The organism is Bacillus sp. ISL-45 (assembly GCF_018613195.1).
In the GTDB taxonomy this organism is placed as follows: Bacteria; Bacillota; Bacilli; order Bacillales; family Cytobacillaceae; genus Mesobacillus.
Map to the genome: position 1 here is coordinate 166,582 of NZ_JAGGQQ010000001.1, position 81,711 is coordinate 248,292.

The 81,711-nt window shown below is 45.2% G+C and carries 67 protein-coding genes, 1 riboswitch and 1 other annotated feature (1 of these 69 only partly in view); of the genes, 21 read left to right on the top strand and 46 right to left on the bottom strand.

Annotated features, from left to right (window positions below):
- The 7 genes from J7E35_RS00875 to J7E35_RS00905 all read left to right on the top strand — a co-directional run.
- Nucleotides 1-780: the 3' portion of a DUF871 domain-containing protein gene (locus tag J7E35_RS00875; RefSeq protein ID WP_214776322.1), read on the top strand. 306 nt of this gene lie to the left of the window's left edge; 780 of the gene's 1,086 nt are visible here — the last part of the coding sequence; its start codon lies beyond the left edge, outside the window; its stop codon occupies nt 778-780.
- The gene (murQ, locus tag J7E35_RS00880) at nt 761-1,675 is read left to right on the top strand and encodes an N-acetylmuramic acid 6-phosphate etherase (protein WP_214776323.1); all 915 of its coding nucleotides are present in this window, start codon (nt 761-763) and stop codon (nt 1,673-1,675) included. The genes J7E35_RS00875 and murQ overlap by 20 nt, the downstream gene beginning before the upstream one ends.
- A 133-nt stretch (nt 1,676-1,808) precedes the next feature.
- Nucleotides 1,809-2,981, top strand: coding sequence for an N-acetylglucosamine-6-phosphate deacetylase (gene nagA / locus J7E35_RS00885; protein ID WP_214776324.1), 1,173 nt, complete (start codon nt 1,809-1,811; stop codon nt 2,979-2,981).
- A gap of 24 nt (nt 2,982-3,005) precedes the next feature.
- The gene (nagB, locus tag J7E35_RS00890; RefSeq protein WP_214776325.1) at nt 3,006-3,731 is read left to right on the top strand and encodes a glucosamine-6-phosphate deaminase; all 726 of its coding nucleotides are present in this window, start codon (nt 3,006-3,008) and stop codon (nt 3,729-3,731) included.
- A 94-nt stretch (nt 3,732-3,825) separates the two neighbouring features.
- Complete coding sequence (locus tag J7E35_RS00895; RefSeq protein WP_214776326.1) at nt 3,826-4,551, top strand: GntR family transcriptional regulator; 726 nt, start codon at nt 3,826-3,828, stop codon at nt 4,549-4,551.
- Between the two features lie 195 nt (nt 4,552-4,746).
- Complete coding sequence (locus J7E35_RS00900) at nt 4,747-4,974, top strand: DUF2164 domain-containing protein (RefSeq protein ID WP_214776327.1); 228 nt, start codon at nt 4,747-4,749, stop codon at nt 4,972-4,974.
- Nucleotides 4,975-5,153: 179 nt separating this feature from the next.
- Nucleotides 5,154-5,879 (top strand): N-acetylmuramoyl-L-alanine amidase, encoded by a 726-nt coding sequence (locus J7E35_RS00905; RefSeq protein WP_353050322.1) that lies wholly within the window; start codon nt 5,154-5,156, stop codon nt 5,877-5,879.
- A gap of 33 nt (nt 5,880-5,912) precedes the next feature.
- Here J7E35_RS00905 and J7E35_RS00910 read toward each other — a convergent pair whose 3' ends face one another.
- The 19 genes from J7E35_RS00910 to J7E35_RS01000 all read right to left on the bottom strand — a co-directional run bounded on the left by J7E35_RS00910 (nt 5,913) and on the right by J7E35_RS01000 (nt 27,810).
- A complete protein-coding gene (locus J7E35_RS00910) occupies nt 5,913-6,269 on the bottom strand; it encodes a phage holin family protein (RefSeq protein WP_214776329.1) in 357 nt (118 codons plus the stop codon).
- Between the two features lie 4 nt (nt 6,270-6,273).
- Nucleotides 6,274-6,465, bottom strand: a complete 192-nt coding sequence (locus J7E35_RS00915; RefSeq protein ID WP_214776330.1) for a PspC domain-containing protein — start codon at nt 6,463-6,465, stop codon at nt 6,274-6,276.
- Between the two features lie 28 nt (nt 6,466-6,493).
- A complete protein-coding gene (locus J7E35_RS00920) occupies nt 6,494-7,606 on the bottom strand; it encodes a DUF4097 family beta strand repeat-containing protein (protein WP_353050320.1) in 1,113 nt (370 codons plus the stop codon).
- An 11-nt stretch (nt 7,607-7,617) separates the two neighbouring features.
- On the bottom strand, nt 7,618-7,932 hold the full coding sequence (locus J7E35_RS00925; RefSeq protein ID WP_214776331.1) for a magnetosome magnetite crystal formation protein family: 315 nt from the start codon (nt 7,930-7,932) through the stop codon (nt 7,618-7,620).
- Between the two features lie 408 nt (nt 7,933-8,340).
- On the bottom strand, nt 8,341-11,220 hold the full coding sequence (gene uvrA, locus J7E35_RS00930) for an excinuclease ABC subunit UvrA (RefSeq protein WP_214776332.1): 2,880 nt from the start codon (nt 11,218-11,220) through the stop codon (nt 8,341-8,343).
- Nucleotides 11,221-11,227: 7 nt separating this feature from the next.
- Nucleotides 11,228-13,207 carry an excinuclease ABC subunit UvrB gene (gene uvrB / locus J7E35_RS00935; protein ID WP_214776333.1) on the bottom strand — a complete coding sequence of 660 codons (1,980 nt, stop codon included), beginning with the start codon at nt 13,205-13,207 and terminating at the stop codon, nt 11,228-11,230.
- 258 nt (nt 13,208-13,465) lie between these two features.
- Complete coding sequence (locus tag J7E35_RS00940; RefSeq protein ID WP_214776393.1) at nt 13,466-13,699, bottom strand: CsbA family protein; 234 nt, start codon at nt 13,697-13,699, stop codon at nt 13,466-13,468.
- Nucleotides 13,700-13,792: 93 nt separating this feature from the next.
- Complete coding sequence (locus J7E35_RS00945) at nt 13,793-14,488, bottom strand: HAD family hydrolase (protein ID WP_251040687.1); 696 nt, start codon at nt 14,486-14,488, stop codon at nt 13,793-13,795.
- 114 nt (nt 14,489-14,602) lie between these two features.
- The gene (locus J7E35_RS00950; RefSeq protein ID WP_214776334.1) at nt 14,603-17,059 is read right to left on the bottom strand and encodes a S8 family serine peptidase; all 2,457 of its coding nucleotides are present in this window, start codon (nt 17,057-17,059) and stop codon (nt 14,603-14,605) included.
- A gap of 544 nt (nt 17,060-17,603) precedes the next feature.
- Complete coding sequence (locus tag J7E35_RS00955) at nt 17,604-19,031, bottom strand: S8 family serine peptidase (protein WP_251040688.1); 1,428 nt, start codon at nt 19,029-19,031, stop codon at nt 17,604-17,606.
- Between the two features lie 192 nt (nt 19,032-19,223).
- Nucleotides 19,224-19,880, bottom strand: coding sequence for a response regulator (locus tag J7E35_RS00960; RefSeq protein WP_214776335.1), 657 nt, complete (start codon nt 19,878-19,880; stop codon nt 19,224-19,226).
- Entirely contained in the window at nt 19,855-21,714 is a 1,860-nt protein-coding gene (locus J7E35_RS00965; protein ID WP_214776336.1) for a GAF domain-containing sensor histidine kinase, read from the bottom strand. Before J7E35_RS00965 ends, J7E35_RS00960 begins: the two co-directional genes overlap by 26 nt.
- 232 nt (nt 21,715-21,946) lie before the next feature.
- Nucleotides 21,947-22,876, bottom strand: coding sequence for a peptide ABC transporter permease (locus J7E35_RS00970; protein WP_214776337.1), 930 nt, complete (start codon nt 22,874-22,876; stop codon nt 21,947-21,949).
- Entirely contained in the window at nt 22,873-23,721 is an 849-nt protein-coding gene (locus tag J7E35_RS00975; RefSeq protein WP_214776338.1) for an ABC transporter permease subunit, read from the bottom strand. Before J7E35_RS00975 ends, J7E35_RS00970 begins: the two co-directional genes overlap by 4 nt.
- Before the next feature lie 79 nt (nt 23,722-23,800).
- Nucleotides 23,801-24,289, bottom strand: a complete 489-nt coding sequence (locus J7E35_RS00980) for a hypothetical protein (RefSeq protein WP_214776339.1) — start codon at nt 24,287-24,289, stop codon at nt 23,801-23,803.
- Complete coding sequence (locus J7E35_RS00985) at nt 24,276-24,758, bottom strand: hypothetical protein (RefSeq protein WP_214776340.1); 483 nt, start codon at nt 24,756-24,758, stop codon at nt 24,276-24,278. Before J7E35_RS00985 ends, J7E35_RS00980 begins: the two co-directional genes overlap by 14 nt.
- Before the next feature lie 112 nt (nt 24,759-24,870).
- A complete protein-coding gene (locus J7E35_RS00990) occupies nt 24,871-26,277 on the bottom strand; it encodes an MATE family efflux transporter (protein ID WP_214776396.1) in 1,407 nt (468 codons plus the stop codon).
- A 106-nt stretch (nt 26,278-26,383) separates the two neighbouring features.
- Nucleotides 26,384-27,268, bottom strand: a complete 885-nt coding sequence (locus J7E35_RS00995; RefSeq protein WP_214776341.1) for a hypothetical protein — start codon at nt 27,266-27,268, stop codon at nt 26,384-26,386.
- Between the two features lie 23 nt (nt 27,269-27,291).
- Nucleotides 27,292-27,810 (bottom strand): hypothetical protein, encoded by a 519-nt coding sequence (locus tag J7E35_RS01000; RefSeq protein WP_214776342.1) that lies wholly within the window; start codon nt 27,808-27,810, stop codon nt 27,292-27,294.
- A 210-nt stretch (nt 27,811-28,020) separates the two neighbouring features.
- Between J7E35_RS01000 and J7E35_RS01005 the strand changes: the two genes are divergently transcribed.
- Both J7E35_RS01005 and J7E35_RS01010 read left to right on the top strand, forming a co-directional pair.
- Nucleotides 28,021-29,547, top strand: coding sequence for a multicopper oxidase family protein (locus tag J7E35_RS01005; RefSeq protein ID WP_353050321.1), 1,527 nt, complete (start codon nt 28,021-28,023; stop codon nt 29,545-29,547).
- A gap of 176 nt (nt 29,548-29,723) precedes the next feature.
- Nucleotides 29,724-29,888, top strand: a complete 165-nt coding sequence (locus J7E35_RS01010) for a hypothetical protein (protein WP_214776343.1) — start codon at nt 29,724-29,726, stop codon at nt 29,886-29,888.
- Between the two features lie 60 nt (nt 29,889-29,948).
- Here the strand turns inward: J7E35_RS01010 and J7E35_RS01015 are convergent, their stop codons facing one another.
- Nucleotides 29,949-30,575, bottom strand: coding sequence for an NAD(P)/FAD-dependent oxidoreductase (locus tag J7E35_RS01015; protein WP_214776344.1), 627 nt, complete (start codon nt 30,573-30,575; stop codon nt 29,949-29,951).
- 100 nt (nt 30,576-30,675) lie between these two features.
- Nucleotides 30,676-31,731 (bottom strand): YncE family protein, encoded by a 1,056-nt coding sequence (locus tag J7E35_RS01020; RefSeq protein WP_214776345.1) that lies wholly within the window; start codon nt 31,729-31,731, stop codon nt 30,676-30,678.
- Between the two features lie 269 nt (nt 31,732-32,000).
- On the opposite strand from J7E35_RS01020, the gene J7E35_RS01025 reads away from it, so the two are divergent.
- Genes J7E35_RS01025 through chrA form a run of 4 tightly spaced genes read left to right on the top strand, consistent with a single transcriptional unit; the run spans nt 32,001 to nt 35,002 of the window.
- Nucleotides 32,001-32,309 carry a PadR family transcriptional regulator gene (locus J7E35_RS01025; protein WP_214776346.1) on the top strand — a complete coding sequence of 103 codons (309 nt, stop codon included), beginning with the start codon at nt 32,001-32,003 and terminating at the stop codon, nt 32,307-32,309.
- Between the two features lie 35 nt (nt 32,310-32,344).
- Nucleotides 32,345-32,980 (top strand): ABC transporter ATP-binding protein, encoded by a 636-nt coding sequence (locus J7E35_RS01030; RefSeq protein ID WP_214776347.1) that lies wholly within the window; start codon nt 32,345-32,347, stop codon nt 32,978-32,980.
- 37 nt (nt 32,981-33,017) lie between these two features.
- Nucleotides 33,018-33,812 (top strand): ABC transporter permease, encoded by a 795-nt coding sequence (locus tag J7E35_RS01035; protein ID WP_214776348.1) that lies wholly within the window; start codon nt 33,018-33,020, stop codon nt 33,810-33,812.
- Complete coding sequence (gene chrA, locus J7E35_RS01040) at nt 33,809-35,002, top strand: chromate efflux transporter (RefSeq protein ID WP_214776349.1); 1,194 nt, start codon at nt 33,809-33,811, stop codon at nt 35,000-35,002. The genes J7E35_RS01035 and chrA overlap by 4 nt, the downstream gene beginning before the upstream one ends.
- Nucleotides 35,003-35,291: 289 nt before the next feature.
- Here the strand turns inward: chrA and iadA are convergent, their stop codons facing one another.
- A complete protein-coding gene (iadA, locus tag J7E35_RS01045) occupies nt 35,292-36,461 on the bottom strand; it encodes a beta-aspartyl-peptidase (protein WP_214776350.1) in 1,170 nt (389 codons plus the stop codon).
- A 30-nt stretch (nt 36,462-36,491) separates the two neighbouring features.
- On the bottom strand, nt 36,492-37,988 hold the full coding sequence (gene yfcC, locus J7E35_RS01050) for a putative basic amino acid antiporter YfcC (protein ID WP_214776351.1): 1,497 nt from the start codon (nt 37,986-37,988) through the stop codon (nt 36,492-36,494).
- Between the two features lie 192 nt (nt 37,989-38,180).
- Here yfcC and J7E35_RS01055 point away from each other — a divergent pair, with 192 nt between their 5' ends.
- The 6 genes from J7E35_RS01055 (at nt 38,181) to J7E35_RS01080 (ending at nt 46,269) form a co-directional block, all read left to right on the top strand.
- Nucleotides 38,181-40,208 (top strand): sigma 54-interacting transcriptional regulator, encoded by a 2,028-nt coding sequence (locus J7E35_RS01055; RefSeq protein ID WP_214776352.1) that lies wholly within the window; start codon nt 38,181-38,183, stop codon nt 40,206-40,208.
- A gap of 41 nt (nt 40,209-40,249) precedes the next feature.
- Nucleotides 40,250-40,633 (top strand): hypothetical protein, encoded by a 384-nt coding sequence (locus J7E35_RS01060; RefSeq protein WP_214776353.1) that lies wholly within the window; start codon nt 40,250-40,252, stop codon nt 40,631-40,633.
- A 124-nt stretch (nt 40,634-40,757) separates the two neighbouring features.
- Nucleotides 40,758-40,970 (top strand) — a binding site (T-box leader).
- Nucleotides 40,971-41,056: 86 nt separating this feature from the next.
- On the top strand, nt 41,057-42,394 hold the full coding sequence (locus J7E35_RS01065) for a sodium-dependent transporter (protein WP_214776354.1): 1,338 nt from the start codon (nt 41,057-41,059) through the stop codon (nt 42,392-42,394).
- Nucleotides 42,395-42,512: 118 nt separating this feature from the next.
- Nucleotides 42,513-44,021: a spore germination protein gene (locus J7E35_RS01070; RefSeq protein ID WP_251040690.1), complete on the top strand. Its 1,509-nt coding sequence runs from the start codon at nt 42,513-42,515 to the stop codon at nt 44,019-44,021.
- 15 nt (nt 44,022-44,036) lie between these two features.
- The gene (locus J7E35_RS01075; protein WP_214776355.1) at nt 44,037-45,164 is read left to right on the top strand and encodes a GerAB/ArcD/ProY family transporter; all 1,128 of its coding nucleotides are present in this window, start codon (nt 44,037-44,039) and stop codon (nt 45,162-45,164) included.
- Nucleotides 45,145-46,269 (top strand): Ger(x)C family spore germination protein, encoded by a 1,125-nt coding sequence (locus J7E35_RS01080; RefSeq protein ID WP_214776356.1) that lies wholly within the window; start codon nt 45,145-45,147, stop codon nt 46,267-46,269. The genes J7E35_RS01075 and J7E35_RS01080 overlap by 20 nt, the downstream gene beginning before the upstream one ends.
- A 353-nt stretch (nt 46,270-46,622) precedes the next feature.
- On the opposite strand, the gene J7E35_RS01085 is transcribed toward J7E35_RS01080, so the two are convergent.
- The 8 genes from J7E35_RS01085 to J7E35_RS01120 all read right to left on the bottom strand — a co-directional run bounded on the left by J7E35_RS01085 (nt 46,623) and on the right by J7E35_RS01120 (nt 55,898).
- Nucleotides 46,623-47,651 carry a GGDEF domain-containing protein gene (locus J7E35_RS01085; protein WP_214776357.1) on the bottom strand — a complete coding sequence of 343 codons (1,029 nt, stop codon included), beginning with the start codon at nt 47,649-47,651 and terminating at the stop codon, nt 46,623-46,625.
- 304 nt (nt 47,652-47,955) lie between these two features.
- Nucleotides 47,956-49,149: a PDZ domain-containing protein gene (locus tag J7E35_RS01090; RefSeq protein WP_214776399.1), complete on the bottom strand. Its 1,194-nt coding sequence runs from the start codon at nt 49,147-49,149 to the stop codon at nt 47,956-47,958.
- A gap of 452 nt (nt 49,150-49,601) precedes the next feature.
- Complete coding sequence (locus J7E35_RS01095) at nt 49,602-51,056, bottom strand: S41 family peptidase (RefSeq protein WP_214776358.1); 1,455 nt, start codon at nt 51,054-51,056, stop codon at nt 49,602-49,604.
- Between the two features lie 201 nt (nt 51,057-51,257).
- A complete protein-coding gene (locus J7E35_RS01100) occupies nt 51,258-52,580 on the bottom strand; it encodes a murein hydrolase activator EnvC family protein (RefSeq protein ID WP_214776359.1) in 1,323 nt (440 codons plus the stop codon).
- A 72-nt stretch (nt 52,581-52,652) separates the two neighbouring features.
- Nucleotides 52,653-53,546, bottom strand: a complete 894-nt coding sequence (ftsX, locus tag J7E35_RS01105; RefSeq protein ID WP_214776360.1) for a permease-like cell division protein FtsX — start codon at nt 53,544-53,546, stop codon at nt 52,653-52,655.
- Nucleotides 53,536-54,222, bottom strand: a complete 687-nt coding sequence (ftsE, locus tag J7E35_RS01110; RefSeq protein WP_214776361.1) for a cell division ATP-binding protein FtsE — start codon at nt 54,220-54,222, stop codon at nt 53,536-53,538. The genes ftsX and ftsE overlap by 11 nt, the downstream gene beginning before the upstream one ends.
- A 441-nt stretch (nt 54,223-54,663) precedes the next feature.
- Nucleotides 54,664-54,984, bottom strand: coding sequence for a cytochrome c551 (cccB, locus tag J7E35_RS01115; RefSeq protein WP_214776362.1), 321 nt, complete (start codon nt 54,982-54,984; stop codon nt 54,664-54,666).
- 50 nt (nt 54,985-55,034) lie between these two features.
- Entirely contained in the window at nt 55,035-55,898 is an 864-nt protein-coding gene (locus tag J7E35_RS01120; RefSeq protein ID WP_214776363.1) for a YitT family protein, read from the bottom strand.
- 540 nt (nt 55,899-56,438) lie between these two features.
- Between J7E35_RS01120 and J7E35_RS01125 the strand changes: the two genes are divergently transcribed.
- Entirely contained in the window at nt 56,439-59,009 is a 2,571-nt protein-coding gene (locus J7E35_RS01125; protein ID WP_214776364.1) for a CoA-disulfide reductase, read from the top strand.
- An 855-nt stretch (nt 59,010-59,864) separates the two neighbouring features.
- Complete coding sequence (locus tag J7E35_RS01130; protein ID WP_214776365.1) at nt 59,865-60,821, top strand: nuclease-related domain-containing protein; 957 nt, start codon at nt 59,865-59,867, stop codon at nt 60,819-60,821.
- 259 nt (nt 60,822-61,080) lie between these two features.
- On the opposite strand, the gene prfB is transcribed toward J7E35_RS01130, so the two are convergent.
- The 15 genes from prfB to J7E35_RS01210 form a co-directional block, all read right to left on the bottom strand.
- Nucleotides 61,081-62,191 (bottom strand): peptide chain release factor 2 gene (prfB, locus tag J7E35_RS01135; RefSeq protein WP_192469968.1). Its coding sequence is split into 2 segments (ribosomal slippage): nt 61,081-62,118 and nt 62,120-62,191, totalling 1,110 coding nucleotides; the frame shifts between segments, so codons are not numbered across the junction.
- A gap of 154 nt (nt 62,192-62,345) precedes the next feature.
- Nucleotides 62,346-64,859 carry a preprotein translocase subunit SecA gene (secA, locus tag J7E35_RS01140; RefSeq protein WP_214776366.1) on the bottom strand — a complete coding sequence of 838 codons (2,514 nt, stop codon included), beginning with the start codon at nt 64,857-64,859 and terminating at the stop codon, nt 62,346-62,348.
- 219 nt (nt 64,860-65,078) lie between these two features.
- On the bottom strand, nt 65,079-65,921 hold the full coding sequence (locus J7E35_RS01145) for a DUF1028 domain-containing protein (protein ID WP_214776367.1): 843 nt from the start codon (nt 65,919-65,921) through the stop codon (nt 65,079-65,081).
- Nucleotides 65,922-66,038: 117 nt separating this feature from the next.
- Complete coding sequence (gene hpf / locus J7E35_RS01150) at nt 66,039-66,584, bottom strand: ribosome hibernation-promoting factor, HPF/YfiA family (protein WP_214776368.1); 546 nt, start codon at nt 66,582-66,584, stop codon at nt 66,039-66,041.
- Between the two features lie 173 nt (nt 66,585-66,757).
- Nucleotides 66,758-67,096 (bottom strand): flagellar protein FliT, encoded by a 339-nt coding sequence (gene fliT / locus J7E35_RS01155; RefSeq protein WP_214776369.1) that lies wholly within the window; start codon nt 67,094-67,096, stop codon nt 66,758-66,760.
- The gene (fliS, locus tag J7E35_RS01160; protein WP_214776400.1) at nt 67,096-67,497 is read right to left on the bottom strand and encodes a flagellar export chaperone FliS; all 402 of its coding nucleotides are present in this window, start codon (nt 67,495-67,497) and stop codon (nt 67,096-67,098) included. The genes fliT and fliS (J7E35_RS01160) overlap by 1 nt, the downstream gene beginning before the upstream one ends.
- Before the next feature lie 21 nt (nt 67,498-67,518).
- Entirely contained in the window at nt 67,519-69,069 is a 1,551-nt protein-coding gene (locus tag J7E35_RS01165; RefSeq protein WP_214776370.1) for a flagellar hook-associated protein 2, read from the bottom strand.
- A 17-nt stretch (nt 69,070-69,086) separates the two neighbouring features.
- A complete protein-coding gene (gene flaG, locus J7E35_RS01170; protein WP_214776371.1) occupies nt 69,087-69,452 on the bottom strand; it encodes a flagellar protein FlaG in 366 nt (121 codons plus the stop codon).
- Between the two features lie 108 nt (nt 69,453-69,560).
- The gene (locus J7E35_RS01175; protein ID WP_214776372.1) at nt 69,561-69,998 is read right to left on the bottom strand and encodes a YaaR family protein; all 438 of its coding nucleotides are present in this window, start codon (nt 69,996-69,998) and stop codon (nt 69,561-69,563) included.
- A 92-nt stretch (nt 69,999-70,090) separates the two neighbouring features.
- Entirely contained in the window at nt 70,091-71,968 is a 1,878-nt protein-coding gene (locus tag J7E35_RS23420; protein WP_285290753.1) for a flagellin N-terminal helical domain-containing protein, read from the bottom strand.
- A 24-nt stretch (nt 71,969-71,992) separates the two neighbouring features.
- Entirely contained in the window at nt 71,993-72,418 is a 426-nt protein-coding gene (gene fliS / locus J7E35_RS01190; protein WP_214776373.1) for a flagellar export chaperone FliS, read from the bottom strand.
- Between the two features lie 54 nt (nt 72,419-72,472).
- Nucleotides 72,473-72,769, bottom strand: coding sequence for an EscU/YscU/HrcU family type III secretion system export apparatus switch protein (locus J7E35_RS01195; RefSeq protein ID WP_214776374.1), 297 nt, complete (start codon nt 72,767-72,769; stop codon nt 72,473-72,475).
- Nucleotides 72,766-75,162, bottom strand: a complete 2,397-nt coding sequence (locus tag J7E35_RS01200; RefSeq protein ID WP_214776375.1) for a hypothetical protein — start codon at nt 75,160-75,162, stop codon at nt 72,766-72,768. The genes J7E35_RS01195 and J7E35_RS01200 overlap by 4 nt, the downstream gene beginning before the upstream one ends.
- A 173-nt stretch (nt 75,163-75,335) precedes the next feature.
- Nucleotides 75,336-80,441, bottom strand: a complete 5,106-nt coding sequence (locus J7E35_RS01205) for an OmpL47-type beta-barrel domain-containing protein (protein WP_214776376.1) — start codon at nt 80,439-80,441, stop codon at nt 75,336-75,338.
- 77 nt (nt 80,442-80,518) lie between these two features.
- Nucleotides 80,519-80,615, bottom strand: a riboswitch (cyclic di-GMP riboswitch).
- A 222-nt stretch (nt 80,616-80,837) separates the two neighbouring features.
- On the bottom strand, nt 80,838-81,711 hold an 874-nt coding region (locus tag J7E35_RS01210), incomplete at its 5' end, for a hypothetical protein (RefSeq protein ID WP_214776377.1).

Below are 81,711 nucleotides of genomic sequence, written 5' to 3' on the forward strand. Positions count from 1 at the left end.
CAGATTGTGGAGCTCTCGCATAAAATGAAGATAGGGATCAACGCCAGCACCGTAACAAAGGAAGAACTTCTGGCATGGATTGATGCTGGTTTAAATACCGGAAACGTCGAAGCGTGGCACAATTTTTATCCAAGGCCCGAAACAGGATTGGACAAGGAGTTCCTGATTGAAAGAAATAAAATGCTCCGTTCTGTTGGCATTTCGACAATGGCTTTCGTTCCAGGGGACAATGATTTTCGCGGGCCGCTGTTTTCTGGCCTCCCAACGCTGGAAAAGCACCGCGGCCAGATGCCGCTCATAGCTGCAGCAGAGCTGATGGTTTCTTGTTTTACAGATAAAATCTTGATTGGGGACCACTCTGTAACAGATGAACAGCTGGAGTTACTAGCTTTTCTTGGTGAAAAAGTCATTCCGCTTCGGATTGAGGCCGAAAGCTGGGAGCACTCCGAACTAATTAACAGGCCGCTGACCAACCGCATGGATCCTGCCCGCGATGTGATAAGAGCCGTTGAATCACGTTCCTTTGCCTCAATAGGAGAAAAACTGATTCCACCTTATAATCAACAGGAAAGGCAACGCGGGACTATCACTTTTGACAACGAGCTGTACGGGCGGTATGCAGGCGAGCTGCAAATTGCCGTCAATGACCTGCCCCGGGATGAAAAAGTGAATTGCATCGGAAAAGTAGTTCAAGAAGACTTGCCTTTGCTTTCAGAGATCAAAGCAGGGCAAAAATTTCAATTTATTGTGAGGGATGGACATGGAGATTGCGAAGCTTAACACAGAACAGCAAAACCCGAAAACAATGAATATCGACTTGATGTCGACAGAGGAAATCATCACCATCATTAACCAGGAGGACACCCTTGTTCCTAACGTGCTCGCAAGGCAGGTTCCGAACATTTCGGAGGTTGTCGATAGGATTGTAGCTGCCTTCAAAAAAGGTGGCCGTCTGATTTATATTGGTGCCGGGACTTCCGGACGACTCGGAATCATCGATGTTTCCGAATGCCCTCCGACGTTCGGAACCGACCCAGGGCTTGTCATCGGAATCATAGCCGGCGGCAAGGAAGCAATGACCGAAGCAATCGAAGGTGTCGAGGATGACAAACAGCAGGGTGAGGCCGACCTGCAAAACATCAATCTTACAGATGAAGATATTGTTGTCGGAATCGCTGCCAGCGGACGCACACCCTATACAATCGGCGCGCTGGAATATGCCAAGAAAATCGGTGCCCTTACCGTATCTGTCGTTTGCAGCAAGGATTCCGAAATGGAGAAAATCTCCGACCACACAATCGCCGCAGTCACAGGGCCGGAAGTCATCACCGGTTCAACAAGGATGAAAGCAGGTACTGCCCAGAAACTGATTCTGAACATGCTCTCTACCGCAGCGATGATCAAATTGGGCAAAGTGTATGGCAACCTGATGGTTGATGTCCAGATGACGAACGAAAAACTACATAACCGCGCCGTTAATATTGTCAAGATGGCAACCGGCGCTTCTGATGAAGAAGCAAGAGCAGCGATCAAGGAGCAAAACTATCATACAAAAGCTGCCATCCTCCAAATCACTACAGGACTTAGGGGAACTGAGGCAAAAGAATTATTGGAAAAGCATGACGGCTACCTGAGGGACGCCATCAGCGATTTTTACAAAGGCAGCACAAAATAGGCCTGTCTATACCTTGTCGGATTCAGAACATATCATTTACGCTGGTATAGACAACCCCGGCAGGTATTTGTATAATGAGAGTGACAGAAGATAAGAAAAGAAGACCAAGGACACAACTTTCAGGTGATATAGAATGAAGGATTTAATGCTCATCAATGCCAGCGTTTTAACACAAGAGGGCATTATTGAAAAAGGATTCATTTATATTAAGGATGGGAAAATTGCCGAAACAGGGCTTGCCTCCTCCCTCCCCCAACATCCGGCCGATGTCATCGAGCTTCCTGAGGACAGCACCATTGTACCAGGATTTATCGATGTGCATATCCACGGTGCTGGCGGGGCGGACACGATGGATGCGACCATTGACGCATTGACGACGATGGCATCAACCCTGTCTGCTGAAGGAACCACAAGTTTCCTGGCAACGACAATCACCCAGGATCAAAAAGCAATACTGAAAGCATTGGATAATGCTGCCGATTATATCAGCTATCATAATAAGCCTGGTAAAGCAGAGGTGCTCGGGATTCATTTGGAAGGGCCTTTCATCAACGAGTCACGCAAAGGAGCACAGCCTGCCGAACACATCATCACACCTGATATCGAGCTGTTCGCGAAGATGCAGGAGGCTTCCAGAAATAATATCAGGCTCGTGACACTCGCTCCGGAAAAAGAAAATGGCAATAAGCTGATTGCATACCTGGCCGAAAATGGTGTCATTGCCTCGGTTGGCCATTCAGATGCCACTTATGGACAGATGGCTGAAGCAGTGAAGGCTGGGGCTACGCATGTGACGCATTTATTCAATGGCATGCGCGGGATGCATCATCGAGACCCAGGCGTTGCGGGTGCCGCGCTGTTATTTGACGAATTAAAAATTGAGATGATTGCTGATGGAATCCATGTCGTTCCCGAAATGCTCGACTTATCGATCCGCGCCAAAGGAACGGATGGAGTCATTTTAATTACTGACTCAATGAGGGCGAAGTGCCTTAAAAATGGCACCTATGACCTTGGAGGACAAGAAGTTAGTGTCGCGGACGGAAAAGCTCTTCTAGCTGACGGCACACTGGCTGGCAGTATTTTAAAAATGAAAGACTCTTTAAAAAATATGATGGAATTCACTGGCATCAGCCTAACAGAAGCAGTGAAACTCGCCAGCGAGAATCCCGCCAGGCAGCTGAAGGTTTTTGACCGGAAAGGAAGTATTGCTTCAGGTAAGGACGCTGACCTTGTCGTACTGGACCGTAACCATGAGGTTGCCATGGCGTTTTGCCGGGGAGTTGCAAGCTATACCCGTTATTAGTAGCATTAAAAAGAGGTGACTTGTTTGAAATTGATTGTAACATCAAATTACGAAACGCTTAGCCAGCAAGCTGCAGAGGAAATCATTTCGCGAATCAGGAAAAACCCATCACTCAACCTTGGACTTGCTACCGGGAGTACGCCAACCGGACTCTATAAGGAGCTCATCAGAGACCATAAGCAGAATAAGACCTCCTACAAGAAAATTAATACCTTCAATCTGGATGAGTACATTGGCATCCCGAAAAAAGACCGTAACAGCTATCACCATTTTATGTGTGAAAATTTATTTGAACACATTGACATACCGCTTGACCAGACACATATTCCAGATGGAACAGCTAAGGATCTGGACGAGGAATGCGCACGCTATGAACAGTTCATTAACGAGCATGGCGGCATCGATCTGCAAATACTCGGAATTGGACAGAACGGCCATATTGGCTTTAACGAACCAGGAACACACTTTGATAGCAAAACGCACATCATCGACCTTGCTGAAAGTACGCGCAAGGCAAACTCAAGATTTTTTAAATCATTAGAAAATGTTCCAACCCAGGCAATCACGATGGGAATTGCCTCGATCATGGAAAGCAAGGAAATCTTCCTGCTAGTTTCCGGTGCTTCCAAGTCAAAAGCACTATCTCGTTTAATCAACGGCGAAGTCAGCGAGCAATTCCCTGCCTCAGTCCTCAAAAACCATGAAAAAGTAACGATTTTCGCCGATGAAGAAGCAACAGCATTGCTTTAAGCATCCTAGTAAGTAAAGCAAAAGCACCAGTTCGAAAAGCAACAATCAATTAGAAACAACCTCGGAAAAATGGCAAGCAGTCAGGAGAATGACTATGATTGATAAAAATTCACCAATACCTATTTACCACCAGCTCGAGGAGTATATCAAAGCCCAAATCGACAGCGGCGACCTCCAGCCAGATGAAGCAATTCCCTCTGAACGCGTATATGCAGATATGTTTCAGATCAGCCGAATGACCATCAGGCAGGCACTGACCAACCTTGTAAATGACGGATATTTGTACCGTCAAAAAGGCAAAGGCACGTTCGTCAACAAAAAGAAGGTCGAGCAGCGCCTTCAGGGATTGACAAGTTTCACAGAAGATATGAAAGAGCGCGGCTTCACGCCGGGAAGCAGACTGGTTTCGTTTGAAATCATCCCATCCGGACGGGAGATAGCCGAGCGCCTCAAGCTAAGTGAAAATACACCAGTATATGAAATCAAACGTGTCAGGCTTGCAGACAGCGTACCGATGGCCCTTGAAACTACTTATCTGCCGGCCAATCTGGTCAAGGGATTGACAGAAGAAATCATCAACAAGTCACTTTACCAATATATCGAAGATAAATTATCGCTGACCATCCACGAAGCCACCCAGCAAATCGAAGCGTCTATTGCTAAGGAACAGGAACTGCGACTCCTGGAAATTGAAAAAGGTTCCCCTGTCCTCCTGATTCTCAGAACTTCGCATTTAAAGGATGGCACTCCATTCGAATTCGTCAAATCAGCCTATCGCGCAGACCGATACAAATTCGTGCACACCATGCAGCGGAGCTGATTATCTGAAGAGATCCAATCCGGATCTCTTTTTTTGAATTCATGAATAGATAAGTATCTGCTAGGTTTCATGAAATGTCGAAAGCAAAATAAAACATTGCTTATTTCCACGGAAATAATCGAACCTGCCTGTCGAAATATTTGTCTTGCTCGCTTAAAATGAGGGTAATACAAAAAAACAAAAGGGGTAGATGTCATGCTGAAGAATTTCAAGATCGATGATCACACAAAGAACCAAATGACGGATGAAATAAAGAGATATTTCCTTGAAGAACGCGGAGAGGAGCTGGGAGACCTGGCTGCATTGCTGATCCTTGAGTTTGTTGCCGATAAGCTCGCTCCCCATTTCTATAACATCGGAATCCAGGATGCCCACGAGTTTATGACACAGCGGGTTGAGGATATTTTTGAACTGAATAAATAATGGGGTTTCGGAGGATAAGTCTCCACATTCTTTAAAAGATGTTGAAGGATGATTAATGGACGCGATATTCAATTTAAAAACTGGATTTATCTGATGTCACTATGTCCTTTTTCCTCCATTGGTCATATATATACTGATGAGGAAATCTTTTATCGGAAGGTGTGATAATCTTGAAGATCATGCTTGATGCTGGGCATGGCTACAACACCCCGGGTAAGCGAAGTCCTGATGGTATGAGAGAATATGAGTTTAACAGGGCTGTGGCGAATTACGCCAGACAGCTGCTGGCAAACTATAAAAATGTTACAGTGTATTTTTCTCATTCCGATCAGCGGGATGTATCATTGAAGGCTAGGACAGATAAGGCAAACAGCCTGAATGTAGATATATTTGTTTCGATTCATGCCAATGCTTTTGGCAGCGGCGGCTGGAGCAATGTCGGCGGTATTGAAACATTTGTCTACCCAACAAGGCCGCCTGTGGCTTATCAGTTAGCACAAAAGATTCAACGCACCCTTGTCATCTCAACAGGCCTAGAAAACCGTGGTGTAAAAACAGCCGATTTCCATGTCCTGAGGGAAACAGAAATGGACGCCGTGCTAGTGGAGTGCGGCTTCATGACCAACCGGAATGAAATTAAATTGCTCCGTTCTGAAACATATCGCCGAACGATTGCAGAAGGAATTGTGAAAGCAATAGCACAGCAGTTCAGGCTGCAGCGCAAGGCTAATGCTGCACCGACACCAACACCAGCGCCAACTCCATCCGCCAAACCTACTGCGCCAGCCAACAAAGAAGGGCTTTATAAGGTCCAGGCAGGTGCGTTCGAAAATGAGGAAAATGCCAAGGAGCTTGCCGAGCGATTAAGGAAAGCAGGCTTTGAGGTCTATATAGACAAAGAATAGATAAAGGCCGACACTAATGTGCCGGCCCTTTGTCTATTCTTTTGATTCGCGCAAGAACGTATTCTGGATGACCAGATTTGCGATTGACATGATGATTGCCGTAAGTATTGCCATTCCAAAACTGGAGATCTCGAAAGAACTTCCCATCAAACTATCTGTCAGCATCAGCGTGATGGCATTGATGACAAACAAGAATAGTCCAAGGCTGAGCACAGTTACAGGAAGTGTAAGCAAAATCAAGATTGGCTTAACGAGAACATTCAATATGGAGAGAATGAAACTTGCTCCCAAAGCGGCACCAAAGCCAGAAAGATAAATATCATTCTCAAAATAGCCGGCAAGAGCCATGAAAAGAACAGCATTAATGACAATCCCTAACAGCCACCTCATCTTTTTAATACCCTTCCCTGTTTGGCAGTACGAACACAAGCACAAGGTAGACCATAGCCATTGGCAAAAATGCAGTGCTGAACGTCAAGATCACAAACAATATGCGCAGCAGTGACGCACTCATCCCAAAGGATTCTGCCATGCCTCCGAGCACCCCTGCCAGCATTCGATTTTTCCGTGAGCGGGTTAATTTCATTTCATTCACCCTTCCTGTTTTCACAATACTATTGGATTAATTTCTTAACGGCGATTGAGCCAGTTTTTGTATCCGCGTGGAGCCTGACAGCTTTTTGCCCGCTGTCGGCAGGCTTGAAACGCAGGTTTTTCTGAACCATATCGCTTTTCTCCTCAACGACCTGGATGCCGTCGATTTCAATTGTAAAACCGCCAAGATTCGATTTCAGCTCACCGATGGCCGGTGTTTTCTCCGGTAGGAAGACATCGATGCTTCCGGTGGTCGCCTTTACTTCCACACTTTCGCAATCTTGATTTTTCACGGTACACGTCACGTTACCATTGAAAGACTGAAGATCAACATGATTGAAAAAGCCATCCGCCTTGATGGCGCCATTGATGGTTTCAGCCTCCAGTTCCTTGATCGCGCTTCTGGTAATAGTGATCTGGCCATTTGCTGTTTCTGTTTCAAGCTTTCCGCACTCAAGATTTCCAAGCAATACTTTCCCGTTCGCTGTTTTCGCACGGCAATCCTTCATTGTTAAGTTTTCACCTTCGATGGAGCCATTAAACAGGCGGATGCGAACATTTTCATATTCTTCCTTCGGGATATGGATGACCGCATCGACCTTCATCCACTTTTGCTGGACCGAAAAACGGAGCTTCTGGTTTTCAATTGTGAAAATGGCATCCTCTAAAAACTTCCTGCGCGCCTCATCCTGGTTTTCTACTCTGTATAGTTTTGCGCTGCACTCAATGCGTACATCCTTTTGCTCCCATGGAACAACCTTAACAGACCCATTTGCCATATCGATATCCACCTGATTTAGATATGCGTCGCCCTGCTGGAAAATATGCGTAATATCGACAGACTGGCCAAAATTAAGATCCAGATCAAAATCCTTTATTTTTTTAAATGCTGAATCAACAAAATCCAGCACCTTGTCTTTCATTGAGTTGAATTTATAAGAATTGAAGTCATCTTTTTTGAACTCTTCTTTTTTCCCTTCTTCAAAATTCACATCCGTTGACAATGCAGTTGATTTTTCCTGGTGCTGCATATTCCCTTGCTCCAGCTGCTCAATCATGAATAACGCTTCATCAACTGTCAATTTTCCTTCTTCAACAAGCTTAAGAATCCTTTTACGTTCTTCCTTCATCATTTCCATCCCCCTCAATTTATATTAAGCACTTTTATCCCTTTGACCAGATTCCAAATTAACACGATGAGACTCAATATGACCATTAATATAGCGCTGCTGAACATGAGTACAGGGAAATCCCCCGTTCCTCCGTTCATATCGATGAAAACGGCAATTAAGATAAACGGCAGCGGGATCAGTGGAATCAGATGCGACAATAGCGCCTTTTTCGCATGAACCTTTACATCCTCATCCTCTGATGCAAAATAAGCTACAAGAGGAAACAAAATCCCGGCAAACATAATACTGAAATAACACAAAGCAGACAGAATCCTTTTCGTATCCATCCTCTTCATCTCCTTAGAAATTAATACGCTCGGGAGTCCTGGAAGTTTCATTTCTTTATGAAATTAGTTCGACAAATTGTGATGTAACCCTTGTTAATCTTCAATTTCAGATGGTGAAAGTTATGTGAATGTTTTTAGTAGGGGATTTCCTTATTGATTTTTGTTATTTATCATGGTTTTTGTGTGATATTCGGTTGATTCAGTTAACTGGAAAAATTATTTTCTTACTCTTACACGATAATTGCCCGATTGTTCGCTGTAATCTCCTGATCAAAGTGGATATTCTCCCGAAACATTACCGGAATTGCCCGAACATCGGCAATAATCGTGCCGTCATCCTAATTTTGGAAAAAAACCATTCTCCAAAAAGAAAAAACCCTTCCATAAACGGAAGGGCACGAATTACTATTATGCATTGCTTGTGCTTTTTTCTTTTTCCTCAATCTGTTCTTTCATCCGCAGCCGGTCGCGCTCCAGTATTGGCTTTAGATACCTGCCTGTATAGGATTCCTCCACTTCGCCAATCTTTTCTGGTGTTCCGGTGGCAACGATCGTGCCGCCGCGGTCACCGCCTTCAGGTCCGAGGTCGACGATGTAGTCGGCTGCTTTGATAACATCGAGATTATGCTCAATCACCAGAACGGTATCACCGTTTTCGACGAGACGCTGCAGGACTGTCAGCAGGCGGGAAATGTCATCTACATGCAAGCCTGTTGTTGGTTCGTCCAAAATGTACAGCGATCGGCCGGTTGAGCGGCGGTGCAGCTCAGACGCCAGCTTCACGCGCTGGGCTTCCCCTCCGGAAAGAGTTGTTGCCGGCTGGCCGAGTGTGATGTAGCCAAGTCCGACATCATAAATCGTCTGCAGCTTGCGGGCGATCTTCGGGATGTTCGCAAAGAATTCTACCGCGGCTTCAACCGTCATATCTAGGATATCGGAAATGTTTTTGCCTTTGTACTTTACTTCCAGCGTCTCGCGGTTGTAGCGCTTGCCGTGGCAGACTTCACATGGCACGTACACATCAGGCAGGAAGTGCATTTCGATCTTGATGATTCCGTCGCCGCGGCATGCTTCACAGCGTCCGCCCTTGACATTGAAGCTGAAGCGGCCTTTCTTGTAGCCTCGTACCTTCGCTTCATTTGTCGATGCAAAGACATCACGGATATCATCGAACACACCCGTATAAGTAGCCGGGTTCGATCTTGGCGTGCGCCCGATTGGCGACTGGTCGATATCTATAACCTTATCGAGATGCTCGACACCCTTGATTTCCTTGAACTCGCCTGGCTTGCTTTTCGCGCGGTGCAGCTGCATCGCGAGCGATTTGTGAAGAATTTCATTGATCAGCGTGCTTTTACCGGAACCGGATACACCAGTCACAGCCATGAACGTTCCTAGCGGGAACTTCACATTGACATTTTTCAGATTGTTTTCCTTGGCGCCTTTAATTTCAATATAGCGGCCATCCGGTTTGCGGCGCTCAATCGGCAGCGGGATGAACTTTTTACCGGACAGGTACTGGCCTGTCAGTGAATTCGGATCATCCATCACCTCTGCAGGCGTACCCTGGGAGATGATTTCCCCGCCATGGACACCTGCTCCGGGACCGATATCGATCAGATGATCAGCCGCGAGCATCGTATCTTCGTCATGCTCGACGACAATCAAGGTATTGCCGATGTCACGCATATTTTTCAGCGTATCAATCAGCCTGTCATTGTCACGCTGATGTAAACCGATGGACGGCTCATCAAGGATATAGAGGACACCAGTCAGGCGCGAACCGATCTGGGTTGCCAGCCTGATCCGCTGGGCCTCACCTCCGGATAGCGTTCCTGCCGATCGGCTCATCGTCAGATAATCCAACCCGACATTGATCAGGAAGCCAAGACGTTCCGTAATCTCACGGAAAATCATATTAGCAATCTTCATTTCTTTTTCTGAAAGCTCAAGACTCTCGAAAAATTGGTGCGCTTCCTCGACCGATAACGCTGTTACTTCACCGATATGGCGGCCGTCTACAAGGACAGCCAGCGTTTCACGCTTAAGCCTGTATCCTTTACAGGTCGGGCAGGCATGCTCGCCCATATACTTTTCCATCTGTTCGCGGATATAGTCAGAGCCTGTTTCCTTATAGCGGCGCTCGATATTTTTCAGTACGCCCTCAAAAACAATATAGTTCTCACGGACCTGGCCCCAGTCATTTTCATAACGGAAATAAATCCGGTCTTTTTCAGAGCCATAAAGGATTTTGTCCATCTCATGATCAGGCAGGTCTTTAACCGGTACGTCCATATCGATTCCATAATGATTGCAGACTGATTCAAGCAGCTGCGGATAATACTGTGAGCTTGTTGGTTCCCATGGAGCAATCGCGTGCTGCTTCAATGAAAGCTCCTTGTTTGGGACGACCAAATCCACATCAACCTCAAGTTTCGCACCAAGTCCGTCACATTCAGGGCAAGCGCCAAACGGGCTGTTGAAAGAGAACATGCGAGGCTCAAGTTCGCCAATCGAGAAGCCGCAAATCGGGCAGGCGTGGTTCTCACTGAACATCAGCTCTTCTTCTCCGATTACGTCGATGAGGACATTTCCTTCGCCTAGCTTAAGCGCAGCTTCCATGGAGTCCGCAAGGCGGGCAGCAATGCCTTCCTTGACGACAATCCGGTCGATGACGACTTCAATCGAATGTTTCTTGTTTTTCTCAAGTTCAATTTCGTCGCCCAGGTCATGCATCTCGCCGTCAATACGGACACGTACATAGCCTTGTTTTTTCACATCCTCAAGAACCTTGACGTGCGTTCCCTTCCTTCCGGAAACAAGCGGAGCAAGGATTTGCAGCTTTGTCCTTTCGGGATATTCGAGCACTCGGTCAACCATCTGCTCGATTGTCTGTGAGGATATTTCTATATTATGAATCGGGCAGGTTGGACGTCCTACCCTGGCAAATAGCAAACGCAAATAATCATAAATCTCTGTCACCGTTCCAACTGTTGAACGGGGATTTCGGCTTGTCGTTTTCTGGTCGATGGAGATGGCCGGGGACAATCCTTCGATTGAATCGACATCCGGCTTGTCCATCTGTCCAAGGAACTGGCGCGCGTAGGCAGACAAGGATTCTACATATCGGCGCTGTCCTTCAGCATAGATGGTGTCGAACGCCAGCGAGGACTTTCCTGAACCGGAAAGCCCTGTCAGCACAACAAGCTTGTCTCTCGGAATGGTGACATCTATATTTTTTAAATTATGGGCCCTGGCGCCTTTGACAATCAGTTTATCCATAGCCATATTATCGTCATCCTTCCGCTTTCAACTCAAGAATGAGGTCACGCAGCTCGGCTGCCCGTTCGAAGTTGAGAGCCTTTGCCGCTTCCTTCATTTCTTTTTCCATATTTAAAATCACTTGTTCGCGATCTTTCTTCGTCAGCTTCTTCAAGCCTTCTGCCGGGCTGTAGTCTTCCTGCTCCTCGGCAGCAATCGTCGCCCGGATCACATCGCGGATACTCTTCTGGATCGTTTGCGGCGTGATGCCATGCTTTTCGTTATATTCTTCCTGGATCTCACGGCGGCGTTTCGTCTCGCTGATCGCTTTTTCCATCGAATCGGTCATTCTGTCTGCATACATGATGACATGTCCATTCGAGTTCCTCGCCGCACGCCCGATCGTCTGGATCAGCGATCTTTCCGAACGGAGGAAGCCTTCCTTATCCGCATCCAGAATAGTGACGAGCGATACCTCAGGAATATCCAAGCCTTCCCTCAACAGGTTGATCCCGATGAGGACATCGTATTTTCCAAGACGGAGCTCGCGGATGATCTCGATACGCTCGAGCGTCTTGATCTCTGAATGCAGGTATTGGACCTTGATGCCGATTTCCTTCAAGTAATCGGTCAGATCCTCGGACATCTTTTTCGTCAAAGTTGTCACCAGTACACGTTCATTCCGCTTCGTCCGCTCCTGGATTTCGCCGATCAGGTCATCGATCTGGCCTTCGATCGGCCTTACATCGATCGTCGGGTCAAGCAATCCTGTCGGGCGGATGATCTGCTGGACCATTTCCGGAGTATGCTCCAGCTCGTATGGGCCTGGTGTCGCTGACACGAAAACAGCCTGTTTGACATGGTCCTCGAATTCGGCAAATGTCAACGGCCTGTTGTCCATTGCAGACGGCAGGCGGAAGCCGTGGTCTACAAGCACCTGTTTACGAGCCTGGTCACCATTAAACATTCCCCTTATTTGCGGCAATGTAACATGCGACTCATCAACGACAATCAAAAAGTCTTCCGGGAAGTAATCGAGCAATGTATATGGAGTCGCTCCCGCCGGCCTTAACGTCAGGTGGCGCGAATAGTTTTCGATGCCGGAGCAAAAGCCCATCTCACGCATCATCTCAAGGTCGTACCTTGTCCTCTGCTCAAGCCTTTGGGCCTCAAGAAGCTTTTCCTCGGCGCGCATTACTTCCAGTCGCTCTTCCAGTTCTTTTTCTATATTCTCAATCGCAATCCTCATCTTTTCTTCGCGGGTTACGAAGTGGGATGCAGGGAAGATCGCGACATGGTCACGTTCGCCAATGATCTCGCCAGTCAGCGCATCAACCTCTCGGATCCGGTCAATCTCGTCACCGAAAAATTCAATCCTCATGCAGTGTTCATCACGTGATACCGGGAAAATCTCAACGACGTCACCGCGGACACGGAAAGTTCCCCGCTTGAAGTCGATGTCATTCCGCTCATATTGAACATCGACCAGCTTATGGAGCAGCTTGTTCCGCTCAATTTCCATACCAGTCCGGAGTGACACGACCATGTCACGGTATTCATCCGGATTACCGAGACCATAGATGCAGGAAACACTGGCGATAATGATGACATCTTTACGCTCGAATAATGAAGATGTAGCGGAGTGGCGCAGCTTGTCAATCTCATCATTGATGCTCGCATCCTTCTCAATGAATGTATCGGTCTGCGGCACATAAGCCTCTGGCTGATAATAATCGTAGTAACTGACGAAATACTCAACCGCGTTGTTCGGGAAAAATTCCTTGAACTCGCTGTAGAGCTGCCCGGCCAATGTCTTGTTGTGGGCGATGACAAGGGTGGGCTTGTTCACTTCCTTGATCACGTTGGAAATCGTGAACGTCTTCCCTGTTCCTGTCGCACCAAGAAGCGTCTGATGCTTCTTGTTATCGCGGATGCCTTGCACCAGCTCTTTGATGGCCGCAGGCTGGTCCCCCTGCGGAGAATACTTCGAGACTAATTCAAATTGGTCCTTCACAGAAAAGCCTCCTGTAATTTTAAATTTCATCTATATAAGCCTTACATAGTTGTCAAAAAGTCATATCCTCATTCTACCACAAAGAGGGTAAAACAAACCAACAAAAAGCGAACAAACATTCGAATTGGTATCTTGGCTTTTAATGAGGATGCAGTAATTAGTCGAAAGCTTGTTAATCAAACGTTTGATTGAAGTGGTGTTAACCCTTATAGAATAAGAAAAACCCGCCGAACAGAGTTCGACAGGCTTACTTGAAGTTTATGACTGCTTTTTATTGCGCTTCATCATCTGGTTTGCAAAATAGAAACCCGCGGTCAATGAAAAAGCATCGACGACAATCAGCAGGAAAGAATCTGTATACCCTTTATAAACAGAAGCCGCAATCAACGCGACCGTCAACACGAGCGCAAGGATGTGGTTATAGGCTACCCTGGTGAAAAACACGACCATGAAACCAGGCAGGAACAGTGCGGACAAATATTTCAGCACCAATTGATTAAACACCTCATTCAGAGAAATAACGGAATTTTTCGACCATCTACTTAAAAATATATCTGTTTTGGCGGAAGGTTACAAGGAACTTCATTATGTTCCTTTAATTCTGTCTTGTAAAAAGGCTCCTTTAGGTACGATCTTGAGCAGTTCCGATAAATCCTCTATAGTATAATCCGCTTCCGCACTGTACCAATAGTCATCCCGCTTCCAAATCCCCATCATTCCGACCCTTTTGGATGCGGCCACATCATTTTCAGGATGATCGCCTACAAATATACTCCGAGATGCTGATACTGCAAGAACATCCAGCCCCTTCTGGAAAATCCGGGAATCAGGCTTCCTTAATCCCTCCGCTTCCGAGATCAAAATCGTATCAAAGTAACCCTCAATTCCTAAAGCTTTTATATTGGCCATCTGGAAATGGGTTTTGCCATTCGAAATCATGCCCATCTTCAAACCCATTTGCTTCAATTCCCCGAGAACGTCATGCAGGTTTTGGAATCCTGTACAGTAATGCTTGAAATTCGTTATGTAATCTTCTAATAACTCTTGCCATGTCACCCCGGCTATGTTCATTTCTATTAAAAGCTTGCTGTATACTTTGTCCTTCCACACGTATCCGCGGGCATCCAATTCAATGAACCTTTTTATATAAAGCTGCTTGTCTACCTTATTCAATTCAGGCTTAAAACGTTCGTATTGTTCTTCAATGAACTTCACAAGAGATGCTTCTCGATCCAGCAAGGTTCCGTCAAAATCAAAAAAGACCGCTTCTATATCCCTCAAGCTAACTCCCCATCTTTTAAAACAGATTCTTCCTTATAAATGTGTCGGAATTGAAAAAGGTTTTTATATGCTGCAAAAAAAGAACAGACCAGTTTGGCCTGTTCTCATTCTACCTTATTTCAAAAATGCGTTATAGTAGCGTGTCATGGCAACGGCAAAGTCGCCGCGAGTATTTTTCACTGAAGGGTTGAAGCTTGCTGTTACCTTTGGTTTTAAATCATATGGCCCCTGTGTTACAGCGAATTTCGCATTGAGGATGTTCAGGTCGAGAGCCACCTGGACATATCCTTTCAAGTGTTCAGGTACTTCTGAGGCATCAGAAATCGCAATTCTTTCATTGTTATATAGTACTGTCAGATCACCGCTGAACTCTTCCGCCTCTTTTTGTAAACCTAAGGCCTGAACCAGTGAGTATGCTAACTCTGCACGAGTCACACCATCCTTTGGCGCGAATTTGCCGTTTGCTGCCGGCAAAATGACCCCTTTCTGGATATGCTGCTGATCGCGGAAGGAAGCTCCTTTTGCTGTTGCTGCTTCAACGAATGGAAGGTCTGCGCTTGAAACATCTGAGAAGCTCGGCGCTGAAGGCAATGCTTGCTTGATTTCAGCACCCATCACCAGATATTTTGCCAGCTCTGCTCTTGTTAAAAACGCATCAGGTTTGAAGGCTCCATTCGAGAAGCCATCAAATAATCGTTCACTTACACCCAATTTAATGGCATCTGCTGCCGGATGGCCGATAATGTCGTTCAGTCCTGAAAACCCGCTGACCTTCGTGAACGCCATTTCGCCTTTTACTGTTTCAGGCAAAGCCACGCCGAGTGGATTGGCTTCTGCACCGCGAAGTCCGCGGATTTCAGCCTTCCATGCTCCAGGTGCCGGAGAAGTCACCGATACGGTGCGGTCATAGTAGAGCGGGAACAGCAGGCTGACACCCGAGCTGTATTCGGTGCCATCCGGAGCGATCAACACAAGGTTAATCGGATTGCCCGTTTGCTCCATGAGACCCGCCCCATCTACTTTTGCCACTAAGCTGGACATCCCTTCGTAGACTGTGAATTCATATTGGTTGTCAGAGATAAATGTCAGCGGATTGTAATCAACCGAGAATTCCTTGCGTTCTGTTGATGATTCGACATTGCTATAGAATGTCTGGGTTGAGTTCAGTGTTGCTCCATATGATGTATCATTGAATGCCTGATCAATCGCTGCATAGGCATTCACATATCCTGCGCCAGCCTCCCAGGTTTCATAGCCTGGCATATTCGTAGCGGTCTGTTCAAGAATCGACTTGATTTCAGCCGGCGACAACAGCGGGTTCGCCTCCAGCATCAGCGCGACGATTCCTGCCACATGAGGCGTCGCCATCGAAGTTCCGCTCATGGTTGTGTAATAAGGAAGGTACGCCGTTTCGATTGTTTGGGCATCCTGGTCGATTGCAAGGCTTGACACTGGTGCAAGCACTCTTGTTGATACAATATCGACACCAGGAGCCGTGATTGTTGGTTCATCCTTCCATGTCCATTCCTTTCCATCCATTGTAAAAGTGCCGCCTACACCCTTCGTGCCTCTTGATGAGAAATCTACCAGTGTTCCATCTTTGACTCCCGCAGCGACTGAAATGACCCAAGGAGCCTTTGCATATGGGTTATGTGTGTTCTCTCCAGGCCCTTCATTCCCTGCCGCAAAAAGAACCGTGATACCGCGGTCATGCGCTTTTTTGCTGGCAATGTTGATTGGATGATTCGGGTCGAAGTCCCCAGACGAACCCCAGGAATTCGTGATGACGCGGATATTGTATTGAGACTGATGGGTAATCGCGTAGTCAAAACCGCCAATGCCATCAAGGACGAATAATGCAGCTCCTGAACCGTAACCAATCAAATCAGCACCAGGTGCAGCGCCTTCATACTTACCCCCAGACATCGCGCCAGTTCCGCCGACCGTGCCGGCAACATGTGTACCATGGCCGGAATTTGTATCCGTATTAGGGACGTTTTCCTGGTAAGTGATTGGCAGCAAGCCTGGTGCCAATGCATTAAGGTTGGTGGAGCCCATGACATTCTGGACAAGGTTTTTGCCAAATTCGTGGTCCTTATGTGTTCCATCAACACCACTGTCGTTCACGACGACTCCGACCCCTTTGCCTGAAACAGGCAGGCCGCCGTTTGCTTTGCGGAAGCTGTCGTCTGTCCTCGCTTTATCGACGCCGGTGATTGCAGTGGCATCTGCGTTGAAGTAACTTAGTTTTCTGTTCATGTAGATCGATTGTACTTCCGGATTTGCCGCAAGCTTTTCAATTTGCGCTTTTGTCGCGATGACCCCGGCAATCGGCAAAGATTTCATGCTTATGCCCGTTTCAATGCCGAGCGACTTTAACAATGATAATTGCGACCCAGTCGGTGCGCTGTCGCCTTTAAAGGTGACGATGACCTCCAGCGAGCTTGCAGTGTCAAGCGCCTTGCTGACAAGTGGATCGATAACAGCCAGGCTGCTCGCCTTCCCCTGTGGTGCAGCAAATACCGGAAAAATGAGTAACATGGCCAACAGCAGATACATAAAACGTTTCATCTAATTTCTCCTCTCATCCAGTTGAAATTTTTGAATATTCCTAACTTAATTATCATGAAATCACTGCTGGAAAACTATTCTTCAAAGGTTATAAAATCGATTTCCAGAATATCTATTCTGGCATCGTACAAAAGTTATAGATGGAGTAGTGCTATCTAGAGGGGAGTTTCTTCCAAAATTAGGATGACGGCACGATTATCAGGTTTTTTCGGGCAATTAATCTCATAGTTCGGGCAATTATCGTGGTCGATTGAGAGATTACCGTAAAGTTTCGGGCAATTAGCTCCACTGAGTAAGAGAATAATTTTTCCAGCATCGAAATGGGCCATATCAGAGTCCATTTCCCCTAAAAAAAGTCCTCTTACAATGTCAACTTCCTCTAAACAAAACAATTTTGCAGACTCGGATTCTCGATTCCAGTGAGAAAGAGAGTTTTTCGATCGATTTCACGCTTCATTCGCAATTTTTCACCTCAATCACTGTCACCAACCATCGCAGCGGAGTAAAAATCTCCCTTGCCCGGGCAAGGGAGATCAACTCATTATCATTTATTCTTTTTAAAAGCTGCATCCACTGCCCCATATGCATTCACATAGCCTGCGCCAGCTTCCCATACTTCATAATCCGGCATGGCTGTCGCCGTTTTTTCGAGGATCGACTTCACCTCGGATGGCGACAGTATTGGATTCGCCTCAAGCATCAACGCTATGATGCCTGCAACATGCGGAGCGGCCATCGATGTTCCGCTCATCGTCGTGTAATAAGGCAGATAGGCGGGCTCAATGTATTCAGCATCCGCAGTAGCACCAAGCGCCACGAGCGGGCTGATGACTCTCGTTGAAATAATGTCCACTCCAGGCGATGTCACGGTCGGCTGGTCTGCCCAATTCCATGTCTCGCCATCGACGGTTACCGTTCCGCCACGGCCTTCTTCACCGCGTGAAGAGAAATCTGCCAGCTTGCCAGACTTATCACCAGCGGCAACTGTAACGACCCAAGGAGCTTTTTTATAATTCCCGGAAATCGTATTAGCGTCGGGACCTGAATTTCCTGCGGAGAAGACCGTTACGATCCCGCGGTCATACAGTTTTTTCGTTGCGATATTAATAGGATGATAGGGATCGAAGTCGGTCCCGGCGTCTCCAGTGTCTCCCCATGAATTGGTGATCACGCGGATGTTGTATTCCTGCTGGTGGGTCAGCGCATAATCAAAGCCGCCAATTGTATCAAGCATCGCGACTGCCGCGCCTGACCCGTAGCCAATCAGGTTCGCGCCAGGTGCAACTCCCTCATATTTGCCTCCTGACATCTCGCCAGTTCCGCCGACGATACCGGCTACATGCGTACCATGGCCGGAACTTGAATCAGTGTTCGGGACATTTTCAACATAAGAAACAGGCAATAAGGCACTAAGCGCATTCAAATTAGTCGATCCCAGTACATTTTGGACGAGATGGCTGCCAAACTCCAAATCGCGATGTGTCCCGTCAACTCCGCTGTCATTGATGACGACGCCAATCCCTTTGCCAGTTACCGGCAAGCCGCCATTCAGCTTTCTCATGGTTTCATCTGTCCGAACCTGGTCCACTCCGGTGATGTCCGTCGCTTCCGCATTTTCATATTCCAGCTTCTTGTTCAAATAGATGGAAATGACCTGGTCACTTTGAGCCAGCTGGTCAATCTGTGATCTTGTCGCAAGAATTCCAGCGATCGGCAGGCTATTCAGCGTCAAACCCTTGGTGATGCCAAGCGACTCCAGAAGATTCACCTGCTCTGGCAGGACACCCTCTTCACTTTTAAAAGTTACGATTGCTTCGACAGGAGTGATGGCTGTCAAAAGCTTTTTCGTCAGTTCAGGATCAACAACCGCGTTGACAGGCTCAACCGCCTTTGTCGCCGTCCCGGGAACGAGCGATGCAAACACCGTCGCAGCCATCAGGATAAAAGATAAAAATGCAGCTTTAAACTTCATTAAATATTTCAACTCCTTAACATTTTTCTTAATATTCCCACAATATTTACATTGAAACTATTCTGCATTGGAATTAAAAAATAATAACCTCTGTACTAACCTCGGTTACTACTAAAGTAGTATCCAGGAAAACCGCTCTAAGTGAATATGCTTTTTCTCATTAAAAAAGAGCCCTCTTTAAGAGGACTCTTCCTATGCCCCGCCGGATGTCGGCGGGATTGGCACGAGCTGGTGCTGGACGGCGTGGATGACGACCTGGGAGCGGCTTTTGACGTTCAGCTTTTTGAAAATTTTGCTGACATGGATTTTGACGGTTTTGTCGCTGATGAACAGGCGGTCGGCGATTTCTTTATTGCTGAGCCCTTCGACCAGGCAGAGCAGCACTTCCTTTTCACGCTCGGTCAGGGTCGTGCCCTCCTGCTGTGCTTGTTTTTGCTGGTGGAAGGCGAGCAGCTTCCTCGTCATGGACGGATGGATCACCGATTCTCCGCGTGCGACGGTCCGGATAGCCTCGACGACCTGGTCGGAAGGCGCATCCTTCAGTAAATAACCGTCCGCCCCTTCACGGATTGCGGACATGAAATATTCCTCATGGCTGTGCATCGTCAGCACAAGAACTTTGATATGCGGGTATTTCTTTTTCAAAATGCCCGTGACTTCCACACCATTTTTCAGCGGCATGTTGATATCCATTAAAATCATATCCGGCTTGCATTTTTCCACCTGCAACAGGGCGTCGTCGCCAGAAACAGCTTCGCCGACGACTTCGATATCTTCTTCAACCGATATGATATTGCGGAGCCCGTCGCGGAGCACGGCATGGTCATCCACTAGCATGAGCCTGATCATGTATGTTTTCCCCCTCGATTCCCATTCTAGGAACGGTGATGCTGACTTCCGTTCCCGAGCCTTCCTTGCTGTCAATCTGCAGGGAAGCGCTGATTTTTTCGGCGGCATCGTTCATTTGCAGGATGCCGAAATGCGGTTGGTTCCTCGCCTTCAGCATCGCCTGGAACAGCGAGAACCCTTTACCTTCATCTTTGACTTTTAAAAGGATATGCTCCGTTTGATAGCTTAAAAGAACTTCCACCTTCAGTGCCTGCGAATGCTTGATGGCGTTGTGAAGGCTTTCCTGGAAAGTGTCGAACAGAACCTTTTCAACCATCGGGCTAAGCTCCTGCTCCTGCCCCCTGATCTCAAATTCGATATCCTGCCGGTATTCCTTCTGGACAGCTTCGATTTTTCGTAAAATCGCTTCTGCCAGCGTCGCTTTTTGAGTTGGATATGGGCGCAGCGCGTAAATTGATTCACGTACCTCCTTCAGGCTCTCCCTGAGTCCGCTGACACTTTCGTCCATAAGCTTCCTTGTTTCCTCGGGATTTTTAGCGAATTTCTTCCCCGCCGTTTCCAGCTTCATGACCGCACCGGCAAGTGTCTGGGCCACACCGTCATGGATGTCTCGGGCAATCCGATTCCGTTCCTCAAGGACAATCACCTTTTCTTTTTCGGTAAAAAGCATCCTTGTCTTGATGATGACGGCGAGCTGGTTGGCAAGCGTCGCAATGGATTGGACATCATGGTCCTCAAAGCTTTTCGTCCGGCTTCGGGCAACAATGAACATTCCAATAGTCTCGTTTTCAATGACAAGCGGTGAGTAGACGAACGCCTTCACGTCTTCTTCAAAGCAAGCAGACGCTACACCGCCATCTTTTTTGCGGTCATTATAGACAACTGGGCTGCGCATTCCATCAAATTCAGCAAACGCCTCAAATGACAGCTCGCATTTCGCCCGTGTCCTGCCATCTTTGAAGCTAAGCTCCCATTCACCATCCCTCTTGATCCATAGTAAACTGGCCTCTGCACCAATCAATTCGTTAAAGCTTCCTCTTAAAGCTGAAAGCCAGTCCTGCGAAGGGAGCATCTGGTTCAGCTGTGAAGTGATCGAAAAAAGCAGCTTCAAACGGTTTTTCTCTCTTTTCAGCCTGGCGATCGTTGCGCTTAACAGCGAGATCCCGACAAGCGGCGAGAAAAAGAAGAAGTAAGCGAAGACATCGATCTCCCCGCGATTTTCACTGCCGACGACATAAAGGGTGATTCCGTATATCAAAGAGATACCCGCACTATTCAGTTCTGTGAGCGTCTTTTGCTTCCAGGTTTTAAAAGAATAATGCTGCGGCCTAATCACCAGAACGAGGTCGACAAGTAAGTTGTTGACCAAGACATAGATTGCCAGCAGCAAAATATAACCCAGCATTCCCTGGATGATCGGTGTGAGTGCCAGCTTCTCCAGCAGAAGTTCTATAGATGGCTGCATTATAGCGGCAGCGTAAAAACTGAGCACCAGCTGGGCAGGGTTGAACAATACAGTCCGGAGCGGCCTTCTATGGATGAAGTTCACGATCAGGACGGCGCTTGCATAAGCAATCGCAGTAAACGGGAATCCGTACAGCAGAAATAATACGTAGACAACCGGGAATGTGATCGCCGTATGGCCTCGCCAAACCGGCATAGGATAATACTCGCTAATAAGGAGGAATAAAAACAAAAGAGCTAAAACAACCGGTTCTCCGGGTGGCTCCAATTTTATGGAGGAAAAAAGGATGAGCAGCCAGCCAATCAATGAAATTGAGTTCATGAACAACTTTGCGTATCTTTCCCGTTTTTGCGTAAGATCCTGTTTCAAGCAGTTCACCTCTCGCATATTAGAATTTTCAGTTAATTAATTTTATCTCGGTAAAGTCCAAAACACAAATAAAACCCACTCACTGGCCGAATGGGGGTACCACTAGCCAATGGATGGGCCAAACTCACGAAGAGTTTTGTTGAACACTATTATGGCAAAACTTTTGCGTGCCGACTATTCATCAAACGGGGTATTTTCATAGTACGAAAGTGTTATAGTGATGTACTTCCCCCTACATTCCCCTGTTCTTCCTCACCAAATCCTTATGATTGAAAAAGTCGCTCAGCGCCTTATTGATCATCGCCACACTCAGGGCAGTCAATGCGAAAAACAGGATCGGCACATAGACAATCCACTCATAAGCAAGCATGAAGCGTTTGTTGAGGCCGATTAGCCCTGACCATTCATGAGTCACTGATGAAGGAGGGCCTTCGCCCATGATGGTCCCTCCAAAGAGGACCAGCATGACACCAAGGTGGACGAGCAGCGTCAGCACCTGCAGGAACTGCTGGCTGAACATCAAAATCCATTCTTCATACAATTGAGGTAGCACGTGTTTAAAATAGATATGGCGCTTGCTTCCGCCAAGCGTAATCGCCGATTCTATGAATTCTTCCTTCCAGACCCTTCGCTTTTGCTCAATCAGCTGGACGGTCAATGCCGGGAGCGCAATCACGACCAGAATGATAAACTCATAGACTACCCTGACCCATAAAGGGTGATGGAAGCCGTGAATTGTATACATGACGACCGTGACCAGCAGGAAATAGGCAATCAGTGTCTGCGGGAAAAACGACAATGGTTCAGAGACCGCCTTTATCAGGTTAAAGATCCGGTCCGGAACCCGGAAGAGAAAATAGCTGAATACAATCGATAAGAGCATCCTCAGTAACGCGACAATCAACACGATGCCAATAGAATATTTCGCCCCTTCAATTACCGTGTGCAGCATATCATAGCCATACATATCCGATCCAAGAATAAAAACATCAAACGGCGGGTATGGCGGCGCTTTTTCAAGGGTCCCATCTTCAAGGTAGACGAACTGGACTTGCCTGATTTTCCCGTCGTTCACAACGGTGTTCAAAATGCTCAATGTCAACAGGATCGTCAGAAAAGATAATCCAAATATGAATTTTTTTGTTTTCAGCAATCTGATCATATGGATAACCTTTTAATATCTAGTAGTCTATAAATCAAGAAAAACGGCGTGAAAAACAGGATACAGCTGAACACAAACAGCTCGACAGAAACATGCTTGATATTGAACAGCATCAGGCCATCTAGATTAAAGATGTATTCGACCATCACAAGCGTCGAAAGCATCATCCAGACAATTGTCTTGAAGTGCCCTTTCAAATTCTGGCTGATATTGCGGACGACATGGAAATTCAGCATATAAAAGTAGGACAGGCCTTTTGCTTTCGCTAATAATATGTACTGTTTATCTAGCTCTTCAAAAATTTTGAGGACGATGACCTGCGTCAAAAACAGAATAATCGGCAGGCTTAGGCTGATGAGCGGAAGCAGGACGGCCTGGTTATCGCTTCCGAGCGAGGTCGTCTGGACGAACTTAACCCCAAAGGTTTTAAAAATCCAAATTACTCCTGCCTGGAGCAGGAACATCCATAGCACATCAGGAATTGACCTGATGATTTCTATGAAGCTTAGAATATAGTCTTTTTTCTTTTCAAAAAAGAGCACGATCAAATAGGATAGCAGGAACGCCAGCGCTGTGGCCGCAAACAAGGCCATGCCCAATGTCTTCATAGAATAGAAAAAACGGCCCAGCACCGCCGGCAGCATCTCGTGCTGGCCATTATAAGTCAAATTGCTCAATGTGAAAATTTTAATGGTCAATTCCTTTATACTGTTAAAATAGCCCGCTGTATCATATGTCAAATCCCTCAAAAGAACCGGCAGGCTCCCTATAACAATAAACAGAAGCACGCCTGCTATGTATTGAATAATGATTTTTAATAAGCTCAAAGAACCTGTCTTAACCATTTTTTTATCTCCTAAATTGAAATTCACCTCTCATTATATGAAATTTTTAGGTGATATTACAGTAATTCCTAAGTTGGGGTCAGGATTTCTTCTTTTTCACAAGATGATAAAAAACAAGCAGCATGCTCTGAACAAAGAGATAGATTGGGAATGACCACTTCATTTCGTAGCCTTTGTCATAATGCATCATGCCAAGCTTGAGACCGATCCATTCCATCAGTACTGATATGGCCGACCATAATACAATATACAGAACCGTCCTTTTTCCGGAAATCCTCAATTTTACATAGAAATAAATAAAAAAATAACTGTAGGGGCCATACGATATATAACTCAAAAAATCAATGAATTGATAGGAAGAATCATCATTCACATCGTAAAAATCCCATGGCTTCACACTGATGGTGTGGTCGAAGAACAGGACAGTATTAACTCCAAAGAAATAAAAGGCTATCGCCTCCAGCTTTCTGAAAATTTTCGGTGCAAGCCAGACAGCAGCGTGCAGTCCAATAAGGCTGCCAATAATAAACCACTCATTTTCATTAAAAGCGTGCTCATATACCTTCATGGTTGTTACTCTCCTGGACATTATTAGGCAAAATCATTTTCATGACCCCCAGGGCGACTAACAGATAAAATGCATCAACAATGCCACTGAACCCCAGGTTCCAGTGGGTATATTTGAGGATCCCGAAAGAGATATTCAGCCAGTCAAACCCGATTAAAATGAATGTAAATAATAAATAAAGAAATATTTTATTTTTTCCGGATTCCTGCCTTAAGTAAAAATTGATAAATATAATGACAACAGCAGGCAGAAAAAGGTTTCGATAAAGCAAAAATGAAAGATAATCCCAATGCCCTCCAGACTTCTCCATCAAATGAAATTTCATTCGTACCAATGTCAGGTAATTGGTTGCAATAAAAATCGTCACCATATATAAAATCGAATTCCGCAGAAAGTTAAGTGGTTTTCGTATGTAAAATAAACTATGAATGACCAGAATCGCAATTGTAAGATAAAGTGGAAGAGCCATAAAAACATCCTTAATTAGAATTAGTTTCTACCTGTTAGCTTTGTCCAAACGCAGTAATTCCTATCCATAAAAACAAAACTAAGCATACAGCTTGATGCTGTATGCCTAAGGTTTAATAGTTGTTTGCACAGGCAGACATGTTTTCTTTTGTGGTTTGCGGGTGGCAGTGTGATTCTGGATCTGGCGCTTTTTCGAGTGCCATCCATTTCCCCCGCTTGAATTGGATAGCAAGGACAATGGCACGGAAAGCAATGTCGGCGCCAATCGCGATCCAGACGCCCGGAAGGCCCCAGCCCAGCTTGATTCCCAGAAGATAGACTAGCACGGTCCGAACAGCCCACATCCCGAATCCTGTCAGGTACATCGGGAACTTGGTGTTGTTCGCACCCTGGAAGGCACCTGTCAGGACCATCAGTACGGCTAGGAATGGCTGGAAAACTCCTGAGATTTTCAGTGCTGTACCGATATTGTTGATAACCTGCTGATCTTCGGTAAAAAAGCTGCCGGCCCAGTCGCCGAGGAAAAATAGCAGAGCACCGAGTACAGTCATCGAGCCGACTGTGAGATAAGTCGATAATCTGGCATAATGCTTGGCCTCCTCAAGATTCCCCGCTCCGATTTGCTGCCCGACGAGGATAGTTGCCGCTGTCGCAAATCCATACCCGATCATATAAGAAAATACCTCTACATTCCCGGCAATCTGGTGGGCGGCAAATGCATTAGTCCCGAGGGCCACGACGAAACCGAAATAAACGATTTGCCCCGCGCGCATGACCAGCCTCTCACCTGCAGCTGGAGCTCCCAGGGTTGTCAGCTCCATCAAATGAGTCTTGTCAATGCTCCAGTAATCCTTGCGGAAAGTAAGCGTTTCTGTTCGATTCACATAGTAAAATAACGCAATGCTGCCAATCAGCCGTGAGAATACCGTGGCCAATGCGGCTCCGACAATCCCCATTTCAGGTATGAACAAGAACCCGAAGATGAGAACGTAATCCAAAACAGCATTGATAATATTGATGACAATACTGACCTTCATCGGAGATTTTGTGTCGCCTGCCCCGCGAAGGATGGCGCTTAAGACAAACATAAAACTCATCACAATGGACGGAATTCCGACAATCCTGAAATAAAGGGCTCCTGCCTCGAGCACTTCCGCTTCTATGCCCATAAGCTTCAGCAGCGGCTCTGCAAATATCATCGTTATGATTCCTGTTAAAATACCAAAAATCGCTGCAAGGACGATCGATTGCTGTGAAATATGCCGGGCTTTTTCCGGCAGGTTCGCACCCAGGAAGTTCGCAATCCTGACATTGGCCGCTACCCCGATTGCCATGAACAAGGCAAAATAAATAGCGAGGACTGCATTGGTTACCCCTACTGCAGAGACTTCGGCCAGCCCAATTTTAGAAACAAAGTACGTGTCAACAAATCCGAGGACCGTCTGGAAAAAATTCTCGATAACCGCCGGGATTGCCAGCACAGTAATGATTTTCAGCCGCCCTCTGTCTGTTTGCGGCATGCTGATATTCCCTTCAATGACTTTATCTTTCAACACATCCAACCTCCTTATCTTGGAACTAAAAGAAAAGCACACTATGACAGTGTGCATTTGTTTTTAGCATGGCCTACTTCTGGACCTCTATGACAAAAGGAGCGGTATAGAGTTTGCCTTTATACTTGAACTGTCCCAAGATTTTGTACAACCCTTTGCGAGGGAAACTTGTCATATACTCAACTTCTGGGCCTTTTGTGTTTTCATCGGCAGGATGGACATGCAGGAACTCATTCATATCCTCACTGACAATCACCACATGCCCCGCAGAGCCAAGATAAGGCTCGAGTTCAGTAATTGGGCTGCCATCCCCATCGCTGAGTGCAAAAATCAACTTTAGATGCTCATTAACCTTAGCTTCAGGGAGGATAAGCTCGATTTCAAGATCATCTACTCTCTTTTTCAGAACCTTATCAGCGTTAATCTCTTCATTGGATTCTGCTCCAGTCACGACAAGCTCATGCGATGCCAGCTGTTGATCCGCCCCTTCAGGCAGGAAGTCTGCATACAGCTTATATCTCCCTGCTTTGGGGAAGGTCGTCTTAACCTGGAACCTGCCCTTTCCGAGATATGCAGGATGAAGGTGCAAGAACACAGATAAATCCTTTTTGATTGCCAGAAGGTGCATTTCCTTTTCATGGACTACAGAGAACCCCTCAATAGCCTGGCCTGCTGTATCTTTGATTTCCAGGAGGATGTCCGTCTCCTTATTGGTTTCAGCTGTCACAGGGTTTGAGGTCCAATCGACCTGCACTCCGGCTGCTTTCTTCTCCCCTGCAAGCTGGCCGTGTCCCTCGTGGCCGCCATGACCAGAGTGGGAATCTTGCGTACCCTGTTCCGGATGATGGCCATGATTCTCATGCATGGCACCGCCGGCCTGGCTGCTGTCTCCATGTAAGCCGTCTTGCTGTGAATGGCTGTTTTGATTGCCACTGACATGTTCAGGTTTACGATTCATCTTCTCAACCTCCGTTTTGCAAGTTATTCTTCCATCATATGGCTGAAATGATTCACTACTTTCTTTTGTTCTTCCGGTGTGCCTAGCGGGGTTACGTCCGCTTTATTTTCCTTAAGGAACTCAGTGATCATGTTCAACAGCTGCACTTGCTGCAGAGCCATTTCGATATGTGTTTGCTTGACTCTTGGATCCTTCATCTTTAATGCAGACACGAAATTATCTTTTGCCATTGCCTCTGTTGAAGCCTTGATTTCCATGGCGATATGCCTGTCCATTTTCTGGGTTCCTCTCGTTGTTGTTTCTAATTGATCTTGCGGGATTTCATCGAAATCAGGCAGCTTCTCAAAGTCGCTTTCATCTGGATCAAGCATGTCCATCATGATACGCACATGGCTTCTCATGATTCCAACTTTTTTATTAAGCAACTCTATTAATTTTTCATCCTTTGCTTCTTTTCCCAAAAGCTTTACTTTCATGATCATGCCGTCATGGGCGGGTAAGTGGGATGTGATCAACCCTAAATCAGACGCTGGAAGTAACATATGAATTTCCTCCTTTTTAATCGTTGTCTCAAATTACAACTACCACCTTGAGGGAAGCCTAAACTCCATAGAAAATGCATATTTAGCTGAAAGGGCCCTAATTGTTTGCAATACTATTTTGGTGCTTATAAAATACTTTACGAGGTATATATAAGATTAAAGATTATGAAGCATCATAAGGACGAGCAGGACTTCTAAGGAGGAGCAAAAGTGAAAAAGGTACTCATAGCAGCAATCATCATTCTAGTATTAGTCATAGCCGGCGGCTGGTTTTTCATGAGAAACATGGGCGGTATGGGCGGAAATATGCCCGGCCAGGGCGGCGGCATGATGAACGGCGGAGGTATGGGAAATGGCGGCATGATGGGCGGAGGTTCAGGCGAGGTTGAGGATATGAAGAATGACTCTTTTGGAGAGGCAGAAAAACCTCTGCCGATTCCGCCAATCCTTGAAGATGAGAATCCAGACCCTGGCAAGGCAGAATTCACTCTTGTTTCCCAAAAAGGATCTGTGGAATTTTTAGCAGGTAAAGCAACAGACACGTTTGGCTACAATGGGGATTATTTAGGACCGGTCATCCGTGTGAAGAAGGGTGACGATGTCTCCGTCAAGGTGAAAAATGAGCTGGATGAAGCGACAACACTTCACTGGCATGGACTCGAAGTGGATGGCGAGGATGACGGCGGGCCGCATAGCGGAATTAAGCCGGATACCACGTGGAATCCGGAATTCACCATCGAACAAAACGCAGCCACATTATGGTACCACCCTCACCTGCTCCATAAAACAGGTGAACATGTGTACAAGGGACTTGCCGGGTTATTTTTAATCGATGATGAGGAAAGTGAGAAGCTTGATCTGCCTGACGAATATGGCGTGAATGATATTCCGCTCATAGTCCAGGATAAGCAGCTCGATGAAAATGGCCAGTTTGAGTATGATTTAAGTATGCACGATGTGATGATGGGCCTTCAGGGGGACACGATCATGGTCAATGGAGCCATCAACCCCTATGTAGAGGTACCAAAAGGCAAGGTGCGCTTCCGGCTGCTGAATGGATCGAATGCGCGGATCTACCAATTCGCACTGAGCAATGGGCAGGAATTTTACCAGATTGGTACAGATGGCGGACTTTTGGAAGAACCGGTAAAGATGAATAGCCTAGTGTTGAGTTCGGCGGAGCGGGCCGAATTAATCGTCGATTTTTCCGAGTATGAAGAGGGCGAAAGTGTTGAACTGACGGATCAAGGTATGTCCTTCATGAAATTTGTTGTGACCGGGGAGGAAAAAGGGCCAAAAGAAATCCCTTCCCAACTAGTTGACATTCCGGACGCCGATGAATCAATGGCCTCGAGGACGAGGGAGTTTGTCATGTCAGGAATGGGCCGAAATGTCACCATCAATGGCAAACAAATGGATATGGACCGGATTGACGAACAGCTGAAACTTCATGACACCGAGATCTGGGAAATTTCAAACGAGGGAATGGGAATGATGGGGAATAACATGGGAATGGCCCACCCCTTCCACGGACACGGCACCCAATTCCTGATTCTTGACCGGGACGGCAATCCCCCGCCTGCCAACGAACGCGGCTGGAAGGATACGATTTTGGTCGAGCCAGGCGAAAAAGTGAGGGCCATCGCCACCTTCGACCATAAAGGACTGTTCATGTACCACTGTCATATCCTCGAACATGAAGATGCCGGGATGATGGGACAGTTTAATGTAGAATAAATGTTGAGCTCCGGTTTTTACCGGGGCTTTTTTGCGAAAAAAAATAGCATAAGCCCGGGAGACTTATGCTGGTTTCTTGAGGCTTACAATCTAATGAGGTTTCTTCCACCAATTCTTTAGTGAAATAAGTAGATTTTTTACAGATCAATCAGCTTTATAACTTATAGTCAGCTGGAATGAACTTATTTACGGTTAGGATTCATTTATTTACGGTTGGAATCCATTTATTTACGGTTGGAATCCATTTATTTACGGTTGGAACTATTTTATCAACGGTTGGAGCTTTTTTATCGACGGTTGCAGCCAATTTAACTACGGTTGAAACACAATGGGCTTTTTAGCAATAATGGAGCAAGGAATTGCCAGCAGCCCTATTTACTTAAGTTGCTGCTTTATTCTTGCTAACTCAATTGCTCCATGAGCTGTTCTTTTCCGATCCGCTTGATGAATTTGTACATTTGCTCGCGTTTTCTTCCTTGCTCACTATAGATTTCGATCAATCTGTCTACCTTTTGATAAAGTTCATCAGGTGTCAGCTGTTCGAATAAAAGGGTTCCAGCTGCAGCGTCCTGGCCCTTTGATTTTCCGCCCGCATAGAGATTGTAGCCATCGTTAATTTTCATAATCCCGATGTCATAGATCAGCGGTTCACCGCAGCCAACCGGGCAGCCCGTATAGGCTGGTTTCAGGGTAAAAGGAACAGCTTTTCCGACAATCCTATTGTTGAGTTCGATTGCGACCGGCATCCCTTCCTCCTCAGCTCCTTTGCAAAAATTGCAGGTGCGCAGGCTTTTCACGAAGCTTCCGACCGGATAGCAGCTGAGTCCCGCCAGTTCAAATTCTGCGATTGCTTCATCTTTTCTGCTTTCCGGAATTTCGATATACAGCTGCTGAAACGTTGTCAGCTCCAGCTCCTGATCGTCTTCCAGGTATTTTGCCAGGACGATCAGTTGTTTGGCATTCAGCTTTGCTCCAAAATTTATGCCGCCGTTAACGGCCAGCTTGATTGTTTTTTCTGTTGCTTCCAATTACCTTCAATCCTCCTTCACCGTTTTATGGAATAAATTTATTTCCATCATACCGTGAAAAAATGGAGAATGTGTGGATTTTTTTAAATGGACGATGTTGTCAGTCCATTATCGTGATTCCATTAGGGATTTCACCGACGTCAATTGTTTCTACTTTCTTGCTGCCAAGATCAATAATGCTGACGGTGTTCTCAAACATATTGGTTACATAGGCGAATTTCCCGTCACTGCTTACAGTTACACCATGTGCCCCATTCCCTGTCGTTATTTCATCGACAATCGCCTTCGTCTCAAGATCGACTATTGTCATTGAATTTGAAGGTGATTCCTCTGTGCCCTGATTGGCGACATATGCATATTTGCCGTCCGGCCCTATATAGACCTGTGCCGGACCTGTACCAACTTCTACCTTGGCCACCCGCTTCGTTTCCAGATCCACTACAGCCAGTGCGTTTTCTGAGAAAAGGGTCACCGCCAGGGTCTTCCCGTCCTTGGTCACACCTGTTGTCACAGGTGTATTGCCTATTTTAATTCTTTGTTCCTCGAATGTTTCCAGATTAATTGCACTTACTGTATCCTCACCCATATTGGCGATATAGGCAAATGTGCTGTCAGCCGAGATCCTGAATCCATGGGGGCCATTTCCTGTTGGAATCGTTTTTAAAATTTCATAGGTTGAAGCGTCAATGACCGATACTGTGTCGTCTTCGTTATTCGTAACGAGTACGTATTTCCCTTCCCCGGAATACACAACATGCGCAGGATGATTACCTACCTCCACTTCTTTCAAAAGTTCATTCGTATAGGCATCATAGAATAATACTTTTCCCGGCTCCTCACCATGACCGCCATGGCCGCCCTCCATCTCTGGAACCAGAGTGGCGGCAACCACTTTGCCGTCAGGCGACAGCTGGATATTGTGAACCACTCCGTCAGCCTGGATGGTTTCAGCCACTTTATTGTCTTTTACATTAATCTTGCTGATTGTCCCGCCCTCATTTGCGGTAAAATAATACTTTTCTATAATTTGTTCCTGTTTGGCCGCCTTTACTGCAGGCTTCTCCTCAACCTTAGTAGCGGCATCCGAACCGCACCCCGTCAACACTATGCCAATAGAAACCATTGCACTGATAATTTTTACATTTAAACGACTCATCTTGAGCCCTCCTTTATGGGAATCTACCGTCATGATAATCCCTCTAATCCCATTGGAAATGTTAACTTCATCACAAAATTAAGTATTTCGATGAAAGGTTTTACAACTTTTTGAAATCGATAAAATCTGCAAATCTCTGATGTAAAATTTACTTTTTGTCTTCATTAGGGAAAGGCTATTGGTAAATTAGTTGATTATATTTCCTGATAAGTTATAATGATATCGGGTTTCGTTATTGGATTTCGATATCAATGAAAGAAGGAATTTTTATGGAGGATAAAGTCCTCAGGAAACTTTTTCTTGGATTCATCCAGATTCATATTTTGCATCATGCGAAGGAAGAGCCGATTTTTGGGCTATGGATGCTGGAGGAGCTCAAGGAGCATGGCTACACATTGAGCGCAGGCACCCTATATCCGCTCCTCCACACAATGGAGTCGGACGGTCTACTTTTAAAAGAAGAGAGAAATGTTGAAGGGAAAATCCGGAAATACTACCGGACAACAGATAAAGGCAATAACGTGCTCGATGAAGCCCGGAAAAAGGCTTATGAATTGTTCAGGGAAATCAAGGATTAAGTCAGCTTGAAGCGAGATTCCTGGGAGGGAGCAGTTTGTTTGAACTAAAGGATGTAAAAGTGGACGGAATACTCCATATCAATGAGTTGGCCATTCCGGACAATCAATTCACCTGCATTATCGGACCAAGCGGCAGCGGAAAATCGACGCTGTTGAGATTATTGAACAATCTGTCAAGCCCGGATCATGGAGAAATTCTTTTCAAAAATAAATCCATCAGCACCATGGACCCCCTTCAACTCAGGAGATCCGTCGTCATGGTTGCACAAGCTCCAGTCATTTTTGAAGGAAGCATGGAAGACAACCTGCAGATTGGCCTTTCTTTTTCCGAAAAAGAGCCGGCCGGTGTAAAGGAAATGGAAGAAATGCTTGAACTGTTCATGCTTGATAAACGTCTTGACGAAGATGCGGATCACCTTTCCGGAGGCGAGAAGCAGCGGCTTTCCTGGGCACGGGCGATGCTGCTTGATCCCGAAGTCTTTTTGCTGGACGAGCCGACCTCTGCGCTGGATGAGGAAACGGCAAAAAACGTGCTGATGAGGTTCCATGAATATGCCAAACAGCATGCTAAAACGGTCATCATGATCACCCATTTCAAGGAACTCGCACAGCTTGTCACCGATAATACGATTGACATGTCACGCTATTCCATCACAGGCAAGGTCCGCTGATGGTTTCTAGCGTATCCTTTGAAAGGCGGGAAAGCTGATGGAAAGTGTCATGGATCTGGCATTATGGCAGCTCGCTGCTGCTTATATCTTCATCCTGATTTTGATCGTGATTGTCAGGGTCCGCGGGATTCCCCGTGAAAAAGAAATCCTGCTGGCGACTGCCAGGATGTCGCTGCAGCTTATTCTCGTCGGTTATTTGCTCGTCTACCTGTTTGATAACCCGAGTCCGTTTTATACCTTGCTGATCATTGCCATCATGCAGATTTTTGCGATTTATAATGTTTACAAACGGACGAAGCACCCACTCGGCGGGGCAATGAAAAAGCATATTGCTATCGCGATGGCAATCGGCATCCTGACGAGTCTGTTCTTTTTCATTCTCGTTGTCCTTAACGTCACTCCATGGTATGAACCGCGCTATTTCATCCCGATTGCCGGAATGATCATCGGCAACTCTATGACAGGCATCTCGCTTGGGGTGAACAATCTGATGTCAGGGTTCGACGCCCATAAAGCACAGATTGAAGCTGCGCTCATGCTCGGGGCAACCCCTAAGCATGCTGCCAAAAAGGTGGTCAACCAGGCTTTTGATGCCGCGATGCTTCCGACGATAAACTCAATGGTCGGCATGGGAATCATTTTCCTGCCGGGGATGATGACAGGGCAGATCCTGTCCGGAACGTCGCCAATCGTGGCCGTAGAATACCAGATTGCCATCATGCTCGGGATTGTCGGGAGCGTGTCACTGACGGTAATTCTTTATTTGCAGCTGGCCTATAAATCGTTTTTCAATGAAAGATTACAATTAGTTATGAAGGAGAAAAAGAAATGACAGAAAAGAGAAGTGTTTCTTTCCAGTCACTGCTGGAAATTTTGATGGTTTCCACTAGGCTCGGCCTGACATCATTCGGCGGGCCTGTCGCCCACCTCGGCTACTTCCATGAAGAGTATGTCCGCCGCAGAAAGTGGATGGATGAAAAAAGCTATGCCGATTTGGTGGCATTGTGCCAGTTCCTGCCCGGGCCCGCAAGCAGCCAGGTCGGTATTGGCGTTGGCTTGATGCGCGGCGGACTGCTAGGAGGCCTGTTCGCCTTCCTGGGATTCACGCTCCCTTCGGTTTTGGCACTGATTATTTTTGCGATTATTTTACAAGGGTTTGATATTGCCGATGCAGGCTGGATTCACGGTTTGAAAATTGTCGCCGTTGCCGTCGTTGCCCACGCGATCCTCGGTATGGCGCAGAAACTGACTCCCGACCTGCCGCGTAAGACGATTGCATTATTTGCGCTTGCTGCAACGCTGCTCTGGCAAACCGCGTTCACGCAAATCGGCGTCATTATCGTCGCTGGCATTTTAGGATACGTTTTATTCAGGTCCCATCATGCCGCAGAGGATGACAGGATGACTTTTTCAATCTCCAAAAGTGTGGGCTACATCAGTCTTGCCCTGTTTTTCGGCTTGCTGATCCTCCTGCCGATTTTACGTGAAGCGACTTCATTGAACTGGATCGCGATGTTCGACAGCTTTTACCGTTCGGGATCGCTCGTGTTTGGCGGCGGCCACGTTGTCCTGCCCTTGCTTGAACGCGAATTTGTGCCGACAGGCTGGCTGAGCGAGGAAGCCTTCCTTGCTGGTTACGGCGCTGCCCAGGCTGTTCCAGGTCCATTGTTCACATTCGCTGCCTATATCGGCGCGATGATTAACGGCTGGCAGGGCGGATTGCTCGCGACAGCCGCGATCTTTTTGCCGGCATTCCTGCTGATCCTCGGTACTCTGCCATTCTGGGACGCTTTAAGGAGAAATAGCAAAATCAGCCGTGCATTGATGGGCGTTAACGCAGCAGTTGTAGGAATCCTGATTGCCGCGTTCTACCACCCAATCTGGACGAGTTCAATTCTCGAGCCAATTGACTTTGTGTTCGCGGCTGTGCTGTTCAGCATGCTCGTATACTGGAAGCTTGCTCCGTGGATTGTCGTTGTTACCGGAGCGGTTGGCGGATTGATTTTATCGATGATTTTTTGATTTTCTTGCCTTATTTTTGAAAAAGAGAAACTGGGGGGTGCGAACTTCCCGGTTTTTTGCTGTTTTCAGTGTGGCAAACAGCAACTTTCGGATTAATCTCCCGAAGAATGGCAATAATCTCCCGAAGAATGCAGATAATCTCTCAATCAAATGCATTATTCTCCCAAAAAGGAATCATAATCTCCCAAAAAGGAATCCTAATCTCCCAAAAAAGCCTATTAATCTTTCCTTCAACCATAAAATGTAAAAACTCCTGACCTACGCAGCAGCGGCCAGGAGTTTAACAAGTCTATTCAAATGTCCCTTTTACAACTGGACGCCCACTCTCCACCATGACTTTCCCCATCGCAATGACAGTGTCAATCTCTAGATTGTCATCAAGCAGTACTAGATCTGCCTCTCTTCCAGCCTCAATCCTGCCTTTTTGCGAAAGCTTCAAAACTGCGGCCGGATTTGCGGTGATGACACGGATGGCGACTTCAAGCGGGATGCCCTCAGATAAAACCGCATCCTTCACCGCCTCGTACAATGAGGAAACCTGGCCAATCTGCAAACCGATCAATTCACCATTTTCATCAAAATCAGGCAGGCTCGCCTGTCCGTCAGAGGTGAAGGTGATTTGTCCGATCTCTACCCCTGCATCAAGCATGCGTTTCAGCGCAGCGCTGCACTTTACCTCGCCTTCTTCAAGGAACTTTGGAATCGAACTTGTTGTAAAATCAACCCAGCCGCCTTTCTTCGCATATTCAATCCCTGCTTCGAACAGATGCGGGTTGCGGTTGATGTGGGTCGGATAAAACTGCCTGATGGGGATATCGGTATTCTCGACAACTTCCTCTATCAGCTTCAAGTGATCAAAGCTGTCACCGACATGGACATTGACGATCCCAGCCTTTCCGGCTAGCATCCCGCCAATCCTGGCAGCCGAAGCGATCTTCGCCAATTCTTCAGAAGTCGGCTGCGATGAGCGATGGTCGGCAATTGCGATTTCCCCGGCGCCGATGATTTTATCGATTAAAATGATATCGTCTTCGATTTTTCCGGTCAGCGTTTTGACCGGGACCTGATAGGAACCTGTCTGGACATAGGTGGTAATTCCTTCTTCCTCAAGTGCTCGGGCCTTGGCAATCAGGTCTGGCATCGTCCGGGTCGTCCCGTCGGTGCCGAGCACACCGACCAGGGTCGTGATGCCCGCGGTCGTTGCCTGTGTCAGCTGGATTTCCGGCGTCCTTGTGCGGAACCCGCCTTCCCCGCCTCCCCCAATCAGGTGGACATGAGAATCAATGAATCCGGGAACAATTTTTTTGCCAGTTGCGTCAATAACCTGTACTTCCACAAACCCATCAGGAACCTCAATCTCATCCTGGATAAATCCAATTTTACGATCAACAAGCAATATATCTTTCTTTCCCAGGTAATCTGGTGCGTAAATGTCTCCGTTCTTGATTAACGTCAGCACTAGGGTCCCCTCCTGCAATCTTTTTGCCCATTATAAACCAATGGATACCGCAATGATAATAAATATGATTGATACAGCTACTAACAGAAGCATGAATTTGCCAATGAATTTTGCCCAAACTCCCCAGTCAATCCTCGCTGCCCCCAGCGTACCAATTAATGCAGCTGAAGTCGGCACGATGATGTTTGTCAAGCCGTCACCAAGCTGGAAAGCAAGGACAGCAACCTGGCGGGATACCCCGGCGATATCCGCAAGCGGAGCCATTAAAGGCATTGTCAATGCCGCCTGGCCAGATCCCGAAACTACGAAGAAGTTGAAAACAGATTGGAACAAATACATAAACACCGCGGATACCGATGCCGGCAGATCGCCGATTGCCTGGCCTGCGCCATAAAGCATCGTGTTAAGCACGGACGGTGCATCCGGGCTGTCACCGCCAAGGATGATGACGATTCCTTTCGCCATGCCGACGACGAGGGCCGCTGGCAATAAGTCCTTCGCTCCGTCAATGAATCCATCAGCAATATCATTGACCTTCATATTGTTCAATTTAAAGATGACACCAATGATTCCGGCCACAAGTCCAATAGTGAAAAACTGTGAAGCGATTTCTGGAATATAGTAAGCGTGCTCAATAACTCCCCAGACAATCCAGGCGATACCAGCCACAATGGTCAAAATCACAAGGCTGTGGCCCAACGTGAATTTCACATTCAAATCGTGATTCTTCATATCCTTGCGGAAATAGTCGTCGCTTTTATAGGTAAGCGATCTTGCCGGGTTCTTCTTGATGCTTGCCGCATAACGCCATGTATAGACTATCCCGAGCAGTGTGAATACAGCCCACATCGCCATGCGGAACGGTGACTCGGACAAAACAGGCACACCGGAAATCCCTTGTGCGATTGCGACGCCGAATGGATTCATCCATGAAGTCGCGAACCCAATCTGTGTAGCTACGTAAGTAATCATCACGCCTGTAAGCGCGTCATATCCAAGCGCCACCATCAGCGGGACGAGGATCATCGCAAATGCGATCGCTTCTTCCCCCATTCCGAAAACAGCACCGCCAAGCGAAAATAAAAAGAACATGATCGGGATAATCAGGACTTCCCTGCCCTTTGTCTTGTCGATGACATTCAGGATTCCTTCCTCGATCGCCCTCGTTCTCATGATGATGCCAAACGCTCCGCCAATGATCAAAATAAAGGCGACAACGCCAACGGCAGAGCCCCATTTATCACCGGAAACCAAACCTTCAAAGACAAAGTTCAGGAAGCCCGCTTCTCCGCCTGCTTCAAACAAATCTGTACCTTTATGGACAGGATTTCCCTGTTCATCTTTAACAATCTGAAAACTCTCAGGATCCAATACAGTCTTCGTTTTTTCCTCACCATTATCACTATAGGTGATTTCCTTCGTTTCGAACTGGCCCACCGGCACCAGGTAAGTGACCACCGCTGCCAGAAGCACGACGAAAAACACAATAACAAATGTGTGAGGAACCTTCCATACTTTATTTCCCACCCCTTAAACCCCCCTTATAATAATAAAAAATAGCTCATTATAAGTTTTTGCAATTTTCGTGCCAATATTTAAGAATCCACTAAATCCTTGTATATACTCGTTTTGAGGATATCCAGCGATATTTTATTGGTTCTATATGGTTGCCTTAAATGGTACAATCAAACCAAACACAACCAAAAGGACCCAATAAATATGAAAAAACAACTTATTCTTTTAGCAGGAACTAAAGAAACAAGGCTTGCACTTCAAGAACAGCTTGAAAGCATACTAGGAAATTATGTTTCAATCCAGAGCTATTCCTCAGAAAAATCCTTGCCGAAAAGGATTTCTGATAAGATTGTCATTTATTCATCCTATCTGATCGAGGAAGAAGTGGAGCATGTCATCGGTGAAAACTGCGAGGTCATTATCGCGAACAGGACCATTAACCACCAGTTTATCGACAGGCTGTTCAGCCTTCCCGCGGGCACAAATGTCCTCTATGTTAATGACTTTCCCGAGAGTGTCAATGATTCCATCCATACCTTAAAAGCGCTCGGGATTGATCACTTACATTACCATCCGTATTTTCCGGGGATAAAATACCCCAAATCCATCGACATTGCCGTCACCCCAGGGGAAATGGAGCTGATTCCCGATTCAATCACAACAAAAATCAATCTTGGCGTCAGGCTGATCGATATTCACACAATCATGAAAATCGTTGACCGGCTTGTCTTGCCTGAAGCGCTCGGCATTCAGGTCGCCGACAGATATACGCGAAGGATCATTGAATTAAGCCAGAAGCTGTCATTCCTCAAAGAGGAAGCAGTCAAGTTAAACCAGTATCTTAAACATGTAGTGGATGGTGTCAATGACGGCATCTTGGCCCTGGATTCCACAGGCAGCATCACGGTTTTCAATGATGTCCTGGAGAAAATCACCGGCATCCCGAAAGAAAGGGCTTTGAAAAGAAAAGTGAGTGAGGTTTTCCAGAACCTCGATCTGCTTCACTTCCTTCTCCAAGAAGCGAGAGACGAGGTACCCTACCCATTCCTGGTTCGGAAAACGAATGTCATGGTTCACCGGATGCCCATTCACCAGGAAAATACGGTTGTGGCCACATTCAAGAACATGGACGAAACGATCGAGATGGAGAAAGCAGTAAGGCTTGAGCTCCAGAAGAAAGGATACGTTGCAAAGCATACTTTTGAAAACATCCTCGGTAAAAGCAAAGCAATCAAGGAGACGAAGAAAATCGCCCGCAAGCTGGCCAGAACCCACCTGCCAATCCTGATCCAGGGGGAAAGCGGTACCGGTAAAGAGCTTTTTTCAAGTGCCATACATATGGTATCGAACCGAAAGAATGCTCCATACCTGGCGATCAACTGCAACGCACTGCCTGAGGATTTGCTAGAAAGCGAACTGTTCGGTTACGAAGAAGGCTCATTTACTGGCGCTAGAAAAGGAGGCAAAAAAGGGGTATTCGAACAGGCGGATGGCGGCACACTGTTCCTTGATGAAATTGGAGATATCAGCATGAAGCTCCAAGCAAGGCTTTTGCGTGTTCTGCAGGAGCAGGAAATTCGGCGGATTGGCGGCACTAGGAATATCCCTGTCAATGTGCGGATTATCGCGGCAACAAACAAGAATCTCAAGAAAATGATTGAAAGAGGCGAATTTCGCGAAGACCTTTACCACCGTTTGAAAGTATTGTCACTCAGCTTGCCTCCTCTTAGGGAGCGCAAGGAAGATATCCCTTTATTGTTACAGCAGTTTATCTATGAAAGCCATAAGCCCAAAGCAAAAATCGAGAGCGAAGCAATAAAGAAATTGACAGCCATGGACTGGAAAGGAAATATCCGTGAGCTAAAAAACACTTTGCTTTACATGCTCGCTGTATCCGAAGGCGAAATCATTTCAACAGAAGATCTCCCGGTCGACCAGCAGGAAAAGAAACCGCCTGTAGAAACAGGAATGACTGGGTACATGAAGGCCAAAGAGTACAGAACGCTTCTTCAGTTCATAAAAGAATTGAACTCGTCGGGAAAAAGCGCTGGCAGGCCACAGCTTAGCCTTATGATGGCACAAACCAGCAATCCGCTTACCGAACAACAAATCCGCCTGCGTTTAAAAGAACTCGAACAACAAGGCCTTGTCATCGTCCGCAGGGGCAGAAGTGGAACAATGATTACCCAGAAAGGATTAGAGGAATTGGAACAGCATCTGAACAGTTTTTAGCATATAATGAACAGTAAAGTGATGGGCGAGGTGGCGGAAATATGTGTGTATCAAACAATGCAATCGAGCTTCAGGCATATCATTTTTTCGAAAAAATACAGGAAAGCTCCGTATATAACATTGTGCGAGTCGAGTTTATCGGCGGCACTTTTCTTGAAAGTGACCAGGAGGGATCCTTAAGAACTGAGTTTCAAGACATTGAAACTATTCCGTTGATCAAGGAGCTCGTCCTACAAACAAAAGCAGGAAAACAATTTATTGTGGAGCCGGATGAACTGGGGCTGCAATTTGCCAAAGGGGACCTGAGCTATAAGGAATACCTTTTAGCTAAAAAAGACAATTCCCGGGCTATGCTTTGGTATACTTCGGCATTCACAGTTTTCTTCACCACCATGGCCTGGGCTTTTATCAATTATTTTCAATAGGAACTTGCTATTCATAGGCCCATCATTTATTTGATAGCCTATAGGGAAAGAATCAGCATTTTTTCATCTCTTCTTGACACTCTTTCATTATCACACTATAATTTCAAGTAATGTATTTTAATAAGTTGAAGCGTTGAAGAGAGTCTATTAAGCCGGTCTCCCTGTTAAAAGAGAATCAGTGGTTGGTGAAAACTGATACAAAGTCCTGGTGAATTTCGTTCTTGGAGCTTTTCCTTTTTTAAAAAAAGGAACGGGTTTGGCCGTTATCCAGTAACTTGAGCGGGAAGCAGCATGCTTCCAAATAGGGTGGTACCGCGTGTTCAGCCACGTCCCTATCCAGATTGATGGATAGAGGCGTGGCTTTTTATTTTGCCGTGACATCCATCATCCAGCTGAAATAGAGAGAAAAAGGGAGAAATCAACATGGAGAAAGAACAATGGTCATCGAAAATCGGGTTTATACTGGCTGCTGCCGGTTCGGCAATTGGCATCGGAGCGATCTGGAAACTGCCATATGTAACGGGAGTGAGCGGCGGCGGGGCATTTTTCCTGATGTTCATTCTATTTTCGTTATTCATCGGGCTGCCCTTATTGCTGGCGGAGTTTGTCATCGGCCGCAGTACCGGTAAAGAAGCGATTCGCGCCTACTTGGAAATCGCGCCGAAAAGCAAATGGTATTTGATCGGGATACTCGGTGTCGTTACCAGCTTTGTGCTGCTGAGCTTCTACAGTGTGGTCGGCGGATGGATCAGCCTTTATTTTATAAAAGGACTGGCTGGCGGAGTAATCGAAGAGGGAGCTGATTATGGGGAATTGTTCGGACAGACGATCAGCAGTCCCTTGAGTGTGCTCACAGCCCAGGCTGCCTTCTTGTTGTTCACGATTATAGTCGTGGCTAAAGGAGTGCAATCTGGTATTGAAAAAGCAAGCAAAATCCTGATGCCAGCCTTGTTCCTGCTTTTCATCATTCTGATCATCCGTTCACTGACGCTTGATAACGCGCTCGATGGGGTGAAGTTTTTCCTCGCTCCTGATTTTTCAAGCATCACTTCGGAAAGCATCCTGTTCGCGATGGGACAATCGTTCTTCTCCCTGAGTGTCGGTGTATCGGTGATGGTCACCTACAGCTCATACCTGCCGAAAAAAGGCAGCATCGTCCAGCCTGCACTATCGGTTGTCGGGATGAATCTTTTTATCGCGCTGCTTGCCGGGCTGGCGATCTTCCCTGCAGTTTTCTCGCTTGGATTCGAACCAGCGGAAGGCCCGGGACTGCTATTTGTCGTCCTGCCAGCCGTCTTTGAACAAATGGTTTTCGGCGAACTGTTCCTGCTTCTGTTCCTGGCATTATTCCTGTTCGCAACCCTTACCTCGGCATTCTCAATGCTTGAGATCGTCGTTGCCACCCTCGCGAAAGGCGACCGGAGCAAGCGTGCAAGATTTGCCTGGATAGCCGGCGGATTGATTTTCCTGCTTGGCATCCCTTCAGCCCTTTCATTCGGAACGATGGCTGAAGCGACGATTTTCGGGAAGAACATCTTCGACACAGCTGATTTCCTTGTAAGCAATATCCTGATGCCGCTCGGGGTACTGCTGATTTCGATATTCGTCCCACTTAAAATCAAAAAGGAAGTACTGCGCCAGGAGCTGCTGCAGCAATCGAAGGCCGGAAGCTGGCTCTTCACTCTCTGGTACAATGTGATGAGGTTTGTCGTGCCTCTAGTTATTATCATCGTGTTCCTTGATTCACTAGGAGTTTTATAATTGGAAGCTGACAATACGTCAGCTTCTTTTTTCATGCAATCATAAAAACTATCATCAGTATAATTTTTCCCATTAAAGCAAAACCTGTTGAGTAGATGATTGCACTGGAGGGATTTTGATGTTCTTCAAGAAAAAGAAAGCAGAAGCCGACAACAGCAGCAAGAATCAAAAAAACCTCGAAGAAAAGGAATTAATCCCTGCAGAAAAGGCTGATTTCATCCAAAAAATGAGAGAATGCCTTCATGATAGTGCGGATTTAAATATCAAGGAACTCCAAAATGGCTTTACACTGATTTTCTTGGATACATTGACGGATAAGAAAATGCTGAATGAAGATGTACTGCTTCGTCTCGAAGATGCTCAAGCTTTTCCGAACGATGCCCTTAAGCATATTACAGTTTCAAGTACTGCCAAGCATAAATATGTTGAAGAAGTGATTGATAAAATTTTACATGGAGCAGTGGTGGTCCATTCGCCAGGCCACCCTGTCGTCATCAGTGCAATGGTTGGCACACAGGAAAACCGGTCCTTGACCCGGCCGGAAAATGAGTCACAGGTTTTGGGGCCTCAAATCGCCTTTAACGAGAGTCTTGCAACCAATATATCTCTGATTCGGAGATTTCTCACCAATCCCAATCTATGCAATGAAAACTTCACTCTAGGGAAACAAACGAAATCAGCAATATCGCTTCTCTATTTAAAAGGGATTGCTGACGACGATATGATCGAACGGATGCGTGAGCGGATCAAAACCATCGACATTGACGGGATCCTTGACAGCTCAATTCTGGTACAGCTCATTGAAGACAATTCATTTGCCATTTTTCCGCAGCTGCTGCTGACAGAAAGACCGGATCGTGCCTGCGCCTGGCTGTTGAATGGGAAAATGGTGGTCCTGGTTGATGGCAGTGTACAGGTTATCGGTGCACCGCAAACATTCATCGAGTTTTTCCAGAGTATGGAGGATGAAAGCGTTAGATGGCAAATCGCGAGCTTTCTCAGAGTCCTAAGGGTGTTCTCGATGGTTGTATCGATTTTTTTCACGGCGATCTACGTGGCAGCCTTGACCTTCCACTATGAAATTATCCCGCAAACACTGCTGATTCCGCTTGGAGAGTCAAGGTCACGCGTACCGTTCCCGCCTATAATCGAGGCATTATTGCTGGAAACCATGATTGAGCTCTTGAGGGAAGCGGGGGCCCGGCTGCCAACGAAGGTCGGCCAGACAATGGGTATCGTTGGCGGTATCGTCGTCGGAACTGCTGCCGTAGAGGCGGGATTCACAAGCAACATCCTGATCATCATCATCGCCGTAAGTGCGCTCGCCTCGTTTACAACGCCAAATTATATGATGGGCAATGTTATTAGAGTCTTGCGTTTTCCATTAATCATTCTGGCAGGGTTTTGGGGATTTTACGGACTAATGGTTGGCTTTTGCTTCCTGCTGATCCATCTTCTCCGCCTATCCAGCCTGGGAACACCGTTTTTGGCGCCTTTTTATCCGCCAAGATTTGAAGACTGGCGGGACAGTATCATACGCCTGCCTATCGGATGGACAAACAACAGACCGCTGCAGACTAGGCCAATGGACAGATTGAAGTATCAGAAACGAAAAACCAAAGAATAAGTTGTGGTGTTATAAATGAAAGTTCTCATCGAGCCTAAACCCCAAAACATGGTCAATACCTTCTTGCTCATTTTCGTGATCCATTCTATGCAGGTGGGCGTTGGGATCCAGGGCTTCCAGCGGATCATCTATATGGAAGCAAGGCATGACGCCTGGATTTCCGTCATTCTCAGCGGGGTTGCCACTGCAATCATAGGGTTCATTATGATAAAAACATTAAGTGTATATGAGAATTCAGATATATATGGAATCCAATATGATGTACTTGGAAAGTGGCTCGGTAACTTGATCAATATCTTGTTTGTCCTCTACTTTCTTGGAGGCTTCCACGTCATCGTTCGGAATTATATCGAAGTTCTGCAGGCATGGGTTTTTCCTGAAGTCCCGAACTGGCTGATTGCTCTGACTCTCGTATACCTTATTTACTATGGCTTGAATGGCGGGCTTCGGACAGTTGTCGGTGTCAGCTTCTTCAGCGTCGTACTATCCCTGTGGCTGATTCTGCTGCTCGCCTATCCCTTCCAATTTACCAATTGGGATTACTTATTTCCTATGTTTGAAGCGAAAATAACTGAAATGCTGAGAGGGGCAAAGCAAATGACATTCACGGTCATCGGCTTTGAGATCATATACGTTATCTATCCCTTTTTAAAAGAAAAAGACAAGGTCCATAGATATATGCAATATGGTCTTGGATTTACGACCATCCTGTACCTTGTGCTCATGGTTGTCTCCCTGGCCTATTTCAGCGGCGGCCAGCTTGAACGTACGATTTGGGGTACACTTTCCCTTTTTAAAATTGTCCGCTTTCCCTTTATCGAACGCTTTGAATACGTGGCAATCACTTTTTGGGTCTTGCTGATCCTGCCAAACCTGATGCTCTATATGTGGGCAGCCACTCGGGGAATTTCAAGGATTTTTAATGAAAAAGAACAGAAGGTCAGCTGGATTCTGCTTCTACTAATTTACCTGACCCTGCTCTATCCGCTCACAAGGGTCCAAATCAATATGATGAACGACTATTTTGCAAAGGGTGCCCTCTATATTGTTTTTGCCTATCCATTATTTCTATTCAGTGCTGTCCTGATCAAAAAGAAATTTTTCCGTAAAAAGGATGAGGCCAATGTGCAAAAAAATGAATAAGCTTATGATAGTCTTGCTTATAATTATCCTCTCTGGCTGTGCAGAACAGAAAACACTGGAAAAGATGGGTTTGCTCACAACAGTGGGCTATGATCTTACAGAGGATCAGCAGATTCTGGCGACAATGGTGCTTCTCCAAATCGACCCGGAGGCTCCGCAAAGTTCTGTCATCCTGACGGCAAAATCGGCAACAAGTAAAGGGGCGAGAAATGAGGCAGATTTGAAAAGTCCTAAAAGGCTGCAGTCAGGGCAGCTGAGGGTGGCACTTTTCAGTGAAGAAGTTGTCCGTACCGGTCTTATCAATCTGGCAGATACACTCGCACGCGATCCCTCGATCAGTGATCTCACCTATCTTGCGGTAGTCGAGGGGAACACAAATAAGCTCCTTAACCATAGGAGTGAACAATTTTCCGATATCAGCCAGCTCATCTATAAGGAACTCGACCAAAACATAAAAGGTGAAAAAATTCCATCCTCCACTCTGCAGGAAGTATTGCATGATTACTATGCACCAGGTATTGATCCAGTCTTGCCCACTTTAAAAGCTGAAAAGGGCATGGTTAAAATCACCGGCATGGCCCTGATCAAGAATGATAAGATGGTCGGTAAGATCAATCCAAAAGAAGCCTTTTATTTAAAGCTGGTCAATGACCGCTATAAAGCAGGTGCGATTGAACTTGAAATCGATAAGGAAGATTTCAATCTGCCAGAGTCTACTGAATCTCCCGTCAAACTGGCAGTGGTTCTTGACACAATTCACAGCAAAAGTGACATCAACCTGATCAGCAAGGAAAATCTCCAATACGAACTGAAAGTTAAATTGCAAACAAGACTGCTCGAGATCAACCAGGCACTGGACTTAAAAAACCCCAAAGAGCTCTTGCTGCTCGAAACCAAGCTAAAAGAAAAAATTACCTCAGATATTGAAAAATTGATCAAAAAAGCACGGGCATCAGGGGCAGATCCATTCGGGTTTGGAGAGATCTATCGAAAAAGTGTCAGACAGGCCAATTTGACCCCTGAGAAGTGGCATAGCATGTATCCAGAAAGCAAAGTCGATGTGAAGATCGAGTTTGAGATTATGAGGACTGGAGTCGTGGAATAAAAAGGCTCTCTTCTCAAACTTTGTTGCTAATAACTACAAAATAGGATTGATGACTCATGTTCCTTTACAAAATTGAGAAAAGAGCTTGCACACTTAATTTCGAACTAGAAAATGGCTTTTTATCACGTTAACAACAATCTTTATGAAATAAAAAAAGCGGGAGCCCGGTGTGTGGGGGCTCCCGCTTTGTTGTGATGTTTCATCAAAAGTTGGTTGGCTTTGAAGTCGGAAAGGCAGGCCCTGAAATTTCATTGAGAATATTCCAGGCCAGTCCTTTTGAACTTGCGATTTGATATCAATGTTCGCAAATCAGAACCCGATAGAGGGGTATAAGTCCCTTCCTTCAGCCACTTCTAAATTATTGTAACTCTATTCCGGCCTTCATGCTTAGACTGATACAATCCTCTATCCGCCCGGCTGATTAATGTATCGACTGATTCACCCGATCTAAACTCAGTCACCCCAAAGCTTACTGTCTGTCTGCCAGCTGTTTTAAAATGGTATTCACTGATTTTTAAGCGCAGTTCTTCAGCCAGCTTCCGTGCATTTTCACCGGATTGAGAGGAAATGATAATAAACTCTTCCCCTCCCCAGCGGCCAAATTGTTCATTGGGTGTCAGGTTTTGTTTCACAAGCCCGGCTAATTCCTTAAGGACGGTATCCCCAACTTTATGTCCGAATGTATCATTGACAGCCTTAAAATAATCAATATCGAAAAATAATATAGATACGGGTACTTCCTTTGCTCCCGACACTTTTTCATCCAGCCAAATGTCTATTTGATGACGGTTCGCGGTTCCGGTCAATGCATCAGTAAAAGCATTCTCTTTCATATTTTCAAAGTCTGAAAAAAGCCTAATTAAATTCCGGGAGAAATAAATAATCAGAATGTAAAAAAGATAGGCTACATAAAACTGAATAACCGATATTAAGTAATCCTCGGACATTTCAGGGTAATTCATTAAACCCATAACAAAGAAGACAAAAAATACAGCTAGAGAGAAGACAAGCCCTCGCCTTGCTCCGAGTATAAGAAAAAAGCTGAGAATCACAGCAGGAACCCACATGACTGTAACTCCAAACGCACCAGCTTTGTCAGTGGCAATATAATTAAAAAAGCCATCGTATACTGTTCCTATATGCATAACAGAAATGATGATTAATGTTCCATACTCCACAAGAGGCATGAGCCGTTTTTGATATAACAGTATTAAACTGATTGTAAACCAGAAAGTCAGAACCACTGTAAGTATTAAATATTTCCCATGTCCTGGCTGGTTGAATACGAAAAGGATGTAAGAAACCATAGCCAGCAGACTGGGAATGATCATACTTAGATAGACAGTCCTTTTAAAGTCCTTCAGAGAGCCCAATTTCCCCATTATGTTTTCCCCTTTAAGTTAAAAGAGACCAAACAATCATCTGATTAGTCCCATTATACCTTGGAATCGGCAACTGGCTGACGCAGCCTTGCCCGGCCTTAACCCCTACAATATTGTCTTAAAAGAATTTGCCGTTATATCCAAGTTTAATTTATAATCAATTTTTAGCTGATAGCTAAATTAGTTACATATAAAGGAACAATCTATAAAAATAGAAAGTCCTTCGAGAGACTATCTCCAAGGACTTTCCAGCTTACCAATCAATTCTTCCAGTTGAATTTGACAAGCTTTCAAAGAAACAATATTAAACAACGGCACTGTCCCACTTCTTTTCCTCCTGGACAAAAAGGATGCCAAGTTCGTGGTGATCGCCTTCATACAAAGCCCTTTGCACGAAGCGGATTTGCCCGTTCGTATCAAGGACTTCAAGCTTGCAATGCGCCCTGTTCCGTGACAAAGCCTCATAGAAGGTTTGTTCATCACGGACATTCGTGCCGTTGACCTTTGTGACAAGCTCGCCTACACCAAGAGCCATTTTATCGGCCGGGGATTCAGGCAGGATACCGAGAATCATCACACCATGGTTCTTTTTCGAAAAATAGAACGGCCTGCTCTCTTCCTGCATCCTTTGCATGAGCGTCAAGGCTTCCCTTCCGATCATGGCGATCGCAACAGCTGCAATGGACGCGATTGGGTACCAGTATCCCGCAGCGGCAATCAGCGTGATCAAGATACCAAGCCCAACGACCCGGCTGCCCAATTGACTGACAGCTTCTTTTGGCAGCATCCCCTGGATTTGCTGATGCATGCCAATCGCAAATGGAACGAGAATCAGTGAATATGTATTGTCTCCAAGCGCGAACACAGGCCACCACTCGAACGGAAGCGTCAGGATTTCGCCGGGAATGAGCATGAATGCCGGAACCATCCATAGTCGCTTCACCTCGTGGACACCAACCGTCTGGCCACGCTTGCTCTTAATTAATTTAGGAGAGGTTCCCTCTTTTCCACTCCGTAAAATAAGGAAGCCTTCGCCAATTGTCAATAATGCTAATAAAATCGCAATCGATGGAAAGATTTTTTCATCAAGACTTGAAAATAAGCCGCCTGCTATCGGGAGATTGATTTGCCTCCCTGACAGGAAGATCAATGCAAAAAACGCTGCTCCGACCGTAAATACAGGAGAAAGCAGCCTGACCCTTGTTGTCAGACCTAACAGCAGAGTTGCAGCAGCAACTAAAACAATTGCTGCGAATGGAATCGCGATTCCCGCGGCAATGGTTATGATTGATATGGCAAGCCCGACAAGCAATCCCAGCGGAAACAGCTGCCTGAGCTCAAAATAAGCATCCTTAGCCCTCACCGTAAAGTTTTTCCGCTCCCGCTTCACTCGCGAAACACCTAGGACAGCAGCCAAAAATAAAGAATAATAGAACACAGGGTGAAGCAGAAGCCTGCCCATCCCTTTCAATAGTTCAATGAACCAATCCTGTGCCACCCCTATGTCACCAGCCTTCATAAATTACATGATATTAAGCTTATTCTATCAAATCTGAGGGGTAAAACCTATCAATAGTTGAGGAAACTTGATGGGATTTTTTTCTTGTAGAGTTGTTGTGGAACGAAATCTTGCGAGGGAGTCAGGAATTTGATCAACTATAGGCAGATCTTAGGTGTAGTCAGGCATTAATTGTACTTCCAAGTATGAAATTCATCCAATTTCGGGATGCTTTTAAGAGGGGTTTCTTTTTAAAAAGGCAGCTAGAAAAATTATTCTCTTAATCAGACGCAATATTCTTCCACTCCTCTGAGTGAATTGCCCAAACAATCGGCGGAATTGCCCAAAACTCAGCCGGAATTGCCCGATCAATAGCCAGAATCGTGCCGTCATCCAAATTAAGGAAATAAAATGTACCCCATTTAATCAATTCAAATGAGGTACAGCTTCTTTTATTGATTCGCCAGCAGCCTCAATGCGGTCTGCAGCTGAAGGTCGTTTTCTTCTTGTTTCATCGCTTTTCTGGCCGCGTCCTCGAGTGCCGAGGCTGTTTTTGCATCGATGACACCTGTTACGGTCATGTCATTATTGCGCTGGAATGCTTTGACGGCAATTTCCGTCATGCCGCTGAAATATCCATCCGTACGGCCCGGCTCAAACCCGAGGCCGGTAAGGATTTCCTGGGCATTTTTGACCTGCTCGTTATTCATGTCCAGCTTGAGCGGCTTTTCGGCCTGGATAGGGTGGGTATCATAAAGCGCCGGCTGATTGACCTCGACGGTTGGCTCGATGCCTTTTTTATGAATCCAGTTGCCATCCGGCGTCAGCCATTTGAACAGCGTCAGCTTGATATTGCTGCCATCCCCCATCGGCACAGCCTGCTGGACTGTCCCCTTGCCGAAGGTCTTTTCGCCAATGACTGGATAGCCGCCGGCTTCCTTCAATGCCCCGGCCAAAATTTCCGATGCGGATGCACTGCCATCATCTGTCAGCACAGCAACCGGATACTGCTTCGCTTTTTCCAGATTGGAGAAGTAGCGAGTCTTATCACCGCTGCGTTCTTCAATTTGATAGAGTGGCTTCTCCTTGGAAATCAACTCTCGTAAAATTTCTTCGACACTGGAAAGCAGCCCGCCCGGATTGCCCCGTACATCGATCAGAAGCGCATCCATTCCTTCTTTTTCAAAAGCCTTAAGCTCATTATTGAACTCTTTGGAGGTATCCTCTGAAAAAGAGGTAATCTCCATGTAACCAATCTTCTCTCCGTTCACCTTTTTCATGTCAGCATGGACGGTAATCTGCGGGATTTCATCACGAATCACTTTGACCTTCAGCGAATCCTTCAAGCCTTTTCGCTCGATTTCCAGCACAACAGGTGTCCCTTTTTTGCCGCGAATTTTCAAGGTCGCCTCATATAAATCCAATCCCTCGATACTCTCGCCATCGACCTTTAAAATCTGGTCATTCGGCTTCAAACCCGCTTTCTCTGCGGGGGAATTTTTAAAAGGAGAAACGATCACGATTTTTCCATCGACCGTGCTGACTTCAGCACCAATTCCTTCAAAAGACGACTCCAGCGTCTCATTGAATTGCTTGGCCGTTTCCTTGTCCATATAGACGGAATACGGATCCTCCAGGGTTGAGAGCATTCCCTGGATCGCTCCTTCAACCAGCTCTTCTTCTTCTACCTTTTCAACGTAACTGTTAAAAATCAAACTGTATGCCTGCTCGACTTTTTCGAGACTGCTTGCATCGCCTGCCTCTGCTCCTGCATGATCCTTCAGGGGCACAATCTGGCGTTCCTGCACACCTGCCTTGCTTTCGTACCATTGCATGCCGGCATATGTACTTCCCGCACCAGTCAGCAGCGAGCCCGCCATCAAAATGGCAATCCACTTACGCTCCATTGCCAAACTCCTCCCTGTTTACCGCATCTACTGCTCCTCTGCCGTAAAAATTTCTATGATTCCCATTATATGACGAACAGGGACAGGGTATGAAGGATTAATTTTGGATCGAACTTCCAGATGGTTATATATTACAAGTTTCTAAGGCTTTAAAGCGGGAAAAGAAAAAGGAAGAGACTTTTCGTCTCTTCCTCAGTAATTTTAGTTAAAGTATGGAACTGGATTTACTGCATTCGACTTTGAAGCATTCCATTCACCTTTGTGAAGTTCAAAGTGCAAGTGCTGACCGAAGGATTGTCCGGTATTACCCATTACACCGATTTGCTGTCCTTTTGAGACTACTTCACCATTTCCTACATGGCGGCTGCTCATATGGGCATAAACTGTGGTGTAGACTTGTCCATTAATAGAGTGAGCTACAAAAATGGCGTTTCCATAGCTAGATGAATAGTATGAACGGATGACAACACCGTCAGCGGCAGCGACGATCGGCACACCGCTGGCTTTATTCGCGATATCAATACCCGCATGGAAAGAACCCCATCGAGCGCCAATTCCTGAAGTCAACCTTCCATTGGCCGGCCACATGAACATGCCATTAGAGACTGGCGATGCTGTTTGTTCAGCAACAGTTTGAGTGTTGCCTCCGCCTCCGCTGCTCTTCTTTGCTTTTGCTTGTGCTGCAGCTCTCTGACGCGCAAGCTCTGCTTGTCTTGCTCGCTCTGCAGCAAGTGCTGCCTGGCGTTTTTGCTCAAGTTGAATGGCCTTCTGGATCGCAGAAGCCTGTGAGGCCAGGATTGCATTCTGCTCCTCTAACTTAAGGTTTTCCTTGTGTAATTCTTCTTCCTCATGCTTAAGCTGGCTCATGAGTTTATTTTTCTCGCGGATTTTCGCGTTCAATCTCTCTTTGAGACCTACCAAATCCTGCTTCATACGATTAAGTAACGCAAGTTTTGATTCTACTTGCTGCTGCTTTGTTTCCAGTTCTTCCTTGTCCAATTGATGCTGCATAATAATATCCTTGTCTGCCTGGACAATGGTTGTGACAGCACTTACGCGGTCGATGAAATCACCGAAGCTTTGCGCTCCCAGCAATACATCCATATAGCTGACTGTTCCGCCGCTTAATTGAAGGGAGCGGGCACGATCCTTCAGCAATTCATTGCGTTTTGCAATACGATCTTCTAAAACAACTATCTCAGCTTTTAATGTTTCGACTTCTTGTTCAGTCGCTTTGATTTCCGCATTTTTGGCTTCAATCTTATTCAATGTATCTTCAACAGTCATATCGAGGTTTCGAACTTCCGCTTCAATCTGGTCCTGCTCACTTTGCAGTTCACCGATTTTATTGCTCTTCTTCTCAATTTGCTTGTTTACTCCAGATCTTTCATTCTGAAGCTTTTCCTTTTGCGCTTTCAAATCTGAAAGGCTTTCTGCTGTAACTTGATTCACTGTTAGTGGGCTTAACAAGGATCCCAGGCTTAAAGTACTGACTAACGCTAGTGAGAGTATCTGTTTTTTCACTAGATCTTTTCCCCTCTCATACTTATAGTTTCGTAACTTTATTTCTCTATCTATCGTCTATTGGCAATTTCTCTACACTTTCAAAAACTTACGGACGGACATAAGACTTCCCCAGATTCCAATTGCAGCACCCATGATGATCAGGATTGCCGATAATTGATAAACAAACGGGTTAAATTCAAGCAATTTGATGAAGTGGTCTTTCAATCGATCGTTCAAGAAATCGTATGCATAATAATAGGCGCTGGATACGACAGCAATAGGTATCACTGCCCCAAGTATGCCAAGCCATAATCCCTCTAAAAAGAACGGCCATCTAATGAAATTATTCGTTGCTCCTACAAGTCTCATAATCTCAATTTCTCGTTTACGGGCCATGATGGTTATTTTAATCGTATTGGATATCAGGAACATCGCTGTGAACAGAAGGCCGACAATCAGTATAAGGCCGACATTGCGGCTGATTTTTATGAAGCTGAACAGCTGCTCTACCTTACCCTGCCCATACTTTACAGAGGTTACATATTCCTGTTTTTCAATTAGCTTTGCGACTTTCATTGTATCGGTTGGGTTTTTCGTCTTTATGACGAACACGTCATTTAACGGATTATCTTGTTCAAAAAGCTTGTAAGCCTCTCCTTCTTCACCCATGCTTTCTATTAGGGCTTCGAGCTCCTGCTCTTTAGGAGAATATTTTACGCTTTTGACTTCCGGAACCTGTTTGATTCTTTGTTCCAGTACCGCTTTATCTTTGTCGTTCGCTGCTACATCCACATGGACTCGGATTTCTACATCTTCCTCGATCGTGGTTGCGACTTTATTTAAATTCATCATAATGACGAAAAAGACACCGACCAAAAGCAAGGTGACCGTTACGGCACTTACGGATGCAAATGTCATCCAGCCGTTCCTGCCCAAGCTTTTGAAGCTTTCACGGATGTGGCGGCGGAATGTTCTAGCTTTCATATCCGTATTCACCTTTCACTTCGTCACGGGCAATCCTGCCATTTTCAATCGCAATGACGCGATGCGTGATTGTGTTGACGATTTCTTTGTTGTGGGTAGCCATGACGATCGTGGTTCCCCTTAAGTTAATTTCTTCAAAAATGTTCATGATTTCCCATGAAGTATCGGGATCAAGGTTTCCAGTTGGCTCATCGGCAATCACCACTTTCGGTGCGTTCACAATTGAACGAGCAATGGCAACACGCTGCTGTTCCCCTCCTGATAGCTCGGTAGGAAGCGCTCTCGCCTTATGCTTAAGTCCGACAAGTTCCAGGGTTTCCATTACACGCTTCTTGATATATTGCGGCTGTTCCTCGATGACTTCCATCGCAAAAGCGACATTTTCATAGACTGAAAGAGTATTCAGCAATTTGAAGTCCTGGAACACGACGCCAATATTCCGGCGCAGCAATGGTACTTTGCTGTCCTTCAGCTTTGCTAGATTGACACCATTTATAATGATGGAACCTTTGGAAGGCTTGACCTCCCGGTACATCATTTTGATAAAAGTGGATTTTCCAGCACCGCTGGGCCCTACTACGTATAAAAATTCACCTGCATCTATATGAACATTAATTCCATTGGCGGCAACAATGCCGTTAGGATATGTTTTATATACATCCTGCATATCTATCATTTTTGTATCACCTTAGATAGTTAGTCTTATCGATCGGCTATTCTTCGACAATTTGTAACAAACCTATTATAGCATCTCCCTATAGTAAAAAAACCCTTTTAAATATTACAGTTTCTTTTCAAATCGGGTATTTTGTTCCACTAAATTCCTGCGGTGGATATTCTATCTATTGATATGATTGCTGTTTTGCTTACCAAGCCAGCTATTTACCTAGTAAAATACTGGTATTATCCACTTTTCTATTTAGTAGAATTTTTAGTTTTATTACCGCAATGTTACAAGTCTTTGTCGTAACTTGTATGGACATTTTGTGAAGCTTGCTGAATTGCTAAATAATTTGGCGATTTTACGAAAATGTATAAAGACAGCAAATTTACTATAGTTGTATTGGAAAGAACAGCACAAAAAAACGCCCTGTAACCAGGACGTTTCCTTATAAACTTATTTTTTGTTAGCCAGCCACTCAGCCACTGCTGTTGCATCTTCGCCTTCTAGCAATCCTTTAGGCATTGAGCCCTGGCCGTTTGCGATAACACTTTCAATTTCTTCTTGTGATAAACGTGAACCTACATCGCTTAGCTTAGGTCCTACTCCGCCTTCCAGGTCGCCGCCATGGCAGCTAGAGCATTTTTGATTATAGAGCTTTTCTGGATCCGCACCAGCTGTGTCGCCACCGCCGCCGCCAGCTTCGTCGCCGCCGCCGCCACAAGCTGCCAGTGCCAAGGAGGTTCCCATTAATAGAGCTAATAATTTCTTCTTCAACTTAACTCCCCCTAAGAAAATTTTGCATACACGACTATTTTATACCAATATCAAGCCCTTTTAAAACCCTCACCCAATACCTCTGAAGCATCCATGACAATGACAAATGCTGATGGGTCAATGGATTGGACTAATTGTTTCAATTTTGTGAACTCCGTCTGGTCCACGACACACATGATAATTGGCCGTTCCTGGTCCGTATAGCCGCCGTATGCTGATAGTTTTGTCACTCCGCGGTCTATTTTATTCAAAATCGCTTCACGAACTTCATCCTGTTGGTTTGTAATGACCATTGCCATCTTCGAGCGTCCAATACCGACCTGCACAAGGTCAATCGTTTTACTAGTCACATAAAGCCCGATCAACGCATAAAGACCGCGTTCAATATCGAATACAATCGCTGCAGATAATACAATCAGTCCATCAATCAACGCCACACAGGTACCAAGTGATAGACCAGTGTACTTATGGATAATCTGCGCCGCCAAATCTGTACCGCCAGTCGAGGCATTTCCTCTAAAAACAATGCCAAGACCGAGACCGACACCAATACCGCCGAACAATGACCCAAGCAAAGGATCGAGAGTCCATGGCTTTACGTCATTCGTCAGGAACACGACAAATGGAAGGAAGATGGTCCCTGCAAGAGTTTTATACCCATACTGTCTCCCGAGTAAAACAACCCCTGCGATAAACAGCGGTATATTAAAAGCCCACTGCACATATGCCGGCTCCCAGCCGAGCGTCGCATCTATAATCGTACTGATCCCGCTGACCCCGCCGGAAGCAACCCGGTTCGGCAGCAAGAACACATTGAACGAAATGGCCACAATCCCGGAACCAATCAACACATAAATATATTCTATCAGCTTCTCTAAAGTTGGATTTATCGTATGATTTCGCCGTTTTTTCACAGTCCTATCCCCTTTTTCCTTTAATGCCGTCAGTGAGTATAGCACGTGTCGAATTTTCTGTAAACGCTAGCAGTGCGCCGTGTTAAAGGAGCAAAGTCGTTTTTGAATTCTTCTCTTATGTTGCGTTATTTGCGGCTTATTTGATGTAAAAGCAAAGTTATCGTTCACTAACACTACTTACTATAAAACAGAGCATATATTATAGAAACAATTCGTCTAGTTTATTTTGCAAGTGAAATTTTGTACTAATTAGTTGAGATTGTGAAATTATGAACAATTTTTGACGTTTCACCAAATACCCTTACCCCTAGACGTACCATGTGATATATTTCACGTATAAGGAGGCGATCATATTGATTAGTCTTTCCTGTAGAAAAGAAAATTACATTTTTTTATCATCTCGCATGCTCACTATTACACAATATCCGAATCCAGCATCTGGCCAGACTGTAGATTATGGATTGTAAATAAAGAGCGTGTAAGTAACTGACCAAAATCAAATTGAAACGATATAAATTTTTCAGAAAGAGGGTAATATAAATGGCTAAAAAAGTAGTGATCGTAGGTGGAGTTGCTGGCGGAGCTACAACGGCTGCGCGTTTAAGAAGATTGGATGAACAGACAGAAATCGTGATGATCGAACGCGGTGAATATATTTCTTTCGCAAACTGCGGACTTCCTTATTATATTGGCGGGGCAATCCAGGAACGCGACGCATTGCTTGTGCAGACAGTTGAAGGCATGTCCAAGAAATTCAACATGGATATCCGCAATTTGAGCGAAGTCACACGCATCGACCGCGAGCGCAAAGTGGTTGAAATCAAGAACCTTAAAACAGGCGAAACTTATGAAGAGAGCTATGATGTGCTTGTTTTATCACCAGGGGCAAGTCCAATTAAGCCTCCGATTCCAGGAATCAATGAAGCAGAAGCATTATTCACGCTTCGAAACATTCCTGATACTGATAAAATCAAGGCGTATGTCGATGAGCAGCAGCCGATGAAAGCGACAGTCATCGGCGGCGGCTTCATCGGTGTCGAAATGGCCGAAAACCTTTGGGAACGCGGTGTCGAAGTGACATTGGTCGAGATGGCTGACCAGATCATGGCGCCAATCGACTTTGAGATGGCTTCTATTTTACATCAGCACCTTCGTGAAAAAGGCGTGAACCTTGTCCTTGAAGATGGCGTAAAATCTTTTGAAAAAAACGGAAAAATCATCAACCTGAACAGCGGCAAGCAAATCGACACTAACCTCGTTATCCTTGCGATTGGCGTTGCTCCTGAAAACAAATTGGCTAAGGAAGCTGGGCTGGAGCTTGGACTTCGCGGTGCCATCCGTGTCAACGAGCGCCTGCAGACGGCCGATGAAAGCATCTACGCAATCGGTGACGCAATCGAAGTGAAGGACTATATCAATGGACAGGCAACTCACATTCCGCTTGCATGGCCGGCCAACCGCCAGGGACGCATCGTCGCTGACCATTTCAACGGCATCGATTCCAAATATCAGGGCACGCTTGGCACATCGATCGCGAAGGTGTTCGACATGACCGTTGCGGCAACTGGAAATAATGAGAAGACATTAAAGCGTCTTGGCATTTCTTACGATGTCGTCCACGTTCACCCAAGCTCTCACGCTGGATACTATCCAGGAGCATTCCCGATCGCGCTAAAATTGATATTTGACCGCGAGACAGGAAAAATCTTCGGTGCACAGGCTGTGTCTTATGATGGTGCCGATAAGCGCATCGACGTATTGGCGACTGCCATCAAAGGCGGCATGACGATTTTCGACCTGCCGGATCTTGAACTGGCATACGCCCCTCCATACTCTTCTGCAAAAGACCCAGTCAACATGGCTGGCTATGCAGCGAAAAATATTGCAGAAGGTCTCGTGGAAACGGTGCAATGGCATGAAATCAACGACATCCTTGCTGACGGCGGCTACCTGATCGACGTCCGCGAGCCAATCGAGCGCGATATGGGCATGATCGAGGGATCTGTTAATTTTCCATTGGGAGAACTCCGCGACCGTCTTGGCGACATCCCGACAAAAGAAGTTTACGTTTACTGCCAGGTCGGCCTTCGCGGTTACCTCGCTACACGCATCCTGATGCAGGCTGGCTTTAAGGTTCGAAATCTGGATGGCGGATACAAGACTTACTCTTGCGTGTTCGAGCCAGATGCAAGCGAGAACTGTGGTACACCGATCAGCGACAATGGCGTTGCCCAGCGTAATGCTGCGATGGAAGAAATCGCTGCTGGTTCTGCCCAGTCTAGTGTTGGATTGGCTGCTGAGGCGGCTCCTGTTGCTCAGGCCCCTGCAGCTCCTGCCGTGGCAGCTGTACCGCCGACTGTAAAAACGACTCTTGACGCTTGCGGCCTGTCTTGCCCTGGTCCGATCATGAAGGTGTATAAAACAATCGGCGACATGCAGGACGGCGAAGTGATGGAAGTCCACGCAACAGACCCAGGCTTCGCGAAGGACATCAAAGCGTGGTGTGAGAAGACTGGCAACAAACTGATCAGCAACAAGTTTGAGGATAAGAAGTTCAAAGCCCAAATCATGAAAGGCAATGCCGTCGTGCCATTGAATACGATGGCCGCTCCTGTTGAGGTTCCAACTTCGGCTCCGGCTAAAAATGGCGCGACGATGGTCGTATTCAGCGGTGACCTAGATAAAGCCATCGCAACATTCATCATCGCATCCGGCGCGGCGGCGATGGGCAAAGAAGTAACCTTGTTCTTCACCTTCTGGGGACTGAACATCCTAAAGCGCAACGACGCACCATCAACCGAGAAAGACATGATGGCAAAAATGTTCAGCATGATGATGCCAAAGGGCGCGAACGACCTGCCATTGTCCAAGATGAACATGGGCGGCATGGGTTCCAAGATGATTAAGACAGTCATGGCTAACAAAAACGTCGACAGCCTTGAAAATCTGATGAAAAACGCCATGGACGCCGGCGTCAAACTAGTAGCCTGCGGCATGAGCATGGACATCATGGGCATCGCAAAAGAAGAACTCATCGACGGAGTCGAAATCGGCGGCGTAGCAGCTTATCTCGGTGATGCAGAGGATTCCGGTTTGAATTTGTTTATCTAATAACGGTTTGGAGAGCCGCCTTCCATAGTGGGAGGCTGCTTTTTTGCTGTTTTCCTTCCTTTTTCAGGAAGAAGGTGCAATTAACTCTAATAATGGTGCAATTAATTAGCAGTAACGTGCAATTAATTCAAATAATGGTGCAATAACCTAAAACAACAGTGCAATTATCCCCCTCTATTAACAGAATAATTTTTCCAGCAGCAAAGTGAACTATATTAATACACGATATGACGCCAAAACTATACTTTTTGATTCTTCTAGCTACCTCCGTTTCATCCAAAAACGCACTTGCGTAAGATTCAGAATAGCTTTTCACACGTATTTAGAGGAAAAATTGAAGTTTTTTTGGATAGTTACCTTTTTTACTCTAGATCGGTTCGGTGCTTGCTCACTAGATTGTGCTTCTTAACTAGATTGTCCTCACCTTGGCACATGGGGTTGTTAAAAATAGGTAATTGAGGGCTGAACCGCTGTTTAGTTAAAGTTACCTTTATTATTCCAAATTAGTTTGATGCTCGCCTACTAGATTTTGCTCCTTATCTGGGTTGTCCTCTATCTTGGCGCATGGGGTTCTTGTAAATAGGTAATTGAGAACTGAACCGTTGTTTAGTTGGAAGTTACCTTTTTTACTCCAAATTGATTTGGTGCTTCCCTACTAGATTGTGCTCCTTATCTGGATTGTCCTTCTCTCCTGACACTTAGGGTTGATATAAACAGGTATTTGAGACTCCGACAGTTGAAAGATACCATTTCTCCAACCGACAGCAACAAAGATAAAAACCTCTCTCTCTTTAACAGGATTTTTTCCGATAAATGTCGAATAATACATTCATCAACCTAAAGGAGTGACAATTTTTGATAGCGAAACGCAGAACAACCCCACGGAGAATCCTCGTTAATGAAGCACTACTGCGCAGACTTCCTCCAAACCATCCAAAGAGGCCAGATATTCTTAAAGATTTGCTGATTAAAAGAGCAGGATTTAAAGGCGAACAGGATATGGATTATTACCTTAGCCTGTTGAACGAAAACGATTTTTACATCCTCCCGGATCTCCGCATTTCACTTGGCGCGAACTACTTCCAAATTGATTTCCTTCTTTTATCAACCAAATTCGCTCTGCTGATTGAAAATAAGAATATGCCTGGAATAATAGAATTTGACCCTGCCTTCAAGCAAGTTTTCCGAACGTATAATGACAGCACGGAAGTTTACGACTGCCCGGTCGACCAGGTAAAAAGACAAGTCTATCAATTCAGGAACTGGCTGAAGAAAAACAATATCAACTCTCTTCCTCTAGAATTCCTCGTCACCTATAGCAATCATGGCTCCATCCTTCAAAATCCCAGTAAAAATCAAGAAGTTTATAATCGAGTTTGTAAAGGAGGACAATTGGTCTTTAAAGTAGACGAATTTCAAAATCGTCACCAAAGAGAGGTTCTATCGATTAAGGATGTAAAAAAGTTAACGAAACTGCTGATTAAGAGCCACGAACCGGAGAAAGCTGATATTAGCAAGTATAATCTATCCCCATCTGACATCATCCCAGGTATACAATGTCCGTCGTGCGAGCAATTTCTCATGGAGAGAATCTCAAGGAAATGGTACTGTTCCCATTGTAAAACTACCTCAACTAACGCACATCAACAGGCTATTCTTGATTATTTTTTGCTGATTGGACCGACGATGACAAATAAACAATTGAGAGGTTACTTACGCCTGCCGTCACGGAGTACTTCTACAATCTTATTGAGGAATATGGGCCTACAACATACAGGTAGTACGAAAAACAGAGTATATTATCAAGCATGATTATAACCTCCTCTTCCTTTTGGCTGAGGAGGTTTTTCCATTATTAGGATGACGGTGCAATTCCGGCAATTAACTGTGCAATAAAGAAGAATGAGCGTGCAATCACTCTAGTTGACGGTGCAATTAGCTTCAATTACGGCGCAATTTTGACGTTTGACCGTACAATAACCCAAAATTCAATCAGACTAGCAGCTTATTAAGCGCAACAATCCCCCGCCAACCCGGCGGGGGACTCCCAAAAACTCATATTCAGTTCGGTTTACTCACCCAAACTCAACTTAGACCTCAAATAAGCATCAATAAACATATCGATATCCCCATCCATGACTCCCTGCACATTACCTGATTCGGCACCGGTGCGGTGGTCTTTTACCATGGAATATGGGTGGAATACATAAGACCGGATTTGGCTGCCCCAGCCGATTTCTTTTTGCTCGCCGCGGATTTCATCCAGCTCGGCTTGCTGCTGCTCGATTTCGCGCTGGTAAAGCTTGGCTTTAAGCATCTTCATCGACGTTTCACGGTTCTTGATCTGTGAACGCTCTGCCTGGGAGGAGACAACCACACCAGTTGGCAAGTGTGTGATCCGGACGGCTGAGTCAGTCGTGTTGATGTGCTGTCCGCCGGCGCCGCTTGCACGGTACGTATCGATTTTCAAGTCTTCCGTACGGATTTCGATCTCGATTTCGTTGTTGAATTCCGGCATCACTTCGCAGGATACGAATGAAGTATGACGGCGTCCTGAAGAGTCAAATGGTGAAATACGTACCAGACGGTGCACGCCTTTTTCTGCCTTCAAATAGCCATAAGCATTGTGGCCGTTTATCTTCAATGTGACACTCTTGATTCCCGCTTCGTCGCCTGGCAGGTAATCCAGCGTCTCCACCTTGAAACCGCGCTTTTCCGCCCAGCGCGTGTACATACGCAAAAGCATCGAGCCCCAGTCCTGGGATTCCGTTCCGCCAGCACCCGGGTGAAGTTCAAGAATCGCGTTATTTTTATCATGTTCCTCGCTTAAAAGAAGCTGTAGCTCAAACTCGCTCATGCGCTCCTTGAATTCCACAAGCTCCTTCTCCAACTCTTCCCGAAGATCAGCATCGTCTTCTTCTTTTACAAGCTCATAGGTCAAATCGAGATTTTCATAGGTCTCGTTCAGCTCGTTAAAAACATTAACCTGTTCCTTCAACGCATTTGCTTCGTTGATGACAACCTGTGCCTTCTGCTGGTCATCCCAGAAGTCCGGCGCAAGCATGCCATCCTCTAGCTCAGCGATTCGCGCTTCCTTATTTTCAAGGTCAAAGAGACCCCCTGAAGTCCGCTAATTTCTTAGCTGTTTTCTCAAGCTCATTCCTGATATCTGCTAATTCCATATCATTCACCTCAAATGAAAGTTAATTACTATTATACCTTATTCTATGCAGCAAGGAAAAAGAGAGCCGGTTACCCGCGCCCTCTTGTAGTCTCTTTAACGCATCACCGCACCGGGGGTCTGACCCCCGGTGCGGTAGTGCGGTGAAGCAAATTTTATTCTGCTTTGCCGCAGCAGTTTTTGTATTTCTTGCCGCTGCCGCAGATGCATGGGTCATTACGGCCTACATCCATTGATTTGACGACAGGCTTTTTCTTAACTTTGCTGCCTTCGCCTTCTTTTGGATTCACCGCGTGGCCTTTTGCTACTTCCTGGCGCTCAAGGTTGCTGCGGATTTCCGCTTTCATGATATATTTCGCCACATCGTCTTCGATAGATAGTACCATGTTCTCGAACATCGCGAAGCCTTCATGCTGGTATTCGCGCAGCGGATCGATCTGGCCATACGCACGCAGGTGGATACCCTGGCGCAGTTGGTCCATCTGGTCGATATGGTCCATCCACTTCGAGTCAACCGAACGAAGCACGATAACTTTTTCAAACTCACGCATTTGCTCATCTGTCAGCATTTCTTCTTTTTCATTATAGCGTTCTTTCACCTTCGCCATGATGGCTTCGATGATTTCATCCTGCTCTTTGCCGCGAAGGTCTTCGACTGTGATGTCGCCTTCATGTAGCAGGTTGCCGTTCACATAGTCCATGATGCTGTTCAAATCCCATTTTTCCATATCCTCGCCGGCTGGCGTATGGGCAGAGACATTGCGCTCCAATGCGGACCTGATCATTTTTTCAACGATGTCGCGTAGGTTGTCAGACTCAAGTACCTCATCACGCTGCTTGTAGATGATTTCACGCTGCTGGCGAAGGACATCGTCGTACTGAAGCAATTGCTTACGGGCATCGAAGTTGTTGCCCTCAACACGTTTTTGCGCAGATTCAACAGCCCTTGAAACCATCTTGCTCTGGATTGGCTGGGTGTCATCCATACCAAGACGCTCCATCATCGTTTTCATATTGTCAGAACCGAAGCGGCGCATCAGCTCATCTTCCATTGAAAGGTAGAACTGCGTCACACCAGGGTCTCCCTGACGTCCGGAACGTCCGCGGAGCTGGTTATCAATACGGCGGCTCTCGTGGCGCTCTGTACCAATAACAGCTAGGCCGCCAACTTCTTTCACGCCCTCGCCAAGCTTGATATCCGTACCACGGCCCGCCATGTTCGTCGCGATCGTAACCGCGCCTTTCGAACCGGCTTCCGCGATGATTTCCGCTTCACGCTCATGGTTTTTCGCATTCAGGACATTATGCTTGATGCCCTTTTTAGATAAAAACGCTGAAATGATTTCCGAAGTTTCAATCGCAACTGTACCAACAAGAACCGGCTGGCCGGCCATGTGACGCTCAGCGATGTCATCGGCTACAGCCTTGAACTTCCCTTGCATCGATGCGTAGATTAAATCCGGACGGTCGTCACGCGCGATTGGACGGTTCGTCGGAATCACGACAACGTTCATATTGTAAATATTGCGGAATTCCTCTTCCTCAGTCTTCGCTGTACCGGTCATACCGGAAAGCTTCTCGTACATACGGAAGTAGTTTTGGAATGTGATTGTGGCAAGCGTCATGCTTTCGTTCTGGATCTCAAGGCCTTCTTTTGCCTCGATTGCCTGGTGCAAGCCTTCGCTGTAGCGGCGGCCCTTCATCAGACGGCCAGTGAACTGGTCAACGATAACGATCTCACCGTCCTGGACGACATAATCGACATCCTTGTGCATGCTCGCCTGGGCTTTCATCGCCTGGTTGATGTGGTGAAGCAATGTCACATGCTTGATGTCAAAAAGGTTTTCGATACCAAAAGCCTTCTCGGACTTCGTGATCCCTTCCTCCGTCAGCTGGACACCCTTCGTTTTTTCATCATAGGTATAGTCCTCTTCACGCTTCAAAGTGCGCACGAATGCGTTCGCCTGAATGTATAGCGCCGCAGACTTTTGCGCAGACCCGGAAATGATCAATGGCGTACGCGCTTCATCGATCAAGATGGAGTCAACTTCATCGATGACACAGAAATGCAATGGACGCTGAACCTTCTGGTCTGAGTAAAGCACCATGTTGTCGCGCAGATAGTCGAAGCCGAACTCATTGTTCGTACCATAAGTGATATCAGCACGGTACGCTTCTTGCTTTTCTTCCTTCGTCATGCTGTTCAGGTTCAAACCAACAGAAAGGCCAAGGAACTCATACAGCTTGCCCATCTCAACGGCGTCACGGCTAGCGAGGTATTCGTTGACCGTGATGACGTGCACACCGCGTCCAGTGATCGCGTTCAGGTAAACCGGCATTGTCGCTGTAAGGGTTTTACCTTCACCAGTCTTCATCTCGGCGATATTTCCCTCATGAAGGGCGATACCACCCATCAGCTGGACCTTATAAGGATACAGGCCAAGGACACGCTTGGCACCTTCACGGACAACTGCGAATGCTTCGGTCAGCAAGTCATCAGTAGACTCGCCGTTCTGGTAACGGTTTTTGAACTCATCCGTTTTTTCCCTCAGCTGGTCATCCGACAGCTTTTCCATATCGCCTGCAAGTGCATCGATTTGATCTGCCATTTTCGTCAATTTCTTAATATCGCGTTTATTCTGGTCGAAAATTTTCGCTAAAATCCCCATACAGACGCTCCTTTTATCTATTGAATCTTGTTGTATTTTATAATTTGATTGTCGTAAAAAATTGTCCCAAAGAAAAAAGATTCGCTGTTAACGCACCGAATCCCTTTTAGAAAAATTCGATTTATTTCTTCTTACTATTCTACCACTTACAAAAGGGAGTGACAACCAATCGGATAAGGCGAAAAGTCCCACTGCCATCAGACAGAGGGACCCCATGTATTATTGATTTTTCATAAACTCTAAAACTTCGAGGTCGATTTTGCCCTTCTCCTGCTCTCGTTCTTCGAAGTTTTCAGTGTGGATATAGGCAATGAGCGCTTTGTGGAGTTCTTCGTCGTCAGCTGGATCCGCCTTCAGGTAATCAAGACGCTTGAGATGCTGGACGACTGTTTCCCTGATCTCTCCATCTACTGTCACAACGTTCTCAGGCTTTGCTTTTGCAAAATAAAGCTGCTGCAGTCCGTATATGCGAATCAGTTCGGTGATTGGTTCCGGATGGTCATCAACACGAAGATCGATGTAACGATCGTTGTAGCCGCCATATCCGCCCTTCTCCTTGACGACAAGAAGTGCCGCTGACTGCTGGCCTCTGCTGTCACCACCCGCTTGCTGGCCGGCGTTGAGGGCCTGAAGCAGCCGATGCGCAAGCGATCCTGCCGTCGACTCAAAGGTTTCAGCCATCGCCTTGACAGTATTTTCATCAACTAAAATATTGCCCTGCGCCGCGAAATGCTTGCCTGTCACTCCACCTGCCCAGTCATAGCAATATGTACCTGTAAAAGTTGCTGGATTCCCTCCTGCGTCAATCAATCCGACCTGGCGCATCTCCTTGTCCGGATCGTCTTTTGTGATCAACTCCATCACTTCTTCAGCTGCTTTCCCCTGAGCCATCAGCTCCAGCGCCTGAGGGCCATATGCTGTATTGGCGTAAGATTGGGTCGCCACGGCACCCACTCCAGCCTTCGCGAACGGAACAACTGCCCCGACTCCAAGAAATTTAGATTGTACGGCAATTCCCCATTCTTTTTCCTGCGGATCATAGCCTACGATTGAAAATGTCATTATGTATCGCCTCCTGTAAAAATAATTTCGGCATTCGGTATAATTTTTCCTTCAAAAGAACATATTAAAACCCACAGCCAATTTCTGACTGTGGGTAGAGTTTAAGATTATTTAACTTTATTGAGCTTCAATCAAACCATAGCGTCCGTCGTTACGCTTGTAAACAACATTTGTTTGGTTTGTTTCAGCGTTTGTGAACACGTAGAAGCTGTGGCCCAGCATGTTCATCTGCAGGATCGCTTCCTCGCTGTCCATTGGCTTCAGGTCGAAGCTCTTAGTACGGACAACTTCAAGCTCTTCATCTTCTTCAACCTGCTCAACTTCTGTGAAAATCGGAGCGTAATCCTTCAGGCTTTCCTTTTCACGGAACTTGCGGTTGACCTTTGTTTTATGTTTGCGGATCTGGCGCTCAAGCTTATCAGTGATCAAATCGATCGCAGCATACATATCTTCATGAAGCTCCTCCGCGCGAAGCACAAGGTCCTTCATCGGAATCGTAATTTCAACTTTTGATTTTTTATCCTGGTAAACTTTCAGGTTCACGTTCACATTGGCATTGGGTGACTCGGTAAAATACCGGTCAAGCTTCGCAACCTTCTTCTCTACATACTCTCTGATTGCTGGCGTTACCTCAATGTTTTCTCCACGAATGTTGTAGTTCATAGTGGACTCCTCCTTTGGGATATGACTATGTATTACTAATTCTATTTTACCCCAAAGAACTCCTGCAAAAACAGTCTGAAGATTTGACATTTTTATGTCTGTTTTTACCGTCGGAATAGTGGATAATTTGTTGAGGCTTGTCCGAATATGGGAAAACCGCCCTAATAGGCGGTTTAGTTGCGTTTATCATAGAACATTCCATCAACAGATACGGAAGCATATGGGTTCTGGTACATATCCGATTTTTCCTTACGATTCTTCAGATCCTTCAAATCCTTCTGGATCAGTGTTTTCTCTTTAGCTAAAAGCATATCCAGCTTTCGGTTGATCATGATTACTTTTCCAGCTAAATCATCTTCTTCAGGATTCGGGCGTTTAATTTCTTTCAATAAAACATCCCGTTCAGCGAGCAGCTTATCCAGGAGCAGGATTTTTTCATCCCGGTCAAATGTGCCTTCAAGCACCTGTATGAGCTTTGCTGTTGTTTCGTAAAATTTTTCAAGCGGGCTCATTACACTCTTCCGTCCGGGGAGAATTGTTTTTGTCTGTTAATTTGGATAACTTGCTTCCAGGTATCACGGAATTCCGTCACAAGGCCTTCCACTTCATCCAGGATTTCAAGGTCATTTTGAATATTTGCTTCTACAAGCCTTCTTAGCATGTAATCATACATGCTCATCATCTGTTTGCCGACCTCGATATCGGGATTTAATGTTACCATCAGCTCACGGATAATGTCCTGGGCTCGTAATATACTATTATTTTTATCTTGGATGTTCTTTTCACCTATTGCTTTTTTCGCCTGGTGTATGAACTTCAAACATCCATTATAAAGCATCAAAGTCAATTCGCCCGGTGAGGCTGTGTTGACGGAGTTTTGCTTATAGGATTGATATGGATTTGGTATTGCCATCATTCCACGTCCTCTCTAACATTAGCCGCTATAGAACTGCGACATCAGGTAAGCAGATTGTTCATTCGCCTTCTGGATCGCTTTTTCCATTGCCGTGAACTGGCGCCAGTAGCGGTCTTCGACTTGTATCATGCGATCTTCAAAACGATTGATCTGCTTGTCAATCGAAGTCAGATTCCTGCCGAGCGTGAACTGGGCGTTTGTGCGCATTGCGTTGCCGGCACGGCCTTCGATAGTTGTAATTGTTTCCTTAATGGTCGCTCTTAATTTCCTGGCGATTCCTTGCTCACTTTCTACTGCACTTTCGTTTGTAAAAAGCTTATAGATTGCATTTGGATCATTTTTTATGGCTTCACGAAGTTTATTTTGATCAATGACAAGCTTTCCGCGGTCAAGATAGTTCTTTGAAGTGGTAATTCCTATCTCAGCTAACTGGTCAAAATTATTGTTAACTGTGTCCGTGTCATTGCCTACCCTTGCGTACAAATCGGTACGCATCTTGGTTAAGGCACTTGATAGAATGGAATCATTGCGGAGCATCCCGCTTTTCGCTCTTTCATCCCACATTTCCGCCTGTTTTTCAGACATTCCTTCTCTTTCCTCATCAGAAAGCGGCTGATACTTGCGGAAGCGTTCCTCGGTAACTTTTGAATTGATTCCTGCAATGGTTTCATTGTATTTGTTCACGAAATCGGTAATCGATTTAAAAACTGCTTCTTCATCAGTGGCTGAGTTGACTGAGACAGTGTTCGTGCCTGTTGTTTGCTTCAACGTGTATTCAAATCCGTTGATGACGAAGGTATTTGTTGGACGTGTAGTGGTCAGTCCATTGATGGTGAATTCTGCGCTCGCACCCACTTTACCCCTTGACGCCCCTGCTGCAAGATCACTTTCTGTATCAAGGTTAAGCTGACTTGTAAGAAAATTACCAGAAAGCTTTATTTCAGAACCTGCTGTGTTATCTCCAGAGTTTTTAGCTGTAAGGGAGACCTTTCCTTCAACTGAATCGTAGAAAGCGACAACTCCAGCATTGGAATTATTGATTTTATCAATGACAGAATTCAGTGAATCATTCGCCGGGTCAATCGTAATTTGAACTGGAGCTGCCGGCATGCTGCCATCCTTGCCGATTGCTTCAATCGTAATCGTGGTATCTGTCAACACAAATGGCGTATTAAAATTATCCTTCTGGTCTGCCAGCTTTCCGTTCGGGTCGAAGCTTGCATTGCCGATTCTTGCCGAGCTAACCATATTTGCTGATTCTGCAAGCCTGCTTACACTTATACTGGAGTTCAGGTTTGAAGTCGCATTGATGTTACGTACTGAAACCGCTGCTTCATTCGAAGTAGTAACTGTCTTCTTCGTAAATGTCGACTGGCGGAATATGCCATCAAATATGGATGTATCAAGGTCTGCGAGCAATTTATTCATCGCCCGGTAATCGTCGCGCTGCCATTCAATGATCTGTTTCTTCTGATGCAGCTTGTTCAATGGGATTCTTTCCGCTTTCATTAAGTCGCCAACCAGCGTATCGATATCCATGCCACTTGCAAGGCCGCCGATTCTTACCATAATTTCTGCACCTGCCTTTAAATCTTTTTATCTACTATTAGTCCTAGGAATTCGGTCATCGCCGCGTAAAAATCAAGCATCTTCTTCGGCGGAATCTCTCTGACGACTTCCTTAGTTTTTTCATCCACGAGAGTGACATAGTATTCCTGCAGCTTCTCATGATATTGAAATTTCAATGAAGTCTGGCTTTGTCGGAGGTATTTATTCAATCCCTCAACTACACCTTCAAGTTTCTCTTTTGGAACAGCCTGAAGCCCTTCCTCAGCAGGAACAAGGCCCGGATTCCTTTCGGGTTCGGCCTGCGCACCGATGTTATCAATTTTCGTCTTAATCGTTTCGTAGATGTATGTACTAGGTGTATCTGAAGAGAGACGGTTAATCATGCTATTGCCTCCTCTAAAGCGCATATTATATTTAATATATCGGCCTGTTCTCTGGAACTCTTTAACTTTTTGTGAAAAATAAAAAAGCTTCCTCACATGGAGAAAGCTTTACGTATAAATATTGATGAGCATACCCTGGATTTCGCCGACAAGGCCCAATAATTCGATGCCGGTTTTTTCTTTGTCGAGAGTGTTGTTGGTTAACTCAATAAGTTTGCTGTCTACTTCTTTTACAAGCTTGTAAATTTTTGAGGAACCACGCTGGCTGAAGCCTCGGTGCTCTTTAAGCTCAAGTCCGTTTTTTACCGCGTCCTCCATAAAATCTTTAACAAGTTTTTTATACTTTTTCAGGTTCTCGACTGACCTTGTATCTACCAGTTTCTTTCCCTGATCCTCAATCTCTTTCATTTTTTTGCTCAAACGTTCAAAAGTAACATCCGTGCGACGCTGGCTGACTACTTCACTGAATGAGATTGAATCCTTGGCGACTTGCTCCTTCATTCCAACTTTATTGATAGAAGCTTTCCCAACACGTTGTATATCCATCGTACACACCCTTATACTAATCTATTAATTCCATTATAGCCGATATTTAACATAAAAAGGGAGAGGCAATTGCTGCCTCTCTCCTATGAATATTATTTAAGCAGCTGCAGAACTCCCTGAGGCATCTGGTTTGCCTGTGAAAGCATTGCCTGCGCAGCCTGGTTCAGGATGTTATTCTTTGTGAATGTGGACATTTCTTTTGCCATATCAAGATCGCGGATACGAGACTCAGAAGATGTCACGTTTTCAGTCATTGTTCTCAGATTGTTTACTGTATGCTCAAGACGGTTCTGAATTGAACCAAGACGAGCACGCTCGGATGAAACCTGCTGGATAGCGTCAGAGAATACTGTGATCGCAGCCTGCGCTTTTTCATGAGAAGTTACGTCTACTGCGAATTCCGTGCTAGCAGCTGAGACACCATTATTTACTGTAGGAGCCTCTGTATACCATACAGACTTCACTGTTCCATCCGCCATTGTCACTTGTTTTTCGCCTGCTCCATCAGCACTTACCTTCAGGGCTTGAGCACGCATATCGTTAACTTCCAAAGATACTGCCTGTCCCGCATTTGCGCCAATTTGGAAGTTTAGAGAGTTTTCTTTTACAGCTAACATATCAGTGACTTCAAAGCTAAATGAACCTTCTTTTAACGCAAGACTGTTCAGGCTTAATCCATCTGTTACATCAAATGCGAGTACGACTGGGTCAACACCGTCTGCAACATTTGGTGCTACAACTTGCTCAACCCCACCCATTTCTACTGAATACTGATAGAATTGCTGTGCTCCAGGTGTATTGAAAGTGATTTTATCCCCGTCAGCCATATCTACTGAGGCAAAGTGGAATGAGATGCCATGATTATCATAAAGTGCCGTTTCTGCAACTGTATCTGTGATAGTTGGCGCAGTACCAGCAGCTGGAGTGAATTCTACTTTCCAATTAGTACCGCTTTTAGTTAGGCTCCAGTCACCTGCTTCAGCAGCCGTAGTAACTGTGATTGGCTGTGTGAATGTTACGACATTATTGCCTGTGTTTGCTGCAGCAAATCCTTGCTGCAGTGTTCCTACTGTAGCGGATTCAGCCTCAATTTTAAATTCAGCTTTGTCTCCAGCTGCGAAACCAGCAGCATCTTCAATTCGGAAAGAGATTCCGTGATTATTATACTGTTCACCGATTGTGTAAGTATCATTGATAGTTCCTGAGCTGTCTTTTACGCTAAATGTATTTACATCAATTGTTTCAAGAGTAATTGTATCATTTAGAGCTGGAGCAGGATTTCCCTGGCTGCGGTCATAATTAATGCCGTTACCAGTAAAAGTAAGGGTTCCAGAGCCTGTAACTGTTAGGTCACTTGTAGAAAGTTCAACAACATCTGTTTCTGCTCCATTAGGGAGATAAGATCCCGCAGGTGACTTTAATACATTAATAGTATAATTTCCTGGTTCGATTTCACTGCCTACCGTAAGAGCCATTCCTGTTAAGGCATCAGTTTTGCTGATTGCTCCATTTGCGAAAGTTTTCTCTCCATTTGGAGCAAGGCTATTGCTTCTGCTTCCATCAAGCAATGAAGCACTGTTGAACTCAGTAGAATTTCCGACTCTATTAAGCTCTGAAGTCAGCTGGTTTACTTCCTTCTGGATCTCTGCACGGTCTGTATCTGTGTAAGAGTCGTTCGCTGCCTGTACTGCAAGTTCACGCATACGCTGTAAAATCTCATGTGAAGAAGATAGTGCACCTTCTGCAGTCTGGATCAAGGAAATCCCATCAAGTGCGTTTCTTTCTGCCATTTCCAAACCGCGGATCTGTGAGCGCATTTTTTCAGAGATGGCGAGTCCTGCTGCATCGTCAGACGCTTTGTTGATACGGAGGCCTGAAGATAATTTTTCAAGGCTTTTAGCTGTGTTTGTATTGTTGACCGCCAGATTGCGGTAAGCGTTCAGTGCGGAAATATTATGGTTGATTCTCATTTTCTATTCTCCCTTTATCTCTCTTTAATTTGGTACCCTCATTACACTATTTTCATATGCTGTCACTTTTCGTACAGTACTGGATTGAGATACATTCACTTTCTTTCTCAAAACATCGTTCCATGCCTGTGCGATGGGTTGGATCAAATTGATCATTTCTCTAAGAAGGGATGTGTCCTTTCTCAAATTCGCCTGGACAATCTGGTCAGCCATATAGTTATACAGCATGTCAAGCTGCTGCCCAATCGGGCCAGCCTCATACTTTAAACCTACTCCAAGCCTATGTAAAATATCATTTGTCCGCTGCAGCTTAGCATTTGCCTGAACATAGGACTTTTCATTGATCAGATCAATTGCCTGTTCCAGGTTATCGATGATCCCTTCATAAAGAAGGGCCGTTAATTCCTGGGGGCTTTTCTTGAAGATGACGTCTTTTGTCAGTGCCTCCATCTTATACCTCCGTAAATGGTAACTATTGTTTTTATCGGACATGCCCGCCGAAGTTTAATAGTTTCTTTCTAATTCTTCCAGTAAAAGAAATATCTCGGCGACAACTCCATATAATTGGGGAGGAACGGAATCTCCAAGGTCGATATCGAGCAGGTTTTGGAGCAGGGAAGAATCCTCCTGGAGATGGACATTGTTCTTCTTCGCGAGCTCAATGATCTTTTCTGCAACTGCACCAGTTCCCTGTGCAACGATCGTTGGAGATTTCCCTTGCTCTTCGTCATATTTGATAACAGCCGCAGATGGCCCATTCGCCACTCTGCGATTGATTTGGTTAAAATGAAGATTATTCATATCGTGAAATCATACCCTTTCTCTGTAAAAGCAGGGGTTAAATTCTGTTTTTCTTCACCATTTGATTCAGATTGGACCTCGGCCAGCTTCTTCGATTTCAAGCCCTCAAGCTTGTACCCAATCTCCTGCAATCGTTCCGCTGACACTTCTGTCAAAGGGGTAAGCTTTTGTTCGAGGTTTTCCTTATTGCTGTTAAAGGTGATCGAGATATTGCGGTTTTGCGCAGTGACAAGGATTCCAACCTCACCGAGTTTCTTGGTCTCAAGGACAAAATAAAGACTGCAATTTTCCCAATCAATTTTTTCCCCGGACTTCTGAGAGTTGATGAACACCTTGATATTTTCCATATTTTGATTAAGCAGGAATGGCATTTGCATGAACAGATTTTGCATTCCTGTAGAATCCTGTTTATTTAAAAGCTGCTGGCCGGTCAGGCTTGAGAGGGCCTGCTCTGCTTTTGCCTGGCCTTCACCTTCCTGGCTCATTTGTATCAGCAGTGATTTAACATTCGGACTAAGTTCCTCTCGATTGCCTTTAGAACCAAACACCAGATTGTTTGCCGCATCATTTTCATGTGTCAGTCCCAATCGTTTCAGTGATTCAAATACCTGGCGAGAGGAATAATTCTGCTCAGGAATCGGCCTGACTGCCTGCTTGATGCTGTAGGCCAGTTGCTCATCCATCGTTGCCGCCGACTTTAAAAAGCTTTGTTCATTCACGAAGTTCTGGACTCTTGTTGTCGATGGTTTAAAAATAATTTGATCAAGGACAGTTTTCACATCTTTTACAATTTGGCTCGCCTGGCTGAAATCGCCCTTCGCCAGAAGGTTTCTCGCTTCATTCAGACGAGAGCTGGCATTCAGCATTTTTTTCTCAGTCAGCATATCTGTATACAGCATGAAATTACTTTTAAGAATGGCATGATCGAGCTTATTGATAGTCGTATCAAGCATCTGTCTCGCCGCGACCTTGCTGCCGTTTTGTTCAATCAGGTTCGAGATATTATCCAGATTCCTGGTGATGTCCTGTTTAATCTTTTTAAAATCGATCGCCATTTGCGAAAGTTTTTTGGATACCTCCGTAACCAAAACGGCCTTTGATTGCAGTCCCAGCGTTTGCAGGGACTCATTGATGGCGTACTGCTCAGCCTCTGTGAGCGCAAGCGGGTCAACAATTTTTTGTAAAATCGGATGCTGCTTCTCGAGCTGGCTGACTGCTTCTGCTACTACTTTTCTGGCCGCAAGCTCCCTGCCTTGCTCCGAAAGAAGCTGTGCTTTTTCAAAAGTAGACTTTAATTGCGTTAAATCGATTGTATCTTCAAAACTCTCAATAGCCCGGCCAATACTTTGCAGCATTTTCTCGATGGAGGATTCCTTTTGAGCATCTTTTATCAAAGAGTGAAGGTTTAATAGATTTTGGCCAGTTTGCTCTTTATCGGCTTCTAAAACAGAGTCCAGGCTGCCGAGTGATTGAGCAAGCTTTGACACAGAAATTTGCTGCAGCTTTTGGCCATCTGCCAAAAGTTGCGCCGCTTTGGTTTTGTCTTGAACTTCATTAGCCTGGTTAATACGCTCTGTCCCAGCTTCATGAATTTGCAAAGCCTTGAGGATCTCCTGTTTTAGCGTCTGCATTTCTGCATTAGACTTGTTGCCCGCTTCAGCAACAAGTCCTTGTATTTCTTTTGCAGGGATGTTCCCCCTCTTAATTTGCTGCAGTACTTGTTCTATATTTGAATGGCGTGCACCGCTGTTTGCTTCCTGCCTCACAGGCGCAGTCTGGGATGGTTCTGGCTTAGCTATTGGCTGTGGAGAGTCAAACTTGATTGCATTTTTAGCTGTAAGTTCAATCAGCGCATCTTTAAGTGCTGGTCCATGCATCGCCGAATGGATGGACCTCAAATGCTCAGCTGTCACCGGCAGACTCTTTTGGGCAATCACTTTTACCGTTTCCATCTTTTCTGGTATGGTTCCTGGGGCCTCATTTATGAATTTCTGCAAGACTTGAAGGCTATCTCTTGATAAAGGAATAGACTTGGCATCAAGTATGTTTACAGCATTCTTCAAATCTATGTTTTTAGCTGGATCGATACCAGCCTTTGAAAGGCGTGCATCGATGGTTTGGCTTTCTTGTGTTTTTACGGGTGCAGGAGCAGACGCCTGTCTTAAGATGACCTTCCCTTTTTCAGGCATACCAACGACTTCAGCAAGTAAGCGGTCTGAAGCAGGAATAGCGCCCTCGAACTGCGCCTTATACTCCTGGCCCTTCAGCTGCACTGTCGCCTCATTGGCCCCAGCTCTTTCCTTGATCATGACAGGGGTAATGTCCCCGAGCTTAACCTGATTCTGGCTATCGCTTATCTGTCTTGAAACCGTATGATTTGTTATCTGCATCATGTCAACACACTCCGAACATATAAATCTACTATTTGTATCGGCTTCTATCTGATTTTTTGAATGTGAATATATGACTAGATTGCTGGGAATGTTTGCAATATTAGAATGGAAGACAATTACCTGCAGAAAGTAAAAGAAAGGCTCCTCATATCGAGGAGCCTTTTGCTGTGTTCTTATTTTACATCGACAATAGCCGAACCTACCACAAGGTAACCATTATCTAGATATGCTCTGAATTCCAATTCTGCTTTACCTGGCTTCCAGTCAAAATCCTCGCGCTCGAATTTGAAATGGCCTTTATCCGCTTGTCTAAACAAGCCGTTATTATCAACCTTAGGAGCCACTCCATTTAATGTTGCTGTAGGAACATCGAATGAAGAACCAGCAAATTCAGCTGGCAGGTTCGCCTTGACAGTGAAGATGCCTTTGTTGCCTTTGATTACTTTCGGCAGCACTTCAAGAGTTGCCGGGATGTAGACAACGAATTCTTTTTCAACTTGTGTTGTCCAGCCTGCGTGGTCAGTGACTTCGATGCTTAGCGTATAAACGCCTGGCTGGTCGAGAGTTATTGTGTCTCCATTTTTGTAGGTAACACCGTTAATCGTCACTTCTTCGCTTGCAACGCCAGAATGTTCGTCGGCTGCAGTGTACGAAATTGCGAACTCGGAACCAAGTTTATACTCTTCCTGCAGGTCCGCAGAGATCGTTGGTGCTGTTTTATCGACTTTAACTTGAGTTGTAGTAACTACTTCTTTATTTCCAGCTTTATCGATGCTGAAGTACACAACCTCATTAATGCCTTCTTTTGATACTTCAAAGCTTGTACCTTCAATGAATTCTGAGCCGTTGATTGAATAGTATGTTTTGTCTACTGTGCTTAAGTTGTCAGTTGCATTCAATTCAACCTTGAAGGTTTTGTTGTACCAAAGATCTGAGATATTGTCTGCGGTTACTGGATTTTCACTGTCAATATTAACAGTTTGTATTTGAGTTTCTTCAATGTTGCCTGCATTGTCGACACTGTAATAGGAAACTTCGTAAATGCCGTCTGTTTCAAGGATGATTTCATTACCTTCAGTGTAATTCTCACCATCTAATGAATAGTAAGTTGCCGCAACTCCGCTTAAGTCATCTATTGCAGGCAATTCCACTGTTACTACATCTTGATACCACTTATCTTCAATGTTAGAAGATGTCACTGGGGCCTGGCTGTCGATTTTCACTGGCTTAGATTGAACATCTTCAACATTGCCGGCGTGATCAACGCTGTAAAACTTCACGTTGTGAATTCCGTCGCCTGATACTGTAAATGCAGTACCCTCAGCAAAATCATTTCCGTCTATAGAGTAGTAAGTCTTAGCTACTCCGCTCAGCTGATCCGCTGCAGATAACTTCACCACCACATCTGCCGTTGCCCAGTTATCACTGAGATCCGAAGATATTTCAGGCTGAGTCTTGTCGATTTTAACTTCAGTTGTTTTAACTACTTCTTTATTGCCTACCTTATCAATCGAATAGAAAGATACCTTGTGGACTCCTTCATCTTCAACTGTAAAATTTTTGCCTTTAATGAATTCTGATCCGTTTACCGAATAATAAGTTGACGCAACTCCTGTTTCATTATCGGTTGCTGATAATATAACAGTCACATCCTCATTCGTCCAATCTGATGAAACATCAGATGTCGTCACGGGTGCTTCCTCATCGATGATCAATTTTGCCAGGACCGTCTCAGATGGCTCTGATTCGCCAAATGAGTTGCTGTAGGATGTTACATAGTATAGGTGGTTGGCATAGGTTAAGTTTTGCAGTTTATAAGAAAGATTATTAACTTTCTCAGCAATCAAAACCGGTTCTCCATCAATCAACTCATAAATATTGTAGCCATTGGCGTACGCAACAAAGTTCCAGGTAATAATAGCACTTGTCTCGCTAGTAAGCTTTAGACTAGCAACTGGTGCCTGCATTTCCGGATAAACGATATTTTCAGTCCATTTGTTTGAAGCAGGCGACTGGCCAAATCGGTCACTATAAGCGACTACTTCAAATGAATGTGTTTCTTCTGTAAGGTTATACACAGCGTATTTCAGGGCATTCCCCTTATAAAGGAGCTCTCGATTTTCGCCAACAACCTTATAAACCTGGTACCCGTTTGCCCAGGTTACCTGTGGCCATGTAAAAGTAATATTATTTACATTAACAACATTTCCTGTCAAGACTGCAGGCTGCATCTCTGGCCAAACCAATGTGAACTCTAACTCACTTGAATTTGGTGACTCATCGAAACGATCACTATAAGAATGAACTTCATAGTGATAGTCTCCTTCGGCCATGTTTAAAAAGGAAACAGAAGTCCCGGTCACCGTTTTGATTAATTCTTTTGAATCATCCTTAACTTGATAGATGTTATATGATTTTGCAAAAGTAGACTTTTCCCATTTTAGGATAATGTCATTTCCATTGTTAATGATATAATTCAAATCCTCAGGAGCCTGCATGATAGGGTGTACTAAAGGGATCGTTAAAGTGCTTGCTGTAACTGACTCTCCAAATCGATCACTGTAAGAGTGAACTTCGTAGTTGTAGTCCCCTTCCGGCATATTGGTAAAGGATACAGAAGTTCCAGTAACAGTTCTTAATAGCTCCTTTGTTCCATCAACTACCTGATAAATATTATAAGATTTTGCGAATTCAGCTCTATTCCATCTTAAAATGATGTCATTTCCGTTATTAATAGTATGATAGACATCTTCTGGGGCTTGCATGATTGGGAAGATTAAAGTGAATTCTACTGTACTTGCCTCAGCAGACTCCCCAAATCGATCACTAAATGCTGTTACCTGTAATGTGTAATCCCCTTCTGGCATGTTTGATAACACAGTTGATGTACTGCTTACTGTTCTCAACAACTCTTTTTCATCGTTTTTAACTTGATAGATATTATAGGATTTTGCAAATTCTGCAGTGTTCCATTTTAAAGAGATATCATTTCCGTTATTAATAGTTTGTGTTAGGTTCTCCGGTTTTTGCATCTCAGGAAAATCTACCACTGCTTCCACTTCTGTTCCCTCAGGTGATTCGCCAAAGCGAGTGCTGAAAGAACGGATGACGTATTCATGCTTTCCTTCAATGACGTTAATAAGGGTTTTCTTTGGTTTAGCTGATGATGAAACTGTTTCTTTTAATACCTCATTGCCATCAATTAACTCATAAATATTGTAGCTGGTAGCATACGTAACAGCATCCCAGGACAATACAACATCATTGCCATTCGCGATTAAAGCAGTTAATCCTTTAGGCTTATCCATAACCGGATGAATCAAAGTGATATTGGTATGAGCTCCATCTGGTGATTGGCTGGAGAAATATGAGTAAGAATGAATTACAATTTCATAATCTCCTTCTGGCTGATTGGACAATGTAGCATAGTTTCTATTTGATGTTGTTAATAGCTTTTTCTCACCATCAATTATTTGATAGATTTTATAGCTGGCAGCGTAGTCCACTGAATCCCATTCCAGTTTGATATCATTGCCGTTCAGGATAATATATTTTAGATTTCCCGGAGCCTGCATGACATAACCATCAAGAGTGACCTCTACCTTGCTTCCAAGTTTTGATTCTCCAAATCTAACAGAGTAAGCATACACTTCATATTCATACTTACCAGCTTCCATGTTGCTGTACGAAATACTTGTACCCGAAACAGATCTTTTCAGTACTTTTTCTCCGTTAAGAATCTGGTACACATTATAGCTGTTTGCATATTCAGCCTTATCCCAGCTCAATGTAAAACTAGTTGGGTTTGTCACAGCATATTCTACATTGGCCGGAGGAACAACCTCTGGATGTTCAAGAGCAGTACTGATTTTAAGTCCTTCATTGGATTCTCCAATGCGTAAATTAAAAGCGTGGATTTCATACTCATAATTACCTTCCGGCTGATTTGTGTATGTTTTAGTCGTTCCAGTAATCGAATCTTTTAAGATTTTTTCTCCATTAATATATTGATAGATATTATAATTGCTGGCATTAGTCACTGAATCCCAGCTTAGGGTTAAATCATTTCCATTCTTGATATTTACTGAACCATTTTGTGGCGCATCAAGCTGGTAAGTTTCAACTGTAACGGTTATCTTGGCGCTTTCTTCTGATTCACCAAAGCGGTCACTGTATGAGTGGATTTCAAAATGGTAGTCGCCACTCTCTTGTTTTTGATAGTTTATATAATTCCTTGTAACTGTATCCTTGGGCACTTTTTCTCCATCAACAATTTGATAGACTTTATAGCTGTCAGCAAAATTCACTTGGTCCCAGCTAATATAAATATCATTAAAGTTCTGCACTTTTGCAGTAGCATTAGGGGCTTTCATTACTACCGTACTAACTGTTAGTGATATTTCACTGCCTTCCTCTGACTCACCAAAGCGATCGCTGAAGGAATGAATGATATATTGGTACTCACCTTCTGGCTGATTAACTAGCTTCAAGCTTGTAGAAGTAACGGTTTCTTTTAATACCTTTTGTCCATCTCTCACCTGATACACATTATAGCCATTCGCAAATGGAACACTGCTCCACTTCAAGGTTACATCAGTTCCATTTGAAATAGTGAAAGTCGGATTCGCAGGCCTTGTCATAATCGGGTGAACAACTTCAGCAGATATTGAATCTGTAAGTACTGATTCACCGAAATATGGGTTAGATGCAGATACAGCATATGTATATTTACCTGCTGCAGCATTTGTATTCTTGTAACTATTTGAAGTCGTGGTCGTAAGCAGATTAGATTCACCATTTTCCAAGACTTCAAAAATAGAATACTCTTGAGCATATTTAGATGACGTCCAGTTAAGGACAATATCATTACCATTTTGGATTTTATAAGACAGATTAGTCGGTGCTTCCATTGAAGGATAAACAACATTCAGAGTGATCGGAGCTGATGGCCCTGATTCGAACTCCCCGCTCAAAGTGGATATTGTATAGGTATAACTTCCTTCTGGCAGATCGTATATGCTATAAGTATTCGTTTTAACTGTACCAAGTAAAATCAATTGGCCCTCTTGAATTTCATAAACATTATAGCCAGTCGCTCCATATACAGCATTCCATGTGAGTTTTACATCTTCAGGGGATGGATTCACGTAAGCGAGATCAGTAGGGGGCAACATACTGCTTGCTTGGTTGGCAAATGCTGATCCAATCGGCAAAACCAATTGAGCAATTAGCAGCATAACTACTACTAGAGACGGGATCTTAAATAATCTCTTAAACATTTTTTATCTCCTTTTCCGAAAAAAGGGCAAACAAAAAGACCTTAACAAGGTCCATAGAAAAAACACTATGTAATCCTTGTGGCAACCGGCTGCCATCCACCTAAATAACTAGAAAGGTAGAACAGGCCCGTGGCTTTGCGTCCTATAGTTTCCCATAGTTTGCCTTTTTCACTTATATTTACCTATATACTAATCTACTTCCCTGAAGATTAATATAGGTAATTAGAACTATATGAAGTGTATATTTAACTGATTTTGTGAAAACGAATATAATAAAAGAGGGTTGTCTTTGACAACCCTTCTTATTTTATATTGTTCAGTTTCTTCTTTTTTCGGATAACTATAGTGCTGATTTCCTAGCATTCCTACACTTGCGATTAGAACCTGTATTGTTACTTATATTTTCTTGACCTGCACATTGATGACCGTCTCTACTCCACCGTAAGTTACAGTAACGGTTGAGGTAAGTCCATCTATAGCAAGATTTGATGCTACAATTGCCCCATTACTAATTACAATTCGGTTGTAACTACTCACATACTTAGTTGTACTATCAAGCGTTACATCCTTTGTCGTTCCATCACTCATATTTGCTGTGATTGTGAATGGCACACTTTTGCCCGGGGCCACGGTAATGTCGGCCGGGCTGGCTGTCAGGCTTTCCAAGATGACTTCTGTTTTCTTCACCAGTACATTGATGGCCGTCTCTTTTCCTCCATACGTGACGGTGACCGTCCCGGTCAGTCCATCCGGAGCCGTATTGGAGGCTACGATTGTTCCGCTGCTTCTCACGATCCGGCTGTCACTGCTCACATACTTAGTTGTACTATCAAGCGTTACATTCTTTGTCGTTCCATCACTCATATTTGCTGTGATTGTGAATGGCACACTTTTGCCTGGGGCTACGATAATGTCGGCTGGACTGGCTGTCAGGCTTTCCACGATGACTTCTGTTTTCTTCACCAGTACATTGATGGCCGTCTCTTTTCCTCCATACGTGACGGTGACCGTCCCGGTCAGTCCATCCGGAGCCGTATTGGAGGCTACGATTGTTCCGCTGCTTCTCACGATCCGGCTGTCACTGCTCACATACTTGGTTGTACTATCAAGCGTCACGTTCTTTGTCGTTCCATCACTCATATTTGCCGTGATTGTGAATGGCACACTTTTGCCTGGAGCCACTGTGATGTCCGTGGGATTTGCTGTCAGGCTTTCCACAATTACTGCTTGTTTCTGCTGTAAAATACTGATGGCCGGTTTTTTTCCCTCA

Excerpts from the sequence above, each read along its gene's own strand:
- murQ (WP_214776323.1), top strand. The coding sequence starts at position 761 with ATGGAGATTGCGAAGCTTAACACAGAACAGCAAAACCCGAAAACAATG.
- nagA (WP_214776324.1), top strand. The coding sequence starts at position 1,809 with ATGAAGGATTTAATGCTCATCAATGCCAGCGTTTTAACACAAGAGGGC.
- J7E35_RS00895 (WP_214776326.1), top strand. The coding sequence starts at position 3,826 with ATGATTGATAAAAATTCACCAATACCTATTTACCACCAGCTCGAGGAG.
- J7E35_RS00900 (WP_214776327.1), top strand. The coding sequence starts at position 4,747 with ATGCTGAAGAATTTCAAGATCGATGATCACACAAAGAACCAAATGACG.
- J7E35_RS00905 (WP_353050322.1), top strand. The coding sequence starts at position 5,154 with ATGCTTGATGCTGGGCATGGCTACAACACCCCGGGTAAGCGAAGTCCT.
- J7E35_RS00910 (WP_214776329.1), bottom strand. The coding sequence starts at position 6,269 with ATGAGGTGGCTGTTAGGGATTGTCATTAATGCTGTTCTTTTCATGGCT.
- J7E35_RS00915 (WP_214776330.1), bottom strand. The coding sequence starts at position 6,465 with ATGAAATTAACCCGCTCACGGAAAAATCGAATGCTGGCAGGGGTGCTC.
- J7E35_RS00920 (WP_353050320.1), bottom strand. The coding sequence starts at position 7,606 with ATGATGAAGGAAGAACGTAAAAGGATTCTTAAGCTTGTTGAAGAAGGA.
- J7E35_RS00925 (WP_214776331.1), bottom strand. The coding sequence starts at position 7,932 with ATGGATACGAAAAGGATTCTGTCTGCTTTGTGTTATTTCAGTATTATG.
- uvrA (WP_214776332.1), bottom strand. The coding sequence starts at position 11,220 with ATGGCTATGGATAAACTGATTGTCAAAGGCGCCAGGGCCCATAATTTA.
- J7E35_RS00950 (WP_214776334.1), bottom strand. The coding sequence starts at position 17,059 with ATGAAACGTTTTATGTATCTGCTGTTGGCCATGTTACTCATTTTTCCG.
- J7E35_RS00955 (WP_251040688.1), bottom strand. The coding sequence starts at position 19,031 with ATGAAGTTTAAAGCTGCATTTTTATCTTTTATCCTGATGGCTGCGACG.
- J7E35_RS00960 (WP_214776335.1), bottom strand. The coding sequence starts at position 19,880 with ATGATCAGGCTCATGCTAGTGGATGACCATGCCGTGCTCCGCGACGGG.
- J7E35_RS00970 (WP_214776337.1), bottom strand. The coding sequence starts at position 22,876 with ATGATCAGATTGCTGAAAACAAAAAAATTCATATTTGGATTATCTTTT.
- J7E35_RS00975 (WP_214776338.1), bottom strand. The coding sequence starts at position 23,721 with ATGGTTAAGACAGGTTCTTTGAGCTTATTAAAAATCATTATTCAATAC.
- J7E35_RS00980 (WP_214776339.1), bottom strand. The coding sequence starts at position 24,289 with ATGAAGGTATATGAGCACGCTTTTAATGAAAATGAGTGGTTTATTATT.
- J7E35_RS00985 (WP_214776340.1), bottom strand. The coding sequence starts at position 24,758 with ATGGCTCTTCCACTTTATCTTACAATTGCGATTCTGGTCATTCATAGT.
- J7E35_RS00990 (WP_214776396.1), bottom strand. The coding sequence starts at position 26,277 with ATGCCGCAAACAGACAGAGGGCGGCTGAAAATCATTACTGTGCTGGCA.
- J7E35_RS00995 (WP_214776341.1), bottom strand. The coding sequence starts at position 27,268 with ATGAATCGTAAACCTGAACATGTCAGTGGCAATCAAAACAGCCATTCA.
- J7E35_RS01000 (WP_214776342.1), bottom strand. The coding sequence starts at position 27,810 with ATGTTACTTCCAGCGTCTGATTTAGGGTTGATCACATCCCACTTACCC.
- J7E35_RS01010 (WP_214776343.1), top strand. The coding sequence starts at position 29,724 with ATGAACTTATTTACGGTTAGGATTCATTTATTTACGGTTGGAATCCAT.
- J7E35_RS01020 (WP_214776345.1), bottom strand. The coding sequence starts at position 31,731 with ATGAGTCGTTTAAATGTAAAAATTATCAGTGCAATGGTTTCTATTGGC.
- J7E35_RS01025 (WP_214776346.1), top strand. The coding sequence starts at position 32,001 with ATGGAGGATAAAGTCCTCAGGAAACTTTTTCTTGGATTCATCCAGATT.
- J7E35_RS01035 (WP_214776348.1), top strand. The coding sequence starts at position 33,018 with ATGGAAAGTGTCATGGATCTGGCATTATGGCAGCTCGCTGCTGCTTAT.
- chrA (WP_214776349.1), top strand. The coding sequence starts at position 33,809 with ATGACAGAAAAGAGAAGTGTTTCTTTCCAGTCACTGCTGGAAATTTTG.
- J7E35_RS01055 (WP_214776352.1), top strand. The coding sequence starts at position 38,181 with ATGAAAAAACAACTTATTCTTTTAGCAGGAACTAAAGAAACAAGGCTT.
- J7E35_RS01060 (WP_214776353.1), top strand. The coding sequence starts at position 40,250 with ATGTGTGTATCAAACAATGCAATCGAGCTTCAGGCATATCATTTTTTC.
- J7E35_RS01065 (WP_214776354.1), top strand. The coding sequence starts at position 41,057 with ATGGAGAAAGAACAATGGTCATCGAAAATCGGGTTTATACTGGCTGCT.
- J7E35_RS01070 (WP_251040690.1), top strand. The coding sequence starts at position 42,513 with ATGTTCTTCAAGAAAAAGAAAGCAGAAGCCGACAACAGCAGCAAGAAT.
- J7E35_RS01075 (WP_214776355.1), top strand. The coding sequence starts at position 44,037 with ATGAAAGTTCTCATCGAGCCTAAACCCCAAAACATGGTCAATACCTTC.
- J7E35_RS01080 (WP_214776356.1), top strand. The coding sequence starts at position 45,145 with ATGTGCAAAAAAATGAATAAGCTTATGATAGTCTTGCTTATAATTATC.
- J7E35_RS01085 (WP_214776357.1), bottom strand. The coding sequence starts at position 47,651 with ATGGGGAAATTGGGCTCTCTGAAGGACTTTAAAAGGACTGTCTATCTA.
- J7E35_RS01095 (WP_214776358.1), bottom strand. The coding sequence starts at position 51,056 with ATGGAGCGTAAGTGGATTGCCATTTTGATGGCGGGCTCGCTGCTGACT.
- ftsX (WP_214776360.1), bottom strand. The coding sequence starts at position 53,546 with ATGAAAGCTAGAACATTCCGCCGCCACATCCGTGAAAGCTTCAAAAGC.
- ftsE (WP_214776361.1), bottom strand. The coding sequence starts at position 54,222 with ATGATAGATATGCAGGATGTATATAAAACATATCCTAACGGCATTGTT.
- J7E35_RS01125 (WP_214776364.1), top strand. The coding sequence starts at position 56,439 with ATGGCTAAAAAAGTAGTGATCGTAGGTGGAGTTGCTGGCGGAGCTACA.
- secA (WP_214776366.1), bottom strand. The coding sequence starts at position 64,859 with ATGGGGATTTTAGCGAAAATTTTCGACCAGAATAAACGCGATATTAAG.
- J7E35_RS01145 (WP_214776367.1), bottom strand. The coding sequence starts at position 65,921 with ATGACATTTTCAATCGTAGGCTATGATCCGCAGGAAAAAGAATGGGGA.
- hpf (WP_214776368.1), bottom strand. The coding sequence starts at position 66,584 with ATGAACTACAACATTCGTGGAGAAAACATTGAGGTAACGCCAGCAATC.
- fliT (WP_214776369.1), bottom strand. The coding sequence starts at position 67,096 with ATGAGCCCGCTTGAAAAATTTTACGAAACAACAGCAAAGCTCATACAG.
- fliS (WP_214776400.1), bottom strand. The coding sequence starts at position 67,497 with ATGGCAATACCAAATCCATATCAATCCTATAAGCAAAACTCCGTCAAC.
- J7E35_RS01165 (WP_214776370.1), bottom strand. The coding sequence starts at position 69,069 with ATGGTAAGAATCGGCGGCCTTGCAAGTGGCATGGATATCGATACGCTG.
- flaG (WP_214776371.1), bottom strand. The coding sequence starts at position 69,452 with ATGATTAACCGTCTCTCTTCAGATACACCTAGTACATACATCTACGAA.
- J7E35_RS01175 (WP_214776372.1), bottom strand. The coding sequence starts at position 69,998 with ATGGATATACAACGTGTTGGGAAAGCTTCTATCAATAAAGTTGGAATG.
- J7E35_RS23420 (WP_285290753.1), bottom strand. The coding sequence starts at position 71,968 with ATGAGAATCAACCATAATATTTCCGCACTGAACGCTTACCGCAATCTG.
- fliS (WP_214776373.1), bottom strand. The coding sequence starts at position 72,418 with ATGGAGGCACTGACAAAAGACGTCATCTTCAAGAAAAGCCCCCAGGAA.
- J7E35_RS01195 (WP_214776374.1), bottom strand. The coding sequence starts at position 72,769 with ATGAATAATCTTCATTTTAACCAAATCAATCGCAGAGTGGCGAATGGG.
- J7E35_RS01200 (WP_214776375.1), bottom strand. The coding sequence starts at position 75,162 with ATGATGCAGATAACAAATCATACGGTTTCAAGACAGATAAGCGATAGC.
- J7E35_RS01205 (WP_214776376.1), bottom strand. The coding sequence starts at position 80,441 with ATGTTTAAGAGATTATTTAAGATCCCGTCTCTAGTAGTAGTTATGCTG.